Genomic DNA, 115,343 nt, shown 5'->3' with positions numbered 1-115,343 from the left:
TCACTTTGCTTCAAGAGTGCTGCATCCACGTGACTCATCAGGGGGATTTCTTTGGCATTCAATTTCTGCAGGAGGTTTGCTTGCGCCAAGTTCGTCACGAATCCAGCATCAATGATGTCAAAGCCGGAGTTTTTCTTGGCCTTCTCAGCCGCGGTAATTCTGTCCTGCGTCGCCGTGTCATTCACCCCGTCTGCGGAATAGACAACCCGAATGTGAACATTCGGGTGTGACTTTTGGTACATCGGAATCAAGTCATTCTGCCAGAGGGTCTGAACGTTGACGTCACCGCTCGTGTAAAGCGTCATGTTGACGGTCTTCGCACTTGTCGTTTTCGCCGCAGTGCCAGAGGCGGTGTTTGTCGTATTCGCTGAAGACGGATCTCCGCAACCTGCGACCACCATGCTCGATAAGGCTGCAATTGCCATTGTACTCATCGCAATTTTTGCTTTCACACTTGTTCCTCCTCGGATTTAAAGTTCTGCATGATAGAGGTTCCTCATACTTGCAACTTCTGACTCCCCGGTGATTTCCTTGGGTGCAAATCCTGTACCAATCGTCGCCATGAACTCCCCCTCTCACTGCCGGTTCAATCTCTACTTGCGCAAATTTAGCGATGACGTGTCACTTGGATAGAAAACACGTTCATATTCAAATAATCGAATGCCAGAAAGATGGGCTGGTGCTGCATGTTCATGTGCAGTTGGCGAAGCAGCAAAATGGGCGGCGCGTCGTCTTCTGTGAGATAACGGAGATAAGCGTCTTCCTTCGTTGGAATGAGCACCTCTGTTTCCGCATAGTCCACGTGATGGCCGTGATCGTCCAAGGTGTCGAGAATGGATCCCGCTACACTTTCAGGTGGCGCATATTGAAGCGGGAAGATATTGACGGAAACGGCAGCGGCCAGATTTCCTACGTAGCGAATTCGCACCATGCGCATCGCGTCTGCCGATGGCTGCGTATTGAGGTGTCGCGCCTCTTCTTCCGAAAGTTGAATGGGAACAAATTCGACGATTTGCTTTCTGGCTGTCGCTTCCGAAATCGCCATCATCTTATCCATGCTTTCGAGCTTCGTGAGCATGGAGACGACCTGATCCACACGCGGATTGACGTAACGGCCCACCCCTTGACGAGATGTGACAAAACGCTCTTGTTCTAATGTTTGAAGCGCCTGGCGAACCGTTACACGCGTGACGCCATAGTCTTTTGCAAGTGCGTTTTCACTTGGCAGCAACATTCCCTGCGGCCACTCGCCGAGTGTAATGCGCTGTAAAATGTCATTTCGTATCTCTAAGTAGCGACGAATGATTGGTCTCCCTCCAGCACAAAAAGTAATGCCCGGCATGCTCTGCTTGTATATACAAGTGCAGGATACCGGGCGAATGTGAATATTGGTCTAGTATTCTTGTGAAGGAAAAGTAAAATGATTGTTAATTGTTTGGGGAATCGGTTGTAGGAACTGGTGCATAGAGAAAGTGAGCCGGAATTCCCGGAGAACTGGGGGGATAAGTGATTGATAGAGCAGGATGCCCCATCATGGTTGTGGAAGAGATAGCGGGCTGCGACATGGAAGAGCGTGACGTGCATCTGACATGAGAGCCAAGACAGGTTTTGTTCGACGCAGGCAAACAAATCGCTTTAGTAAACCAAGTGGAAGTCGATGGGTGTCGAGCGCAAGTGAGATGTTGGTTTGAATGTAAGCGGGGAATTCAAAACGTTCCGAGCCGAGCGTATTACTATGAAAATTTTTGGAAAGACATCTCCATATTATCGGACTACAATTTTGACAACCAAGAGCGGAAAGCGGTCAAGTGCTAAAAAATCAATCTGTCTTCTATAGTATTTATATATTGTTGCTGCCCAGTTGTCCTCTCTGCGATTTTGATTTCTCCGTCTGCCGCTTCCAGATCAATTTCATAAAAGAAGTTTCCCAAATCGTCATACAAACCGTTTAACAGAAAATAGTTATGATAATCCTTGTCAAATTCCCAATACAGACCTGCATTTTTTGCTATAGCCTCCAACTGCCCTATATCTGTGCTTGAATCTATGTACTCTCTCAAATCACGTTCAATAGGCCCTAAATGGATGCTGTCCCAGTCCACAATAAATATTTTCCGGTTATTGTCAATCATTAAATTGACGCCAAGGTCGCCATGCGTCAAATAGAGCTTATTCTGTTTGTTCCGAACTTTATAGACCAGCTCTTCGTAAATACTCCAATATTTCATAAAAAAATCACGGTTGCGTTTCATATGTCCAATCAGAATCTCAGATTTCGTATGATATTTGTCTGTCAGCAAATCATTCATGATTTTTTTCCCATATAAGGGAAATTGACAGTGGTTTTTACATTTAATATCCAATTTATAGATATTCGCCATTAAACTCAATATTAACCGGGCATCATTGGTTTTAAAATTTGTGCCGTTAATATGTGTGTATAAAGCGACAACCCTATTATTGTCCAATGTGTGCAGCAAAATGCCGTCCACGGTTCTTATCGGTTTTGGTATGTATTCAATATGTTCTGCCATTTCAAAATGAATATCAAGCGATGCGCTTAACTCTGTTTCAAAACACATTTCGTCAACAAATATCTTAATAAAGTATTTACCTCTACTTGTATCTAAAACATATGTTTCCGCCCACCAACCGCGCGGAGCCGGGATGTATGAATTTATTGAGAACCCATATGCGCTTTCGATTTGCTTAATCATGCTATCCAGGCTAACCCCCATCTTTCATCATAAATTTATGAAAAGCCTTGCCTTAAAATCACTTGAAATCGTCACTCATACACGATGTACGCACCCAATTATATCATGTTTCCAAACTGAGGAATTTGAAGTCTCTAGTCAGCAGGGATGGTTACTGGGAAAGGGGCATTAGCAGACCAACCTCAACGGTTCTTATAAAATGATGATGGTCATACCGTGATGTAGATGCAACGCTCATAATGGTGTGTGTTTGGTTAAGTTGCGGTGAACCGAGCCGCTGCTAATTGGTTATTGTTGTGTATTGGATGCACTCTAAAGAAGAATAGGGGGGCGAAAGTTTGAGGTTTAAGCGATTAGGAAGTGTACGAAAACTTATACGTAAAATGTTGCCTACAATAGAGACGAACGTAGAGACATCAACTTGGCTTCATTTATCTGCGGTATCCACTTTTGCTTCGATGCTCGCTATGAGGAGAGGACAAGATTCGGAAATTGCTGCGATTGCGGGCTTGCTTCACGATTATTATTTCTATAAAACCGGAATCAAAGATTTTCCTGGTCCCAACAGCGCAGATGCCGTAAGACCGATCATACGTGGTATGCAAATCTTTACGGACGAAGAGCTTACTGTCATTCTTCGATCGATCTTTTATCAAGAAGATAGACACCAAATCCATGGCCCATACGAAGAAATCATTAAAGATGCTGTTTTATTGCAGGCGTACTTTCAGGATACTAGAAAAAAGCCATCAAAGACAGATATACATAGATTACGAAATGTGTTTGTTGAATTAGAGATTTCGGATGAGCGCATAGGAACAGAATCAAAGATCGACCAAAAAATGATGAACCTGAACTTTGAAGATAGACGTCTTATGCTGGCTGATTTTTCAGAAATGCTGGCCGGGCAAAACATCATTGGTATCCCAGAGGATGCACGTTATCGGGAAATTTGAAAATATTGGCCGGACTCGGATATCTACCAAGTACTCAAAGCGAATTGGTGTGCAGCATTCGTGTATTACTGCTGCATGCAAGTTGGAATTCGATTGCCAATTCGATATCCGAACAACAAGTATCGATTAGCTGGGGTTGGCGCGTGGTTGGACTGGGCCAAGCTGCCTGAAACCGGATTTTTCTATCATGATGAACAAAATGGCTTTACTCCGAAACGTGGTGATATTGTCATTTACGAGAAGCTTCTATCCGATAATTCACATGATCATATCGGGATTGTGCTTGCTTGTGATGACAGTGAAATTTTGGTTGCAGAAGGGAACAAGGACAATAAAAACTTCTCTAGCGTTTTTTACAGGGATAGGGGTCACTGTATTCTCGGGTATATCCGTATAGATAACGGCTATCATTTTCATTTCGATGGGGAATATAGACCGATATGATATATAGTGTATAATTCTGTTAATCAACTAAAGTCGCCACTTTTAGCGTGTAGTTTGCATAAATAGGAGGGGGTAAGATTCGTGCTTCTCTGGATGATAGAGATCGTTGTGGCTATCGGTGTTATTGTAGCCATCATTCAAATTCGCAATGCCACACAAAGAATGGCATCTAGATTGGATGATATTTACGCAATCTTAAAAGAACAAAATACGCCATCTAAACAGGACTAATATATCGTTCATATTCTGTAGTATTCATATCGAGCCGTATACAAGCTTCAGTGTTTACTATCATACAATCTCTTTAAACAAAACGGCTCGCTCCAACACAGGAACGAGCCGTTTTCCAAAATCACCTAAACCTCTGCATCACGTGCGCTTACGCGTGAACGGTCGTACGACTTAATGTAGGAGAGACAGCGGCAGCGATGCGATTCACATCGTCGACCATTTGGTTGAACTGATCGAAATCAATCGTCTGTGCTGCATCCGACCAAGCCTTCGCTGGGTCCGGGTGGATCTCGACGATGACGCCAGTAGCGCCAGCTGCGATACCTGCGCGGGCCATCGCATTGACGTACTGCGATTTCCCGACGCCGTGGCTGGGGTCCACAATCACAGGCAGATGGGACAGGTGTTGAACGACTGGGACAGCGTTCAAATCCAGCGTGTTCCGCGTGGCTGTTTCGTATGTGCGGATGCCGCGCTCACAGAGCATGACATTCGGATTGTCCTGTGCGAGGACATATTCTGCGGACATCAGCCATTCTTCGATGGTCGCAGACAGGCCGCGTTTCAACATGACAGGCTTGCCTGATTTGCCGACTTCGCGCAGTAGAGGGTAGTTCTGCATGTTGCGTGCGCCGATTTGGAGAATGTCGACGTACTCGGCGACCAATGCGACCTTTTCAGGTTCCATGACTTCCGAGATGATGGGTAAACCCGTTTTTTCCCGCGCCAACGCCATCATCTTCAAGCCTTCTTCGCCATGACCTTGGAAGCTGTACGGCGATGAACGAGGCTTGAACGCGCCGCCGCGCAGGACATGACCGCCGGCTTTTTTCACAGCTTCGGCAATTTCGATGATGTTTTCCAGCGATTCGATACTACAGGGGCCAGCCATGATGGTCGGTTCATCCCCGCCAATCACATGACCGCCGACTTCAATCAGCGTGTTCTCAGGGTGGAATTCACGGCTGGTCAGCGGGTAAGGGCTCTTGACCTGGACGACATTTTCCACGCCTTCCAATGTCTTGAGCTTTGCCTGCAAAGTTTCGTCGTTGTTGTGCACCACAATTGCCTTTTTCCCTGCCTGATAACCGGTGAAACCTGCTTCCTGAATCGTGGACAAGATGTTTTTCAAGATGGTGTAGTTCACTTGCGGACGTAAAATTATGACCATGATGATTCGCTCCTTTTGCGTTCTGCGCGTGTAATCACATCTCGTACAATGACCATCTTTTGAATTTCGCCAGTGCCTTCTTCAAACCGCTGCATGCGAGCGTCGCGGTATAGTCGTTCAATTTCGGAGGATTTGAAATAACCGGATCCTCCATGTATCTGAAGTGCCTTGTCGGTCACACGTTGTAGCATTTCGGTGCCAAACAACTTCGCCATCGCCGCCTGTGTGGAAATCGCCTCACCGGCGTCGAACAACGCGCCGGCGTACAGACACAGGCGCCGCGCCGCTTCAATGTCGGTCGCCATTTCCGCCAACCACATTTGAATCGTCTGGCGCTTGGCGAGCGGCTTGCCAAAGGTGACTCTGTCCAATGCGTGCTGTGCCGCCAATTCGAGCGATCTCGCCGCTGCGCCGACGCAGGTCATCCCAATTGCGGTGCGGCTCGGGTCCAAAAAGCCGCGAAAGGCGACATCCAGACCGTCCCCTTCTGCGCCGAGGCGATGGGATACCGGGACGCGACAGTCGGTGAGTGTCAGGTGCCCATGGTTGGTCCCTGTGATGCCCATGGCAGGGGGCATCAATTCGATGTCGAGACCAGGCGCATCGCGCGGCACCAGCAACGCCAGCGTGCCTTCGCCGCCGCTGGTTCCTTCCAGGCGGCAAAAGAGCAGAAAGAAATCAGCGACATCACTGAAAATAATCATCCACTTCTCGCCGTTGAGGATGTACTCATCTCCTTCGCGGCGGGCGGTGGTCTTGATGTCGGCGCCGGATCCCGAGTTCGGCTCCGTGAGCGTGAAGGTAATGCGTTGTTTGCCCTGAACCAGAGGCAAGACAAAACGTTCTCGCTGCTCAGGCGTCGCTTTGCTGTCAACGGATCGCCATAAGCTGTTCATGACATGGACGATGACCCGCATGGAGCCGTGCATGTGCGCAAACTGTTCCAGCAATTGCAAATACTCGACAAACGTCAGTCCGGCACCGCCATACGCTTCTGGCGCCGCCAGGCGGAGAAATCCGCGCTCATTCAAATCCTGCCAGACAGCGTCCGGGACTTGTCCCGTTTGTTCGATTGTCTCACCCAGCGGGCGGGCTGGGCCTTCGACATATGTTTTCACCGCATTCAGCCAATCGTCAAACTGCATTGCCGCCACGTTTTGGCCTCCTTCATGCGAGCGTGTTCCCCAAGCGGACTTGTGAAAATGTACTCGCATGGCATTCGAGCGCATATTGAGCTTCCATCATCAACTGGTGTGTTCGGCTTCCATGGCCAGCTTGGCGGTGATGTCGTTTCGCAACACGTACTTTTGTATTTTACCACTCGCTGTCCGCGGTAGCTCGTCAATGACTTCAATTCGTTCCGGCCAGTAGATTTTCGCCATGCCGTGTCTGCCCAGAAAGTCTGTCACCTGGGAGAGGTCTGGCGCTGTTTGGCCAGATTTTACCACAATATAAGCGCAAGCCCGCTCGCCAAGGCGTGGGTCTGGCATGGCCACGACGGTCGCATCGGCGATGGCCGGATGCTGATAAAGCAGTTCCTCAATTTCAACCACGGGGATTTTTTCGCCACCGCGATTGACGACATCTTTTTTTCGACCGGTAATTTTCATGTAGCCTTCAGCGTCGATGACGGCCAAATCTCCCGTATCAAAAAAACCGTCGGCTGTAAAACCAGCTTCAAACCACTCGTGATGGTGCAGGTAGGTGACGAACATCGCGGGCGTCTTGATTTGGTAGTTGCCCTCGCTGCCAGCGGGCAGCGTGTTGCCTTCGTCGTCGACGACGCGAATGGCCATTCCGTCGATGACTCGCCCATCGGTGCCCGCTTGTTTCTCGACGGGATCATTCGGCCGACCGACGGTCACCAGACAGCCTTCGGTGGAACCCCAGGCACCGACCACTGAGCATGCCAGCGCCTCCCGTGCTTGCTGGGCCAACTGCCGCGGAATGGCTGCGCCTGTGGCGATAAACAGGCGCAGGCCTTTCGGCGGTTGATCACAGTTGCTGATGTCCGCGAGAAAGGGCATGGCCGCTTGGACAAAGGTTGCCCCGTGCGTCTCGATGGCCGCACGCGCGGTATCGACGTTCCAGATGGCTTGGTAGACGCCGGCGGCGCCGATGTAAAACGACACGAGCATACCGTACAAAAAGCCAGTCTGGTGTGCCAAAGGCGAAGGAATCCATATCCGATCCGCCGCGCCCAATTCCAGCGTGGTCGTGTGCGCCAGCAATGCGCTCGACAGCGTCTGGTGCGTGTGCAGCACACCCTTGGGTTCACCGGTGGTGCCGGATGTGTACAACAACTGTGCGTGTGTCGCGCCTGTTGCGCGCCGCGCAGCAATCTCGTCGACGGCGATGTCTTCGCCGGAGAGGAGTCCACCCATGTCTGCGGATGCTGGGCGTCTGTTTGACTGCGGCAGTACAATGCTGTGCTTTAGCGCCGGCAAGTCGGCCCGTATGGCTTCAACCAGCGGTTTGTATCTAAAACGACGAAATTCATCAGGAATAATCAGCAACTTGCTGCCCGACGATTGCATGATGAATTTGACTTCGCGTTCACGCAAGGATGGCAACAGTGGACATGGTGTCGCGCTGATGCGCCACAGCGCCAGGGTCAACACGACAAATTCCCAACTGGTCGGCAGTTGGTATGCGACCGCTTCCCCTTGTTCGACACCCAGTTCCAGCAGACGGGTTGCGCATTTATCTGCCAGTTTGGAAAGTTCACCATAGGTCATGAGCACAGGTTCGTCGAGGCTCAAATCGACAATGGCCAATTGTTCTGGCCGCGTGCGTATGGTTTCGTCGATCCTGTCGAGAAACAGCGGCGCTTTGGTGAGATCCACTCGGCTTCAACTCCTTTTGTGTTTGTTTTTGCTACATAAAAGATGGATGTATTGAACATGCCGTGTGTCGTGTATGACGACAGATTGCAAACCATTTCAGATTTCAAACGACGTTCAAATGGATTGTATGTATCCTGATATATTACCGCAACTAAAGTCAACCATTGCACAATCGGTGGCATCGCAAACCGCGTTCCATGTGCCTGGATGACATTTTGCATAATTTTTATCACCAGGTATGACAAGCTTGAAAAGCGGTTGCGGAATTCCGCGAAAATCATCGAAATATGCCGTTTTATGCGGCTTTTTCAGGTTGCAATCCAGTTCTGTTGGGTTCATTTTAGCACTGCGGGATCGATTTTTTCAATACCAGGTGCTAATATCAGCTTATAAGTTTTCGTAAAAATTGATGCACTCGTTTGTGGTTGTGTTTAAAAGTGTTCATGCTCGGGCAGTAAACGCATGATGCGGTCAGTTTGTAATCAGGGTATCGCGGATGGCACAGATCCAAAGCATCGATTTAATTTCCTAAGGTAGATGGACATGCACTTGCTTTCTTGCTTACACTGAAGGCGACAATACATTCACGTACGTACAACCAAGGGTTCTACAGTTTTTGAAGGAGAGACACCTTTATGACGAAATATGAGGCGCGGGTCCAATATCGTGCCTTGAGCCAGCCAGGGCGTATCGGCACGCTTTTGCTGCCGCATCGGATGCTGATGGGCTCCATGCACATGGGGTTGGAAGGCGACGATACGCAATTGGACAGACTGTGTGAATTTTATCGGGAACGGGCGGCGGGACAGGCCGCGCTCATCATCACAGGCGGTGTCGCCGTCACGCAAGAGGGTGGCGGTGAGCACATGTACGTGCTGACACGCGAGGAAGATGTCCAAGCGCTGTCGCGCCTGCCGAAAGCCGTTCACGCTGCCGGAGGGAAAATCGCGTTACAATTGTTTCATGCAGGGCGCTACGCCTTTTCGGACGAAATTGGCGCACAGGCGGTTGCTCCGAGCGCAATCGCGTCGCGCTTGACGCGGGAGACGCCGCGCAGTATGACCCTCGAAGACATACAGGCAACCATCAAGGCGCATGCAGAGGGCGCGCAAATCGCCAAGCAAATCGGATTTGACGCTGTCGAGATCATGGGATCTGAAGGCTATTTGTTAAATCAGTTTTTGTCGCCTTTGACCAATCGGCGCGATGATGAATTCGGCGGCGATTTGGCCGGACGGATGCGGATGAGTTTGGAGATTGTGCGGGCGATTCGGACGAGCGTCGGGCAAGAATTCCCTATCATCTTTCGGATGTCTGGCATGGACTGCATGCCAGGCAGCACAACAGATGAAGAGACATTCGCATTTGCCAAGGCGCTGGAAGCATCTGGTGTGGATGCGTTGAATATCGGAATCGGTTGGCACGAAGCGCGTGTGCCGACGGTGCAGCAAGTCGTGCCGCGCGGCGGCTTTGCGCCAGTGGCAGCCGCCATTCGTCAGCATGTCGGGATTCCGGTCATCGGGGCCAATCGCCTCAACGTGCCAGAGGTTGCTGACGGGCTCATCGCGGATGGTTACTTGGATTTTGTCGCGCCTGCGCGTCCTTGGCTGGCTGACAGCCAGTTGGCGCAAAAAGTGCTTGCAGGTGACAGGGCAGGTTTAAACGTGTGCATCGCTTGTAATCAGGCGTGCCTGGACCACACGTTGGTTCGCCCGCAACAGGCGGTCAGTTGTCTAGTCAATCCACGGGCTGGACAGGAACAGCTCTGGCCAGTGGAGAAAGCGAAGGTGCGGCAGACGGTCGCTGTCGTCGGCGCAGGGCCTGCCGGCTTGCAGGCGGCCGTCACGGCGGCTGAGCGCGGACATTGTGTGACATTGTTTGAACGGGGCGTGGAACTGGGCGGCCAGTTTCGCATGGCGGCCCGGATTCCAGGCAAGGACGAATTTTACGAAACCATTCGCTATTATAGCGAAATGCTTGAACGATTTGCTGTGGTTGTTAAAATGCAAACAGAGCCGACTGTGGACGAACTGTCCGCGTTTGATCACGTCATCATCGCGCAGGGCGTGAAACCGCAGTTGCCAGACATCAAGGGCATCGATTTGCCGCATGTCGTCACGTACGCCCAAGTGCTGAATGGCGAGGTGCAAGTAGGGCGGAAAATCGCCATTATCGGGGCAGGCGGCATCGGTTGCGATGTCGCCACGTTCCTGGCGGAGGGACGGCATGCGCCAGCGCGCGTGCAATCGTTTTTTGCCGCTCAATCCCTGCCGGAATCCCCTTCCCTGCCGCGAGAAATCACGGTATTGGCCCGCAGTGGTCGCTACGGCGGCGGCATCGGCCGCAGTACGCGCTGGGTCGTCAAACAGGAGATGAGTCGCTTGGGTGTCAAGGTCATTACCGATTTCGCATTCCGCGAGGTGACAACGGAGGGCGTGATCGGAGAAGGACCTGAAGGGGAGCAACTGATTCAGGCGGATCAAGTCATTTTGTGTACGGGCCAGACTTCGGTCGAAACATTGGCGGCAGGCTTGACAGACAAAGTGCAGGTGCATATCGTCGGCGGCGCACGGGAGAGCAAGGGTATCAACGCGTCTCGGGCAATTCGCGAAGCGTTTGAAGCAGCATATCAACTTTCTTGAAACATGCATCGTGTGGAATGTGATTCCATGATGATAAAGTGTTCAGTGTAGACATGGACGGGGAGGTCTTTCGCGTGGCAGGATTGTTAGAAGGAAAAAAGGCGTTCATCACTGGGAGCGGGCGTGGCATTGGCCGTGCGACCGCACTGGCGATGGCGCGGCATGGCGCAGATGTGGTGATTCATTATCGCCGCGATGCGGATCAGGCGGAAAAAACGGCGACTGAAATTCGCGCACTCGGCCGCGAGGCGCTTGTGGTCAAAGCGGAACTGGAAAGCCAGGATGAGATCAATGCGGCATTCGATGTCATCGAACAAAATTGGGGCGCGCTGGACATTTTTGTCGCGAGCGCAGCCGCCAGCGCCTTCAAGCCAATTGAGCAATTGAAGGACTACAATCTGGACCGGACGTACCAAGTGGTGATTCACAGCACCGTATTTGCAGCACAGCGTTGCTTGCCCTTGATGGCTGGCCGCGGTGGGCGCATCATCACCATGTCCAGCATGGGCAGCACATACACGTTGCCTCGTTACTCAGTTTTAGGTAGCGCCAAAGCGGCGTTAGAGTCGATGACGCGCTATCTCGCGTCAGAGTTCGGGCCGCACGGCATCACCGTCAATGCCCTCAACCCAGGCGTGGTCGATACCGAATCCGCCAAGTTCTACGGGGGCGCCAACAATGACCAGTACCAGGCAGACGTCATTGCGCATACACCGCTGGCGAGATTGGGTACGCCAGAGGATGTGGCGGATGTCGCTGTGTTTCTGGCCAGCGATCTGTCGCGCTTCATCACAGGCGAAGTCATCAAAATCGACGGCGGTTTGACTTTGCTCACAGGTGGATTTGAAAGTTTCTAAAATCAGATCAGTTGTCCGTCCGTGGACAAGGCCTTTCGATATGAAAACAAAACATCACAGTGAATGGAGAAGATCAATCATGGCAGAAAAATTGACGAAAGCACAAATCGAAGAGAAAGTGAAAAAGGTGGTTTGTGACCAATTGCAGGTTGAGGCATCTGAAGTCAACGCGGACAGCCTGTTTGTGGACGATCTCGGCGCTGACTCGCTCGATCTCACCGAATTGGCGGTTGCTTTTGAAGATGAGTTTGAACTTGAAATTCCGGAAGCGGATTTTGGTCAACTGTCGACCGTCGCGGGTGTTGTCGACTACATCGACGGCCGTCTTGCCTAATATCACAGTTCAGTTGGGGCAAGCCAGTTGCCCCTTTTGACATATCCGTGGGTTCTTGACTCGCAGACAGATTCCAAAGTAAAGGGGGCTTTTTGCACATGTTTGATTTCGCGGGCAGGATGCTTTCCGAGGAACGCGCTCAGCATTATATCGACGAAGGCTATTGGACAAGTGATTCCTTCGTCGATGTGTTGGAAAAGGACGCGCAAGATTATCCCGATTTCGTCCACAAAGACGAAGAACGCAGTTTGACATACAAGGAAATGTGGCAAGAGGTGGAGGCGCTCGCTGCCGAACTGTACGCGCGCGGGATTCGCAAGGGAGATACGGTCGCCATGCAATTGCCGAATGCGCTCGATTATGTCGTCGCTGTATTTGGCATTGCGCGCATTGGCGCCATCGGGGTCTCTTTGCAGATCGATCTCGGCCGTCAGGCCATTTTGCAAAGTCTCCAAAAATCCAAGGCAAAAGCTTGGATCATTGCCGACAACTTCCGCGGTCAGCCGCTCTACGAGATGGCGCTCGACGTGCAGAAGGAATTGCCAAACTTGGACTATGTGATTCTCCAAGGGACCACTGCAGGCGCGCCGAGCGACATTTTGACGTTCACGCAAATGCGCAGCAGCGCAAAGCGGCTTGTTGCGGATGAGTTGGCGGCGAATCGGCCAGGGCCGCTCGACGCCTTTTTGATGGTCTTCACCTCTGGCACGACCGGATCGCCAAAAGGGGTCGTGCATCTGCATGCGAACTATCTTTGGGCCGCGCGCGCCTACGCGAAAAATTTTGGCTACGAAGCGGGCGACGGCGTGCTTGATTTGGCGCCCATCTGCCACCAGACTGGCATGCTCTCAGGTGTTATGCAGACCATTGCGAGCGGCGCTCGGATTCTGCTCTTGGAACGCTTCTCGGCCATTCGCGTGTTGAAGTGGATCGAAAAAGAAAAACCGGCATATTTGGTTGGTGCGCCACCACATGTGATTCACCTCGCCAATGCGTCGAAACTGAAGGACACGGATACATCGAGTGTCAAGTTCTTCATCTACGCTGGCGCCCCTGTTCCAAGTTCTGTGCTGGAGCGGATGCAGGAGGCCAGCGGCATCAAGGTCGGCGGCATGTTCGGCTGGACGGAAGGATTTCTTGCGACGGCGACCAATCCGAGTGACCCGATGGATGCCTTGGCCAATACGATTGGCTTCGTCATTCCGGGCACGGAGGTGCGCTTGGTAGACGAAGATGGTAACGATGTCGAACCGGGCACACCGGGCGAAATATGGTCCCGCGGTCCGAACTTTAGCGCCGGTTACTATGAAAATCCGGAAGCGGCGCAGCGGCAGTGGGACAAGGATGGTTGGTTCCACTCCGGTGACGTGTTGCGCCAAGATGAAACAGGGCGCTACCGCTTTATTGCCCGTGCTGACGACATCATCAACCGCGGCGGCACGAAGGTGGATCCGAAGGCGGTGGAAGACGTCATCTCGGCGCATGAGGCAGTCGAGAATGTCGTGGTTGTCGGCGCGCCTGACGAAACACTGGGCCAACGCACGGTTGCGTGTGTGATCCTGCACGAGGGCGCGGAGCCGTTCACCTTGGCCGCGCTGCGCGATTTTCTGGGCGAACGCGGCCTTGCCAAGTTTGAGTTTCCGGACAGGCTCGAATTCATGACGGAATTCCCGATGACGCACTCCGGAAAGATCAAGAAAAAAGATCTGCGCGAGCATTTCCGCCGCGAGGCAGAAGCGCAATCGTAAGCAGATTGGATAGATCGCCATGCGTGATGCTTCCCATACCAGCAGCATTGTGAAAATGCCTGCAATCGGGGCATCGCGGATGGCATACCAAGGCACCGACTTTATTCTCAGGATAGGGAGATCTGGAATGAGTATTTTGAACGCTTCTGAGTTGAATGGGATTCACTATCAACCGCTCGCCATCGATCCGGCGCTTGTCGATCGCGCCAATGAAATTCGCAATCGCGTGTTGCAGTTTCGGCGCGAAGAAGCGAAAGACTGGGCAGAGGAAATCGAGCGGACAGAGCAGATTCCACAGGCCTTGTGGAAACGGATGGTGGAGTTGGGTTTCCACAAGTTGACCCAACCGAAGCAATATGGCGGCGAAGGGCTGCCGCTGACATTGTACTTTCCAATTCTCGAAGAAATCGCGCATTGCCATGGTTCCATTCGCATGATTTTTCACGCGTATAACAGCATTTGGCGCACTGTGGGGCAAGGGACAGATGCGCAGCAGGCGCATTGGCTCGGCAAATTGGTGGAAGAAGGCGCATTGGTGGCGTTTGCGCTGACGGAGCCAGACAATGGCACAGGCATCGACTTGCGCACGACGGCAACATACGAAAATGGAAAGTACATTTTGAACGGGCGCAAGCATTTGATCACGTTTGCCGAAGAAGCAGCAGTCTTGGCGGTGATTGCCAAAATGGAAGGCGGCGCAGGTCGCGGCGGCTTGACCGCGTTTTTGGTTCCGCAAGGGCGCGCGGGCATGAAACTTGAGCCGATGGCGCACATGATGGGGGACAAAGGCTGCTCACACGCCGTCATCACGTTTGAGAACTGTGAAGTCGGCGAAGATGAAGTGCTCGGCGAGATCGGCGAAGGATATGGCGTTGCTGTTCGCGGCTTTTTGGATCAGAGCCGCGCTTGTATTGCGCAAAGTGCAGTCGGTTTGGCGCAAGAGGCGCTCGATGCGACACTGCAGTTCACGCGCAAGCGCGTGACGTTCGGCAAGGCGATTGCCAGTCGGCAAGCCGTGCAGATGCGTCTCGCTGAAATGCAGATTGCGGTGCAAGCCGCTCGTTTGCTGTGCTTGGACGCTGCGCGAAAGTACGATGCTGGCCAGGACATTTCACTCGAAGCGTCCATTGCCAAGGCGAACGCGATTCGGATGGTCGGCGAAGTGACAGACGGCGCTTTGGCGCTGTTCGGCGGCGTCGGCTACTGTGTCGGCAGCCCAGTGGAACGGCTGTATCGCGACGCGCGTTCGCTGTGGTTTGAAGAAGGAACTGCAGAAATGCAGAAGATGACCATTGCTGACGCGCTCGTCACCAATGCGCGTCGCCGTGAGCGCGAAGAAAAGAAGAACGGTTGACATGCGCGCTGTAGAATTTAGCCCAGACAAAGGGTTTCAGGTTGTCGATGTGGCCCTTGGGTCGCTGGCGGCAGATGAAGTGCGTCTCCAAGTGGAGGCGTGCGGCGTCTGCGGCAGTGATCGACAAGTGGTGCAAGGCGAGTCTGTGCCGCCGGGGACATCGTTTCCGTTGGTGATGGGCCATGAGATCGCTGGAACAGTCACTGAAGTGGGAGAACAGGTCAAGCAATGGCAAGTCGGCGATGAAGTCATCGTCCATCCGTTCATCTCCTGCGGCACCTGTGCGCCTTGTCAGCACAACCAACCGAATTTGTGTGTGCGGCAAACTTGCATTGGCTATCAACAGGCGGGTGGCTTTGCCGAAATGGTGACCGTCCCGGCAAGTCAACTGGTACGTCGGCCAAAGGGTTGTGACGCTGCTGCGGCCGCACTGTTGGTCGATGCGTTCGCCACACCGTATCACGCGATGCGCTTGGCCGACGTTGCGCCAGGGAGTACGGTGCTTGTCATCGGCACAGGCGGCCTGGGCTTGGCGGCATTGCGTTTGGCTGGGGCGTTCGCTGTCGGTCGGTTAGGCGCCGTGACGCGCCGTGACGCTGGCCTGGACAGTGTGGCTGCACATGGCGCTGAAATGGTTGTGTCGATGCAGGACGAACCGCGCAATGTGGCGCGGCAGATGCGGCGCTGGTCTGGTGCGGGCGGGATCGACGTCGTCATTGACACGGTGGCGAACAAGGAGACGGTGAAATTCGCGCTGGATGTGGTGCGTCCTGGTGGCGCGGTGACGCTGATTGGCATGTCGGAAGATGATGCGGTCTTGCCGATTGCCAAGAGTGTCCGTCGCGGAGTGCGCTTGTTGACGAGCTACGGCTCGGAGTTGGAAGATGTGCGCGCGCTGTCAGACTGGGTTGCTGCAGGTCGGTTAGATCCGTCCGTATTGCTCGCTGGCACGCTTGCGCTAGAAGAGGTAGAGCAGGCATTTTCGCCAGTTCGCGCTTCTGGGCGTTGGGTGATCACGCCGCGTACGCTATGATGTCATACTGAACGGCATCGGTCAGTTTGCGTTGATGTTTGGACATACACAGAAAGGCGGCGACCTCTGTGGCGCAGGAACAGGATGTACAGATGTTGTTCCAAGCCTGTGAAGCGTTTTGGCGCGATATCCAGTACCCAGTGATGGAACGTTCGCACAGTGCCGAACAAATGCTGGGTGAGCATTTGCAAGCGGCGCGTGGTGATGTGAAAGCGCTGCAAACCTGGTTGATGGATTGTCTCGAAGTCGAGAAGACGCCCGTGTCACTCGCGGGCATGCGCAACACGCTCTTTCATGTGTTTGGCGATTTCAAAGAACATCTGTCGGCAGAGGACCGACACACTTGGCATACTCAAATCCTTACACAGCCACAAAAGGCGCGCCAGCGTATGTATGAACTGTTGGCGGTTGAACCGAACGCGGATTTGTTGACCTCCTACTATTGGCGATCCGACGCTTGGCGTTTAGTCTGGTTTCGCTATGCCAACGTTTGGTGGCAGTTTCGCCTGTCGGAACGGGCAGACGGGCTTCTTTATACGTTTCTTCCGGCGAAAGATGTGCTGAAGGATGCGCCGTTGCCACTGCTGAGCGCTTCTTCCAGTCACGCATGGTTGCATCAGGCGCGATTGGGTGTACGCTTGCCAGATGGAGAACTGGTCGTGTATCCGGGCATGATGGAAACCATCGTCCATGTGCGCGAACAAACAACTTGTGGTGTTGATTAGACAGCTTGTCAGCTGTCTTTTTGTTTGTGTGTGGCGCTTCGTGTACACTGTCTTTGTGGAGGAGGGGCAATATTGGGCAAAGAGGACAAAGAACCTGGTCCGATTAGAGGACGTATGTGGTTAATTATACTTGGTATTCTTGGCGCGCTCATTTTGGTCATGTCCATTGCTGTCTATCATGAAAATTCAGCGATGTCTGTCGTCGGCTATTTCATTGGCTTTGTTTGCATTTTGTTGGGTGCCGTAGCGGTTTATGATGGACGACGAAAATAGATTGCCATGCGTGGTGTATCGCGCACCAGTAACATCATGAAAATACACGTCAATCAATGCGTCGCGGATAACGCGCGCAAAGGGATCGACTTTGCGTAAACGTTCAGCATGTCTTGGTAAATATTTTTTTGAGGATAAAGCAAAACAGTGTGATTGAATTTTATCTTTGTTGCACACGCTTTGAATGCGTTCAATTCAGAGTGGAGGTGCTGTGGAATGGCAAAACCTGATAATCGCAAAGACAATGCTGCACATTTGCAAAAGGCGATTGCAAATACAATGGAGAACGTGCATGAAGCTAACGATTTCTTAAAAGCGCATGCTGATGAAATGCGCCATGGTGATCAAGCGGATATTCGCGCCAAAAATGAGCGGCGGTTGCAGGCAATTGAGGGATTCCGCGATGAATTGAAAGATGAAACACATTAATGTGAGGCAGCGGCAAGCAAACATCCAAAGCACCATCAGAATTGAAGCAGTCGAGCGTTGAGATGGCGCTAAAGAGGATCACTTTGCCGTGATGTTTTGGTAGGAAAGCCTAGACGTTTGGGCATAACCTTACGTCTAGGCTTTATTTTGCCGCAAAATAAACACAAATTAGGACTACCATAAAAAAATTTATTGAGTAAAATATAATGGTATTAAAATGATGTGGAGGTATCCAAAGCGTGGCTGGATCTACAAAAGTTTCACAAGCGACAAACCAAATCACGGGAAACCGGAAATGGTGGGTACTCGCGACAGTTTTGTTGACGATGTTCTTTTCATCTATGGATCAAACGGTTGTATCTACGGCCATTCCGACAATCATCAATGATTTAAACGGGTTGAGCCTATACGCATGGTTGGCAAGTGCGTATATGATGGCGTCTGCCATCACTGTCCCAATATACGGAAAGCTGTCTGACGTATATGGACGAAAGCCATTTTACATTTTTGGATTGATCATGTTCGGTGTTGGTTCGGCAATTTGTGGTCAGGCGCATACCATGATGGAACTTGTCATTGCCCGCGGCGTTCAAGGGATTGGCGCAGGCGCGATGATGAGCATGCCGCGCGCGACCATTGGCGACATCTTCAGTCCAAAAGAGCGCGGTCGCTGGATGGGGATCATCGGTGCGGTTTTTGGACTGTCTAGCATCATCGGTCCGGCGTTGGGCGGATGGATTACTGATGACTTTTCCTGGCGCTGGGTGTTCTATATCAACTTGCCGTTTGCGCTGTTGGCCATCCTTGGCGTCATCTTCACATTGCCGCGTGTGCGCGCCGGTGCTGCTGTAAAACTGGATTGGTTTGGCTGTGTATTGCTCATCATTGGCCTGTTCCCCATTTTGCTCGGATTTACTTGGGCTGGCAGCAAGTATACTTGGGGATCATGGCAGATTATTTCGTTGTTTGCCTTTGGCATTATCATGTTGTTGGTGTTTTATTTTTGGGAACGTTTCGCGTCAGATCCAATCATCACCCCGTCGCTGTTTAAGAGTCGGCTCTTTACCACAAGCCTCATTTTGGGTGTATTTATTGGGATGACCATGTTTGGCAGTCTGATGTTCTTGCCGATTTTCATTCAAGGCGTCATTGGATTGAATGCGCAGAATAGCGGTTTTCTACTTTCACCAATGATGATTGCCTTTATCGTCGGTAGTGTGCTCTCGGGGCAAATTATGACGAGAACTGGGCGCTATCTGCGACTAGCCAACGTTTGTGGCATCATCATTGTCGTCGGTGTCATCCTGCTTTCGCTGATGACCATCAACACGCATTTCTGGAATGTCATCATCAACATGGTCGTGCTTGGGCTGGGGATTGGTTCACTCATGCCTTTGATGAACGTTGCGGTTTCAAACGCATTCCCGTATAAGATGATGGGCACGGTCAACTCTACACAGCAATTTGTGCAGTCCTTGGGTGGCGTTATTGCTTCACCGATCTTTGCCTCCCTGTTGACGAACGGTTTTCAGCACAAATTGACGAGTGTGATGCCCGCCGGTTTGAAGCAAATGGGTGCAAAACTGGCGAACATCAGTCCACAGGAACTGTTGACTGCACAGGCGCAGAACGCGATGAAAAAGCAGTTTTCAGGAATGGGCGCAAAAGGATTGACCTTGTACAACCAACTGATTCACGCGGTGAAGGTGTCCCTGACGGCAGGCGTACACCACTTGTTCATCGTGGCCTTGGTTTTTGCTTGTCTGACATTCATTGGCACGTTCTTTTTGCCAGAGGTCAACCTCAAGGGGAAGGAATACTATGAGGAGAAAAAAGACGGCGGAGATCAAGCGCGAGAACCAAGCATTTCGTAAATATGTATGAGCAAAAAAGTGGGACGCCAATCGCGAGGCGTCCCACTTTTTTGTTCCGTTAAAACTCCGGTTTAGTACGACTTGGCGTACCATACCGCATGTGCCGCCGATTTGCCGCAAGTGACACATTGTTCCGGTTTTGCGGGCGGATCGAACGGGATATTTCGGCTGGTCGCGCCGCATGCATCCTTGATGGCGCGTTCACACTGGTCGTCACCGCACCAGCCTGCCAAGACGAAACCGCGTTTCTCGTTGATGTAGGTGGTCAATTCTTCGAGCGACGTTGCGCTATATGAATGTTCCGCGCGGAACTGCTTCGCTGCTTCAAACATCGACTGTTGAATGTCATCGAGCAGTTTAGGCAGCGCTTCGGTCAACTCGTCCATCGGTACAAACAGTTTTTCCCCATTGTCGCGCCGTACCAACACCACTTGGCGATTTTCCAAATCACGCGGTCCAATTTCCAAGCGAACTGGAATGCCGCGCATTTCATATTCATTGAACTTCCAACCTGGGCTGACGTCATCACGGGCGTCCATACGCACGCGAATGCCCGCATTCTGCAGCGTTTGAAACAGGCCGTTTGCCGCTTCGACGACAGCTTCTCTTGCCTTTTGCGGGCCGATGGGAATGATCATCACTTGGGTCGGCGCCACTTTAGGCGGCAAAGACAATCCTCTGTCGTCGCCATGAACCATGATCAGCGCGCCGAGCAATCGCGTGGAAATGCCCCATGATGTCGTATAGACGTACTTCAACTGGTTGTCTTTATCGAGGTATTGAATTTCAAATCCCTTGGCAAAGTTTTGACCAAGGTAATGTGAAGTTCCGGCTTGCAATGCCTTGCCGTCTTTCATGATGGCCTCAATGGAGTATGTATCCACCGCTCCAGCAAATTTTTCACTGGGTGTCTTTTGGCCGCGAATGACTGGCACCGCGAGAAAATCTTCGACAAAGGAAGTGTAGATGTCCAACATCTGCAGTGTCTCTTGCCGCGCTTCTTCCTCTGTAGCGTGCGCTGTATGTCCTTCCTGCCACAAGAACTCGCTGGTGCGCAAAAAGGGAAGCGTGCGTTTTTCCCAGCGCACGACATTTGCCCATTGGTTGAGGAGCAGCGGCAAATCGCGGTACGACTGGATCCACTGCGCGTACATGTGGCCAATCATGGTTTCCGATGTCGGACGAACTGCAAGACGCTCTTCCAGCTTTTCGCCAGCAGCTTCCGTCACCCAAGGCAACTCAGGATTGAAGCCTTCAACATGCTCCTTTTCCTTTTGAAAAAAGCTTTCTGGGATGAATAGCGGGAAATATGCGTTTCGATGACCAGTGCGTTTAAATTCTTTGTCCAGTTCACGTTGACACGTTTCCCAGATCTCATAAGAATCAGGCTTGAACACAATACATCCGCGAACAGGAGAGTAATCCATCAGATCAGCTTTTTGGATTACATCTAAGTACCAACGAGAAAAATCTTCACTTTGTGGAGTGATCTCTTTTACAAATGCTTTCTTATCTTTCGCCATCATGTTCCTCCTACGGCAGGGTTGTCCTTCTTGCCATCTTACGGAATGCAACAATCCGCGTCAATTGCACCATACTACCTGTATGAGTGAACAGGAGGATGGGGGGATTCGCATTGGATAATGTAACACACGCAGCCATCGGTGTGGGTGTATTCGCAACGTACATGACCATGGGCGTGGAGCCAACCAGCACGCCTGTCGTCGCGGCTACGTGCATTGCGGCGGTACTCGGGGCCGAAGCGCCGGATGTGGACATCATCTTTCAATATATCGGAGGTCCTATCCCTTATCTATATCAGCATCGTCAAATATCGCACAGTTTTCCCCTGTGGTTTTTTTACGCGCTGGCTAGCGGCTTAATTGTCGATTTATTTGTCCCAGGCCATTTCTGGTTGTATACTGCGCTGGCATTTGTCGGCGTTTTGACCCACGTTGGCACAGATATGCTCACAAGCTATGGGACACAGGCGTTTTGGCCAATCAGTTCCACGCGTTGGCGAGGGGACGTTTTATTTGTCGTTGAACCGATCTACATCATTTTGTTCATCATTGGTTTTGCGCTCATCGAATATGGCAGCGCGTTCAACTGGACGGTGTGGGTGCTCGACCTGGTGGCCGTTGGCTATACACTGTGGCGCACGTTGATTCGCCTATGGTTAGGAAGTGATATGAGGCGCTACGTGCGACAATACGGTGATCCGCGCAGCGCCAAGTGGCGATTGACGCCAACTCTCTTTCCGGTGTTGCACGGTTACAAGTATGTCGTTCAAATTGGCGATCACTTTCATTTTGGGTCCTTTGATTGGAGAGGCCGTGCACATGAGGAGTCAAGACTGAAAAGTGAACACTCTCCTGCAGTCGAATTTGCCTTGCGTCACAGCAAAGTAGGGAAGGCGTTGGCGAGGTTTTCACCGATGCTGCTGGCACAGATGGAAAGTGACGGACAATGGGTTGTGGTACGCTTGGCCGATGCTACAGTTCGCTATTTTGACAGGCTACCGTTCAGCGGCGTGGTAGATCTGCTGCCAACGGTGCACGGGGATTATGCGCTTGTTCAAGAAGGGCTGCGCGCACAGCCTGTGGACATACAGAAACTATGGCATGATACGTTCTCGCCAGTGGGCGAGCGCGCCGTACCGCAGATTCCCAGCCCACGTGGATATCGTTCCAAATCGCGCGTGTAGAGCGCCACGCGTGATGTGCGTTTATTCGTGGTATTTTGTTTCGCGATCCCGCAGGTATTTTGCCACCCATTCGAGCAACTTCGATGGATCGTCAAGCGCGTGCGCTTCTGCGAGTCGTTTGGCGATTTCCATATATTCCGCTGGCGTCTCCGAAGCGATCATCGGGGTGTTTTGGTTGCTGTCGGTCATTGTATCGAAGTATGACAAAGGGACGCCATACGCTCTGGCCAGCTTCGCGACCAAAGAGAAAGAGGGATTGGGTCGATTGCCGTTTTCGATTGCACTCAGATGGCTGACAGAAATGCCCGTTGCAGCCGAGGCCTCCGCCAAGGTCCAATTCTTTTGTTCGCGTAGTTCCCGCAGTTTCTGCCCAAGATTCACAGCGCTTTTCCCCTCCTAACTTCATTGTAGAGGAAAGCAGATGTGTCTACAAATGTAGAATTTTAAAAGAAGTCATCGCCAAATTGGGCATGTAGTTCATCAATGGGCTGAACGTATAACAGCGCTGGTTTCCCCGTTTCCCATATGCGCCGCTTTAAAAAAGCGCGCCAGGGGTGGTGCAGCATGTCCACTGACACTTTTTCCGTCGGCCAAGGCAATTTTTCGAGCGCGCGCTGCGCTTGAAGGTTGTGGATGTCCACGATATACAACATGGCCGTGGAATGGAATTTTTCAGCAGCGATTGCGCGCAAATGTGACTTAATTTGCAAGTTGTATCCGACGCCGCGCATTTGCGGCGTCAGATATGTGCCTACTTCTGTACAGGCGCCTCCGCTGGGCGAGAACGGCGCCTCAACGCATACCAGTGTGCAGAAGCCGCAGATTTTTTTATGCTCATTTATGATCAGATAAACATAGCCTGTTTCCATCCATTCGATCATTTCCCATTGATTTATCCAGGCAGAGAACTGTTGGAATGCGCGCAAATTGTCAGGCCATGCTGAATCTAGATGTTCATTGCGAAATAAATGTTCCAATGCCGGTTTGTCTGCTGTTTCCAATTGAATCTCCATAGTAACCCCCACAAATTACTCAATTGCGAAATTTAGGATACCGATTTTTGCATCGTTCTGGTATTATTTATTCAATCGTAGAAAAAAGTTTTTGGAGTGGTACGATTGGGGGAACTTGCTCAACGGTTAAAATACTATCGCAAACTTCGAAAAATGTCAGTGCGTGCATTGGCTGATAAAGCGGATGTCAGTGTCAGTTATGTTTATGCCATTGAGGCTGGAGCGCGGGGCAGCAACATCACGAAATTAAATCAAATTTCCGATGCGCTTGATATCGCTTTGAGTGAATTGCTCGGACAGGATAAACGACGTGAATAACCCGTGGAGCGAATTGCACGCTGCTCGAAAAATGCATCGTTGGACGCAACAGGCCACGTCGAGGGGCATTGTCTCGCAGCCATTGTATTCACTGATAGAACAAGGGGTCGTCATGCCTACACCTGATGTCATCAATAAGTTGGCGGCCCGCCTGACAGCCGATGCCCACAAATGGCATCTTGCGTGGCGACCGCATCGCCAGAAAGTACAACAAAAAATTCTCTTTTGGCGGACCTTTGTCAACCGCAACGAAGTAGAACTGAACAATTTATTGTACACCAGCGCAGATGCGCTGGCATTGGACATCGAATGTTATCGCCATTGGTTGGCAGCGCAGAAAATGAGTGTGACCACCGCGCTGCAGTGTGAATTGGATAAGACACGGGCAAAGTTACATGCCGCCTCTTCCTTATATCTGCCAAAGAGCATGCGAGGTGTGGGGGATCTCCGGCTGCAGACGGTGCTCGCTGTCGTGGAAGCGATGGTAAACATGCGTATTGGCCGTTACCAAGCGTCTGCCATTTGGACACTCAGGGCTCACAAGATGTACAGCAAAATTCCACCCTATTTACAGTAAGTGAACCAATTGACAGATCCATCTGCACATCTTTTGAAAGCTCTTTCTGACTGTGCTTCATCGTGATCGGCATGTTTGGGCGCAAATGTGTACAATGTACGTTGGAGGCGATGTCTATGGAAACGGAAGAGCAGGTGGGCTACCGTGATGCCATGCGCCAGCTTCACAAAGCGATGGAGCGGCGTCTGCACCATTTACAAGAACAGATGAAATCTAGTTCTGAGACGAAGCAGTCTGAACTGCATGTAAGAATAGAGGAAGTTCAGCATGTGCTCGAAGTGATTCAATCGCTGCATCGCTAGCCACCTCACGCATCTTCGTGCTACAATGCTGTAGTACGTTCCTGTTGTAAAGGGTGACATTGATGCAACTTGACAAGCTGCGGAACAAAGACGTTGAGCAACTGTTTGAAGCGATTTTGTCCTTACAGTCCATTGATGAGTGTTATCACTTTTTTGATGACTTGTGTACAATTGGTGAAATTCAATCGTTAGCCCAACGTTTGGAAGTTGCGCATATGCTTCGTCAAGGTGCGACCTATCATCATATTGAATCACAAACCGGGGCGAGCACAGCCACCATCAGTCGCGTAAAGCGCTGTTTGCACTATGGCGCAGATGGTTACCGGCTGATACTTGACCGATTGGATACGAAGGGCAAGCATGCGGAAGATGTGTGACAACACGACCACCATCCAATTTTGATTGGACGAGACCCGCTTTCAAACGGGTCTTTTTTGTGTCGATTTCCCGGTAAATCATGCTAGCGGATCCGAGACGCGCGTCGAATCATCAGAAAAGCCGCATGTGATCACGCCGTGAACTCGAAAGATCAGGTATGATTTGCAAAATAATAAAAAATTTATTTTTGTGGTAGTTGACATTTTTCTCGCTTCTCTGTAGTCTGCTTTATGGCGTGTATGAATTGTGTTGCAGTGGCAAATAATTTACACAAGACACATAATTCTTTCATTTCATAATAGAGGCAAAGCGGAAGTGAACGACCCACGAATGGCGTGCACTCATTGTTGCGCGGAAAGTCATGTGCGATGCTTCCACGAACCAGTAGAACTGTAGATATGGGGCAGTTGGAGCATCATGGACAGCCAGTGTCAATCGCGCTCTTCGGGCGGATCATCAACCTGTTCGTATCCGTTGACGTCTAGTATAGGAGAAGATCAAAGATGAAGCTTTTTGATAAAGTACAAGAATTGGGGAAATTGCTTCACGGTTCAAACGAGCAAGTGGAGTTTCACGACATTGCTGAGTTTCTGAGCAAAGTGATGTCCAGCAATGTGTACATCGTTGGCCGCAAAGGTAAAATTTTCGGCTATGGCGTGGCAGAACACGCGCTCACGGAAGAGTGGCTGAACATTATGACCAAAGACCAACGTTTTCCGGGGGATTTTAATAAAAACTTGTTGCGCATTGAGCAAACGAGCGCCAATTTGAGCGATGTGGAAAAAGAACGGCTTTACGTTTTTTCTCCAGAAGAGAATGAATCGTTTAGAAGCAAGTACATCACCATCGCGCCGGTTGTCGGTGCGCGTGAACGCCAGGGAACGCTTGTGTTCGCTCGCTCGGAGCGACCGTTTGATGAAGACGATATGGTCTTGGCCGAATACAGCGCCACCATTGTTGCGCTTGAAGTCGTGCATGCGCGGCAACAACAGAAAGAAGAAGAGAGTCGCCAACGCGCGCTTGCACACTTGGCCGTTGAATCGCTGAGCTATTCAGAGCTGCAAGCGGCGAAATATCTGTTGGACGCCGTTCAAGAATCGTCTGACGGCATTGTGGTGAGCAGCCAAATCGCCGATGAACATGGCGTGACGCGGTCTGTGATTGTCAACAGCATTCGGAAATTAGAAAGTGCTGGCACCATTGAGAGTCGTTCGCTGGGCATGAAGGGAACGCACCTGCGCGTGCTCAACGCCTATGTAGAGGATGAAATTGCTCGTCAATTTGAGCGTTGATGTAAGTATCAGGCGTGATCGACAACGTTTTTGTACGCAGTGGCAAACTTTTGCCGCTGCGTTTTTTATGTGCGCCATGCTCAGCTGTTGTGTGATGCCAGGGAAGACGAATGGACCGGACCCGCGAAGGAGCCAGGGCAGCGGATTCGGTCCAATTGTTTGTCGTCAGTCATGGTTTACAGCGATTGGGGAGATAAGGCGTCGGGCAGGTGTTTGTAGTAGTAGCACAGCGTCCGCAAACCTTTGTCGAAGTTGACCAAAGAAAAATGTTCGTTTGGCGCGTGGAAATTTTCATCGTTCAAGCCAAAGCCCATCAGTACGACAGGGATGTGGAATAACTGTGAGAATGTCTCAACCACCGGAATGGATCCCCCCATGCGCGTGAAGGCTGCTTTTACACCATAGGCATGCGTATACGCATTGGCCGCCAGTTGAATCGCAGGGTGATCATAAGGCGCGAGATAAGGGTGACCGCTGTCCATCGGTGTGAACGTCACTTTTGCGCCAGTTGGCGTGTGCGCTTCCACGTGCGCTTTTATCTTGTTCAGAATATCCTCTGGATTTTGATTGGGCACCAGACGACAGGTGATTTTGGCATGCGCTTCATTGGGAATGACCGTTTTTGTCCCTTCCCCTTGAAAACCGCCGTAAATGCCGTTGATCTCTAATGTCGGCCGCGTCCACAAGCGTTCCAATGTGCTGTAGCCAGGCTCCCCATGAAGGGCGGTCAATGCTAAGGACGCCTGGTATGCTTTATCGTCGTGTTGCAGTTCGGCGTACGCTTTGCGCTCTTCTGCGCTCAACCCTTCAATGTTGTCGTAAAATCCGTCGACGGTGATGGTGCCGTCCTTGCTGTGGAGCGTATCGAGCAGTTCGACCAACGCATGTATGGCGTTCGGTACTGCACCGCCATACAGTCCTGAATGAAGGTCGCTGTTGGCTGTGCGCACGTCAATCTGGCAAGCCGCGAGACCGCGCAGTCCGTAACAGATGGAAGGTTGGTCTGGCCCCAGCATAGTGGTATCTGATATTAGAACCAAATCGGCGGCAAAGCGTGTTTTGTGTTGTTCCAGGAAGGCGGAGAGATGTGCTGATCCAACTTCTTCTTCACCTTCGATACAAAATTTGATATTCAAGGGCAGATGGCCATCGATGCGCAAAATGGCCTCCAGCGCCTTGATGTGCATGAAAGTCGGTCCCTTGTCGTCACTGGCTCCGCGCGCGTAAATTTGATTGTCGCGGATCTGCGGCTCAAAAGGAGGGGTCTCCCACAGATGAAGTGGATCAGCCGGCTGGACGTCGTAGTGGCCATAGACCAATACGGTCGGTTTGCCTGGCGCATGCAGCCAATCGGCATAGACCACTGGATGGCCGCCAGTCTCCATCACTTCAGCGTGCTCAAATCCAGCGGTCGTCAGTGCATTTTGCACGAACAAGGCTGCACGCCGCACATCCGATTTATGCTCAGACAAAGCGCTCACGCTCGGGATGGATAACCACTCAATCAACTGTTCTAGGTGTTGTGCCCGACGTTCTTCAAGATGGCGTTCAAGTGCTTTCATGCGTTGAGGATGCTCCCTTCCAAATCATAGCGTGGATGACTCATATTGAGCATACCCTAAAGTCCATTCAGACGAAACTGTGATTCAAAGTGATGGGCGCGTCAGGTTCTCCGACCGGCGAACATCGATTTGTTTTGGGAAAAACGTCGTAGTGGGGCGGTTAATTCCGATTTTTATTGTAGGTTTGCAGAGTTTTGTCCAGTGGCAATGCGATGTATACTGGTTTGAGATGTGAAAAGGGAGCGGGGGAAAAAAGCATGAACAGCCGTGAAATTGCAATGCATTTAGCGCAAAACAGCAGTCGAATGTTTAAAGGCCGCACTTGCCATCCCGAGTCAGAGGCAATTCGTGAAATTGTTCTTTTAGTCCGATCATCCCTGTTATCAAATTATTTCGAACCCAAGTCCGATATGACGATTGAAACAACGATAGAACGGCTGTACCAAATTCTATCGGAACAGATACATCGCGCAAATTATCAAGAGTGCATGAACAAGGGCGGCACCGCTGAAACACATCGCCTCGTTCGAGCAAAGGCGCAGGCGTTTGTTGAACAATTGCCCATTTTGCAGGATATGTTATATGAGGATATAGTCGAAACCTTTAATAGTGACCCAGCGGCGACTGGCTGTGATGAAATCATTTTGACTTATCCAGGTGTTTTAGCGCTAGGCATTTATCGGTCGGCCAATATGCTCTTAAAGTTAGAAGTTCCATTGCTGCCGAGGATGATGACTGAATATGCGCATCGTCTCACGGGGATTGATTTGCATCCTGGCGCCACCATTGGCCGCGGCGTGATGATAGATCACGGAACTGGCATTGTCGTAGGCGAAACGGCAGTCGTCGGCAATCACGTCAAAATATATCAAGGTGTGACCCTGGGCGCGCTGTACTTCCCGAAGGATGAACATGGCACAATGATACGCCAGGTGAAGCGCCATCCAACAGTGGAGGATTATGTTGTACTGTATGCCAACTCGACTGTGCTAGGTGGAGATACCGTCATTGGTCATCACAGCGTCATTGGCAGCAATGCCTGGGTGACAAGCTCAGTGCCGCCGTATTCAAAGGTCACATATGAGTCGGAGAGCATCATCCGCACACGTGACGCGCGCAGTTGACGCAATGTTTGAGATGGCGTTGACCTATCAATCCAGCAAACAGAGACGCGAAATTCTTTAAAAATATCGTATAAAGTCATGGCAAACTGCTCGGTTTTATGATATTCTATGACTAACCCTTTACCCCTGATATGGCCACCTTTACAGGTGTGCCTTTTTTTTGCCCATTTTTGATTGCGATCTCGCCCCTAAATGTGTCCCTGCTTCTTTTATCCTATGCTGGCGATGGCGAAGTGAATATACGAGCAACGCCAAGATGGCCATTTTATGCAGAACAGGCATAATGAACTGCAAACAGGGAATCATAACCATACATAATTCCAGACTTGGGTGGATGGCTATGAATATCCTCGGAAAGCTGAAGTATCGTAAAACACGTCGCTATGTGGATCGCTACGGAAAGCAAACTGCATCTCGTTCTTACATTCCATCAGAACGCTTAGATCAAAGTTCTTTCACGAAAGATTTGGTGCACAATCTCGGTATTTTTGAAAATATATTAGGCGGGAACACCGACTTTCTCATTCGCAGATTTCAAATCCATCTTGGCAAACAGAAGATCGAGTGTGGTCTCGTTTACATCGACGGAACAACTTCAAAGTCGGAATTGAACAATATTCTCCACGCTTTGATGTTGGATATGGACATGGTCACAGTCGGAAAAGGAGGGAAACCACATGATATCGTGATCTCCAAATGTCTGCCCTACGCCGATGTGGACATCAAAGACACCCCTTTGGAGGCGTCGAATTGGCTGTTGTCCGGGAACTCCCTGATATTTTTGCAGGGTTGGGATCAGGCAATTGCCTTGAGCACGCAGTCATTTAAGGAACGCGCTGTGGCGCAGCCGGAGACGGAGCAGGTGATCCAGGGGTCCCGCGAGGGATTTATCGAATCGATAGGAACCAATATATCGCTGTTGAGAAAACGGATGAGATCCAGCAACCTGCGTGTGGAATTGATGCAAAAAGGTCGGCAGACTGCGACGGATATTGTCTATTGCTACATTGAGGGGATTGCCAGTCAAAAAATCGTGGAAGAGGTCAAACGACGGTTGGATGGTGTGGATACTGATGCGATCTACGGTGCGGGTTATCTCGAACAGTTTATTGAGGATAGCCATTATTCGCCATTTCCCCAGATACAAAATACGGAGCGACCTGACAAAGCGGTCGCAGCTATGCTCGAAGGCCGTGTCGTGATTCTGGTGGATGGCACGCCATTTGCCTTGATTGTGCCTGCAGTGTTCACGCAGTTTTACCAGACGACAGAAGATTACGACATGCGCTTTTTGATGGCGAGCATGATTCGATTGATTCGCGTGGTTGCCTTGGTTTTTTCGTTGGTGTTTCCGTCCATCTACGTTTCCTTGATTTCATTTAACCCGGAAATGATTCCAACAAAATTTGCGGTTGCTGTGGCCGGTGGCCGAGCGGGTGTTCCGTTTCCGGCCATTGCGGAAATTTTTAGTCTGGAACTGATTATGGAGATTCTTCGTGAAGCCACCATCCGCCTGCCGCAACAAATTGGTGGGGCCTTGTCCATTGTCGGTGTGCTGGTCATCGGCCAAGCCGCTGTGCAGGCAGGGTTCGTCAGTCCCATCACCGTTGTCATCGTCGCTATGACAACCATAGGCTCGTTTGCGACGCCAGCCTATAACGCGGCTGTGGCGCTTCGCATGCTGCGCTTTCCGTTGATGATCTTTGCGGGGATGTTTGGGATGTACGGCGTCATGATTGGGCTGATTCTCATTGCAAATCACTTAAGTTCACTTGAATCTTTTGGTGTGCCGTATTTGAGCCCGGTTGTGCCCAGTGATGCTGGGGGAATGAAGGATTCCGTTGTGCGCATGCCGTCATGGACGATGAAGAAACGACCAAAGCAATTGCAGACAAACAACCCCACGCGAATTGAAGGGAACATGAATGCAAGTGAAGAAAAGGGCAGACCGTTGTCTTTTGCAAGCAATCAGAGTGGACGGAAAGTCGTGAGGAAACGGAGCAGGGTGAAACATTAGCCTAAAAAAATGAAATCGGTATTTTGGTACCGCGCTATCCGCGATGCCCTGGTTGGCGGGCATCTTCATGGTTCCGTTGGTGTGGGCGCATCGCGTATGGCAGTCTAAGGAGAATTTAATGGATAAGCCAAAGTCGGTCACATTCCTGCAGTTGACCTTTAGTATTGGAACGACCATTATTGGTGTGGGCATCCTGGCCTTTCCGCGGATTGCTGTGGATTACGTGAACACAGGCGCGCCTTTTTCCGCACTGTTTGCGGTATTGCTGATGATGTGCGGTGGTCTTGTATTGACATATCTGGGGAATCAGTACCCGGAATACACGCTGTTCGAGTATTCGGATAGACTGGTTGGCAAGTGGCTCACAAAGTTTTTCTTGGTTTTGATTGGTGTTTACTTTCTTGAACTTACCGCATTGACCGCGCGTGAGTTTGGTGAAGTTGTTGTGACATCTGTCTTGCAACGAACCCCCATTTCCGTCACCATATTTATGATGGTGATGATGGCCGCGATTGCTTGTCGCAATGACGTCGCGGTGTTTACGAGAATACAGACGTTGTACATGCCGCTTGTGTATTTCCCGGCTCTGGTCATCGTCATTTTGAGCCTCAAGAGCGGTCAGGTCGTTAATATTAAACCAGTGCTTGCGTTTTTCTACGGGCAGTCAGTTGATCATGTGTTCAAGTCGGTGCTCGTGGTCGCGGCGCTGTTTCAAAACTATTTGATTGTCGGTTTGCTTATCCCATTTATGTATCGACCAAACAGGGCATTCAAGGGGATTATGATAGGTATGTCAACTGCGGGTGCTCTGTATCTTATCCTCATCTATTCAACGATGTCTGTGTTCGGTATAGAAGAAATGAAGAATCTGTTGTGGCCAACACTGGAATTGGCAAAAACCGCAGCGTTGCCTTCCTTCTTTTTAGAGCGACTGGATCCTATTTTCCTGGCGGTTTGGGTGACTGCTGTATTTACCTCAATCTTTGCGGCTTATTACATCGCTGTCCAGGCATTCAGCCATCTGCTGATGCTGAACAACCATCGCCCACTAAGCATCATCGCTTTGCCGATTATTATGATCATGGCCAAGCAGCCATCTAATATTGTGGTTTTGTATCAAATTGTGGCGGAGGTCGGTATGTTTGGATTGCTGTTGACGCTGGGGTACCCAACGTTGTTGTTGGCCGTCCATTGGATTAAAAGTGGGTTCAGACCTAAAGATGCTAGCATACGTCGGAGGCATTCGTACAAACGCGTGTAAACATGCGTTTGTACGTCTTTTTCCGCAATGGGCGTTTTCTTTCTTTTTTAGAAGAATTTTAATAAATCCACATGAGAATTTGATAGAGGATGAGGACGATGGCCCCGCCAATGACAAATGTATAGGCCGTGGATTTCACCAATGTGGCTTCTCGCGCGCTGTCCGGTTTGTCCCTGAAAGCCTTGTAGTCGATAAAATAGGAAACCAGACCGGTCAACAGAAACATCAGCATGTTGATGCGAGTATGGCTGAAGACGAGTAGTTGGAACGCCATATCCATCCCGAAGTCCTCCTTATATTTTGAAACGAACACGAGGTTAATATCACCAATTCTGTGCGCGGATATGCTGTGGCAGTACAACTGCGCTGGCCGCTGGACAGATTTTTCAAAGGGGAATGGATTGTGCCATACGCGGATTCAAATCAGGCAGATATTTATTATGAGGTCATGGGGGAAGGCGAACCGCTCATTTTGATAATGGGCCTTGGCGGCAATCTGGATTGGTGGGGAAGCGGGTTTCGCAAGCGACTGGCCCAGCGCCGTCAGGTCATCGCCTGCGACAATCGGGCGGCGGGACGTACGAAATCAGAGAAGATGGACTTCAGTATGGAGGATATGGCCGAAGATGTCATCGCGCTGATGGATCATCTTCAATGTGCGGACGCAGATGTGTTCGGGATGTCCATGGGCGGGATGATAGCTCAGGAGATGGCGCTTCGCCATCCAGAACGTGTGCGCCGCTTGATACTCGGCTGTACGAGCTGCGGCGGAAAGGAACAAATACGGCCGACAGAAGCAGCAAGCCGCTTGCTGACGATGCGGCCAAGCAATTTGGAAGAGGCGATCATGCATCAATTGCAACTGCTTTTTCCGCCAGACTATATCGCAAAGAACCAGGTTTTGCTCAAAGCACTGTCCGCTGTGTTGGGGCGCCAACCCATGACACACAAAGATTTCATGCGTCAGTATCAAGCCATCGAACGCTGGCAAGGGACGTTTCAACGACTGCCTAGTTTGTCACAGCCCACACTGATCTTGCACGGTGAGGAGGATATTTTGTTGCCCGTGGGCAACAGCACGATTCTGGCGGATCGACTGCCAAATGCCAAGCGCATGATTTATCCCGGCTGCGGGCATGGCTTTGTCGTACAGATGACGGCACAAGTGTTTCAAGCGTTGGAGGATTTCCTCATCATTTGATAAGCATCGCTTAGGTTGCACATTAAGAAGGAGTTTCGCCCGTGTTCTATGTGTATGTCGTCCGTTGCTGCGATGGCACTTTTTATACCGGTTATACGAATGATGTAAACCACCGTCTCACGATGCACAATGCGGGGCGTGGTGCAAAATACACAAAGGGAAGGACGCCGGTAGAGCTTTGTCATGTCGAGGTATATGACACCAAAGGGGAGGCGCTGCGGCGTGAATACGAGATCAAACAGTATTCGCGCAAAAGGAAACTTCTATTGTTTCAAGAGAATGCATTAGATAGCAATAATGCGTGACAAGGCAATTATAAAAGCGCGGAGCGTGCAGACGGTTATTTTTGGGATAGACGCTAAGCATCCGTTGGAATATTCTTAAAGCACAGCGTAAGGCCATGTTGCTTGGAGGTGAGTACATGAGTTGGATGGCCTGGATGTGGCTTGGTGTGACGTTGGCTTGCATCGTCGTCGAAATGGTGACCAGCGGGATCTTTTTCATCTTATTCGCAGTCGGTGCGTTATTGGCCTTTTTGTATTCCCTCTTTGCCGGAATTCTGGTGGTTCAAGTCATCATTTTTGCCGTGGTTACCATGCTCTGTCTCCTTTTTTTGCGGCCGTTGGTCAGGCGATGGCTGAAATTAGGAAAGTATGGCACCGCTCAGGGTCGGCCTGATTACATTGATCAAAATATCGGTCGTGAGGGCATCGTCGTGCGGGAGATTACAAGTGCGGTCAAGGGGCAAGTCAAAATTGGCTCGGAAGTGTGGACAGCTTGCGGCGTCGATACGCAGTCCATTGCCAATGGCGAACGCGTTCGCGTCATTCGGATTGAGGGTGTGACTGCTGTGGTGGAACCGCTCTCTTCTTCTTGAGGCACAGCAAGGCGTCCGATTATTTTTCAGACAGGAGGCGCTATTTTGACCCCACTTTATGTCATTTTAGCCATCATCATTTTGTTGGTCATTATCTTAGTCGTGACAAGCATTAAAATTGTCAATCAGAACGAAGTTTTCATGATTGAACGCTTGGGGAAATTTCACAAGAAGGCACAGTCCGGGTTGAATGTCATCGTACCGTTCATGGATAGGGTGGTCAATCGCATCGATTTGCGCACACAGGTGGTTGATTCCCCGCCGCAATCGGTGATTACGAAGGACAACGTCAGCATCTCGATTGACGCCATCGTCTATTTTCGCGTGACGGATCCATACAACGCCACATATCAAATTGCGAACGTGTTTCAGGCATTGGAGTATCTGACCGCGACCAACTTGCGCGATGTCATTGGCAGCCTGGATTTGGATGAAACGCTGTCTTCGCGCGAACAAATCAACACGCGGTTGCGCATCTCGCTGGATGAAGCGACAGATCCTTGGGGCGTCAAAGTGGAACGTGTAGAAGTCAAGAACATTCATCCGCCTGAAGATATCCGCGAGGCGATGGAAAAACAAATGCGCGCCGAACGCGAAAAGCGGGCGGCCATATTGACCGCCGAGGGGGATAAACAGGCGGCCATCACGGAAGCGGAAGGGCGGAAACGAGCCGTTATCCTGGAAGCGGAAGCCGTGAAGGAGGCCAATATTCGCCGCGCAGAAGGTGAAGCAGAAGCGATTCGTCAGATTGCCCAGGCAGAAGCGAACAAGATTCAAATGGTGTTCGATGCAATACGCAATGTGAATCTGGATGAGCGGATGCTCGCGCTAAAGGGGATTGAGGCGTTTGAGCATTTGGCAGACAGCGACAACAAGGTGTTTGTGCCATACGAGGCCTCAGCGGTGATGGGGGCGCTCGGCAGTATACAGGCGCTGCTCGGCAACGACAAAAACACGGGCGCGAAAAAGTAAAAAAGTAAGCAAAAAAGCAGGGCGCCTAGGCCCTGCTTTTTGGCGTGATGCTGCGTTATCTGCCAACAGCCAACGTCAGTTTTTTGCCGTTGACGTCCCAATCCTTGGTCAAGTCCGCATCTGCCATCGGTTCGTCTGCCAATTCCCGGATCAGCACCGTTCCAGCAATTTGCGTCTCATGCCGCCGCAAGATGTCCAAGACCTCGGCGTCGCCTGCCGCGTAGAAGCGCACGCGGTGTGTCACCCCATAGTCGACCTCCTTGCGCATCATCTGCATCTTCGAGATCAACTCGCGCACAAATCCCTCTTCCACAAGCTCTGGAGTCAGCTCTGTGTTCAACCCGACAAAGCCCTGCCTATCCACGGAAATCATGCCTTCGAAGTTGGCGGCATAGCGCACTTCCGCGTGTTCTGTCGTCAGTGTCTCGCCTTCGATCACGACGCTGCCCTCAGCGCGAAACCGTTCGATGGTCGCAGTGTCGGCCGCCTTGGCCGCCTGGTTGAGCACAGGTGTCTTCTTGCCAAACGATTTACCGACGGTGGCCAGATTTAAGTACAGCTCCGGCTTGGCAACTTCATCAAGCGCCGCAAAGATCACCTGCTTGATGTTCAGTTCTTCTTTCAGGATGTCGGCGAACTTGCTCAATGTCGCTTCATCGTCTGCCGACACATATAGTTTCGAGAGCGGTTGCCGGGTCTTGATTTTGCTCTCATTGCGCAAATGGCGACCGCTTTCGACGACGCGCAAGACGACGGACATCTCCTGAATCAGCGTTTCGTCAATCAAACTCGTGTCCGCTTGCGGGAAGTCGCAGAGGTGGACGCTCAATGGCACATCCGTTTTGTCCCCGCCGCGCACGACGTTTTGGTACAGCTCTTCTGCGATAAACGGCGTGATGGGCGCAGCCAACAAAGCGACGGTCTTCAGCGCTTCGCACAAAGTAAGATAAGCTGCCCCCTTGTCGTCTTCCATCCCGGGCGCCCAGAATCTATCCCGATTGCGCCGCACATACCAGGTGGACAACTCATCGACGAACGATTGCAAGGCGCGGGACGCCGTCGTTGCGTCGTATTTGTCCAAATGCGTATCCACCGTCTGAATCGTCTGGTGCAGCCGAGCGACCAACCAGCGGTCCATCAACGGGCGTGCTTGGACGGGAATGAACTTGGCAGTCGGATCAAAGCCGTCCAGTTCCGCGTACAGCGCGTAAAAGGCGTGGATGTTCTGCAATAAATCGATAAACTTCCCTTTGCTCTCGGCCACGGCCTTGTGGTAGAACAGCTGCGAGTTCCAAGGCTGTGTGTTTGAAACAAAGTAGAAGCGCAGCGCGTCGGCGCCATGTTGATCGAATGCTTCAAGCGGATCGATGACATTGCCTTTCGACTTGGACATCTTTTTCCCTTTTTCGTCGAGCACGTGCCCCAGCACGAGCACGTTCTTGTACGGCGCTTGCCCGGTCACCAGCGTGGAAATCGCCAGCAGGCTGTAGAACCAGCCGCGCGTCTGATCAATGGCTTCGCAGATGAAATCCGCGGGGTACAGCCGCTTGAACGCCTCCTGGTTTTCAAACGGATAGTGCAATTGGGCAAACGGCATGCTGCCTGAGTCAAACCAGACGTCGATCACTTCTGGCACCCGTTCCATGCTGCCGCCGCAGGCGCAGGCATATGTGAGTTCGTCGATGTACGGTTTGTGCAACTCCTGCGGCAAACGCCCCGCTTTGGCTTGCAACTCCGCTTTGGAACCGATGCATTCGGTTTTTGCGCATGATGTACAGCGCCAAATCGGCAGCGGTGTGCCCCAATAGCGGCTGCGCGACAGGTTCCAGTCGATGAGGCCTTCCAAAAAGTTGCCCATGCGGCCATCGCGCACGTGTTCCGGCAGCCAATTGACGCCTTGGGAGTTGGCAATCAGTTGCGCTTGTTCAGCGGTTGTGCGAATGAACCAACTGTCGATGGCGTAGTAAATCAACGGTGTGTCACAGCGCCAGCAGTGCGGGTACGCGTGCTCGAGCTTGTATTTGTCGTAAAGCACTCCGCGGTGCGCGAGGTCTTTGACGATATCGACATTCAATGCTTCATCTTTCACGAAGCGACCGGCAAAATCGCGTACCTCTGCGGTGAAGCAGCCTGTGTAATCGACAAAATTGACGAAGACGATGTCGTTGTTGCGGCATGCCCGATAGTCGTCCTCACCGTGCGCTGGCGCCATGTGGACGATGCCTGTACCAGATGCGTCTGTGACGTGGCCTGACGCAATAACGACATGTTTCTTGCCCTCGACCGTGACATAGGGGAAGACCGGTGTATACGGGGTGCCGACCAATGCAGAGCCTTGTTCGGTTGCGACGATCTCGTCGCCTTCTTGCATGTACTTGTCTTTCAAGCCGTCGGCCACCCAGACGTTTTGTTGGTTTTCCTTCTGGTGAATCAGCACGTAGGTCAAATCCTCGTGCACCGCCAAGGCCAGGTTGCTTGGCAGCGTCCACGGCGTGGTCGTCCATGCCAAGAAATAGGTCGGCGTGTCGTTGACATCTTGAACGCGGAATTTCGCCGTCACGGAAAGGTCTTTGACGTCTGCGTAGCCCTGCGCCACCTCATGGCTGGACAGGGTGGTTTCACAGTGCGGGCAGTACGGGCTGACACGATGCCCCTGATAAAGCAGGTCTTTGTCAAAGATGGTTTTGAGCAGATGCCAGACCGATTCGATATAATCATCTGTCAACGTCATATACGGATGATCCAAATCCGTCCAATACCCCAACCGTTCTGTCAAATCGCGCCAAACCGCTTCATATTTGAAGACACTTTCTTTACATGCTTGCACGAATTTCTCGATGCCGAATTCCTGAATCTGTTTTTTGCCGCTGATGCCATATTTCTTTTCGATCTCGATTTCAACTGGCAAGCCATGCGTATCCCAGCCGGCTTTCCGCGCGACGTGATAGCCTTTCATGGTCTTGTAGCGGGGGTACAGGTCTTTGAACACCCGCGTCAAGACGTGTCCTGGGTGGGGGAGGCCATTGGCGGTCGGCGGTCCTTCGTAAAAGACGTAGTCCGGTTGTCCTTCCCTTATCTGTTCGCTTTTGTGGAAGACATCATGTTCCTGCCAGAAGGACAACACACGCTCTTCGCGCAGTTTTGCGGCTTCTTTTGCATCGACTTTGTGTAGTGCCAAAGCGGTTCACTCCTTCGTTTCAGTCTGTGGGTAGGGGCGTCTGATGGCAAAATAAAAACACCCGTCCACGAAGGGACGAGTGTTGAACTCGCTGTACCACCCAACTTGACGACATCAAGACACAGAAGGTCTGGGTCGTCGTCCTATCAGCCGAATGCGCATAACGTTTCACGCGTTGATGAACGTGACGCAACATTCGCTTCTCTATAACGGGAGAAACCCGATGCTGCTTACTCGGCCCACGGCTTTTCTGCAGATGCCTCAAAGGGGATATTCACCGTCAGTCGCATGCATGGGCTTCCACCAGTTCCCACTCGCTGTGCCAAGATCCTGCGGTTACTCGGCCTTATCACAGGCGATATCGTTGTAAAATGATGTTTATGATAGCACGTGCGCCTGTGTGTATGCAATGGGGGCGGATATCCACAGCTTACAGTTGGCTGACCATGCGGATATAATCGCTGGCAATTTTCAGATCTTCAACTGCCTCACGGGCGACACAAGGGGCGCTTTGTTCACCGCGCACCGCCGCCAAAAAATTCATGGCCTGTTGGCGCATCGCATGGCGATTGGGCATGGATGGCCGCGTGGTGATCGGCACACCTTTGCCATTGTCGCGGAAAATGGTCACTTGACCGGCTTGCTGATAGGCCAGCGGCGCAGGGAGATCCACTTTGATAAAGCCGCGCTCAAAACTCACCAATACCGATTCATGCCAGTCGATGCTGGATTGGTAAGGCGCCATCTCGAGAGTGACACAGACGCCGCTGTCACTTTCACCGACGAGAAGAACTTGCGACTTTTCGCCATAGGTCACGCGATAGGGCTCTTGCAGGAAAAACCGAATGAGATTGACTTGATGGATGTAGTAGTTGACGAATGCGTCGTACCGTTTGCCCCACACTTCGTCAAACATGGCGGGCAGGGCCTCCAACTCTTCGATTTCCGGGTAGGGTTCGCTCGAGAGAACTGGTGTGTCGGCGGCTTTGGTCCACTCGCCTGGCGGCGTGGTGATGCGAATATAGCGCAGCCGCCCACATTCGCCAGATGCTTTCCATTCGTCCACAACGGTTTTGGCGTATTCTGTCGCTGGGTCGGAGCGTTTGTGATAGCCGACCATGTGAAGGGTGTTCATTTCTTCGCCCAATGTTGCGAGGCGTTCTCCTTCGGCGACGGTGAGGCAAATCGGTTTTTCCGTCATCAAGGGAACTTTGGCGCGTAAAATGTCTGGCACGATGAACGGATAGCGCCGATATGGCTGTGCCGCTACAACGGCGTCAAGTTCTTGGGTGGCAAGCAGTTCAAGATGATCCTTGTAGACATTGGAGACACCGTAGCGCTCTGCGACCAATCGCGCCATTTCGGGGCGCGGTTCGGCCAATGCAACGAGTTCACACTGACCTTGTCGCGCCAATTCCGCGTAGTTGACGAGATGTGCTCGCTGGCCCATATATCCGACACCGATAAATCCTAGTTTTAATTTACGCATATCGTTTCACTCCTTGGCCAAACCGTGATTTTCAAATAGGTAGAGACCGTCTTTGCCTGGTGCGACAATGTCTGGGTAGCCGTTGCCAGTGATATCTTCGACCCAGAAGTAGATGCCTGCGCCAGACGCCTGATGCGCCGGTCCGTAATCAATGACGTGTTTTTCGAATTGGCCGCCGTTGATTTTGAAGTAATAGAGACCAATCGGGTCATCGGCGCCAGGGTCATTGCCGTTGTGCGCGCGCCAGCGCTTGCCGGTGATCAGTTCTGGTTGGCCGTCGAGATCGATATCCACCAGCCATAAATCGTGATATTGCGAGGCGGTCGCATCGATTTCGTGTTTGGTCCAGATTCGTTTTCCTTGCGCGTCTCGCCCTTGTTCCCACCAGTCGAGGCCGTAGTTGTGCGCTTGGCCGACAATGAGGTCGCAGAGGCCGTCGCCATTCACGTCATAACCGAGAATTGGGACACTGGCCAGCCCGAAGGAGAATTCTGGATGGAACGTCCACGCGTCGGTAAATGGGTTTTCAGGGTGCTCTAGCCACCCGTCGGCGAGCACGATGTCGATTCGGCCATTGCCGGTGATGTCCGCGAAGCCCAGACCGTGCCCACTCGGGCCTTTGGAAATTTCATATTTGGCAAAGCGACCTGTCCCGCGCCCCTGTTCGTCGCAGATCAGTTTGTAGATGCGCTGAGGGCCGCCCGGCGTGTTGGGAAAGATCTCTGGCACACCGCAACCGTCGATATCCAAGTAGCGAATGGTTTCAATGCTGCCGATGACATCAATGTCGAAAACGGCCCATTCGTCGCCTGAACGCCCAGGGTTCTTGCGCCAGCGGAGCGTTTCGCCCCACCAAGCGCCAGTGATGATGTCACTGTAGCCATCACCGTCCACGTCGAGTGGATAGTCGGAAAAGTCATCGTAGTATTCAGTGATAGCACGCACATCGCAGATCTTGTGCTTCACCCGAAAATCTGGTCCCTCGTACCAATATTCTCCGCTGATGATGTCTTTGTGGCCATCGTTGTTGACATCGAATACGGCGCAGGCTTCGTAGGGAACATCGTCGATTTTGCGTTTGTGAAAGCTGACGTTCATTTTGAATACCTCCTTTTCCGCCTGACCCCTTGTTTGGGGGAAGGGGATTGCATATAATTGCAGGCAAATTGGACTTGGCAGTTCGAAGTGGACGGATTTCGCAAAAAGCGATTAAAGCAGGTGAAACCCATGCGCGTAACCTTCGAAGACATTCAGATTGAAGTGGATAATTCGTTCGGGTACATCGACCCGAATCCACGTTGGTCCATTGCGCCGCATAGCCACGATTATTTCGAGATACACGTCTGTACGCGGGGACGTGGCATCAACCAACTGGCGAACGGGAAAACGCTCGCATTTCAACCCGATGTCGTCTACCTCGCTCCACCTGGCGAAGTGCATGCTCAGTGGGTGGATGAACAGGCGCCAATGGAACTGTACTTCATGTCATTCCAGCTGAGTGGCATCAATCTGTCGACCATGCGGCACGTGTACTGCAAGATCCCTGCGCTCGGCAGACAGACGGCGAGTATTTACCAAATGGAGAGATCACCATCCGCCAATGAGCGGTTTTTGGCCAGCCTGAAAGCGGTTGAGCTGATTTGGCATGTCATTTCTACGGTTCGCGATCAACGTAATGCGCAATATGACGGCACGGATAACACCAAGTCAGACATTGTCGATGAGGCGCTGGCGTATATTCGCAATCGCTTTTTGGAAAATCCATCTGTGGCGCAGATTGCTGCAGCCTGTCATGTCAGTCCGCGCCATTTGGCCCGTGTGTTCCAGATGACACTCGGCGTGTCCGTGCATCAAGTGCTTGAACAGGAGCGCTTTAATTGGGCGACGGCGCAGTTGCAGCATGCGTCCGTCACTGTCCAAGCGTTGAGTGAGCGGATGAACTTCTCTTCGCCGGCGTATTTTGGACAATGGTTTAAACGTCATGCTCAGCAAAGCCCGACGACATTTCGGCACACACTTTCGACGCTGTAGCCAGTGTACGCCCTGTTCACTTCTGTGAATAAGTCAAAATTGGGTCATGAACTCGTGTTTTTGCGACATGTTTCGCCAAAGTGCTTTTTGGACTGAATCGTGTACAATAGCTGACGTGGATGTTGAAAAATGGAGTGGAGATAAGAGATGGAAAAGGCAGTTGTCATTTTAAGCGGCGGGCTGGACAGCACAACATGTATGGGATTGGCGCAGGCTGCCGGATACGAGGTATACCCCCTGACGTTTGATTACGGGCAACGGCATGATATCGAATTGGCATGCGCACGCAAAGTTGCAGCACATTACAAGGTGAAAAGCCATCCAGTCGTGAAACTGGATTTTCTGCGTCAAATCGGCGGCAGCGCGTTGACTGACGAGAACATCGACGTTCCTCATTCGGGTGTAGCCACAGATGAAATTCCCATCACGTATGTACCTGGGCGCAACCTGTTGTTCTTGTCCATGGCTGCGTCGTATGCGGAAGTGATTGGCGCAACGGCCATCTACATCGGCGTAAATGCCCTGGATTACAGTGGTTATCCCGATTGTCGGCCGGAATTTATCGAGCAGGTGCAAAAGACGCTGGCAGTCGGGACGAAGGCAGGCGTTGAAGGCGAGCCCATTCGCATTGAGACACCGCTGTTGCACTGGACCAAGGCAGAAATCATCCAACAGGGGATGGCCATTGATGTGCCGTACGAATTGACTACCAGTTGCTATGAGGGCAAAGCGGAAGCTTGTGGCGAATGCGACAGCTGTCGGCTTCGTTTGAAAGGTTTTGCCGAGGCGGGTTACCAGGATCCAATTCCGTATCGCAATTTATCCTCATCGTGATAGCCGGATTGCCCCACGCATCGCGTTTCGCGGATGGCGACCACACAACGCGTCGTGCAGGTACGTCACCAAATGGCCTGTCGTCGGTGATTTCGCCGCTTAGGCTTGGAAGACCTTGATGAGGCGCCAAGCCTTTTCGATTTGTTTACGTTGTTGTTCATCTGCACTCATGTAGTCCTGCAAAAATGTTTGGCAGTCCGTGTGCATGCGCATGAACAGAATAAAACGGGCTTCTTCGCGCGACAGGGTCAAAGTCGTCCAACCGTTGTCCGCTTTTTTCGTATTTTGTTCGGCTGAATGATTGGGCTCTTCATCATTGAGCATGAGCGACGTTGGCGTGACATCCAGCGCTGTAGCAAGTTGTTTCAGAACCGCTTCGTCGGGTTGGCGCCGATTTGTTTCGTACATGGCGATGGTGCTGGTGGATACACCAACATGTCCCGCCAGTTTGGCTTGGGTCAACCCGCGTTCTTTGCGCAGTTGGGCAATGCGTTCACCGGTTGTCAGCATCGTTGCTCACCTCGATTGATTCATCATCTGTATTGACCATGTGGAACGCCGTCATCGTCAGACGTTGTAACATGGCTTCCCGGGCGGGAACTGGCAATTGCACTTCTTCCATCGCCTCTCGCATGCAAGCGAGCCACGCCCGCGCGTGCGCGGGTGTGATGGGAAAGTGAAGATGGCGCATGCGCAACATCGGTTGCCCTCGGTGTTCTGTATATAAGCGTGGTCCGCCAAACAGCTGTGACAAAAACCAGAATTGGCGTAAGCGCACTTCGTCGAATGACGGTGGAAAGAGCGGACGCAGCAGTGTATCGCGCGCTACGCGCGCATAAAAAGCATCCACGAGTCGCGCGATGGTGGTTTCACCGCCGATGGCTTCGTAAACAGTCTGTGGTTTGTCCGGCATGAAAATCCCTCCTCATCTTGAAACACAAAGAGAACGACCCGTTTACAGCATAGCTGATTTTCAGAGTGGATGTCAGCTGTTGAAGAAAAACGTCGTGATCGACAGAATGATGCCGAATTTGGACGGGAAAATGGTCAAGCGTTATACTGGGTGTGTATATCCGGAGGAGCAAGATGCGGCTTTTGCCGCTTTTCGGACATGGGGAAGCAGTACATGTATCCATTTGTTTTTAAGGAGGGGCATGGATTGAATCTACATGATAAAGCACACGAACTGGTGCGAAACATCCGCGAATCGGACGCCTACATGCGGGCAAAGAACGCCAAGCAGGCGATTGAACAAACGCCGTCCACGCTTGAGATGGTACAGGATTTTAAGCGCCGTCAATTGCAACTGCAGGCGAAACAGATGATGGGGCAGACCGTCACCGAAACGGATTTGAGCCAGCTCCAGCAACAGAGTGAAGTGATTTCACTCAATCAGGATGCCCGAACATTTTTACAGGCAGACAGGGAGTTACAGGTATTGATGATGGACATTCAGAAAATATTGACTGATGTCATGGATGAGGTCAGTTTGTTTTCATTGGAACAAATGTATGAGGAAATGGGGCGTTCCCAATGAAGGTTACATACCATGGACAATCCTGCTTTATCATCGAAAATGAAGCGCATCGCATCATTGTCGATCCGTTCCTGAGCGGCAACCCTAATGCATGTATCACACCGGATGACGTCGATGTTTCTCATGTGCTTTTGACACATGGGCATGCGGATCACGTGCTCGACGCCGAGGCCATCGCTCGCCGATGTGACGCGGTCATCATCGCGCCGAATGAGCTTGCGAACTACTACGGGGACAAGGGATTGAATATACATCCGATGCACCTTGGCGGCAAGCACGATTTTCCGTTTGGTCGCGTCAAATTGACTTTGGCGTTTCACGGTTCCGGCATCGAGACGGAAAATGGGTTCATTTATGTAGGGCCGCCTTGCGGATTTCTCATCACAATGGGCGGCAAGACGCTTTATCACGCCGGAGACACTGGTCTGTTTGGCGATATGAAAATCATTGGACAGTTGAATGACATTGATGTGGCGCTGCTGCCCATCGGCGACAATTTCACGATGGGTCCTGAAGACGCCTTGTTGGCGGCGGAATGGGTGCGGGCGAAGCATGCCATTCCCATGCATTACAACACGTTCCCCTTGATTGCCCAAGACGGGGTTCAGTTCGCGAGCGATTTGAAGGCGAAGGGCATTGACGGCATCGCGCTCAAAGTGGGCGAAAGCGCCGAGTTCTAAGACGTATGCGGCAATGTCATCAGGAAAATAAAGGATCAAACTGCAAAAACAGTCCCGTTCACCTGCGTGGCGAACGGGACTGTTTTTGCAGTATCCAGACTGATTAGTGCGCTTTATCGGACATTTTGACCATGACGCTGGCAATCGCCCGACGTTCTTCTTCGCTGCCACAGTCCCACATCTCTTTCAGCAGGCGCTGCTCGTCGTTCTTTGGATCCACTTTATCCGCCAAAAACTCGCCCATTTTCGAGGCCACATTCGTGATTTGGTCCTCGCTGAAGCCCATCGACTCAGCCCGGTCGATATGCTCGCCCAAAAATTCGCGCCACTTATCAAAATTGTTCAACACACCCATTTGCTAAACCCCTCCTTGACGAATGCTGTGTACCCCTACAATGTGCCGCATCATGGGCGGCGGTATGCGTGGGCAATTGCGGAAGTCTGTGATGAAAAGAATGCACAAAGCGCGGTTGTTTTGCATATTCCCGCAAAGACAAGCATACAAGTGGACAAGAAAAGAAACAGGAAGGGGCATGCGCATGCGTCGCAAAATCAGCAATGTGGCCAATGGCCGTGAAAAAGCATTTGTTTATACCTGCGCACTCGTGGCATTATCTGTTTACGCGGTTCCGCGCCTACCGCAAATGACGCATGGGTTGGCAGGGACATTCACTGTGCTATGGTTATTGTTTGTCGCGCTGTGTGTGGGGGCAAACCTCTACTTTTTAATCGGTGCAGACAAGGAGCGCAAGCGATTGCTCGATGCGCGAACAACTGGCGCGCGCGCTTCTGTGCCAGAGGAAGCGCAGATGCGCCAAGTTCGCGGTTGATGCCTGTCAAACTCACTTGGCGCTGCGCGTCAACCAGACGACAAGGCCGATGGCGCAAACGAGACAAAGTAGAATGGATCCAATCGGATCCAACGTGCCATTCAAAAACTCGCCATGCATGAACATTACTCCTCTTTTTCAAATAACTGGTCGGTTTGCAGCGATGTGCCGCGTGTGCGATGATTGCGCAGCGCATTGCTGACGTCCGGTTCTAACATCCTGCCTCGAATGATGATATCCTCGCCAAAGCGATTGCGCAATGTGTCCGTCACTTTGGTCAATTTTTTCAATTTCTGCATGTGTGTAAATTCCGCCTTAAGGTCATCTGCGCCAAATAACTCCGTCTGTATGCTTGTTTTTGCAGTATCCTTGGCCGCCAAATCACAAAGCGCCACACCAAGTAGGCGAACAGGCCGATTCATCTGCCAGTTTGATTGTAACAGCATCTTCGCGTATTGATAAATATGTTCTGTCAAATCGGTCGCATAGGGCATGGTTGTGCGTCGCGTGATGGTGTTTCGATTCGCATAGCGAATGGTGATGGCGACGCTTCGGCCGACGGCTTGATGCTTGCGCGCGCGTCGCCCGACTTGGTCCGCCAAATTGAGCAGGATGCGCTGAAGCGCCTCTAGTGTGGCGACATCTTCGGGGAGTGTGACAGAATGTCCGACACTTTTTGCCGGTTTCCGCTCGTTTGAGACCGCTCTTTCATCCTGCCCGCATGCCATCGCTTTGAGGAAAACGCCGCGAACGCCAAACGCCGTGCGCAATCGATTTGCGTCGCAGGCAGCCAATTGGCCAATCGTGCGAATGTTCATAGACCAGAGTTTTTTGGCCGTTTGCTCGCCGACACCATGCATTTCTCCGACGGGCAAGGGCCAAAGCACGCGGCGGAAGTTGTCTTGTCCAATATAGATGATGCCCAGTGGTTTTTTTAGATTGCTGCCCATCTTCGCAAAAAATTTGCAGTCTGCGACGCCAATGGAGCAGGGGAGTTTGAGTTCTTCTAGAATCGTATCTTGAATAGTGTTTGCAATCTGTACACTGTCGCCAAATTGCCGACTGCCTGTGACATCGGCATAGCATTCATCAATGCTGACGATTTCGACTAAAGGCGTAAATCTTCGCACAATGTCAAATACTTTTCTTGAATACGAACGATACAGCGAAAAATCGGGCCGAATCAAGATGAGTTCCGGGCAGATTCGCAACGCTTGCGGGACTGTCATCGTTGTGCGCACGCCGCGTGCGCGCGCTTCATAGCTAGCGGTCACAATCACACCGTGTCGCGTCTCGGGGTTACCTGCTACGGCAATTGGCCGATGTGCGTATTGTCTCGGGTCGTTCGCGCTGTGACAGGCTGCATAAAACGCGTTCATGTCAATGTGGAGAATCTGCCGCACCGATGCCATGAGAAAGTCTCCCTTCTTCAATCAGTTTAATAGAGCGATGCGCGTGATACTACCCCGCGCCGAAAAGTGGCATGAACACATTGGCAATTTGGATGTGGAATGTAGGAGGATTTTACCATTGAAAGAACAGCGCCTGATGCGCATTCGTGAACTGGTCAGCCAATTTGAAATCGAAACACAAGAGGAACTTGTCCATGCGTTGGAGCAGTCTGGCCTCAATGTCACGCAGGCAACCATCTCCCGTGACATCAAGGAACTGCAGTTGATTAAAGTCGTCGGATCGAACGGCAGGTATAAATACGCGATTCCATATGTGGCATCGGCCATCACACTTGACGGATTGCGCCGCAAGCTTGCAGATGTCTTTGTGTCGCAGGCGCGCGCGAAAAACTTGGTCGTCATCAAAGTGTTGCCCGGAAATGCCCAGGCCATCGGCGCGATGATTGACAGTATGAATTATCAGGGGCTGCTTGGCACCATTGCCGGAGATGACACCATCTTGCTCGTTTGCGCGGACGATCCCGATGCAGTGCGACTGCTGGACGCTTTGCTCGGAGAACACTGATGCGGCAAAAGATGCCGACTTCATAGGGTGGGATAGACGTATGCCGCTTTACCAATCCATTTTAGACCTTGTTGGCAACACGCCAATTGTTCGTCTCAATCGCGTTGTAGATGACAATGGAGCGAGTGTGTACATCAAGTTGGAAGGCAAAAACCCGGCGGGCAGTGTAAAGGACAGGGCGGCTTTAAACATGATTGCGCGTGCAGAGGCCGAACAGCGGCTGTTTCCGGGCAAAAGCACAGTCATTGAACCGACTTCCGGCAACACGGGCATTGGACTTGCAATGGTCTGCGCCGCGCGCAATTATCGCTGTGTCATCACGATGCCAGAGAGCGCGACCGAGGAACGTGTCAAACTGCTACGCGCCTATGGGGCGCAAGTCTATTTGACGCCTGCAAAACTGGGGATGAGCGGCGCAATTGAGGAAGCCAAGCGAATAGCGGCGCAAACGCCTGACAGTTTTGTGCCGATGCAGTTTGACAATCCAGCCAATGCTGATGCGCATCGCCAGACCACTGCTGTGGAAATCTATGAGGATTTTTCAGGCCGCTTGGACGCGTTTGTGTTGACCGCTGGCACAGGCGGAACCGTGACCGGGACAGGGGAAGAATTGAAAAAGAAAATCCCGAACCTGAAAATTTACGTGGTCGAACCGAAGGGATCACCAGTGCTGTCCGGGGGCGCGCCGGGACCGCACAAAATCCCAGGTACAGGTCCGGGATTCGTTCCCAGCATTCTCAATCGGGAAATTTACGATGAGATTTTGTTGATTGCGGATGCGGATGCGCAAAATATGGCGCGGCGTCTCGCCAAGGAAGAAGGCATTCTGTTAGGTGCTTCCGGGGCAGCGTCTGCGTTCTTTGCCGTGCAATTGGCGCAATCGATGCCGAAAGAGGCGCGTGTGCTCTGTATGGCGCCGGATACGGGTGAACGCTATTTGTCATCTGACCTGTATTGATGCTTCGACACATCGCAAAGATGGGTCTTGAGACCCATGTTGGCAACTTGCATACTTTGTATACTATAAATGTGGTGTAGATAGCGTAGTCTACACTGTACCTACAAAACCCCGATACTTTGCGTCATGCGCAAAACCTGCCGGATAGGCAGGTTTTTTTTTTCGCCGCGAGCCATTGCGGTATTTTATGTCCGGGATTTGCCTGTGGTCAAACTCGATGTTGTTTGCGATAGGCAGATGGGGGGACTTGGGATAAGTTCGTGAAGACGCGTGTGAAGTAATGAATGGAGGAAAAACCGGTCATCAGCGCGATGTCCTTGATGGAGTGATCCGTCTCAGACAGCAGTTGTCGAGCATAGGAAATCCGTTCGTTTTGCACAAACGAATTGAAGCCGATGCCTGTGGTCTGTTTGAACAGCCGCGATAGATGGCGGCTCGATACATGCAAATAATCAGCCACATCGTTCAGCGGCAGTTGGTGGGCAAGATTATCTTGGATAAATTGAATGGCGCGTTCTAAAAGCGGGTTCCCTTTCCTCGTGGGATGGATTTTCCCGCGGGTTTGGAATACCTCAAAGGCACTTGGAAATGAAGTGAGCAAACTCATGCCCAGTGCTGCCAAAGTATCGGATTGGGCAGGTCTCGCCTGGCCAGCAGCTTTGACCAGTGCCTGCCAAATCAACTGTGTAACGGTATTCTGCGCTTGCGAAACCACCACTTCATTGACAGATTTGATCCGCTCAAACTGTTCTACCCAGTTGCGCGAACTGTCTGCTTTGGCGATGTCAAACGCGACAAACAACAATTCCATCCCCGTTGCGCTTTTGATTTGATGGACGACACCGGGACGTGACAGAAACAAGGTGTCGTCTGTGAGCGCAAATTGCACTCCATCGTCGATATACAATCCTGTGCCGCTTACCACGTAACAAATCTCAAAAAACGAATGCTTGTGCAGCAAATTGTCAAGGTGCCTGTTGTCCATGCCCCAATAGTGCACGTGGAATGCAACTTGCGCGTTGTGGATATCGCGCACTTCCGTATTCAAAATATGTGATGTCTGTTCCGTTGGGAACCCCCACATCGTCATCCATCCTTGCCTGGCGGGATTGATTTGGTCTGTTTTCTACAAAAACTTGACTGTATCCTGCAAAGACGGCGGGATAGATGTATTTTACAATGAAAACGTTCACATGAATCAGGACTTGCTGGTTCACTCCACATTTGAAGGGAGATCTGGAACGGATGATCACACAAGAAGACATCGAATTTTACAAAGAGAATGGATACCTGTTGGTTCGCGGTGTATTTAACTCGTCAGAAGTCGAGGAAATGCGGACGGCGATTGACGGCATTTTGGATAGGGCGGCCAAATCCAAGTTTGACAGGTCCGCGACGTGGCAGGGAGATTATCTGCCGCCAGAGGAATTGAAAAAACTGGTACTTAAAGGATTTCACGACGTCCATTATCACGACGCCGCATTTTTGCAAGCGCTGGCGCATCCGAATATGCGCGCCGTTTTATCTGGTTTGATTGGGCCGAACGTACAGTTGCACCATTCCAAGATGCTTGTCAAGCCACCTGAAAAAGGGGCAGCATTCCCACTCCATCAGGATCATCCGTATTTTCCGCACGATAACCACTCCATGCTCGCCGCAAGTGTGCACCTTGACGACTCCGATACGGAAAATGGCTGTTTGTGCGTGATTCCGGGCTCACACAAAGAAGGGCCAATCCAACATGTAGGCAGCTATTATTTGGACCACAGGGAATACCCTTTGTCGAAAGCCACACCGTGTCCAGCAAAGGCTGGGGATGTACTGTTCTTCAGCTACTTGACGATTCACGGTTCCGACATCAACCGCAGCGACCGCGTGCGGCGGAACGTATTGTTCCAATATCGGGATCCGGCCGATCCGCCCACAAAGAAGGTGCATGTCAACTGGGGACAGGGATTGATGGTCTGTGGCAAGAACCCTGTGTTCCGGGAGTATAAACCGGATGGTCCGTCCGATATTGAATGAATCGCGGCAAGCCGCCGTGCGCTTGGTGGGACAGTGCAAATAAAGCGTGCAAATAGAGCAAGCAGATGTTCTTTGCTAAGCTTGTGTTGCGCTTTGGTCCCCCTATTGCGCACTGGCCTGATTTTGCATTGCTTGAATCACGGATTGTATCGTTGCAGCCGCCTGGGCGATATCAGAAGCTTTCTGCTGTTCGTTTTTCGCCATCTGCACGAGCGTTGTCTTCATTGTGCTGGTTTGTCGCTGTTTTGCTGCTTGTTGCAAGTGAGCAATTTGTTCTTCGACCTGATTTTGCAACCCCAGCGCGTTCTTGAGCTGTGTCAGCGCTTGTGCGACGTCAGCTTCAGGCGCACTCAGCGTTGTATCGTCGGTGGTGGCTGTCAAATCGGAAAAGTTTGTGATGTAGGTCTGTACCACCGAACTCAGTTGATTCTGAGCCGCTTTATCCCTGTTGGTGGCCGTATGATAAGCCGTCAACGCGTTTTGCAACTGTGTCTGCCAACGTGGTGTTGTCGATTTGGCAGGTGCAGTGACCCCTGTCGATTTGGGTGCTGTCGCAACCTTTTTGGCAGGGGCTTTTTTAGGTGTGCCACTCACGGCAGGCGTGGTGTTCTTCTCCTTATGTATCGGTGCAACCCCAGTCGGTATATGGATTGTGTCGTTTGTGTTGTTCGTGCGTGCAAATCCACTTGTATTGTTTGCTTTAGGTGCGATTTTGTCTGTTGACCTTCTTGCTTTCGGTGAGGTGTTTGGCAAATTCTCCGTCGATTTTTCCCCTGTTGTCTCGCGCGATTGAACGGATGAAGGTGGCGCCTTCTGTTGGTATTTGTCAATCGCCTGTTCGAACTGCGTCACAATTTGATTCAGGTTTGTCATTGCCTGTTTGGCATCGATATTCGCTGGTTTTTTTGTATTCGCCTTGATAGGTGGCATATATTCGTTCTTGTCATGTGGATGGTATTGTTTTTGTTGTTTATTAAAAAATTGTGAAATGTGTCCTGTGCCTGTGTGTATCACACAATCTGCATACGCCACATGTGCACTTGTGCCCAAAATACCAGCTGTGAACAAGGACAGCATAGATAATAGGACAGGCTTTTGCATGGATACACCTACTCTCCTACAAAATCATGGAAGCACTCCACAAAGGACATGCACTATAAGAATGCACGATTTTTGGCCGACGCTCAAACTTATATTTCTGCATCGCCGTTAAAATTCCTGTGGAAAGTCGTAGGGATCGGCTTTTTCATCAAAGTACATAGACCACCGTGCGTGATGCATCCTGCACCAGCAGAACCCTGAAAGTGCCAGTCAATCGGGCATTGCGGATGGCGCAGCACCAAGGCGCAGTATGATTTTCAGGGTCGGCGCGAATAGATTTTCAACAGCCATGCCGGGCGATTACCCAATCAAGCAACACATTCCATGAGTACACTACAGCATCTCGTGAAGGGGGTGCTTCCATGTACGGAGCATTCGGTGGTTACACGCGCTGGGCTGTTGTGTTTTTGATTATCTTTGTACTTTTCTTCCTCTTAGTTCCAGCTTACGGTGCAGTAGCTCCATCTTGTGGTTGTGGCGGCGGTGCAGGCATCGGCGCTTATTAATTTTTGAAGGGGTGCCGAGTGTTATCGCATCTGCATGCGGCTACGGTACAACTAAACAGGAAATGGAAGAGCCGAATCGGAATGATTCGGCTCTGTGATTGACCATCTGTGGGCATTTGTATTTTCGTTCTGACACCGCGTGGTTATTTCTGATTTGTCAGTTCTTCTTGAGGCTGTCGCCTAATCGCCGCTTGACGCAGCTTTTCCACAGCATAGGCAAACACAGCCGCTGCTGCGAACAAGAGGAAATGTTCCAACTGGTGTCCGAATCCTGCTTTGAAATCAATCAAATTGGGCAGAAACACCAGCAGTATCACCACTGCGCAAATGTAAATCAACATCACATTGCGACCGACGGTGGACTTCATGAAATCACCTCGTGATCTTTCGTCGACGAGAAATTGTCCCTCGCTGTGACGCGGGTCCACCAAGCGATTTGAAGTCCGACAAGCGCGCCAGCCAACAAGTAAAGCCCATGTGTCAGCGCGTGGTGCAGCGAGCTGGTTTCCGACCAACTGGCGACACCCGGCCACAACGCTGTGACAATGGCCATCAGCGCAATGACGAGTGTGATTGGAATTTGCACCATGGTTGCATCCGTCCTCCCTGAGATATGACCCTCGACAATGATTTTTACAAGTTTGGGCGGTTTTGCGAGAGGTTAAACATATCCCAGCAAACACAGGTAAACGGTTTGTTCACAGGTTGAGTTGACGGAACTGGCCGACGACCTCCGTCGTGTCCAGAATGGTCATAAACGCGTGTGGGTCTACAGCGCGGACAATCTCCTTCAAGTCGCTCATCTCCAAGTGTGTCATCGCACACAAAAGCACGCCACGCTCCGTATGGGTGTATGCGCCAGAAGCCGGGATGATGGTGCTGCCACGGACCAGGCGTTCGCCTATCGCCTTGGCGAGAATTTCTGGTTGAGCTGTGACAATCAGCGCAGTCTTGCGATGCTGAAAATGCATCAATGCGCTGATGACGCGGGAACTCGCGAACATGGAAACGAGCGTGTACATCCCAGCAGGCACGCCAAACACGAAGACAGACAGGAGGACGATGACGACATTGATGATGAATCCGGTGGAACCTACACTTTTTCCCGTCAAGCGGTGGATGACGAGACTCAGGATGTCTGTGCCGCCCATGGAGCCGCCGACGCGTATCACCATCCCAGAGGACAAACCAGCAAGCACGCCGCCGTACAAGCCCATGAGGAGCGGATCGTTGACGGTTGTAAAATGGAGATGCACCGCATCTGTAAACACGGAAAAACCGATGATGGCAATGCCGGTGAGCAAGATAAACTTCTTCCCTAGATATCGATAGCCCAGCAGGAACAAAGGGATGTTGAAAATAAAAAAGAGCGTGCCCAGTCCTATAAAATGCAGATAGTGGTGAATGATCTGTGCGACGCCGGTGATGCCTCCCGCTAAGATGTGAGCTGGGCTTAGGAAGTTATTTACGGAAATCGCGCCGATAAAATCAGCGACAATGACGACCGCGATGCGCCAAGTCCAGTCGAGTATAGGATGGTTTGGTGAATTCATGCGCATCAATTGTCGTGTCGCAGAATTGACCTTCGCGGGATTGACTTTCATAAAAACTGAACGCTCCTTCATTTTCATATGTCTCCTAGGCATCAGTGTACACTTGTTTTGCGTGATCGAATCAAGCGAAGTTCGGTTAAAATGAAAATAGACCGCCATGCGTGATGCATCCCGCATCAGCAGAACCATGAAAATACAAGTCAATCAAGGCATCGCGGATGGCGCGGCACCAGGGTATCGACTTTGTTCCCAAGGTAGTAAGAACAAATGCCGCCATCCTGAAAACAAAGTCGTCACCGGGCATTTTCGCCGACGCAAGGCGCAGCACATTTGGCGGTGATATGGCTGTTCGACTTGACGGAGGAACAAATTTGGCAACCAAGCATCAACAAATTCTCGATTATATCGATTCACTGCCGCCAGGGGCGCAGATTTCCGTGCGCAAAATTGCGCGTGTGCTCGATGTTTCGGAAGGGACTGCCTATCGCGCCATCAAAGAGGCTGAAGCCGAGGGCTTGGTGAGCACGATGGATCGGATTGGCACCGTCCGCATTGAGCGCAAACAAAAGCAACAGATTGAACGTCTGACGTTTGCGGAAGTGGTCCGCATTGTCGAAGGCACTGTGCTTGGCGGGCGAAATGGCCTGCACAAATCGCTGGGGCGCTTCGTGATTGGCGCAATGCAGACGGACGTCATTGTCCGCTATTTGAATCCTGGCAGTCTGATGATTGTCGGCAATCGAGAGCAGGTCCAACATCTGTCGTTAAAGCATGGCATGGCTGTGTTGATCACCGGTGGATTTACGGCCTCCTCGACGGTCGAACGACTGGCAAACGAGTATGATCTGCCGCTTATCTCCTGTACATATGACACATTTACGACCGCGATGCTGATCAATCGCGCGTTGTACGATCGGCTGATCAAAAAAGATATTTTGTATGTGGATGATGTGGTGCGAAGTCAGCAATTGAGCACTTTGCGCGTGAATCAAACGGCGCGCGACTATTATCGCTTGGTGGCTGAAACAGGCCATTCACGCGTCCCTGTGTTGGATGACGCGGGGAAATTAGTGGGCATCGTCACGGCGCGGGACATGACGGAGTCGGTGGACGATGCGCCGATTGCCTCGTATATGACACGCAACCCCGTCACTGTGACGCCGAAGACGACGATTGCCTCTGCTTCCCACAGGATGGTTTGGGAGGGTGTCGAGTTGATGCCGGTTTTGCGCAATCGGCAATTGGTTGGCGTCCTGACGCGGCAGGATGTCATTCGCGCCTTGCAGATGATGAATCGCCAGCCGCAAGTGGGCGAGACGGTCGAAGATGTCATTGTCCGTGAGTTTGCCGAGGTGGTCACACCCGATACGACGCTGATTCGCGGCGAAGTGACCCCACAGATGACGACGAGCGGGGGAACCTTGGCCAGCGGCGCGCTGACGACACTGATTCACGAGGCTGCGCGCGTGTGCCTGCGCCGCGTGCGCAAAGTGGAAATAGTCGTGGAGAATCTGACGATGTACCTGCTCAAACCTGCGGCGGTGGACACCCGCATCGAAGCGGTCGCACAGGTGCTTGATTTTGGTCGACGCTACGCGAAAGTCGAGGTCGTGGTGCGGGAACGGGCGGATGAGGTCATCGCCAAAGCGCTCTTGACGGCCCAATGGATTGAGAGGTGAGATGATGTGCATGATTTTGTTCATTTGCACGTGCACAGCGCGTATTCGCTGCGGGAAAGCACATTGCGTTTGGAAGAGATGATTGCGGATGTGGCAACCTATGAGATGTCAGCGGTGGCTTTGACCGATACAAACGCGATGTATGGCGTTGTTCCGTTTTACCAAGCGGCCAAGCGTGCGGGCGTGCAGCCGCTGATTGGCGTTCAGTTCGACGTTCAACTGGAGGCGGTCGATCCGTCGGCCATGCGAATGCGCGGGAAATTGGCCGAGGGGATGGACAGGGCGGTCGTGATCGCCCGCAATCTCGATGGATACCGAACGTTGACGAAGCTTGTGACACAGGCGCGGCAGCGCCATGTGCAGCCGTTTATCACCTTGGATGAGTTGGCGGTAGGGGCAAGCGATGTGATTTGCCTGGTCGGCGGCGGCGAGTCGTTGCTCTTGCGCCAGTTTGCTGCGGCGGAAATGGAACAGGCGGCGCTGCACTTGACCCGTTGGGCCAACGCCTGCGCACAGGGTCAACTGTATGTCGATGTGCAACAACATCAACTGCCGTTGGAACAAAGCGGGTTGCCGCGGCTCTTGGAGACGGCAAAACAGCTGGACATTCCCTTGGTCGCCACAAACGATGTGCACTATCGGCGCAACGAGGATGCTGCTTTACAGCGGGCGTACGCCAAGCTGGAGTTCACCGATGCAGATGCGCGCTGGCCGAACGATCAGTTTGCGTTCGTCAGCGGCGAGGAAATGGCTGCCCGTTTTGCCCAATTGCCTGCCGCCATAGAGAATACAGCGGCGATTGCCGATATGTGCAATTTTGAATTCCCGCCATTTCAGGTGCGGATGCCCATTTACCCGACCAAGGATGGCCGTGCGCCGGATGTCGTGCTGCGCGAAGCGGCGACGGCGGGGGCCAAGCAGCGGTTTGGCGAGCAGTTGCCAGAGCATGTCGCGGCGCGATTGCAAACTGAGTTGGATATCATCTGTGAAATGGGATACGCCGATTATTTTCTTGTGGTGGCGGATTTTATCCGTTTTGCCCATCAAGCGGGCATCTCCACCGGACCAGGGCGCGGTTCCGCGGCAGGGAGCGTCGTAGCTTATGCCCTGCGAATCACCGATGTCGATCCCGTCGCAAACCAGCTTTTGTTTGAGCGTTTTCTCAATCCGGCGCGCGTGTCTTTACCTGATATTGACACCGATTTTGAGTATGAACGCCGGGGCGAGGTCATCGCTTACGTCGTTCAGAAATACGGTGTGGCGCATGTTGCGCAGATTGGCACGTTTGGCACATTGGCGGCTCGGGCAGCGGTGCGGGACGCAGGGCGGATGTTGCAGGCTGACGGGGCGCTCATCGACAAGTTGGCGAAAATGATTCCTGGTGTGCCGGGCATGACGCTCGCCAAGGCGCGTGAGGAAGTGCGGGGGATGAACAGCTGGCTTGGAACAGACGCAGCGGCCAAACAGCTATTTGACACCGCGTCCGCATTGGAAGGGCTGCCACATCACACGTCGACGCATGCGGCTGGCGTGGTCATCTCTCCGGACAAATTGACTGATTGGTTGCCGCTTGAGCAGGGGGCCGACAACATTCCAGTGACCCAGTACCCAATGGCCGACGTGGAAGCTCTGGGGCTGGTGAAGATGGATTTTCTTGGGCTGCGCAAGCTCACGTTGATGGATAACTGCATGCAGAGCGTAAAGGCGCGCCAGGGGCAGCAGATAGATTGGCGCGCAGTTCCGGAAAACGACGCCAAAACACTTCAAATGCTGACGCGCGGGGAGACCAACGGCGTGTTTCAGTTGGAATCGCCGGGGATGCGGCGGGTGTTGCGGCAAGTGCAGCCGACCACGTTGGATGATATTGTTGCGGTCATCTCACTCAACCGTCCGGGGCCGATGGAGAACATCCCGTTGTTTGCAGACACGAAGCATGGCAAGACGCCGCTGCGTTTTCCGCATCCTGATTTGGCGCCGATTCTCCGCGACACGTACGGCGTCATTGTCTATCAGGAGCAAATTATGCAAATTGCTTCGCGCATGGCTGGCTTTACGTTGGGCGAGGCCGATTTGCTGCGGCGGGCGGTCAGCAAGAAGAAACGGGAGATACTTGCGCAAGAGCGGGAGCGGTTTGTGCGCGGTTGCGTGACACGCGGCTATGAAGAGCAGGTGGCCAACGATGTCTATGATTTGATTGTGCGGTTTGCAGATTACGGTTTTCCGCGTTCCCATGCGGTAGCATATGCGGTATTGGCCTACCGGACGGCGTACCTGCGCGCGCATTATTTGGCTGATTTTTTGGCCGCGCTGATGACAATGGCGATGGCGTCCACCGACAAAATCCGCACTTACACGGAGGACGCTAAGCGGCATCAGATAGTGGTTCGTCCGGCTTGCGTACAACAGAGCCAGCGCGGTTATTCGGTGGATGCCGACGGACAGATCCGCACAGGGTTGTTGGCCATCCGCAATGTCGGCGAAGGCGCGGTCGAAAGCATCATCGAAGCCCGTGAGGCGCAAGCGTTCACTTCCCTGCGGGATTTTCTTGAGCGCGTCAACACGCGTGTCGTCAATCGCAAGGCCGTCGACAGCTTGCTTGCGGCAGGCGCGCTCGACAGCTTTTTCCCAGAGCGGGTGAGCGCGCACGCGAAAGCGCAGATGCTTGAAGAGGCGCAGCGGTTGGCTGATGAAAATCGCCAGTTTGCCGGGCTCGGTCTCCTGTTGGATACGAGCGGAAAAACAGCCGTCCAGGCAGCGCGGCAGGAAGTGTTGTACATTCGTTACCACCAAGCGGGCGCGGGTGATAAACAGACGTTAAAGCGCATTGAACAGGTACTGTCGTCTAGTCCTGGTCGCGTGTCGGTCGCATTATATGATGGTGCGACTCGCCGCATTCGCCTGCTTGGGGACAAGTGGAACGTCACGCTGTCGCCAGAGGTGATGACATTGCTGGAGGACATCGTCGGCATTGGCAATGTCAAAGTTGGCGTGAAGCAGCCTGTCTAAGCAGCCCTGACCTGCAAACTTTCGCGTGATTGTGGGGACTGTTAAGAAAAGGGAGTCATAGATTGGCCAGGCAACTCGTAGGGTGGAAGACAGGGGGAAATCACATGGCCCACAGCGTGATCGAACAATTGCAAAAAAGAGGCGTGGAACTGGCGGACATCGCCAGCATCGTGTATGAGCTGCAGGCGCCTTACCATCCGGATTTGACGGTTGGTGACTGCCTGAAAAGCGTGCAGCAGGTCCTGTCGAAGCGCGAGGTGCAGCACGCGATTTACACGGGGCTTGCCCTGGATTTGCTGGCGGAACAAAAGGCGTTGCCTGAACCGCTGCAGAGCATCATGGAAAAGGATGAGCCGCTGTATGGCGTCGATGAAATCGTCGCTTTGTCGGTGACGAATGTTTACGGTTCCATCGGGCTGACGAATTTCGGGTATTTGGACAAAACCAAGCTGGGCGTCATCGGGAAGCTGAATGCGCACGATACGCAAATTCACGTGTTTTTGGATGATCTCGTCGCTTCCGTAGCAGCGGCTGCCGCAGCGCGAATTGCCCATCAACATCACGCTTCGTCCTACAATGACGTGGCTGACGATGCGCTGGATCAGGGTGTGTGAGTGTATCTGCACTTTTGAAACAGCGCCTTCATTCTGGCGAGTGGACATGGAGGATAATGGAACCTGGTTACTCACTGCCGCAAGATTGTGTTATGGTATTGAGCGAACGCATTTCAGACGACGTGTGTTTCGCTTGTCTGTGACATGCTATAATGCGGGAAAGACCGCCATGCGTGATGCGTCCGCACCAACAGACCGTGAAAATACCAGTCAATCAGGGTATCGCGGATGGCGCGGCACTAGGTAGCGCATTATTTTAGGGTAGAATTTCAGTGATTGCTAGGAGCGGATGACCATGTGGACTGTCATCTATATCGCGCCTTCCGCCCGCCAGGCGGACCATATTAAGGACAAGCTGACAGAAGAAGGGTTCCTAGTGAAAGTAAAGGAAGCGCGCGGAGCGAAGCAACAGTTCGAGATACTCATTCCAGAGACCGAACTGGACGAGGGACAAGAGGTACTGAAAGACGTCTTGCATTCCTCTTTCTGACAATGAGGTGGAACAGTGTTAAAGGACTTGTTTTACAAGCGTCGACACTATGCCACATTGGGAAAAACCACGGAAAAGGAACCAACGCCGTCTACAAGCGTTGAAAAGGATATTCCCAAAGGGTTGGTGCGCAAGTGCGATGCGTGTGGCAATCTCTTGATGGCCAAGGAACTGCATAAACACGCTCATACGTGTCCGGAATGCGACTACCACTTTCGGGTGGATGCGCACACCCGCGTCGCGTTGACGTTGGACGAGGGCTCATTTCAAGAGCTGGATAGCACCATCAGCTCCGTCAATCCGCTCGGGTTTCCAGACTACGAGGAAAAACTGGCCAAAGCGCAGAAATTGACCGGTTTGACGGAGGGCGTTGTGACGGGCGAGGGCACCATCGACGGCTTGCCTGTGACCATCGGCGTGATGGATCCCAGTTTTATCATGGGCAGCATGGGCTCTGCCGTCGGCGAGAAATTGGCGCGCGTCATGGAACATGCGGCTAATACGCGAAAGCCGCTTGTGTTGTTTACAGCTTCTGGCGGCGCGAGGATGCAAGAGGGCATCCTGTCGTTGATGCAAATGGCCAAGACGAGCATGGCGTTGCGCCGCATGGATGATGAACAGGTCTTATTTATATCAATTATCACTCATCCGACGACAGGCGGCGTCAGCGCCAGTTTTGCAAGTTTAGGCGATATCATCATCGCTGAGCCCGGCGCGATGTTCGGGTTTGCAGGCCGCCGCGTGATCGAACAGACCATTCGTCAAAAGTTGCCGGATGATTTTCAGACGGCGGAGTTCAATTTGAAGCATGGTCTGGTGGATAAAGTCGTTCATCGCAAACAGTTGCGGGCGACGCTCGCGACCCTTGCCCGGATTCACGCTGCAAGGGGGTGGGCGGATGGCGAATGATCTCGACTTCGAAAAGCCCGTCGCGGAGTTGAAAAACAAGATTGAAGAACTGCGCGTCTTCATGGAGAAAAACGGGCTTGATTTGTCTGGGGAACTGCACAAGTTGGAAGCCCAACTGGCCGTGTTGACGGAGTCCACGTATAGTCAATTGTCGGCGTGGCAGCGCGTTCAGATTGCGCGCCAGCAAGGGCGGCCAACAACCCTCGACTACATCAAGGGCATTTGCACAGAGTTTGTCGAATTGCACGGGGATAGAAACTTCGGTGACGACAAGTCGATTGTCGGCGGGATAGGTTTGATTGGCAATCGTCCGGTGACCATCATTGGCCATCAAATTGGACGTGATACGAAGGAAAATATCCAGCGCAATTTCGGCATGGCGCACCCCGAGGGGTATCGCAAGGCTTTGCGCCTGATGCGGCAAGCCGAAAAATTCGGCAGACCGGTCGTGTTCTTCATCGACACCAAGGGTGCGTATCCCGGCATGTCGGCAGAGGAACGCGGGCAAAGCGAGGCCATTGCGCGCAATTTGATAGAAATGGCGGGTTTGAGGACGCCGACCATTTGTTTTGTCACCGGCGAGGGCGGTAGCGGCGGCGCACTCGGTCTGGGGATCACAGATAGGGTGTACGTCCTTGAGTATGCTTGGTATTCTGTCATTTCCCCAGAGTCTGCAGCGGCCATCCTGTGGAAGGACAGCGCGCTTGGGCCGAAAGCGGCCGAGGCGATGCGCATCACTGCGTACGATTTGCTCGAATTGGGCATTGCGGATGAAGTGATTCCCGAACCGAAGGGTGGCGTGCAAAAGCAGCCGGAAGTCGCCATTCAGGCGGTGCGTGCAAAAGTCATCGAGAGTTTGCAGGAACTCACGAAAAAGCCTATTGATGAACTGCTGGCTGAGCGCTACGATAAATATCGGGATATGGGAGAATACGCCCAACTGTAGCGAAGCGGTGTCCACCCAGGTGGTGGACATTCCGCTTTTTGCTTTGTTTAACGTGTCGCGCAAGGTTCTTCAAAGAATCAACAACAGCAAGAGCAACAACAAGAGAAAAGTATCTGAAAAAAGAGAGGTCTTAGCATGAGGAAAACAAAGATTGTTGCAACGATTGGTCCTGCCAGCGAGTCTGTGGAAATGTTGACGCGCTTGATAGAGGCTGGTCTTGACGTTGCTCGTCTTAATTTTTCACACGGTACATATGATGAGCACGCTGAACGCATTCGCCGCATCCGCGAGGCTTCGGCAAAAGTCGGCAAGCATGTGGGCATCATGCTTGACATTAAAGGTCCAAAAATTCGCACAGGGAAAATTCAGAACGGTCAAGTGGAATTAGAGGACGGCGCGGAAATCACGCTGACGATAGATCCGGTTGAAGTGGGCACGGCAGAACGCGTTTGGATTTCTTATGAAGGTTTGGTGGAAGACGTCTATCCAGGCGCGCCGATTCGCATTGACGATGGCTTGATTGGCCTCGAAGTCATCGATGTCAAAGGTCACGACATCCGTTGTAAAGTCACCAATGGCGGCACGTTGAAGGACAATAAAGGCATCAATGTGCCAGGCGTGACGCTGCGTATTCCCGGCGTGACGGAAAAGGATAAGAATGACATCATCTTCGGTGTCGAGCAAGGTGTCGACATGATCGCCGCATCCTTTGTGCGCAAAGCGGGCGATGTGCTCGAAGTGCGTCGCATTCTCGAAGCGCACAATTATTATGCGGACATCATTTCCAAGATTGAAACCCAAGAGGGCATGGAGCGCCTGGAGGAGATCTTGGAAGTTTCCAACGGCATGATGGTTGCCCGCGGCGATTTAGGGGTGGAGATTCCGACCGAGGAAGTGCCGCTCGCGCAAAAGCGTATCATTGCGCTGTGCAACAAATACGGCAAGCCGGTTATCACCGCAACGCAGATGCTCGACTCGATGCAGCGCAACCCACGGCCGACGCGCGCTGAAGCGAGCGACGTCGCCAATGCCATTTTCGATGGAACGGATGCCATCATGTTGAGTGGCGAAAGTGCCGCTGGCCGCTATCCCTATGAATCTGTGGCGATGATGGCGCAGATTGCCAAGCGCGCCGAGGCTGCGCTTCACTCGCACGAGGTGGATTACCGCCACCGCACAGCGCGCACGAAGACGGTCAGCGACGCGCTCGGACATGCTGTACAGACGATGGCTGCAGATTTGGACGCAGCTGCGGTCATTACAGTGACGACATCTGGTCACACAGCGAGAGCGATTGTCAAACACCGACCGATGACAAATGTCATTGCCGCTACGCCGAGCGCTGATGTCGCGCGCCGTTTGACTGTTTCCTGGGGAATTCATCCAGTTGTCGTTGAAGTGGATACCACGACGACGGATGCGGCTTTGGAAGGCGCTGTGCAAGGCGCGTTGCAGACAGGTCATGTACAAAATGGGGATTTGGTCATCATCATTGGCGGTGTGCCTGCTGGGCAGCCTGGAACCACCAACTTCCTGAAAGTGCACACCATCGCTGAAGTGGTCGCTCGCGGCACCGGCGTCGGACAAGCCGCTATCACAGGCCGCGCTGTGGTTTCGCAGAATCCGGATGAGTTGCTCAAAAACGCGCAAGTTGGTGACATCATTGTCACCAACTCGACAGATAAGGATGTCATTGCCGCGATTGAGAAATCCGCTGGCATCATTACCACGGAAGGCGGTTTGACCTCGCATGCCGCTGTCGTCGGCGTGTCAATGGGGAAACCAGTCATTGTCGGCGCCAGTGAAGCCATCGCCAGCATTCAAAACGGCGACATCATCACGGTAGATCCGCAACGTGGGCTGGTCTACCGCGGACGCGCGCAAGTGCTTTAATCGCCATCGAGATCGAGCCGTTCAGTGAACCTGTGGGGATTTGTAAAAAAGTCCCTGGGTCATTCAAACTGATAGATTTTCACATGTTTTCTAGCCAGTGTGAAGGTTGGTATATCGCCGACTTTTACACTGGCTTCTTTGCGTGCTTGCTCTCTTCTCTCTTTTGATGGGCTTTTGAACAATCCAGCATACAGTGGATTCGATTTGAGCCGAGCAGCACAGGGGGAGATAGAGATGAGGAATAGGAGCGGGATTTATGCTTCAGTCATTACGCTCGGAGTACTGGCCGTTGGGGTCAAATTCGGAATGCATGTCTATCATCAAACGCACCAACATCACCATACGGTGATTCGAGTTGTCAAGCGCAGTTTGGTGACGCATCAAATCACGGACGATACACCAGTGCGCGTGCTGGGATTGCGGCGCTTCCCTTACCCGTATGATGCGATGTTGGCCATTTCTTCCGATGCGGACGACGAGACGCTTCGTAAATTCAACCTCATTCATGAGTTCATCAACACAAGGGAAAAAACGCCGTTTGGCTATTACGGTCTGGGGCTTCCTTTTGCCGATTCGGTGTTTATGTTCAACGGATCGAACCTTCCAAAGCCCGTAGATGTGGGCAATGCGCCCAGGTCAGAGGAGATGAGCTGGTTTCGCGGTGTATCCAATCAATCGCTCGACGCGGCGGAAATCAATCATTATATCCATGCTGGTTGGATTGACACGCTTCACTCCTATGGTGATTTTTCGCGTGTCAATCCACATCAGACGCTGTTCACGCGCCAATTGGCAAAACAGGCTGTCGATGCGCTGCAAAGTCACGGCGATACGTTGACAGTTTGGACAGATCACGGGAATCAATCGAATGTCGACGATTTTGGTTCGTTCGGGAAAGCCAAATTCTATAACTATCAGCAGGGAGCGGACCCCAAATCGCCCTACTATCACGCCAATATCACCATTCCTTACGGTGTCCGTTTCGTTTGGCCAGACGTCGCCAGCGATGTATATGGACGGACCTCAATGATATATCCGTTGACATTGCCGGACAAACAAAAGGTCTGGGGATTTTGGCGATATACATCCAGTGGGATGACGCAAGACGGTTCGCCGATTTGGGATTGGACTGTCGGTGATCTGTCACAGCAGATTACACTGCAAAAGTTAGAAGCGCTAGAAAAGAATCATGACTACTGTATCATCGCACAACATCTGGAGGCGCTCAACGCGAGACTTCCTTTGCCGCAAAATGCAATTGATGCTTTGTGGACGCTCGATCACCAATATACTGAGAAAAAGCTGCTGGTTGCCACAACGAGCCAATTGCTAAACTACAATGTCGTACAGCAATATCTGCATTACCATGTCACATATGATCACGGTAACACTGATATCCACATCGATGATATCCGTGATCCGGTGGATGGCACATTCCGCCCGACGTTGACCGATTTGCGGGGCATTACTTTCTATACATCATCGCCAGCGCGCACGGTCATTGAGATAGGGGATACACCTGTGCCTGCGTCTGACATTATGGACAATCCATCGGATAGCGTGGGTAAAAGCATCGGTATCAAATGGTTTACTTGGAGCACCAAGAATTACGTAGAGACATGAAGGCCTGCATCGCGCCAAGGCAGGATATTGAATCAGGCGCGCTGAATAACATTTGGCAGAAGACGAAGCAGCCAAAACATCAATTTGGCTCCGTTTCATCCCAAATCCTAATCTGTTTGCCGGGGAGGCGCATATCGTGGAGTTTGAGCGCGTCAATATCGAACAGTTCTTCCGGACATACTCCATCACATCATTTGCAGTCAGCAAGGATGAATCACAAATCGCATTGAGCACCAATTTGTCCGGCACCTATGACGTCTGGTCCATCTCCCCGCAACACCCATATCCCGTGCCACTGACCACAAAAGGCCAGGTGCCGCATGAGATATGCTTTAGTCCAGCGCATGATTATCTGCTCGTCTCGTTCGATCACGACGGAGACGAAAACGCCCAACTCTACGCGCTTTCACCGCAAGGTGGCGCTTTGAAACCGCTGCGTCAGGCAGAAGGGCGACGCCATATGGGCGTGATTTTGTCAGAGGATGGCAAGCGGATCTACTATACATCCGATAAAGAGAACCACTCGTTCTTGAACACGTATTTATACGACATTGAACAGGATGAGGAAAAAATCGTCTTTGCGGCAACAGGCGCGCCGACATATCTGGCGGCATTGGCGAAAGACGAATCTAGCTTCGTGACATTATCGGCGCATGCCAACACGTTTGTCACGGCTCACTTGCATCAAGGGGATGAAGTCACATCCCTTACGCCGGATGACACGGTCAGCCATGTGGTGGGATATGTGGAATACGCAGAGGATACGCTGTATCTGGCGACCAACTATGATGCGCCTTTTTCCTATTTTGCCTCGTATGATCTCGCGACTGGCGCCTTTACCAAACTGTTTGAAGCCGCTGGCATGGATGTCACGGCCTTTGGCATTGACACTTCCCGACAGGTGGCTACACTGCTGACGAGCGGTGGTGTGGAGGATAAACTGGTCGAGTTCAATTTATCGACAGGACAGGCGACTGTGTTGACGACGCCGTTTCAAACGGTGGGACAATTGCACGTGGCCGAAAGCGGCACCGTCTATGTACTCGGGCAAAGTGACATTCAACCGCGCAACATTTACGCCAGGAAGCCTGGCGGCGATTGGGATCAAATCACGCGCAACCGCATTTTAGGCGTCGAGGACGCGGAATTGTCCTCTGCAGAGACCATCAAGTATCCATCTTTTGACGGCCTTGAGGTTGAAGCGCTCATCTTCCCCGCGAATCCAGCGACAGAGAATGGCTACACTGTGATTTGGCCGCACGGTGGGCCGCAAGCTGCGGAACGCCGCGCATATCGGGCTTTCTTTCAATTTTTGACCTATTGCGGCTATCAAGTGTTTGCGCCCAACTTCCGGGGATCCACTGGGTATGGCGCCGAATTTGTCAAAATGGTCGAAGGGGACTGGGGACACGGGCCGCGTTTGGACATGGTTGAAGGCGTCGAGTGGCTGTTGCAAAGCGGCCGGGCGACGCGTGACAAGCTGTTCTTGGTCGGGGGAAGTTATGGTGGCTATATGACGCTTCTGCTGCATGGCCGTCACGCGGATTATTTTCAGGCGTGTGTCGATATTTTCGGCCCTTGCAATTTGTTCACGTTCCTCGAGAGTGTACCGGATCACTGGAAGCCTTCCATGAAGCAGTGGCTTGGGGATCCGATTGAGGACAAAGAACGTCTGACGCAAGACTCACCCATCACCTATTTGTCTGGTATGACCAAGCCAATGCTCGTCATTCAGGGCGCCAATGATCCTCGTGTGGTCAAAGCGGAGTCGGATCAGATTGTGGAAGCGCTGCGGGCGCAGGGGACCGATGTCGAATACATCGTCTTTGACGATGAGGGGCATGGTTTTTCCAAGAAAGAGAACGAGATTGAGGCTTACGGCAAAATTGTCGCTTTCTTGGACCAACATCGACAAGCTGCCGCGGATTCGGCGTTGAGTGAAGCGGCGACACAGGGTTGACTTGTAAGAAACGTAGTCCCGGCATATAATCGGGGAAAGTCGTCACGCAAAAATTGAAACATACGAAGCGTAGATGAGGAAGAGTACACACAGTCTGAACCTGTTCGGAAGATGACATCGCAATCGAAGTTGCGTGATCCTCTTCCCGCCTGAAGCGAGCTAGGGTTGGTGAAAGCCTAGTCAGGCCACTGTGTGGAATGGGCCTTTGAGCTGGATGTTTGAACGCGACGCACATGTGTGCCTGCCGTAGAGCATCTCGACTGACCTACGATATCAGGTCGACCAAGATGAACTTGGCAGAGTGCAGTGATCACATCACTGAAAATGGGTGGTACCGCGGAATCTTCCGTCCCAGCGCGTTTCGTGCAGGGCGAGGGATTCCGCGTTTGTTTTTATGGGTGTTCCATCAGTGATGTCGATGTTTGCTACGGCGCAAGGTGAGATTTGGTTACCGGGACGTAGTTGGTGAAATGCTAGATTTTAGCACGATGAAAAGAGGAGCATGATTGATGAAACGGGTGTTTTCGGGGATTCAACCTTCGGGGAATCTCACCATTGGCAATTATTTAGGCGCTATGAAGAATTTTGTTCACTTACAACATGAGGCAGATTGTCTGTTCTGCGTGGTAGATCTCCATGCCATCACGGTGCCGCAATCCCCAGAGGCACTGCGGCAAAATTCACGGAATCTCGCAGCTTTGTACATCGCGGCGGGGATTGATCCGGAAAAGGCGACCGTGTTTATTCAATCACACGTCACAGCGCACGCCGAGCTGGGTTGGTTGCTGCAGTGCATCGCCTATTACGGCGAACTTGGCCGGATGACGCAATTTAAAGACAAATCCGCCCAAAAGGATGTCGTGACCGCTGGCTTGTTCACCTATCCTGCTTTGATGGCAGCTGACATTCTTTTGTATCAGACAAACTTGGTTCCGGTTGGCGAAGATCAGAAACAGCATTTAGAATTGACGCGAGACATCGCGGAACGGTTTAATCATCGCTTCGGCGACACGTTTGCCATTCCCGATCCGTATATTCCACAGGTTGGCGGACGAATCATGAGCCTGGAGAATCCGGCGAAAAAAATGAGCAAGAGCGATGAGAGCGCAGGCGCTTATATTTCCATGCTGGACGAGCCAGATGTCATTCGCAAGAAAATCAGCCGGGCGGTCACCGATTCGGATCGCGAAGTCCGCTATGACTTAGAAAATAAACCTGCCATCAGCAATTTGATGACCATCTTTGGCTTGTTCACAGAGATGAGCATGGATGAAGTGACACAGCATTTTGCTGGCAAGGGATACGGTCCGTTCAAAAAAGAGCTGGCCGAAGCTGTTGTAGAAGGGCTTGCGCCGGTGCAAAAAAGATACCATGAGCTGGTCGCTTCAGATGAGGTGGATCAAGTTCTGCGTCTTGGCGCGCAAAAAGCAGCTTCCATGTGTGAATCCACGCTCGTTGCGGTCAAGGACAAACTTGGGTTCTTGCCACAGTAAATCTCGGCTGGTCCAGAAAGAGGGAAACATGGCGTGCGGCTATTAATTGTCGAAGACGAACCTCAATTACAGCGCGAACTGGTCACGTTGTTCAGGCAGCAACACTACGAGACAACCGCTGTGGACAACGTATTTGACGCGGTAGATCAAGGTCTGACAATGGCGTACGACTGCATCATTTTGGATTATATGTTGCCCGATGGCACGGGTATCGACGTGGTGTCGGAATTGCGTCAGACGGACTGCCATACCCCTGTCCTGATGCTGACTGTCAAAGACGAGATCCAGGACAAGGTGCTCGGCTTGAACGCCGGCGCGGATGACTACTTGAGCAAACCGTTTGCGCCAGAGGAACTGGTTGCGCGTGTCAGCGCCCTTGTCCGCAGGGTGCCGACCATTTCGAATAGTGAACATTTGGCGTGCGGCAAGGCCACATTGGATGTGCGCACGCGCACGCTTCACTTTCAAGGTGGGGTATTGGAACTGACCAGCAAGGAATATTTGCTGATGGAGTGCTTTTTTCGCCATCCAGGGCAAGTGCTCACGAGGGATCAACTGATTGCGCGCGTATGGGGGCCAGACGCCGAGGTGGCAGACAGTGCGCTGGACACCTATATTTATTTTTTGCGCAAGAAATGCAGTCACATCGGTTGGAAGCGTGGCATTCAAACCATCCGCGGCGAAGGCTATCTGCTTCGCCCAGAAGGGGCGTAAAGCATGTTCCGGCGGATGTATTTGACCATCGTCGGCCTCTTGATTGCAAGTACAGGCATCCTGTTGTCTTTTCTCGGCGTCGCTGTTTATCGGGAATTGCAGCACGAACTGGAACAGGAGGGCAGGCTGGAACTGCTCGCCAAGCGACAGGAGGTGCACAGCGTGGTTGCCGCCGCGCTGCAAGAAGGGGTGAAGAGCAAGCGCGTTTTTCACGACGAGCGTGGCCAGACGGTCTATTTTTATGCGCAATTGCCTGATATGAAGCTGGCCTCGTGGCATTTTCCCATTGCCGCCTCGACGTTGACGCACGTGCCTCAAGACCAGTTCGCGGAAATCGAAAGCGCTGGCCACCCGTTTCGCGTGTATCACTTTGTGACCACCGTCCGAACCGTTCAGGTACAGGCCTATGTCTGCACGCTCATCACACAGGAAAAATCGATGCTGTACCACGCTTCAAGGTTGATGTGGACGGTTGGCAGCATCGGTTTTGTCATCGCCCTGATTGGCAACCTGTTTTTGGCGCAACGCCTCATGCGCCCCACGTATCGCACTTGGCGCGCGTATCAGGACACTGTATTCGAATTGTCGCACGAGTTGCAGACGCCGCTTGCCACGGTTAATGCGATGATGAGCAGCCGCAAGGTGGATGCCCAGACGCAAGCGGATGTTCGCTATGAGATTGAACGGGCCTCGCGGATGGTTTCTGACATGTTGTTTTTGTCCAAATTGAGGTCCGGTTTTTCGGAACGTCCTAGCGAACCCGTGGCGGTATCGGATATCACAGAAGAGGTTGCAGAGCGCTATACGGATCTGGGGAGCACTCGCAATATCTATTTTGTGGGCCATGCGTTGCCAGGATTGTTTGTCACCACGGTCAGCGGCGAATGGGAACGGCTGATCAGCACTCTGTTTAAGAACGTGATCGATCACGCTGCATCAAATTCGACTGCACAGTGGCAACTGGCGAGCGATGGCAGGCGGGTGCGCTTCACGATTGAAAACGAGGTTGCTTTCTCCAATGTCGAAGCGGTTAAGCATCATTCGCCAGAACGCGGCGTCGGGTTGCAAATCGTGCGGCGTTTAACAGCGCGGATGCGCGGGAAATTCGAGACTGTCACAGAAGGTTCAAAGTTTAAAGTGGTTGTCACGATTCCGTTTAGAAGACCTCGTTGGTAACATTGGCTGACTATTACCATTGTGCTATGATTAGATAGTAATCAAATAGAGCTTGTCCGACGAAGAGCATTTTTCAAGGGACGTCCGAATGTGCGTACTCGCGATGCTGATGGACTGAATTCTCGGACATCGACTTTATACATACGGGAGGGGCTGTCATGCCTGATTTCAAGCATTATGCGAATCCGACCAGCGGCGAAGCAATTCGCTTCGAAGGTGGGAGTTTAAAAGTCCCGGATCATCCGATTGTTCCATTTATTGAAGGTGACGGTACGGGTCCGGACATTTGGCGCGCTGCACAACGGGTTTTTGATGCGGCTGTCGAAAAGGCTTACGGCGGCAAACGGAAAATTGCCTGGTACGAAGTGTACGCTGGCGAAAAGGCATTCAACAAATTTCAAGAGTGGCTGCCCGAGGATACATTGAAGGCGCTGACGGAGTACATCGTCAGCATTAAAGGTCCTCTGACCACACCGGTTGGCGGCGGCATTCGCTCTTTGAACGTGGCGCTTCGCCAGGAGCTTGATTTGTTCGTCTGTCAGCGCCCGGTGCGCTATTTTAACGGCGTACCTTCACCTGTCAAGCGTCCGGAACAGGTAGATATGGTCATCTTCCGTGAAAATTCGGAGGACATCTACGCGGGTGTCGAATGGCAGGAAGGCACACCAGAAGTGAAAAAAATCATTGACTTTTTGCGCAATGAAATGGCTGTCAAGAAAATTCGCTTTCCCGAAACCTCTGGCATCGGCGTCAAGCCGGTTTCCAAGGAAGGCACAGAGCGTCTCGTGCGCGCAGCCATCAATTACGCTTTGGAAAATGGCCGCAAGAGCGTAACCCTGGTGCATAAAGGCAACATCATGAAATTTACAGAGGGTGCGTTCAAGAGTTGGGGCTATGAGCTTGCAGAGCGGGAATTTAGCGACAAGACATTTACTTGGAGCGAATATGACCGCATCAAGGAAGCGCAGGGGACAGATGCTGCGAACAAAGCGCAACAGGAAGCGGAAGCAGCAGGCAAGTTGATTGTCAAAGATGTGATTGCAGACGCATTCCTGCAACAGATTTTGACACGTCCGGCTGAATACGACGTCATTGCCACGCTCAACTTGAACGGCGACTACGTATCAGACGCCTTGGCAGCGCAAGTCGGCGGCATTGGCATTGCACCTGGCGCAAACATCAACTATGAGAGCGGCCACGCGGTCTTTGAGGCCACGCACGGCACTGCGCCGAAATATGCCGGGCTGGATAAAGTCAACCCTGGTTCCGTCATTTTGTCTGGTGTGATGATGTTTGAATACATGGGCTGGCAAGAAGTAGCCGACCTGATTACGAGCGCCCTGGAAAAGGCCATTGACCAGAAAGTGGTCACTTATGACTTTGCCCGTTTGATGGACGGCGCAACAGAAGTGAAAACTTCGGAGTTCGGTAATCAAATCATCAAAAATATGTAATAATATGTAACAGCATGAAAGCAACTGAGACTTGTATATATTTGTCTCGGTTGCTTTCATCATGTCTGAAAGGAGGCGTGATCGTTGTTGCAGCGCAAGAAGATTTCTGTCATTGGCGCCGGTTTCACCGGGGCGACGACAGCTTTGATCATTGCCATGAAAGAGTTGGGGGATGTCGTACTGTTAGACATTCCGCAGTTGGAAAACCCGACCAAGGGAAAGGCGCTTGATATGGCTGAGGCGATGCCGGTGATTGGTTCGGATGTTCGGGTGACTGGGACTGCGAATTACGAGGACACGGCCAATTCTGATCTGGTGATTGTCACTGCAGGCATCGCCCGCAAACCTGGCATGAGCCGCGATGATTTGGTCAACACAAATGCGGGTATTGTCAAAACGGTGACAGAGCAGATCGTCAAGTATTCACCGAACACCGTGATTGTGGTCTTGAGTAACCCGGTCGACGCAATGACGTACGTCGCGTACAAAGCCAGTGGTTTCCCGAAGAATCGTATCATTGGGCAAGCTGGTGTGCTTGATACCGCTCGTTTTAACACGTTTGTCGCCGAAGAACTGGGCATCAGCGTTGAAGATGTGCACGGATTTGTGCTTGGTGTTCATGGGGATGACATGGTGCCGCTCGTTCGCTATGCAAATGTCGGCGGCGTACCCTTGGAAAAACTCATTTCAAAAGAACGCATTGAAGAGATCGTCCAACGCACCCGTACAGGCGGGGGCGAGATTGTCGGGCTGCTGGGCAATGGCAGCGCCTATTACGCGCCGGGCGCTTCCTTGGCGCAGATGGCAGAATCGATTTTGAAAGACAAGCGTCGTTTGCTGCCAGCCATCGCCTATCTCGAAGGCGAATATGGGTATGACAAGCTGTTCCTCGGCGTGCCAACTGTCCTAGGGGCAAATGGCATCGAGAAGATCGTCGAACTTGAATTGTTGCCAGAAGAAAAGGCAGCACTCGATAAATCAGCAGCGTCGGTTCGCAACGTCATTGAAGTCGTCAAGTGACGGCCAATTGATTCTGCCGACGTGAAAATCATGTTGCCGTGGTATCGCAGGGGCCATCTTTGTGTGGCTCCTTCTTCGTGTTTTAGGGGAACCTCGCCGTTCATATGTTAAAATGAATTGGAGTGCACAATCGCTTTTAATCCCCGAATGAGGTGGCCTATGTCTACGCAACCAGCCAAGCTGTTATTGATTGATGGAAACAGCATTTTGTACCGGGCATTTTTTGCCCTTCCGCCTTTATCGAACAAACAAGGTCAGCAGACGAACGCCGTTTACGGGTTTACACTCATGCTGTTGAAACTGTTGCAGGAAGAAAAACCGACGCATTTAGCTGTGGCTTTTGATAAAACGAAAAAGAACTTTCGCCATGAAATGTATGAAAACTATAAAGGAACCCGTCAGAAAACACCTGACGAACTGGCAGAACAATTTCCCATGATTCGCACACTGCTTCAGGCGTTTTCCATTCCCGTGATTGAAGTGGATGGCTATGAAGCAGATGATATCATCGGTACGCTTGCCAAGCAGGCTGAAGCGGCCGAACTTGACACAAGGATTGTGTCGGGTGACAAAGATTTACTTCAATTGGTCTCCGATAAGGTTCATGCACTGGTGACACGTCGTGGGATAACGGATGTCGATTTTTATGATGCAGCGGCCATCAAGGAGCGATATGGCGGCCTTGAGCCCAACCAAATTATCGATTTAAAGGGACTGATGGGTGACAATTCAGATAACATTCCTGGCGTGCCAGGCGTGGGCGAAAAGACAGCCATCAAGTTATTGAATACAAGGGCATCAGTAGAAGAAGTGTTGGCACACTTGGATGAAGTCAGTGGCAAAAAATTACGTGAAAACCTTGCTGAGCATCATGCAGATGCCATTCTGTCAAAACAATTGGCGACCATTGTCACAGATGTTCCGCTAGATATCGACATCTCTCGCCTGGTGTATGGCGGGTATGGCGTCGATACAGTCGTCGAGGTGTTTCGAACACTTGATTTTCATTCGCTGATCGACAAAATTTCCGAGGAAATAAGCGATTCGACAGCGGCAGACAACGCCGATGTCGACGAAGATGGTTGGACGAATATAGAATATACGCGCGTTACAAGTCCGGAGCAGATGGACAAGGTCTGGCGAGATTTGGGCGGCGTAACTGGTTGCGTGTTCGATTTTAGCGATGAGGACTATCACGCGGCAAATGTTTGTGGGGTCGCGTTGGCGACGCGCGACGCCAGCTTCTATATCTCGTTTGAGGACGAATTACAATTGACGCATTTGCAACAATGGTTGAAATCCGCGCATGATAAAGTGGTTTTTGATATTAAGTCGCTTGCCTTTGCATTGGATGCCCACGGTATCACCATTCATTCGAGCGGTCGTTGGAATGACGTCAAACTGGCCGCCTATCTGTTGAATCCGACGGATGGCGAAGTCGAATTGGAAGAGATCTTGGCGCGCGAATTGAATATTCAAGTGCCTTCCATCAAAAAAATGGCTGAGCATCGAGAGGCCATTCTGTGTCGAATTGCGCAAAAACTGCCAGATCTTTATCAGCATCTTGGCAGTGCGTTGGATGCGCAGACGCTGGATGACTTGTATCGCAATATTGAAATGCCGCTTTCGTTTGTTTTGGCGAAAATGGAGATCACAGGATTTCATGTGAATGCGGACCGTCTGCGTGCGTTTGGCGATGATCTGCTTGGACGAATCCATCAATTGACAGCCGACATTTATGCGGATGCTGGTGTAGAATTCAATTTGAACTCTCCGAAACAACTGGGAGAGATTTTGTTTGAAAAATTGCAGCTGCCAGCCATGAAAAAGACGAAGACGGGTTATTCGACGAGCGCCGACGTTTTGGAGAAGCTGGCCCCTTACCATGAAATTGTGCAGAAAATCCTGGATTATCGTCAATTGGCAAAGCTCCAATCGACTTATGTAGAAGGCCTTTTGAAAGTGATTCGCAAAGAGACGGATCGAATTCATACGCGGTTTCACCAGGCGCTGACTGCAACCGGCCGACTTTCGAGCAGTGAACCGAATTTGCAGAACATCCCCATTCGCTTAGAAGAGGGACGTAGATTGCGCCAAGTGTTTGAACCGACGTATGATGACTGGTATATTCTCTCTGCAGATTACTCACAAGTAGAATTGCGGATATTGGCGCATCTGTCGGGGGATGAGGCGTTGATTGACGCGTTTCGCAGCGGGATGGACATTCACACGCGGACTGCGAGCGATGTGTTTGAGGTCGCTGTTGAGGATGTCACAGCGCTGATGCGTCGGCAAGCCAAAGCGGTGAATTTTGGAATTGTTTACGGAATAAGCGATTTTGGCCTGGCGCAGAATTTGAACATTCCGCAACAGGAAGCGAAACGCTTTATTGAAGAGTATTTTCGCAAGTTCCCGGGCGTGAAAGGATATATGGATGATATTGTCCAGCAGGCGAAACAGCAGGGCTATGTGGCGACACTGATGAACCGCCGCCGCTATCTGCCGGACATTCGGAGTCGGAATTTCCATTTGCGCAGCTTTGCGGAACGCACCGCAATGAACACGCCCATCCAGGGAACGGCAGCAGATATTATCAAGCTGGCGATGGTGCAAATAGATGCTGCGCTTACGAAAGCGCAGATGGACGCGAGAATGCTTTTGCAGGTTCACGATGAATTGATTTTTGAGTGTCCAGCAGACGAAATGGAAGATTTGACACAGTTGGTCCGTGAAAAAATGGAGAATGCAATCACGCTGAATGTACCGCTGGTGGTGGACATTTCCCACGGAAAGACATGGTATGAGGCGAAATGATGAAAGGGGTGGCGACGTGCCGGAGTTGCCAGAGGTTGAAACCATTCGTCGAGGGCTCTCACAGTTGATTGTGGGCAAGACGATTGAACGGGTACTAGTGAATCTGCCGCGCATTATTCGCTACCCATCGGTTGGAAGTTTTGAAGAACGGTTGGTCGGGCGGCGGATCGAATCGATAGACAGGCGAGGTAAGTACCTGTTGTTTAACGTTGCACCATATACATGGATAAGTCATTTGCGCATGGAGGGTCAATATCGGGTTGCACCGGCATCAGAGCCGATGGCGCCGCATACGCATGTGGTGTTTGGCTTATCTGATGGCGCCGAGCTTCGCTATCGTGATGTGCGCCAATTTGGCACGATGGACGTTCTGACAAAAGATGAGCCATTGCCCACTGGATTGGTGAACATTGGGCCAGAGCCGTTCGATCCGCTGCTCACCGCGCAATCGCTCTATTTGCGTCTGCACAAAAGATCGAGCGCCATTAAAACTGTCTTGTTAGATCAAACGTGCATCGCTGGTCTGGGGAACATTTACGTGGATGAAGCTTTGTTCTCATCTGGCATTCATCCGCTTGTTTCGGCGAATCAAGTCAGCGAAGCCCAGTGCGCAAGTTTGCTGGTCGCCATTCGCGATGTGCTCACACGGGCCATTGAGGCTGGCGGCTCCTCCATTCGGACGTATGTGAATGGGTATGGGCGCCACGGCGGTTTTCAGATGCAGTTGAGTGTGTACGGCAGAGCAGGTGAGCCGTGTTTTGTCTGTGGACAGCCTATCGAAAAAATTCGCCTTGGTGGGCGGGGAACACATTTATGCTCGGCTTGTCAGCCAAGGACAGCGGTCGTCACGGCAGGCGCGTAGATGAAACCAGAGCACATAGGGTTTGTATCGCAGTGTTCTGCCAGATATGACATGGCCCAATGAAAAGCGCGCACAAGGTGGGAATAGGCGAGATGATTGTAGGCTTGACAGGTGGAATTGGGACGGGGAAAAGCACCGTTTCCAGCATGTTTCGCGAACTTGGCGCATATGTGGTGGATGCGGATATTTGGGCTCGCCGCGTTGTGGAGCCAGGTTCTGATGGATTGAAGGAGATTGTTGAAACGTTTGGCGCACGTGTACTCGCTGGGGATGGAACGCTGAATCGCAAGATGTTAGGCCAAGTGGTGTTTGCGAATGACACTTTGCGCCAACGCTTGAATGAGATTACACATCCGCGCATTCGAGCAGGCATGCGCGTCGAGACCGATGCGTATTGGCAAACACATCCGGACGCACCGGTGATTTGGGATGTCCCGTTGCTTTTCGAAGGGGAAACACAGAAATTGGTCGATTGCACGATATTGGTCTATGCCACACCTGCCACACAGTTGGCGCGTTTGATGGCGAGGGATCAGTTTAGCCAGTCAGATGCTTTGGCGCGAATTGCAGCGCAGATGCCGATAGATGACAAACGAGACATGGCAACCTACGTCATCGACAACAGTGGAACGATTGAGAATACGCGAGAGCAGGTGCGGGACGTATGGACAACTATTCGCAACCGAACAATAGGAGACCGAGATTTATCGTTTTAAACCGCCGTGCTGTGCTCGCCGCCGTTCTGTTGATCATTGTGCTCATCCTAATTTCCACGAACGGATTTTGGCGGATGATGTACCCGATTCACTATCAGAAAAACATTCAGACGGCTGCTGCATTTGCCCGTGTCGATCCGCTCTTGGTCGCGAGTGTCATCCGCGTGGAAAGTAAATTTGAAACCCACGACATCTCACATGCGGGCGCAGTGGGGTTGATGCAACTGATGCCTGATACCGCGGAGTGGTTGGCTGGCCAAATTCGCAAGCAGAACAGCCAGTCGAACGAAGCGATTGAACAAATGCCGCAGGATGCGAAGAAATTGGCCAGTCCGCAATATAACATCGTGTTGGGGAGCTGGTACATCCAAAGTCTCATCAAACAGTTTGACGGCAATCAAACGGCGGCCATTGCCGCTTATAACGCTGGGCCGAAGCGCGTCCAAGACTGGTTGCAATCTGGCGCATGGAATGGGCAATTGAATGACATCAGTGAGATTCCCGTGGGGGAAACACGCCACTTTGTCGATAGAGTATTCTACAATTACAATCTGTACCAGAAGATCTATGGCCGCGATGTCAAATGGAAAATGAAGAACGCGTAACTCATCCAACTGCGTCCTGCATTTGTCTTGCAGTTATGGATGCGTAGAAGCGGACTTTTACAGATTCTGCACAAAGACTTGCAATTTGTGGTAGATGAGGGTAATCTCTCTGATAAGAAAGTGAGACCGCTCCCGCGAATGAAGGAGGGAGGCAGTGAATGACGCCTACCATTAAAGATGTGGCAAAACTCGCCAATACTTCAAAGAGCACCGTTTCCCGGTATTTGAATGGGAAGCCTGTGAAAAAGCAAACGGAAGAGGCTGTGCGCAGGGCGATTGCGGAGCTCAATTATCATCCGAACATGAATGCGCGCAGGCTGGTTTTGGATAAGACGCAAGAGATCGGCATCGTGGTTGACGATATCACCAACCGCTTTTATTCGGCCATTTTAAAAGGTGTTCGGCGCATTCTCGATGCCAATGGCTACGATTGTGTGTTTTACACCCTGGGTCTACACCATCGCAAAGAGACCGACTTTCTAGATCTCCTGTATGAGGGACAAGTGGACGGGCTGATTTTTGTCAGTTTTATGCGCCGTAGTGAGGATGATGTTGAGGAGATGAAAGCATCGTCATTTCCGGTGGTCTTAATTGGAGACGATGCGGGCGTCAACGAAATTCCCTCTATAGACGTGGACAATTCAAGCGGCGTGATCGACGTGGTCAACTACTTGTATCGCATTGGCCATAGAGACATTGCGTATATTTCTGGTCCAGACGGAGCTGCGGCGACCAAAGCCCGTATGGAGGGATACCAAGCATCTATTGCGCGGCTGGGTTTGAAATTAAATCCGGATTTGATTGTTGTTTCCGACTGGTCTAATAAAGGCGGCTATACAGCGATGCAACAATTATTGGAGGTTGGCGGTTTTACGGCAGTTGTCGCATCGAACGACGAATCTGCTTTTGGCGCAATGAGCGCGATGCAAGAGCAGGGGTACAACATTCCGAAGGATTTTTCCATCGTGGGATTTGACGATATCGACATCTCATCGTGGAGTTATCCTTCTTTGACAACAGTGAGGCAGCCTTTTGAGCAGATGGGGTCCAATGCAGCTCAAATGCTCTTAGAAATGATCGATTCCGATGGGGAACGCTCCTATTCTCGCGATTTGTTGAAGCCGCAATTGATTGTCCGCAGTTCCTGTTTGACCTTATGATTTCATTTTTGCGATAAAATAGCTGATTCGCGCCAAGAACGTCATAAATCGCATTGACACTTTAAAAAACGCACAGTATGATATTCATAGTTTTTCATGTATTTTGTACTCGTTTTTGGGAACGTTCCTAAAAATGAGTCAGAGCTACGTGGATTTGATGTCGAATTTTGATGTTGAATGACGATTTGTACGACGTTGCCTGGCGTGATAATTGCTTACTGTTACTGCATTTTGGAGGGTTGCAAATTATTTATAAATGATTGGAGACCGTTTGCAGATTTTAGTTTTGATATTGAAAGCGTTTGATGGACATGCTAACACGCGTGGGGGGAGATTTAGTGGCTAGAGCAAAGTTTGACAAGTCCCGTTATGGGTATTTGTTTATCGCGCCGTTTTTCATTGTCTTTATCATCTTCGGACTGTATCCGATTCTTGACTCGCTGTATTTGAGTTTTACGAATTGGGATGGATTTACGAAGCCAGTCGCGGCGGGTGTGGCGAACTATAAAAGATTGATTCACGATTCTATATTTCTGCATTCCATATTAAACACGTTCATCATGTGGATCATCTCCATCGTTCCACAGTTGATTCTCGCATTGGTGCTCGCGCTGGTGCTTAACGAAAAATTTGTCAAAGGAAAGCATCTGTTCCGTGCGATTTTCTATTTTCCAAATATCGTCACGCCGGTTACCATCGGTGTTCTGGTCAGCCTGATGTTTGATTGGAAGACCGGGAGCATCAACAAAATGTTGGTGGCCATGCATCTTGTCTCACAGCCGGTCAATTGGTTCGGTCACCCTCTTTTGGCCCAAATCATTGTGGCGGGCATCTTGTGTTGGCAAAACTTCGGTTATAACATGTTGATTTTCACTGCTGGTTTGCAATCGATTTCCACAAGTGTATACGAAGCCGCCGAAATGGACGGCGCGACGAAATTTCAAACCGCATTGCATATCACCATTCCAATGTTGAAGCCAGTGCTGATATTCACAGGTATCACTTCCATCATTGGCGGTATGCAGAATTTCGCTGTTCCGCTCATGATTGGCAATGTCCCTGGCAATGCTACGCAGACAATGGTGTCCTATTTGTACACGACGGCGTTCCAGCATTTCCAATACGGCTATGGCTCTGCGGTTGCGTACGGCGTGTTTATCCTGATTATGGTGCTTTCGCTGATTTCGCTCCGGATGACGACTCGCAAACAAAAAACGTCGCAAGCGTAAGGGGGAAAATGAGAGATGTCTATACCACAGACTGCCCGCTATAAAGATTTGAACAAAAGATACAAATTGCGCAGAAGTTTAGGTCGAACCATCATTTATGTACTTCTGATTATACTTGCAGCCATCTGCATACTTCCCTTTTATAGTATGCTGATCTCTTCTACCCATACGAATCAGGATATCTCGACCAAGTTGTTGTTGTGGCCAGGGAATCAGTTCGTGAACAACTACGAGCGCCTGATGGGCACCATCAATGTTTGGCGCGGGTTCTTGAACAGTTTGATCATCACGGTGTCTTCGACCGTTTTGACGTTGTACTTCTCGGCGCTGACTGCCTACGGTTTTTCGAAATATGACTTCAAATACAAAAACCTGTTTTTCGCCTTGATTCTTGGCACGATGATGATTCCGGGCGAGCTCGGGATTATCGGCTTCTTCCAACAAATGAACAGCTTCCACATGTTGAACACCTACTGGCCCTTGATTTTGCCGGGCATCGCAAATGCCTTCGGGACATTTTTCCTGAAGCAGATTTGTGACACGGCGGTCTCCCATGAAATCTTGGAATCAGCCAGGATGGATGGCTGTGGTGAGTTGAAGGCGTTCCATCGCCTTGTCCTGCCGATGATGCTTCCGTCCATTGCGACATTCGGGATCTTCGCGTTTATCGGGACGTGGAACAGCTTCCTGACGCCGATGATCATCCTGTTCAATAACAACATGCAGCCGTTGCCGGTCATGGTCGCCATGACGCGCGGTCAGTTCAGTACCGATTACGGCGCGCAATATGTTGGGATTTTGATTTCTGTCATTCCGATTATGGTGCTCTTTGCGGCACTGTCCAAAAAAATCATGAACAACATCTCGGCAGGGGCTTTGAAGGAATAAGAGCATCGCTGCGCGAGGCGATTGAAGGAGGTGGTTCTTCGCCAAATCACACGTTGGGCAGTTTGCGGTGTGAGGAAGGGCGAGAAACATGACAGTTATAAAGAAACGCACCCAGAGAGGCGCGAAGACAATAACACCTGGGCTGATTGCAAACAGGAGTGGGAACGTTCTTACAATGCATACTTAGGGGGCAAATTGAATGAAGCGCAAAGGTAAAGTCCTTTCATTGATGGTGATTCCGTTCGTAGCAGCAAGTCTCGTAGGTTGCGGCAATTCAACGAGTGGCAACGGGAATGGGACGTCGGGCAAAGCGACAAAACAGACCCTGGTTGTCTGGACATTTTTCTCGCAAGTGAAGCTGTTGGCGCAACAGTTTGAAAAATCGCATCCGAACGTGGATGTCGAAGTGAAAGTGTTCCCTGGTGACCAGTACGAAACCAAATTGCAGACAGCATTGCAAACCGGATCGAACGTACCTGACGTGTTTGACTTGGAACGCAGCTACATTGGGCAATTTATCAACACGCCATACGTCGCCAACATGTCATCCATGGGTGCGAATTCTCTTGTAAAAGGGATGGTGCCATACGTCGCGGCGCTGGGTGAAGACAAAGATGGCAATGTGCGCGCCATCGCGGACTCCTCTTCGCCAGGCGGCTTGATGTATCGCCGCGCGGCAGCGAAAAAATGGTTAGGCACAGATGATCCCGACAAGATTTCAAAGATGGTCAACACCTGGCCGAAAATGATTGCGCTTGGCGAAAAGGTCTACAAAGAGAGCGACGGCAAAGTGCATTTGCTGGACAACACCGGTTCCGTCTCGGCGATTATGGAATACAACATGGAACCTTGGGTCAGTGGAACGAAACTCCAGATTGATCCGAAATGGAACAATGTCCTGAATACCGAGCGGGAAATGAAGGCAGACAATGTGGAAGCAGAACTGCCAGGTTTCTCGGCTGGTTGGGGCGCGGCGCTCAATGATCACAGTGCGAACGGCAGTGCCATCATGTTTGGTATCCCGTCGTGGTCGACCGATTCCATTGACAACACCAACAACAAGGCGAAAGGTCAATACGGTGTAGCTTCAGCGCCGGTCGGTTACTACGAGGGCGGCACATACAGGGCGATTTACTCCAAGTCACCGAATCAGAAGTTGGCGTATGAGTTCGTTAAATTTGACGCGAGCCAACAATGGCAAACCTGGAACTTGAAAAACACTGGCAACATGCCTTCGGACATCTCGGTTTACAAAAAAGAGATGAACACCTACAAGTTGCCTGAATTTGGGAACCAAGACTTGTTGAAGATGTACTACAACATTTCGATGGCCATCCCAGCGCGCAAACCCGATGAGTACAGCGAAGAAATCAACTCGTTGTTTGGCAACATTGTGACGCAAATGTTAGATCAGCATAAGACCAACCAATGGGCATTTGCTCAATTGAAATCGCAAGTGAAAGACGAATTCCCACAACTGCAAGTAGACTGATTTCTACAATGGGGGCGAAGCGCAGAAATGGGCTGTCGCCCCCTCAAGATAAATGTGGTTTGCAAATGCGGCGAACGAATGTGATTTAGATTGAAGCTGTGAGGTGGACACCATGAACAACTTAGCATGTAGACCGCTTCAATCCACAAAGAATGCGTACGAAATTCAAATTTTTGCGCCGGAAAATGAGCGCAAAGATGTTTTTTTGCGATTGTCCTCTTTGTTGGAGTTATTTATTTTAACAAATCATACAACGGTACATATCCCGGTTTCCGAGGTAAATTTCCAAAATGACGACCTTCTTTTGCACGGCGCAGCGGATGGGTTTGCGGCATCAGCTGTTTGGACCCAAAAACGCGGCCATTGCGATTATTTCGATGTAGATGTGAACCTCACTTACACAGGCGAAGTCCCACTGGAATTTGGTGTGCGTGTCAATTTTGATCTCATTGGCCCTGGACGCCCGCGCTGGATGATTCCCGGCGCTTTTTATAAAGAAAATCGGTTTGCGCACAACGCGCGCCAATATCCTCGTTACGACTTTGACGGGGGCGACCCAGCGCAGATGGTTTCTGACCATTGGGCATTCCGGGCAGACCGCGCCGCGTTGCCGGCCGTTTTTGCTTGGAATGAGGAGATGTGCGCAGCATTATGCGTGGATGAAACGTCCGCTTTGGGACTGAACGGCGTCGGTTTTAAAGGCAATCAGGCAGGGACATCGCTTTGCGTCAACTTTCCCTATCGCGAGGAACCGATTGTGTTTGACGGCGAACCGATACCGCAACCGGCGGAGATTCAGACAGCATTGATTCGCCCAGGCGAACAAGTTCAGTTGCAGTTCCGGGTATATGTGGGATCCGCCGATGTTCACGCATATGATCCGTTTGTGCGCACGATGTACGAGTTGCATCAACAAGTGCATCCATTGAATCCATGGATGGACATCAAAGAAGCGGCAGAGCTTACGGCGCATGGTTTATATCGCTGGCATTATCATCCTGAACACGACATTCTCTACGAGACAGCGGCGTTTGACCGGGAACTGAACAATAATGTCAATGGGCTCGGTGACCGCGCGCACATGCACGTCGCTTGGGTGAGCGGCGCGCCATACGCTTATGCGCTGCTCACATATGGGCGCGATCACGACAGGCCAGAATATATCGAGGCGGCGATTCGCGTCCTCAATAAGGTTGCTTCGGGCATTGCGCCAAATGGCACGTTCTGGGCGCAATGGACGGTCAAGGACGGTTGGAATTGCGGCTGGAATCCACATCGCGATTGGCTGCAAGCGCGGACCATCGCGGAGGCTACATTATTTATGGCGCGCGCTGTTCTATTCGAGCGCGAAAGAGGACATGCCCATCCCGAATGGGACACGGCCGTCCTTTCCAATTTGCGGTTTGCACGGGACGTGCAACGGGCGGACGGCAATTTTGGCTCCTATTATCAATGCGAAACAGGCGACGTGGTGGAGTGGGATGGCGCGGGCGGCGTGCTTTGGATTGCGGCTTTGGTCGAAGGGGCAAAAGTGTACCCGGAAGAGGCGTTCGACAGGGCAGCCACACGCGGCGGCGCGTACTACGAGAAATTCGTGCAGGATGCCTTCATCTATGGCGCGCCTGAAGATGTGCATCTGACACCGACATCTGAGGATGCCTACAACGCAGTCGTCGCTTATGTCCTGCTTTATGAACAGGAAAATCAGCTCGAACGGTGGCTGACACTGGCCAAGCACAGCGCGAACTGGATGATGACATTTCGATGGACGTACAACCTGGCGTTTCCCAAGCACTCCTTGCTGGCGCAGTATGATTTTCGATCCCGAGGCGCGGACCAGGCTTCACCGTCGAATCAGCATCTGCACAATTACGGTTTGTTTTGCCTGCCGGAGATGATGCGCCTGTGGCATTACACGAAGGATACGTACTACTTGGAAAGAACGCGGGATCTGCTGTTTTGCTTCTTGCAGTTCATCGCGCGCGAGGATGGCGACTTCAACGCCTATAAAGGCATGGTCACAGAGCGGTATTACAACACAAACTGCTTTCAGCCAAAGGGGATGCTTGTCACGTTGTCGCACGCTTGGTGCATTGGCGTGACCTTGTACGCATGCCAAGCCGCGGAGAGCTATCGAGTGGATTTGCTTCTGGAAGATGAAGCGCACAGGGGGAATCGGACATGGTGAAATTGATCGACCAGTTCTACATGATTGCAGGTGACAAGCTCACCCATCCTTGGGATGCCAACGCCTACTTGATTGCAGGCGACGAACCGACACTGATTGACTGCGGGTCTTATCTCGGCTTTGACAATTTAAAAAAGAACTTGGCGCAGCTCGGCTACAAGCCGCAGGATATCAAACGGGTGATTGGCACACATGGCCATTGGGATCATCTCGCAGGGATGGCGCGCTTGCGCGAGGAAAGCGATGCGGAGTTGTGGCTGCACCCCGAAGACAAGGAGCAGGTGGAGACCGGGGATTTCGATTTGACGTCAGCTTTTTTGTACAACGAACAGTTTCCCAAAACCAAGGTCGATCACGATCTCGTTGACAACCAGGAACTCCAAATTGGCCCTTATCGTTTTACGGTATATCACACCCCAGGTCATTCACTGGGCTCTGTCTGCTTGCTGACAGAAATCCAAGGGTTGAAAATTCTCGTATCTGGGGACACCGTCGGCGGGCATGGCCACCCACGGGTCAAGTCTGACTTCGTCAAATGGGAACAGTCGCTCGATAAACTGCTGACGTTGGATTTTGATGTTTACACAATGGGACACAGCCATCCTGGGCTGATTTACGACGGCAAAGTGAAAGTGGAAGAGGCTAGAAAACAGTTTGGCCATTATTTCAGCCCTTGGTTTAAACCATTTTATATGAATTTCCGCTATTAAACCGGATTGAGGAGGACTGGCTTGTGGTTTCTGTAAAAAAAGACGCGACGTTAGAAGTGCACGCAGAGGCGTATCGATTGGTTTTCCCAGATGATGAACGCGCGTTTGTCTATTTGGAAGATGCGAAAGGCGCACGTTTGGCAGATCTGTTCGTGTTCTCCAGTGTGCACACATTGTCGGGACAGGACGATACCACCGAAATTGGGCAGTGGGACGTAACAGAGGACAATGATGAAGTCATCCTCACCTTGACGGTGAAAAGTTCGGTCTGGACTGAGAAGACGTTCCGTTTTCGCTGTGCGCCGACGCGTTTTTCTTATGATATGAGAGTTGAAGGACAAGGTAAACTGACAGATGTCAATTATTTTGGCGGTTACGCATCAGAAAGTTTGCGTTGGGGCTCCGGCTTTTTCTGGTCAGGCACCAAAGCAAAGCGCGGGTTTAATCCAGAGCCCAATGTGGACGAAGTGCTTTACTTCCAACCGGAAGCGACATCGGTCATCGATTTGACGGGCGTTCCACTGCCTGGGCGCGGCGACTGGTTTTTCACCCCACCTCCGTTTTGTTTCGCCTTTGAGGCGCACAACGGCTGGTTTGGCATGGGCGTGGAGGCAAAACCCGGCGCAAACCACTATACGGAATATCGCTACCAGGGGCAGCAGTTTGGCTTTTATCTTAATTTGTCTTACGAAGGGTACACAGCGGTCGATGGCGTGTACGAACTGCCAGCCATCGGCTTTGAATTTGCGCCTGACGAGTATCAAGCGATTGATGCGCACGTCAAAACGCTGGGCGAGAAACAGCTTGCGCCAATCGCGATGCCAGAAACCGTCCCAGCTTGGTGGAAGCAACCGATATTCTGCGGTTGGGGTGCGCAATGTTACGAAGCTGCTCGTGTGAATGGACATGCCCCGGATTTTGCCTTGCAGAAGCTTTATGATTCGTTTATGGAAGCGTTGGATAAAGAAAACATTCGACCGGGCATCGTCGTGCTCGATGACAAGTGGCAAGCGGAATATGGCACGAATGCTGTGGATGAGAAAAAATGGCCCAACGTGCGCGGCTTCGCTGATTTTCTTCACGATCGCGGCCAGAAGATGTTGCTTTGGTTGAAGGCGTGGGACCCGGAAGGTGTACCTGCGGACGAGTGTATCATCAACCATGCTGGGCGCAAGATTGCAGTGGATCCAACCAATCCAAAGTATGAGGCGCGTTTCCGTGCGGCCATCCGTCAGATGTTGTCGAGCGACGGCTACGACGCGGACGGCTTCAAAATCGATTTTACAGCGCGGATTCCAAGCGGCCCTGGTTTTTCCCACTACGGGGATGTATGGGGACTTGAACTGATGAAAGCCTATTTGCACATCATTTACGATGAGGCCAAAAAGGTCAAACCAGACGCGCTGGTCATGGCGCATACACCGCATCCGTACTTAGCGACGGAAATTGACATGATCCGCTTGAATGACGTGAACACCGGTTCGGATATCAATCCGGCCATGATTCACCGCGCGCGGATCGCACGGATTGCCTGCCCGAACGCGGTCATTGACACAGACAATTGGCCGATGCCGAACAAAGAAGCATGGCGTGCTTATGTGGAGATACAGGCCGATTTAGGTGTACCATCGCTCTACCTTGCGACACATGTCGACGCGACACAGGAACCGCTCGAAGCTGCAGATTATCAGTTGATTCGCGACGTCTGGCAGCGTTATGAACGAAAGCAAGCCCACAAGGAATGAGACAAGAGGTCATCATGGCAATGGGCCAGGAGGCGTTTGGCAGATGAGTGAAACATTTGGCATCCGTGGCGTCATTGAAGGATTTTACGGCACCTACTACACGTTTTCGGAGCGCAATGATCTGATTTCGTATGCGGCGAAAGCCGGTTTCAATAGCTATTTCTACGGACCCAAGCAAGATAGGTACCATCGCGACAGATGGAATGAGCCTTACCCAGCGTCCGTGATGGACGAGTTTGCCAAGACCGTGCAACTGGCCGAGCAAGCAGGTGTGACGTTTTGGTATGTCATCAGTCCCGTGTCAGTGACATACAGCGCTGACGCGGATTTTGTAAAAATCACCAACAAGCTGAAATTGTTTTACGATCTCGGTGTTCGCGCCTTCGGCGTCTTTCTCGATGATATCCGCCACGAGTTGTCACACGCGGCGGATGCGGGGCATTTTTCCAGCTATGCCGCCGCACACGTGCACCTGTGCAATCGCCTGTTTGTCTGGCTGAAGGAACTGGATGAACGCTGTCAGTTGGTCATGTGCCCAACTGACTATCACGGCGTCGCGCCGTTCAGTGACTATGTGCGGGAATTGGGCGACGGATTGGACGCGGGTATTCAGTTGCTTTACACAGGACCAGAGATTTGTGCAAAGGAAATCTCTTTCTCAGATGCAAAAGGTTTTACCGATGCTGCCAAGCGCAAGCCCATCATCTGGGACAACTATCCCGTGAATGATTTGGCGATGAGATCACAAATGCACATCGGGCCATTGTTGGGCAGAGATGCGCGCCTGCACAAAGCCGCTGCTGGCTATGCCTGCAACTTGATGAACGAAGCGGAGGCATCAAAGGTCGTCATGCTGACGGTCGCAGAGTATTTGCAAGATCCAGCAGCATACGCGCCGTGGGAAGCCTGGTCGCGCGCATTGGCCAGCGTGGGTGGCAGCAACGTGCTGGATTTCCTTCGCCTGTTTGGCGAGAACGCGCTGGTTTCTTGCCTGATGGAGACAGAAGCGGTGGACTTGGCGGATCGGACGCAGCAGGTGATGGAGGCGCTCGGCACTGGGTCGCCGGATGAAGTCGAAGCGGCGTTTGCGCATCTGGAAAGTTACCTCAGTCAGATGGATGAGGCATGCTATCAATTGAAGAATCACATGAAAAATGAAGTGTTGCGCAAGGAGCTTGTGCCGTGGATCGAGCTGATGGAGTTTTGGCAGATTGCCGGTCAGCGGGCGATAGATGTGTTGCGTTTGGCGAAATCTGGGGCGAGCTATCGGCGGCCGCTGTTTCGGTTGCGCGAAGCCACGGCGGAGATTCGCAAGCACGCAAAGCAAATTTGCACAAATGCGCTGCAACCGCTGATCGATCACACGGAAGCCGTGGTCGCTGAACAAGAGGCGGTTGTTGAGGCGTAAAGTCGACGGACACATGGCAGCAGAAAGGCGAGGGGGATAATTGTGGGACAAGATACATTGCATATGATTGGCAACGCGCATATTGATCCGGTTTGGTTGTGGCAGTGGCAAGAGGGATTCCAAGAAGTGAAGGCGACATTTCGTTCCGCGCTGGATCGGATGAAGGAAACGGATGAGTTCGTCTTTTCATCCAGTTCAGCCGCGTTTTACGCATGGGTCGAAGAAAATGATCCCGCGATGTTTCAAGAAATTGCTGACCGAATTGCCGAAGGGCGCTGGGAAGTGGTTGGCGGTTGGTGGATTCAGCCGGACTGTAACATTCCCGCTGGCGAGTCATTTGTGCGCCAGGGGCTCTATGGCCAACGCTACTTCAAGGAGAAGTTCGGCGTCACGGCCAAGGTTGGCTACAATGTCGACAGCTTTGGACACAATGGCATGCTGCCGCAAATCTTAAAGAAGAGCGGCATGAACAACTATATCTTCATGCGTCCTGGCACACACGAAAAAGGATTGCCAGGCCACGTGTTTTGGTGGGAATCAGATGACGGCTCCCGTGTCTTGACGGCGCGGATTCTGTTCGAATACTGCACTTGGGGCAAAGAACTAGATCAACATGTGCGCCGCTGCGCCGAGCAACTGCGCGGCCCTGTCAACCAACTGATGTGCTTCTATGGAGTGGGCAATCACGGCGGTGGGCCGACGAAGGAGAATCTTGCGAGCATTGCGCGGATGCAGGCGGAGAATCCGGATTTACAACTGCCATTGAGCACGCCGAATCGTTACTTTGCGGCACTGCGCGAGGTGGAAGACGCGCTGCCTGTTGTGCACGATGATCTACAACACCATGCAAGCGGCTGTTATGCGGCGCATTCGGGTGTGAAGCGCTGGAATCGCAAGGCTGAAAATCTGCTGTTGGCGGCAGAAAAATGGTCGCTGCTCGCGGATTGGACAACGGGGCAGCCGTATCCGAAGGACTATCAGCACGCTTGGAAAGGCGTCTTGTTCAACCAGTTCCACGACATCATGGCTGGCACCAGTCTGGAAGCTGCTTATGATGATGCGCGTGACTTGTATGGTGAAGCGATGTCCATCGCCAGCCGTGGGTTGAATCTGGCTGTGCAGTCCTTTTCCTGGCGCATCAACATCCCAGAGGAGCAAGGAATGAAGCCCATCGTGGTCTTCAACCCCCACGCCTTTACCAGCTACATCAATGTCGAACTGGAATGCGGCGGGATTCCGGAAAATGCGGTATTGGTTGATGATAACGACCGTGTCGTCCCGCATCAACTCGTGCAGTCGCTCGCGACTTCGAATGGCCGCCATCGCCTGAGCTTCATGGCGGAATTGCCGTCTTTGGGGTACCGCGTCTATCGCTTGCGCGCTGGGGAAGAACGCGCAACGAAAGCAAAAACGACGGAAGCAACTTGGCGGGCGACCGATACGCTGTTGGAGAACGAGCTCTTGTTGGTGGAATTTGATGCAGAGACCGGCTTTATCAAGCGGTTGTTCGACAAGGAAGCGGGCGTCGAAGTATTCCATCAAGCGGGCGCGCGTCCCGTCGTGATCGAAGACAAAAGCGATACCTGGAGTCATGGCGTGCTGGACTATCAAAATGAAATTGGCCGCTTTGTCGCCAAGCGCGTGCGCTTGCTCGAACACGGCGATGTCAAATCGGTTGTGCGCGTGACGAGCAGTTATGGGACGTCCACTTTGGTGCAGGATTTCATCATGTATCGCGACGCCAAGCAAGTTGACGTGCGCGTGACGGTGGATTGGCACGAGCGCTTTAAAGTGCTCAAACTGCGCTTCCCTATCAATGTCAGTCACAGCAATGCGACATATGAAATTCCGTATGGGCACATCGAACGTCCTGTCAATGGCGAGGAAGAGCCAGGTCAAAACTGGATTGATGTCACCGGACTTTCGCGCGATACGGGCGAGTCATACGGGTTGAGCGTGCTCAACGACGGAAAATACAGCTTCGATATCTTGGACAAAGAGATGAGCTTGACTGTGTTGCGCAGCCCCATCTACGCGCATCACGATCCGCTCGTGCCGGATGAAGACGGCGAGTATTCGTTCATCGATCAAGGAATCCAGCGGTTTTCCTATGCGCTATTGCCGCATAAGGGGAGTTGGGTCGATGCACAGACAGTGCGTCGGGCGGCTGAATTGAACCAACCGCCGATTGTTGTGGTGGAAACCTACCATCAGGGCGACTTGCCGCAAGCTGATTCGTTTTTGACGGTGGATTCGGATCATGTGGACGTCAGCGTCGTGAAGCAGGCGGAAGACGACAATGAAATGGTGATTCGCTGCTACGAGACCAGCGGTCAACCAGGGACAGCCCACATTTCTCTGCCGAAATGGGCGCGGACATTTACAGTCCAGTTTGGACCGTGCGAAATCAAGACGTTTTGTATTCCGAAAGATGTTGAACAACCCATACGGGAGACGAATCTACTGGAGTGGAGCTAAGCTCGTCACAGGAGGCGGATAAGGTGTCGCGCGTCATTGATCAGTTGGTAGAAAAGTATCCGGATTTATCCGGTTGTCAGCAGGATGTAAAGCGGGCGTTTCTCGCCATGAAAGAGAGCTACACCGCTGGTGGCAAACTGTTGGTTTGCGGCAATGGGGGAAGCGCCTCGGATAGTGAACATATCGTCGGGGAATTGATGAAGGGTTTCATGTCCAAGCGGACGTTGCCCGCTGCAGAACGTCAACGCTTTGTCGACGAGTTGGGCGAGGAAGGCGGTGCGTTGGCAGACCTCCTGCAAGGTGGCCTGCCGGCCATTTCGCTGACCAGTCACGCGGCTTTAATCAGCGCGGTTGCAAATGATACGGATGCAGCGATGGTCTACGCGCAGCAGGTGTACGGCTATGGCAAACAAGGCGACGTGCTGCTTGGCCTGAGCACTTCGGGCAATTCCAAAAATGTGTTGCAGGCGCTGCGGGTCGCTCGCGTGCAAGGCTTGACGACCATCGGATTGACCGGACAATCGGGCGGCGAGATGAAATCGTTGTGCGACATCTGCATCTGTGTGCCCTACGTGCAGACGCCAGACGTCCAAGAACGGCACCTGCCGATATACCATGCGCTCTGTCTGGCGCTGGAGGAGGCGCTGTTTCAGCCATGACGATTCTCGGGGGAATTGATATTGGCGGGACAAAGTGCGCAGTCGTGCTTGGCAAAGTGACAGGAGACGGGGTAGAGTTACTTGATAAGGTGAAGTTTCCTACCCCCTCCACACCAGAAGCCGCTTTGGCGGCGTTGACCGAGGCGCTTGCATCTCTTGCACAGCGCGCTCAAATCAAGGTGGATGCCATTGGCATCAGCTGTGGCGGACCGCTCAACAGTGAAACGGGACGAGTGCTCTCGCCGCCGAATTTGCCGGGATGGGACGACATCGACGTCCTGTCCCCGTTTCAAGCGCAGTTTCATGTTCCTGTCGGCCTGCAGAACGATGCGAATGCGTGTGCGCTGGCCGAGTGGAAGTGGGGCGCCGGGGCGGGCACGCGCAACATGGTGTTCTTGACTTTTGGCACTGGAATGGGCGCAGGTCTGATTTTAGGCGGTCGGCTTTACACGGGGGCCAACGACATGGCCGGTGAAGTCGGGCATATCCGACTGGAACCGGACGGGCCGGTCGGCTACGGCAAGGCCGGGTCCTTTGAAGGATTTTGCAGTGGCGGCGGGATCGAAAAACTGGCCAGATCTTGCGCAAAGATTTGGTTGGATGAAGGTCGCGCGCCATCGTTTTGCAAAACGTATGACGATTTGCCTGCCATCACCACGGAAAAAGTCGGCATTGCCGCAGGTGAAGGGGATGCGCTCGCCCTGGAAATTTGGCAGACGGTGGGCTATCAACTTGGGCGTGGACTGGCCGTCTTAGTCGATGTTCTGAATCCTGAAAAGATTGTCATCGGCAGCATTTATGCTCGTCAGCAAGCATTGCTGGAACCTGTGGTCCTTCGTCAGTTAGAGGAGGAATCCTTGGCGATGTCATCATCTGTTTGTCAGGTCGTTCCCGCTGGGTTGGGGGAAAACGTAGGAGATTTCGCCAGCTTGTCCGTAGCCCTATATACCTTGGAAGCGGACGGTAGTCAATAAGAAGGGTGATGACGAAATGAGTCGAGCGAAAGTTGGCATCATTGGTTGCGGCAACATCAGTGAGATTTACTTTAAGAATTGTCAGGCATTTGGGCTCGAAGTGGTTGCTTGCGCGGATATAGACGTCGACCGGGCAAAAAGTCGGGCAGCACAGTTCAATGTGCCAAAAGGCTGTTCCGTGGAAGAACTGCTGGCGGATCCAGAGATTCAATTTGTCATCAACTTGACCATCCCCAGCGCGCATGCGACGGTGTCGCGCCAAGCGCTGGCTGCGGGCAAACATGTCCATTCGGAAAAACCGTTGGCGCTGAACCTCGAAGAGGGCCGGGAACTGCTGGCATTCGCAAAAGAGAAGAACTTACGTGTCGGCTCGGCACCTGACACATTTTTGGGTTCTGCGTTGCAGACTTGCCGCAAGCTCATCGATGATGGCTGGATTGGCAAGCCTATCGGCGCAACCGCCTTCATGACCGGGCATGGGGTCGAGAGTTGGCACCCAAATCCGGACTTCTTCTACCAACCAGGCGGCGGCCCGATGTTTGATATGGGACCTTACTACCTGACCGCATTGGTGAACTTGCTGGGGCCTGTTCGCCGTTTGACGGGCTTGACGCAAGTGACCCAAGAAACGCGTACGATCACGACAGAACATCGCTTTGGCGAAAAAATCCCTGTGAACGTGCCGACACACGTAACCGGATTGCTTGAATTCGAAGCTGGCGCCATCGGCAACATCATCACGAGCTTCGACGTCTGGCATGCGGACTTGCCACGCATTGAGATCTATGGGTCAGAAGGCACATTGTCTGTGCCGGATCCGAACAATTTCTCTGGTTCTGTGCGCGTGCGCCGCAAAGATGCAAAAGAGTGGGAAGAGATTCCGTTGTTGTTTGGCTTCAAGGAAAACAGCCGCGGCTTGGCAGTGGCTGACATGGTCGATGCGGTCGCATCGGGGCGCCAACATCGCGCCAACGGCGACTTGATGCTCCATATCGTCGAGTTGATGCAAGGGATTCATGTTTCATCTGAAGAAGGGCGTCATTATGAGATGCAAACCCGCTGTGAGCGGCCGCAACCTTGGTCGACTGGGTTTGATGTCACGGCGCTGCTGACATCCTCAAACTTCTAAGGCTACTTTAAAACAGCATTGTCGCGCGCTTCTCCAGGGGGGCTTTTAAAAGAGGTCCCCCCTAGAGCGCGCGACAAGGTATCAGATTACTTTCCGCGCTAGAGGAGGATTCTTTTTTGCAAAAGCCATCGAACGTCGCGCAGCACTTGTTGACCACAGAAGTTTTGGTCGTTGGTGGCGGTTTTGCGGGTGTGGCAGCTGCAATCGCCGCCGCCAAGGCTGGCAGACAGGTCTGCCTCGTCGAATCGCGCGCGTATTTGGGCTGGGAGTTGTTTGCGACCTTGCGGCCCTGGTTGACCGCGGCGGAGCACGAAAAATTGAACGAGTTGTTCAATTGGACCGACAAAACCTATACAAGCGACTCGACGTCTGGGGAACAGGCCGTCATTCCAGATGCATGTAAGCTGTTGTTAGAAGATGTTTTGCTTGCCCACGGGGTCAAGCTGCTTTACTATGCGCACGTCATCGGCTGGGAACAGGAAGAAGCAGGCTGTCGTGTGGAGATTGCCGGGAAATTCGGTCGCAGATACATCTGTGCAAAGGCGCTGATTGACGCCACACAGGATGGTCGCTTGGTTCGCTGTTTGCCAACCAGCGCGCGGCGCAGTCTAGCCGAAGCAACGCCTTATCGAACGATTGAATTCACACGAGTTGACGCACAACGTCTACAAGAGTTGCCAATGCGCATCCCAGAGGATATCACCAGCGATTTTATCGTTCACCAGGGCCACGAAGGCAGCGGCCATTTATTGATTGAACACGCACTGCCTGCGGTGGCGGATCTGCTCTCGGAACGCGTAGGGGATTTGGATGTGCGCGCGCCGTTTTTCAGCATGACGTTGGCCAGATGGCTGTTCGAGCATCATCCTGCCTTTGCCAAGGCAACGTTGGCGACTTCATCGTATGAGCTGACGCTCCCGCCGTTGTGGCGTTTAACGGGATCGAACAATGCGAACTTGGCGGAAAAGTGCTTGACACCTGTTGGCGAAGTGCCCTTGGCAGCTTTTTACGCGCAGGAAGGTTTGTGGGTGGCGAGTGGCTGTGCAGATCTGGCCGACGACACGGCGCAAGCGATTGCAACGGATTTGATCACGCTGCTGCAGTTGGGCACCGCCATCGGACAGCGGTGCGCGCAAAGCTGCGGCGAGCTTCAGATCACGCGCCCAGTCGCCACTTACGAACCACCGATATTTCATCGGGCGGTAGAGACCCTGGTCATCGGCGGCGGCACGAGTGGCGCGTCTGCCGCCATCACTGCTGCGGAGACCAGCGACACGTTGCTTGTGGAGATGAATTCGGGGCTGGGGGGCACGGGCACCATTGGTGGTGTCAACAGTTACTGGTATGGCCAGCGGGATAAGTTCAGCGGCGAAGTGAGCCGTTTGGTTGCAGATGAGCATGCTTGGATGGGCATTCGCGATTCGGCTGGCCGCTGGAATGTCGAAGCAAAGATGTTTGCCTTGCTCAAGGCGGCTTGCCGGGCCAATGTCGATATCATCTTTCGCTCGATGCTGGTCAATGTCTGCGTGAATGAAGCTGGCGCGGTCACGGGGGTTGTCGTGCTGACGCCGGATGGGCTCTTGCACATTGACACGAAAGTGACCATTGACGCCACGGGAGACGGCGATGTGGCGGTGCTTGCGGGCGCCGATTACGTGTACGGGGCCAAGCGCGATGCGGCGACGATGTGGTATTCGATGGCGCCAGTGACCAGACCAGGTCTCCCTCGGAACAACTGGACCAGCAGCATCGATATGGACGATGTCGAGGATATCACACGCGCCGTTTTATCAGCGCGCCGCCGCTGGGTCGGGCATGATCACAGCCCATACATCGCCCCGCGCGAAACGCGGCATATCCAGGGCGAGGTTTGTTTGACGCTGACGGATCAACTGCGGATGCGCCAGTGGTCTGATGTCGTCTATGTGGCGTTCAGCAACCACGACATCAAGGGACAGAGCGGTTCCGACTGGATTCGGCTCGGTCTGATTCCGCCGAACCTGGAAATTGAGATTCCTTATCGGGCCATCGTCCCTGCCGGTATCGACGGCGTGTATGTCGTTGGTAAGGCGTTTTCGGCAACGCACGACGGTTTGCCTGCCATTCGCATGCAGGCAGATCTCGAAAATCTGGGTTGCGTGGCGGGCATCGCCGCAAGACTGTGTGTTGCGGAAGGTGTCACACCGCAGACGCTCCCAGTCGACACTTTGCAGCAGCGTCTCACTCAGTCCGGCATGCTGGCGGAAAGTGTGTGCGGGCGATCCGTCCCTGATTCTGCACCCGAACTGACCGAGGCGGACATGCGCCATTGGGTCAGCCAGTTGAATGATGCCGTCCATCTCTATGCATACTCCGATATGGAGTTTGACGAGGTGCGGCGCGATCCGATTCCATTGGTGGAAGTTTGTACAGCAGGGCCTGCCATCGTGCCGATTTTGGAGGAGGAACTGCGGCAGTCACATTCACCAAGGCGGATCACCGTTGCCAAAGCGCTCGCTTGGTATGGATCAAAGGCGGCGACGCCCGTCTTGTTGGCGGAGATCGCGCGGCATCTGCAAGGTGACGAACTGCCGATGCGCGACGCCAATATTCGCCATACGCAGGCCTCGCCGGATCAAGGCGCAATGCCAGAGCTTGCTTACCTCTTGCATGCGCTGGCGATGACGCGCGATGAACGGGCGCTTGACATTTTGCTGCCGGTGGTGGAATGTCTGCATCCGACAGCGGAGCGGTTTCGCGACAACAAGAGCGGCGTGTTTCACTATGTGGACGCGGTCTGCGAAATTGCCGAAGCCATTGCCTCGCCGCAATGTGTGCCAGCCTTGGAACAGCTGCATGATGAGGCGCTCTTCCATGACAAGATGCTGTATGGCCCTTTGCAGGCCGATTACTTTGAAGAGCGCATCGCCTATGTCGAAGTGACCATTGGGCGGGCTTTGGCGCGCTGTGGCGCAAAGCGCGGGTTGCAAATCCTCGTCAACTATTTGCGGGATACACGCCGCAGCTTGGTGCGCTACGCTTATCATGAACTGAAGGACATCACGGGCAAATCTTACCCACCAGATGCCGCGCGTTGGCAGGCATGGTTGACAGAGGTCGATGAAATTGCGCCGAAGCCGTGGTATCAGGAAAAAGGGCAAACCTGATATCCGGTTGACGTATGCGTTCCTCGTACTTGCGCGTGAATGTGGATACAGGCACTTGGCCACACGCGAATGTAGGCGTGTGGCCTGAATTTGAGTTGGAGTTGAATGTCGGTGAAACTGATTGGCCTGGATATTGGGACCACCTCCATTTGTGGTGTGATGCTGGATGCAGAAACTGGACACGTGCTGGATAAAATGACAAAGCCAAATGATTCAACCATCTTCACGGAAGAACACTTTGCTAGATGTCAGGATGCGACCGCAATCCTCGACGTGGTAGAGGAGATCCTGCACGATTTGGTCAAGCGTGATACGGACATCGCTGCCATCGGCATCTCCACACAGATGCACGGCATTTTGTATGTGAACGCATTGGGGGCGCCAGTCAGCCCGTTATACACCTGGCAAGACGGCCGTGGAGATCTGCCGTATGGCGACGGACGCACTTATTGCGATGTGTTCACCGAATTGACTGGGTATCCCATCGCGACAGGCTACGGTCTGGTCACGCACTTTTACAATGTCGTCAATCACATGGCGCCATCCAACGCGGCGTCTTTGTGCACGATTGGCGACTACGTCGCGATGAAGCTGGCGCAGCAAACACGGCCAGTCACCGATGTGACCAATGCGGCCAGTCTCGGCGCGTTTGAGCTGCAAAAGGGACGCTTCGACGTTTTGCGCTTGGCGGCAGTGGGCATTCAGGCGGACATTCTGCCGGAAGTGGTCCCATGCGGACACCGTGTTGGCGAAACGGTGCAACACATTCCCGTTTTCAGCGCACTTGGCGACAATCAGGCCAGTTTTCTTGGCGCTGTCCCGTCTGCAGATGACACGCTGCTCATCAACGTTGGCACAGGCGCGCAAGTGTCGCTTTTGTCTGACGATTTCATCCAGGCTCCCCATTTTGAAACTCGCCCGTTTCCCGGCAATCAGTTTTTGTTGGTCGGCGCGACGCTGAGCGGCGGCAAGGCATATGCGCGCTTGGAGCAGTTTTTCCGCGAGGTCGTCACTTTGTTTGGCGATGACGCCCCAGCATCGCTCTATAGCAAAATGAGCGATGTTCTTGATAGGACGCCCACTGCGGTGGAATCGTTGGAAGTCACGCCTTGGTTTTATGGGACTCGTGAAAATCCCCAGGCGCGTGGCAGTATCCAGAACATCTCGACGGACAACTTCACGCCGGCGCATCTGATGGTTGGTGTTCTTGAAGGCATTGTGCATGATTTAGCCGCCTATCACCAACACCTGCCCCAGGCGTTGCGACAGCGGATAAGGCAATTGGTGGGTTCCGGGAATGGGATTCGCAAGAATGCGCATTTGGCGGCGATGATCGAACGGCAGTTTGGCAAAGGGATGCGGTTGTCCGCCAACGAGGAAGAGGCGTCTGTCGGCGCTGCGCTTTGCGCAGGAGTGGGCAGCGGCGTATTTTCATCGTTTGCAGCGGCGTCCGCCATGCTGTCTTTCCAATCTTGACCGCGGTGGAGAACCGTGGTATGTTGACAGTATTAAGATTTCAGTTGATTTTGTCAAAACGCTTTGATCGGGAGTATCAGGGAAAGATGCTTTTCAGAGAACTGCGGGAAGGTGCGACGCAGTAAGTGAATTCCTGAATCTCGCCCGGGAGCGGCTAGGCGGAACGTGAGTACACCTAGACGATTGACCCTCGTTATGCGGTTTCGCAGATTTCGTTCTGCGGCAGAGGTGGGCTCGAACGTCGGGTCAACGAGAGTGGTAACGCGGTTGGTACATGGCCAGTCGTCTCTTTATGAGGCGGTGGTCTGTTTTTATTTATATCCAGTTTTTGCAGCGAAACGCGAAGATGGGGACGCACGAAAACAAGGCTTGCCCAGAGAACTGCGGGAAGGTGCGACGCAGTGAAGTTTTTTTTCGCAACTCACCCCAGAGTGGTTGGACAGAACCGTCTGCAAGACGTACTAAGTCCGGACGCCTGACCAGCGTTATCGGGTCGCAACATGTATATGTTGCACTGAGTTGGATTTGGCAAGCCAAATCAACGAGGGTGGTACCGCGTTCGACAACAGGTCGATCGTCCCTTGCGGATGATTGGCCTGTTTTTTTATTGATAGACCGCCACGCGTGATGGTTCGCGCATGGCGCAGCACTAAGGTGCCGTATGATTTTCAAGATAGACATATCATTGTGGAGGGAAGAACAGATGACCTTGATGAATGAAGGAATGGGAGCCAGCATGAAAAATTACCAAAAGTATTCAAGAGGCTATTTTATGCCACCGGAGACGAGCTTGAAGTGGACACAGAAGGAGTACATCACCGAAGCGCCCACATGGTGCAGTGTAGATCTGCGCGATGGAAATCAGGCGCTGGTCGTTCCGATGAATTTGGAAGAGAAGCTGGAATACTTTCAGTTGCTTGTGGACGTTGGCTTTAAAGAGATAGAAGTCGGTTTCCCGGCTGCGTCGGAGACAGAATTTACTTTTCTGCGCACATTGATTGAAGAGCATCTGATTCCCGACGATGTGACGATTCAAGTGTTGACCCAGTCGCGAGAACACATTATCCGCAAGACGTTTGAATCGTTGCGCGGTGCGAAGAAAGCGGTCGTGCATCTGTACAATTCAACCTCTGTCGCGCAGCGGGAACAGGTGTTCAAAAAATCAAAAGCGGAAATCATCGATATCGCCGTCAGTGGCGCAAAACTCTTGCAGGAATGCACGGCGCAAACCGAGGGGAACTTCCTGTTTCAGTATTCGCCAGAGAGTTTTACGGGGACAGAAGTGGAGTTTTCGCTCGAAATCTGCAATCGAGTGCTGGATGTGTGGCAGCCTACGGCAGATAACAAGGTGATCATCAATCTGCCGGCCACCGTGTCGCTCTCGATGCCGCACATCTACGCAAGCCAAATCGAATACATGAGTGAACATTTGAATCATCGAGCGCATGTTGTGTTGTCCATACACCCGCACAATGACCGAGGAACCGGTGTGGCAGATGCAGAGTTGGCGATGCTGGCTGGCGGGCAGCGGATCGAGGGAACCTTGTTCGGCAACGGGGAAAGAACCGGCAATGTGGACATTGTCACGCTTGCTTTGAACCTGTTCTCACACGGTGTAGATCCGCAGCTCAATTTTGAAAATATCCCGGAGATCATTTCGGTGTATGAGCGGCTGACCAAAATGCCGGTGACGCAGCGGCATCCATATGGCGGTGAGCTGGTGTTTACCGCATTTTCTGGATCACACCAGGATGCCATTGCCAAAGGCATGAAATGGCGCGAGGATGAAAACCCGCAGTACTGGACGGTGCCGTATCTTTTGATTGACCCCAAGGACATCGGCAGAGAGTATGAGGGGGATATCATCCGCATCAACAGCCAGTCCGGGAAAGGTGGAATCGGTTATGTGCTCGAACAAAATTACGGGTTGGATCTTCCACCTAAAATGCGAGAATGCTTGGGTTATAGTGTAAAACATGTTTCAGACAGAACGCACAGAGAAATCATGCCGAATGAAATATACGATATTTTCATGACAGAGTATGTAAATGTGAAAACACCGATTGAGTTTATCAAGTACCGTTTTACTGAGCACGATGATTTTCAGACCGTCGTCACTGTGCGCATTGACGGTGAGGTGAAAGAATTTACGGGCATCGGTCAAGGTAGATTGGACGCCATCAGCAACGCGCTGCAGACGAATCTCGGTTTGGATTACACCGATTTGGTCTATAAGGAGCACGCCCTGGAAAGAGGTTCTGCGTCACAGGCGGTATCCTATATCGGCATTGTCGCTTCCGATGGCACAGGGTACTGGGGATGTGGGATTGACGTCGATATTATGACGTCTTCTGTCAAAGCGCTGTTTAGTGTGGTGAATCAATTGTGTAAATCGATGTCACTGTCTCGTTCATAAGAGACGAGTCAGACGCTGATTGGTAAACCGGAACATGGTTGCACAAGGCGCAACTTTTACTGCGCGCCTTTGCGGCGTTGAACGAGGGCATACATCCTGTATGTCCTCGTTGCGGTGTGGGGGTCAAAGGTCGGCAATCGGCGTGAGCGGGATCGACTGGTTCATCTTTTGCAGCTAACCGGTGATGAACTTGCGCTCGACGTTGGCTGTGGCAGAGGACTCATCCTGCATGGGATGGCCAAACGACTGCGAACGGGCAAGGCGGTCGGTGTAGATATATGGAATGCGCGGGATGTGTCCGGCAATGATCCAACTGTGACGAAGCGAAACGCAGCGGCGGAAGGTGTGGCGGATCGCATCGGCTGGTTTGCGCGAGTAGTAGGCCTGCGAACTGTGACCGGTCCGGCCGTGAATCATCCGCAACACGTGAAAATGCCAGGGGGTGTGCAAATGCACGATGTCGTCCAATATTACACCGGCTTTGGGACGCGTGAATGGAGCCGATTAGATAGGGATCCATGGGGACGATTGGAGTTTGTCGTGAATTGGCACTATATCAATCACTATCTGCCGACCACAGGCCACATCTTGGACAACGGGGCTGGGCCGGGAAAATACGCGATGAAGTTGGCGGAAAAAGGATTGCGCGTGACGCTGGCGGATTTGACGCCGAAATTGGTCGAGATCGCCAGGCAAAAAGCGGACGAATTTGGCTTGAGCCATCAATTTGTCGGTTTTCATGTGGCGAATGCTTGCGATTTATCGCTGTTCGATGACGAGGCATTTGACGCAGCGCTCATGCTCGGTCCGCTTTATCACCTACAGCAAGCGGACGAACGCGAACGGGCGGTGCAGGAACTATATCGTGTCACCAAACCAGGCGGACACGTTTTCGTCGCGTTTCGATCACGGTTGAACCACACGCTCACGTCCCTATTACATCCCGAACATTGGCAGCCGAACAACACGCTGGATGAGATCAATCGGTTTTTGGAGACCGGGGTTTTTAACCATCGTGATTCAGGGCGATTCACGGGCGCTTATTTTTTTGAGATTGAAGCTATCAAGCCATTTATGGAGGCAAACGGATTTGCATCCATCGATTTAATTGGGTCGACAAACATCGGTGTGGCCTTGAACGAAGCGCATTGGCAGTACTGGTGGGAGAAGGGAGAAGCGGATAAATTGGAACAGCTGTTGATTCAGACGGCCAGAGATCCTTATGTTTTGGGGATGTCATCCCATCTCCTTTACATCGGCAGCAAGAGAACTTCCCTGTAAAAATGGCTCAAAGCGCAATCTGATACGATCAGCCGTCCCTTGGTGTGTGAAGAATTTTTGGGATGGAACAGGACTTCCGTTCCACTTGCAGAAATCTTCAAGTAGGCAGAATAGATCATCCGTAGACGAGCCTGGGAGGTTTTTTCATGCGTAAAATGGGGATTGGCTTGCAAATGTACACATTGCGCGACGAGACAGCGAAAGATTTCGTCGGCACGCTGCGCAAAGTCGCTGCAATTGGTTATGAAGGCGTGGAATTTGCGGGCTATGGTGGGTTGTCAGCTGACGAGCTGCGCGCTTTGCTCGACGAGTTGGGCATCAAAGCGGTCGGAAGCCATGTAGATATCAATCGCGTCAAAAACAACATTGACGAGGTCATCGCATTTGAGAAGACGATAGGCAGCAGCTATGTCGTTGTGCCGTATATGCCCGAGGAATTCCGCAATACGCCGGAGGCATGGCAGGAGACCTTGGCGCTGTTTGACGAAGCTGGCAAACGTTTTGCCGAACAAGGTCTGGTATTTGGCTATCACAACCATTCCTTTGAATTTGAACAAAGCATGGGTGACCAATTGTTGTTCGATGCTCTGTTTAGCGGCACGGACAGCGCTGCAGTCAAAGTTGAATTGGACGTTTGTTGGGCGCAACACGGCGGACAAGATCCACTAGCATATCTCAACAAGTACAAAGGGCGCGTACCGCTCGTTCACTTCAAGGATCTACGTGTCGATGCGGATGGCAAGGCGCTGACCATGCCACTGGGCGAAGGCGACATCGACCTGGAGAGTGTGTTGGCGGTCAGCAGCGAGTCCGGAACAGAATGGCTGATTGTCGAACAGGATCAATGCCAATATGATCCGATTGAGAGCATCACAAACAGCTGTAAGTGGCTACAATCGCACTTGCAATAACGCGTGATTGGCAATCAGCAGCGAAGGCGATATTGCGCAGCGCTGATGTGGACCGAAACACAGAACCCACGCCGAGCGTCCCACTTTTGGCGAATGTGGTATATAGCGGCATTAAACCCACTGTGGAAATCACAGTGGGTTTAATTGTCTGTGTTTTGACTGGAATAAGCCTATTTCATGTGGAATGATGGGAAGGTGAATGTGTTATAATCATCAACAAACAACACAATACCTCGATATACGTCAAAAAGCGAAACTAGGGAGGCATTTAAACATATGATGCAACGACCAGATAACCTGTATACCCTGAAGGAGGCGCTCTCTGTCGCTGAACGGGGCAAGTATGCCATTGGCTCTTTCTCTCCTCGCTATACACCGATGATCCGCCCTGTATTGGCGGCGAGCCAGCAAAACAATTCCCCAGCCATCGTGCAAATCTCGCAAAAGGAATTGGAACGTTATCACATTGAGCCAGCTGAGTTTGGCGAAGTGTTTTTCCGCGAACTGCGCGATCTTCAGATCACGGTGCCCATCACGCTTCACTTGGATCACACCAAGGATATTCGCGTCATTGAGGCGGCGATTGCCGCTGGATTTACATCTGTGATGATTGACGCTTCGGAACACGATTTGGCGGAAAACATTCGCATTACGCGTGAAGTTGCCAGATTTGCGCACGAACAAGGCGTTTCGGTGGAAGCGGAACTTGGCAAGATTGGCACCACGGACTTTGTGGAAACAGATACGGATGAAGAAATGTACACGGATCCGAATGAGGCAGAACAGTTTGTGCGTGAAACCAAGGTGGATGCACTGGCGGTTTCAGTCGGAACTGCGCACGGTGTTTACCAAGTCCGCCAACCGAAAGTAGATTATGAGCGTCTGCAGGCGATTCGCGCCAGAACCGATGTCCACCTCGTTTTGCATGGCGGCTCTGGGGTGCCTGCGGAAATGGTCAAAGCGGCCATCCAATTGCCTGGCGGCGGCGTCAGCAAGGTGAACATCGCGACGGATCTCGAAGTTGCACTGTTGGCGGCGTTGGGTCGGGCGGATCGAATGACAAATGCTGAGTGCAAAAACCTGGCGGAAGACCAGTTGGTGGCTGGGCGCAATGCGGTGGCCGAAGTGGTTGCGGAAAAAATGAACGTGTTCCTCGGCAGTGCCGGGAAGGCAGGGACTTTTGGCGCAGCGAAGTAAATGGTAAGAAATACATTTGGGAGAAAGGAAGCGAGACATGTATGAGCGACACGCTCTTCATCATTCACACTACCCCCGTCACGGTAGCGTCATTGAACGAACTTGCCAAGGAGATGATGCCAACCACGCGCGTGTTCAATATCGTGGACGACTCTATTCTGCCGCAACTGCAGCAAAATGGCGCAGATTTGACGGAGATTGAAGAGCGCTGGTTTTTCTACGCCCAGACGGCTGCAAAGCAAGGGGCGGATTGCGTTCTGTCGGCTTGTTCATCTGTTGGCGAACTGGCGGATCGCGCACAGGCGCAGTTGCCGATACCGGTGTTGCGCATCGACAGCGCAATGGCGGAGAAAGCACTGACGTTTGGGCCGCGTATCGGCGTCGCGGCTACACTCGCAACGACCTTGGGACCGACGACGCGCCTGCTGGAGCAGAGCGCAGCCCGCAGCGGCCGTGAGGTGACCATCCATCCGGTATTGGTGGACGAGGCATATCGTCAACTGCAAAAGGGCGATGTAGACGCACATGATCGGGTTTTGCTCGATGCGCTGTTTGCCCTGCGAGCGCAGGTGGATGTCGTGGTTTTGGCGCAGGCGTCGATGGCGCGAGCCGTGGCCAACCTGCCAGCGCATGAGCAGGCATACTACTTGACCAGCCCGCGGCTTGGCATGGCGCGTGTGCAACAAATCATGGCACAGCAGGCGGCAGAGGCCAATCCATGACAGCCATCATCGGTGTGGATGTCGGCACGACCCACGTCAAAGCAGGCGTCTTCGATGCCGCAGGGCGCACGCTGCATATTGCGCGCCGCTCGACCGTGACGCATCAGGATGAACAAGGGCTTTTTTATTACGATCCCGATGAGATTTTCGCCACGATTCTCGCTTTGCTGGACGAGTTGTTTGCCCACGCGCCTGGCGTAGCACCGGCCACCATTGGCATTGCGAGTATGGCTGAAACCGGCTTGCTTTTTGATGTCAAAACGGACAAAGCGTGCAGTCCATTTGTGCCGTGGTTTGACAGTCGTTCCAGTAGCCAGGCGGCCTTTGTCGAAGCGGAGGCCGACGTTTTTGAACTGTTTGCCCGCACAGGATTGCGGCCCAACGCCAAGTATGGACTGTGCAAAATTCTCTGGCTGCAGGCGCACATGGGCAGCATACCCGAAGGGGCGGTCTGGCTGTCCATGGCCGACTATGTCATGTATCGGCTGACAGGTGTTTTGGCCACCGACTACACGTTGGCGGCGCGAACGCACGCGTTTCGCATTGATGATCTATCCTGGGACGCGGAATGGCTCCGCCATTTTGGCCTGCGGCAAAGTCTGTTTCCAGACGTCCTGCCGAGTGGACGGCCAGTCGGTCAGCTGCAGTCCGCGTTTGTCCAGCGCTTTGGATGCAAAAGTCAACCAAGCGTCTGTGTGTCAGGTCATGACCATCTCTGTGGCACACTCGGCGCAGGACTGTTTGCGCCAGGCGATGTGCTGGATTCCATGGGAACCGCTGAGACATTGCTCGGCACGTTTGCGGCACGTCGGCTGACGCGCAAAGATTATGAATCGGGGCTGGTCTTCGGGCTGCATGTCATTCCCAAGCAGATGTTTTGGCTGGGGTCTGTACCTGCGTCGGGTGGATCTGTCGAATGGTTTCGCCAGCAGTTTGCCGAACCGGCGCTCTCCTACGAGGCGCTGTTGCAGTATGTGCAGGAGGCGGGGGATGAACCGACAGGCATGCTCTACTTCCCCTATTTGGCTGGGGCTGGAGCGCCAAAGCTGGATGACCGTGTAACAGGGGCGTTGTTGGGTCTGACGCAGGCGCACAAGCGCGGGCATGTGTTGAAAGCAGTGCTAGAGGGTGCGGCGTATGAGGTGGAGTCGATCCGCCGATGCGCCATGTCTGTACTGGAGGACACCATCCGTGAAATCACCATCAGCGGCGGGGGAAGTCAAAATCGTCATTGGCTGCAGATCAAAGCGGACGTGATGGGTTGTACACTTCGTGTGTCCGACACTGTCGAAGCCACGTTGCTTGGCGCGGCACTGTTGGCGGGCGTCGGATGTGGCTTGTACAGCAGTTTGGCTGAAGTGGCGGCTGGTTTTTCTGGACAAGCGCAGACACATGTTTCGTTTCACCCGTTACGTCACACTGCTTATCAGCAGATTTTCACAGAGCGGTATCTTCCGCTGCAAAAGGTACTGCACAGCTATGCGTGACAGCAGCGTTGCAAAAGTACAGGCAGAAGCCGTGATCGACAGTGGAATTTTGCAATGAGAGGAGTCGTTGTATATGGAAGCTTCACATCATCGGGAAGTTGTCCAATCGCTGATTTCTGTTGGTCGTTACATGATGGAAAATCAACTTGCCTGGGGGAACTCTGGTAACATCAGCGCCCGCACAGGCGAGACGAAGTTTTGCATCACGGCGAGCGGCACATACCTCGGTGAACTGGAGGCAACGGATTTTATCGAGGTGGATGTTCAGACCGACGCGCTCTACGGTGTGGGCAAGCCGTCGAAGGAAGTGCCGATGCACACGGCGATTTATGAAAGTCGGCCGGATGTAGGCGCGATTTTGCATGCGTCTCCTTTTTACAGCACCATGTTCGCTTGCACAAAAGAACCGTTGCCGAACGACTGGTTTGTTGAGGATTTTTACTACCTGGAACGGATTGCCCGCGTGCCTTATTTTCATCCAGGTTCCGTGGCCCTCGGTGAAGCCGTGCGTGAACAGGCGCGCGTTGCGAATATCTTGCTGCTGGAGAATCACGGTGTCCTCGTATATGACACGACCATTCGTGAAGCGCGGATGGCCTTGCAAACGCTGGAGATGGTGGCGAAGATGGCCGTCTATGCACGGATGAGTCAGTTGCCCATGGAACCTGTCGGTACACAGGTTGTCGCTGATTTTCTGGACAACGCTGGCTATAAACCGCGCAGGAGGTGGCCGACGTGAACATCGGGGTGGTTGCCGATGACATCACGGGCGCAAACGACATTGGCATCATGTTTGCCAAACACAACTTGACCGCCAACGTGTATTCACTCGGCGCAGGGGATCAATTGCTGTCGCAGGGTATGAGGTTGCCTGCGATGGCCGTGATCGACACCAATTCCCGTTTGGACAGTCCGGCAGACGCGTACGCGAAGGTGCGGCAGGCGACGGCAAAACTGCGCTCAGTCGGGTATCAGCAGTTTTTTAACAAGACGTGCTCCGTCTTTCGTGGCAACATCGGCGCTGAATTTGACGCCATGCTGGATGAATTGGATGCTGAATTTGCCGTCGTCGTCCTCGGGTTTCCCAAAAATGGCCGCACGACCGTCGATGGCATCCACTATGTCGCAGGCCAAAAGCTGGAGGATTCGGCGTTTCGTCACGATCCGATTCATCCGATGCGCAGGTCGGATTTGGTGGGGATTCTCCAGAGCCAGACCAAGCGGAAAGTCGCGCTGATTACCCATCAGGTGATCGACCAAGGTGAAGTGGCGTTGCGGGGACAGATTGAACAGATGCGAGCGAAGTGCAACTATCTGATTTTGGACGTGGTGGATCAGGCGAGTTTAGGCGTGATTGCCAAAGCAGTGGCCAAGGAGCGCATCATTTGTGGCAGTTCGGCGATTGCGGAGGAATTGGCCGCGTTGGCGACGACTGAGTCCCCGCTGGATGTTCACATGACGCTGCCAGTGCAAAACGGATATGGCATCTGTTGTGTCGCCGGGAGTTTGACGCCGCAGACAAAGGCACAGGTGGCCTATATGAAAGCGCAGGGAACGCCGACCATTGAACTGGAGACGACCATCTTATTTGATGAGACAGCGCGACACAGCGAGATCGACCGTCTTACAGGGGATTTTGTGCAACATCTAAAGGCGCGGCGCAACCCGATTTTGCACGCCAGTCACAGCATACAGGCGTTTGAAGCGACGATGGAAGCCGGGGCGCGGCGCGGGATGACGTCAGAGGCGGTTGGCCGATTGGTGGCAGACACACTGTCGCAAATTGTGCAGGAGACGCGCGCGCAGTTGCCGGGTTTGAACCGCTTTGTGATTTTAGGCGGAGAGACTTCTGCAGCCATTTGCAAGCAATTGGATGTGCATGCGATGGCGGTATGGCGCGAGATTGAGCCGGGTTTGCCGTCTTGTATTTCCTTGACGGAACCGCCATTCTTCCTGATACTAAAATCAGGCAGCTTCGGTCAGGCAGACTTTATCAAGAAAGCGATTGACCACCTAAGCGAAAGTGCATAAAAGCTTAGCGGTCAGGTAAAGGGGACATAGAGAATATGCTGGTCGCAGAGCGCCGCAAGCGGATCAAAGCGTTGCTTATGCAGGATGGAAGTGTCAAGGTGGCTGATTTGGTCACCATGTTTGAGGTGTCCGAAGAGACCGTGCGCCGGGATTTGCACGAGTTGGAACGCGCGGGCATTGCGTTAAAAAACTACGGTGGGGCGATTTTGGCCGATGAAGTGGATGTGGCGCCAACGCCTGCGCCTTCTGTGCAGCAGCGCAAAGTGCATCTGGCCGTGGAAAAAGACGCAATTGGTCGATGTGCGGCTGCCATGGTAGGGACTGAACAAGTGGTGATGCTCGACGCCGGTTCCACCACGTCCTGCGTGGCCAGGTATCTGGCGGATAGTGAGCAAGTGACGGTTGTGACGAATAGCATCACAGTGGCAGATTCGTTGAGCCAGAACCAACATGCTTCGGTATTTGTCCTCGGGGGAAAGCTGCATCCAAACTTTATGAGTTTGATTGCACCCTATCCGGAAGAGGAAATTCGGAAGTTCAGCGCTGACATTGTGTTCTTGGGCGCTTCGGGGATCACGTTGGACAAGGGATTCACGAGTGTCGATGTCTACGAAGCGCAGGTCAAACGCGCGATGATAGAGGTGGCGCGCAAGGTCGTCGTCGTGGCGGATCACAGCAAATTTGAAAAACGCGGATTGGTTTCCTTCAGCGATTTTGCCAATGTGGACGTTCTGATTACCAGTAAGATGGCAGATTCCGAGATTGTCAAACAGATTGAAGCGATGGGTGTCGAAGTGTTGTTATGCGAGCTTTCGTGAGTCATTTCGGCAATGATTTGTCCGACGAATGACTTGGTAAATTCGTGTTGACAGCTTGTACGCTGACAGTATATAATCAGTTGCGTTGACACGTTTTCCGGGTCAAACGAATATGTCGGGGTGGCGGAATCGGCAGACGCGCACGTTTGAGGGGCGTGTGGGGAGACCCGTGCGGGTTCAAGTCCCGCCCTCGACACCACATCAACTAGGAATACCTAGTGCCACAAGGACTTTTGGGTTTTTCGCCCGAAAGTCCTTTTTGTTGTTTACATTACGATACGTACGGCTTCGTAGTTCCATGACATGTGTGCGGTGATTTGAACAGACCACACACGTATAGGAGGAACGATGACGATGGCACGTAGAAAGAATGTTGTAAAAACCCATGAGGACAGTGTAGGAGCCACAACAGCGGTCAGTATCCAAACCAATCAGGTATTGGATTTTGACACGGCAATGGAATTGTTTATTAACGAACAAAAGATACTTCACAGAGCGCCACGTACCATAGAATGGCATCGGGAAAATCTCCACACCTTGAGGGCATTTCTTGAACGCCAAGGGTTAAGTACGACTCCAAACCAGATCACAACAAAGATGCTTAAGGAAAACTACATTCTTCACATGCTTGAAACACTACAGTTATCGCCAGTCACCGTAAACGGACGCATTCGTTCTTGCAAAGCATTCTTTGATTTTTTGTTGAATGAAGCGTATTCGTCATTAAATCCAGCTAAGCAATTGTCGCTATTGAAGACGAAAAAAACCGTTATCGAGACATTCTCGCGTGACCAGTTGAACTTGTTGCTGTCGGCTCCAGACAAGAATACATTCACAGGCTTTCGTGATCATGTCATTATGTTGCTCTTACTGGAAACTGGAATGAGAGTTTCAGAAATAGTGGGGTTGAAACTGCAAGATATACGTTGGGCGGATAGTAGCATTCTTGTATTGGGCAAAGGCAATAAGGAACGGCTCGTTCCATTTCAAAGAAAGATGAAGGCAACGCTAAGAAAGTATATTTCTATTCGGGGAGATGTTGAAGGGGAAGACAAGGTGTTTCTGACCATTGATAATATACCTATGTCAACCAGAAATGTGCAAGAGCGTATTCAAGACCATGGGAAGCTTGCAAATATTCAAGGGGTGCGCGTGTCTCCGCATACGTTCAGACATACCTTTGCAATGGTGTTAGGCTGAAATGGTGGACACAACGAATCAAGAATGTAAGAATAAGGAGATTCGAGGTGAGCCACAGATAATTTTAGCTGGATCAAAAAATATGACAGTCATAAACAATTTGTCCAAATGCAGGATTAGTAGCGTCGGAGGGGAACAGCATGGAGAGAAAGGTCATTAAAGTTAAACGAACAGTAGAGAGAAATATACTTGAGAAAGGGGAAGGGGCTTCGTCAAATGGTGATGGGTGGTTGCACCAAGAAGTCTTTGTAGAAGAAATCTTTGATCAGAAGGTATGGGGAATTATAGGAGAGATGAGTGAGAAAGTGTTCCCTTCGGTGAATAATTTCTATAAGGACTCTTCCCTACGGCAATCCAACCTTGAAAAGTATTTCAATGCTTTATTTTGGAAACGCCCTAGCTATATGTTTATAGGAGAAGCACCTGGTGTTCACGGATGTGCTTTGACAGGGATACCATTTACCTCTGAACGTGTAATTAGAGATGGAATTACAAACCATCACTTTAATGGAACTCGGTTCATGGCTGAAGGACACTCTTATGAAGGGTCGGCCAGTTACTTCTGGCAAATGATAAATCGGATGCCCAAACCACCAGTATTGTGGAATGTATTCCCCCTTCACCCCTATAAAATGGTAAATGGAGAAATGAAGAATCGCGCCCCGAAGGAAGCTGAAAAAGCGTGGGGACAGGAAATCTTGTTAAAGGTTCTTGGTTTATTTCCTAGTATTCACATCATAACGGTTGGAAATCATGCAAGAACTACATGCGAAAAACTCAAAATTAAGACATCGGGGCACATCATCCATCCCGCACACCATGTCAATGAGTTCCGTGAACAATTTAGAATTTTTTTGTAACATAAGTGTGTAATACGGATATTCACCCAGCTACCTATAAAGATAGATCCAGTTGGGTGAATATTTGTGTTGAAAAAAATTACTGACGCCCAATAGGTTGCTCTTTTGACCAATGGTATCCGCCATCATTGGTGGCGTAATTTGTAACTGCATTTGTCATCGCATCTCGCACAATCGCAGTTCCATGCTTGTTGTCGGCAAACACCAACTTTTGAACTTGATTTTCTCCTGTGAATGGCAAAGCAATTTTTGTCCATGTCCGCCCCGCGTCATGTGTGATTTCTAGCGTGTTTGTACCAGTCATGTTTGTTGTGTCTGGAATGCCACATTGAGGACAAAAACTGACGAAGTAAGCTGTTTGTCTATCTGGTGCGTAAAAGTTGGACAGATAGCCTTCTGCTGCAATGGACGAATTATTGTTGGAGTATCCCCATGTAATTCCATTGTTGTCGCTATGGTAAAGTGCATGTCTTGGGAACTGGTTATCGTTCCATGTTGCCATTAACCAAGTCAGCTTGTGATCCAGCGTTACGAATGAAATCTGTGGAGCGCCATATGTAGATGCACCTCGTGTTATACGAGATGGATATGACTCCTCTATCCAATGCGTACCACCATCGTTGGTGCGATACATTATGAGTTCACTGTTCTGTATCGCTCCGCAGATAATGCCAGTGGTAGGAGTCTGGAAATGGACTTGAAAAATGTTATCTCCAAGCGGCGTTGATACTTTTGTCCATGAATGCCCTGCATTGTGCGACACGAACAGAGCGTGTTTAGGATTGGTTTTCTTATCCCATCCAATGACGTAGACCAATTTGCTTGTTACCCATTCTGGCGATGCAGTGTATTTGTCTGGCTTGGCGGGCAGGGCGTGGCTGTGAGGGCTTGTTGGACTGATTTGCTTGACCAACGCAGTGTTAGTCATATTTGCTTTGATCGTTTGTGATTGTCCTGATGTCGTCTTGGCCGCGATGTTATTTGATGTGGAGTTATTGTTTGCTGTTCCACAGCCTGTCAGCAATGTAATGCCAATCAATGCTGTTGCAATGGCTCTAATATGACTGTTCATGATGGTTTCTCCCTTCGCTTTCACCAAATATGACGGAGTAGCGAAGGTCATTGTGTCAAGAGATGATATGGAAAATGGTTACATGTGGTCAGGTGGGTTGTCTTCGGAAATGGCGATTCGATCTTCTACATGACAACTTGTTTGTCCGTTACTGTAAGAAAAGTAAGCGTTCATATGATTGAGAAAGGATGTGAGCAATTATTGGTGAGAGGATCGGCTAAAGGAGTGGTAAAATCAGGTGTAAAGGCAAGTTGCTGCAACTGCGATTGGTGTGTTCTGCCTGTTGACTAACGATCAGAAGTGTGCGGTTAGGGAATGTAAAAATTATCAAGGGGGGAAGAGAAATGTCAGAGTGGCCCAAACACTCGGTTTCCGCAGCTGCAGTGGTAGTGAACGAGCATGGAGAAATTCTACTCATAAAAGGACCTCGGAGAGGATGGGAACCGCCTGGGGGTGTGGTGGAGCTTGGTGAATCAATTGAGTCGGCAGCCGTTCGTGAAGTTAAGGAGGAATCTGGAGTCGAGATTGAGATCGTTAAGTTCTGCGGTATATTTCAAAATCTTGAGAAAGGTGTAGTAGCAACAATGTGGCTAGCTAGAGCAATCGGAGGGGAGCTGACAACGTCCGAAGAGAGTTTGGAGGTTGGGTATTTCACGATTGAACAAGCTATGGAGATGATCACTTGGCACACATTTCGAGAGCGGATTCAGTTAACTTTGGATGAAAGTCAGCACCCGTTTTTTGTTGCTTGGTAACATAAATTTTGTAGCTCAAAGCTCCGTCGCCAAAGGGGCGAGTTGATAAATGGTTGCATGAAAATACAAATTGTTCGATGTCCTGCTAACGGGACTCTCGGGCAGGATAGCGACACAAGTAAGCGAATCAATTTCCTAGATGAAAGGCGAGTGAACATGAGCAGAGTTGAACGTCGAATTGAATCGGTTAATAGGCCCTCGGCAGATCGGAGTGGGGCGATGTTAGACAATTGTTTCCCAAGCGAGATGTCCTTGTTATCTGCAAATGCACTTTGTAATTACATAGCGAAAGAGTATTTCAATAGTTCTTCACTACAGTGCCGATTGTATTACAGAGGTCTCCATGACATATATAAGGTTGTTGCATACAATAATGAGTATTTCTTCAAGGTATACCGCCAAGGTATAAGAAGAATAGAAGAAATCCAAGATGAAATTGATTTGCTCAATCATCTTAAAGCGTCCGATATAGAAACCACCCTACCCGTAGTCAGATGCGATGGAAAGTTCATTTCGGAATTCAATACCGCCAATGGAAATCGATTTGGTGTCCTGTTTACGTCAGTTGGAAATCATGGCCTTAGCGAAGTAGAGGAGACTGCGGAACTAAACGAGCAATTAGGAGGATATGTTGCCTCTATCCACAGGGCTTGGGATTCAGTCAATCTGGGAGGAAACCGCTGGAATTTAGACGCGGGCTTATTCATAGACCGTGCAATGCACGCTATTAGAGAGTTCTCAGACATTCATGTGTTTGACATAGGTTTTTTGGAATCCATCGCTAAAGATCTCAAAAGCAAACTAGCCATTTTGCCTGTAAGGAAATCGCAATATGGTATGTGCCACGGCGATATTTACAGCGGAAATATCCGGGTTGGTAATGACAACAGCCCCATCCTATTTGATTTTGATTTCTGCGGAACAGGGTGGAGGGCATACGATATTTCGATGTATGCGTTTCCGTTCGGAATGGGGTGCGATGTCACCAAGCTGAAAAAGAGAGAAGAACGAAAGCATCAATTTCTAAATGGATACAACAAGGTCAGAGCAATGAGTGACGAAGAGATCGAGTCCATTGCCCTCTTCGTACCATTCAGAAGGATTTTCAATCTTGGTATGCTTTATATTACCTTCCTTCCAAATACTTGGGGAGACATTGCAGTGATTAGAAACGTTGATGAAGACGTAGCACTGCTTAAAAAATGGTTTGAACTTAACCCTATTTTATGAGCGACAGTAATCTTGAACTATTGGGTTAATTCAAGAAGGCGACGAAAAATCCCTTAGCGGACGTTCCGTTACTGAACAAACGGAGCGGAATAGTTGAACAAGATTTGGTTGTGGAGGATTGGTATTCGGCGTGGAAAGAACAGAGGTTATGGTGTACTTCACAATATTTGGTGATGAGTTTCCGTTGGAAGTTGTAACACAAAAACTAGGGGTTCCACCTATACTGACCTACACAAAGGGAGATTTAATCCCTAATCGTCGTTCAAAGATGCATTATAAGGAATCCGCGTGGGAATTAAGTACAGGTTATCAAGACTCTTTAGATGTAAACGAACAGCTTCAACAAGTAATAGGTCAACTGGTGGGCAAAGAAACGGTGATTACTGGGATATTGAAAACGTACTCACTGTTATGCAAGTTCTTTATTGTCATTGTAATCAACAACGGGGAAACACCTTCGTTATACTTGGACAAAAGCGTAATTCACTTTGCGGCAAATATCGGAGCCGAGTTTGACTTTGATTTGTATGCGAACCCTTACGAAGGCGAAATGGATTGAATCTGTTTTTGTCGCTAAACGGGGGCGAAAATCCCCTAATTGTGCGATATGATTAATGAATAATCATACAGTTTTTAGATTTGCAATGCTATTGCGCACAAGGAGCAGGCTAGTCATAATGAACGAGGCCGGCCCCATTTCGTAAGCACGTGGGTTACACTGAATTTGGGATAACCAGTGCAGAGCCACAATACGAAAAGGAGCCGGTTATAGT

At 51.7% G+C, this 115,343-nt stretch carries 106 protein-coding genes, 1 tRNA gene and 1 other annotated feature (1 of these 108 running past the window's edge); of the genes, 83 read left to right on the top strand and 24 right to left on the bottom strand.

Annotated features, from left to right (window positions below):
* The 3 genes from ACFSB2_RS18790 to ACFSB2_RS18780 all read right to left on the bottom strand — a co-directional run.
* On the bottom strand, positions 1-452 hold the start of the coding sequence (locus ACFSB2_RS18790; RefSeq protein ID WP_377944627.1) for an extracellular solute-binding protein. 733 nt of this gene lie to the left of the window's left edge; the window shows 452 of its 1,185 coding nt (coding positions 1-452); its start codon is at positions 450-452; its stop codon lies beyond the left edge, outside the window.
* Positions 453-607: 155 nt separating this feature from the next.
* Positions 608-1,342: a GntR family transcriptional regulator gene (locus tag ACFSB2_RS18785; protein ID WP_377944626.1), complete on the bottom strand. Its 735-nt coding sequence runs from the start codon at positions 1,340-1,342 to the stop codon at positions 608-610.
* A gap of 469 nt (positions 1,343-1,811) precedes the next feature.
* Positions 1,812-2,717 carry a protein kinase family protein gene (locus ACFSB2_RS18780; RefSeq protein WP_377944625.1) on the bottom strand — a complete coding sequence of 302 codons (906 nt, stop codon included), beginning with the start codon at positions 2,715-2,717 and terminating at the stop codon, positions 1,812-1,814.
* A gap of 338 nt (positions 2,718-3,055) precedes the next feature.
* Between ACFSB2_RS18780 and ACFSB2_RS18775 the strand changes: the two genes are divergently transcribed.
* The 3 genes from ACFSB2_RS18775 (at position 3,056) to ACFSB2_RS18765 (ending at position 4,348) form a co-directional block, all read left to right on the top strand.
* The gene (locus ACFSB2_RS18775; protein ID WP_377944624.1) at positions 3,056-3,673 is read left to right on the top strand and encodes an HD domain-containing protein; all 618 of its coding nucleotides are present in this window, start codon (positions 3,056-3,058) and stop codon (positions 3,671-3,673) included.
* Between the two features lie 21 nt (positions 3,674-3,694).
* Positions 3,695-4,117 carry a CHAP domain-containing protein gene (locus ACFSB2_RS18770; protein ID WP_377944638.1) on the top strand — a complete coding sequence of 141 codons (423 nt, stop codon included), beginning with the start codon at positions 3,695-3,697 and terminating at the stop codon, positions 4,115-4,117.
* Between the two features lie 81 nt (positions 4,118-4,198).
* Positions 4,199-4,348, top strand: a complete 150-nt coding sequence (locus ACFSB2_RS18765; protein ID WP_377944623.1) for a hypothetical protein — start codon at positions 4,199-4,201, stop codon at positions 4,346-4,348.
* Between the two features lie 148 nt (positions 4,349-4,496).
* Here ACFSB2_RS18765 and aroF read toward each other — a convergent pair whose 3' ends face one another.
* The 3 genes from aroF to ACFSB2_RS18750 all read right to left on the bottom strand — a co-directional run bounded on the left by aroF (position 4,497) and on the right by ACFSB2_RS18750 (position 8,365).
* Positions 4,497-5,519 (bottom strand): 3-deoxy-7-phosphoheptulonate synthase, encoded by a 1,023-nt coding sequence (aroF, locus tag ACFSB2_RS18760; protein ID WP_377944622.1) that lies wholly within the window; start codon positions 5,517-5,519, stop codon positions 4,497-4,499.
* Entirely contained in the window at positions 5,510-6,664 is a 1,155-nt protein-coding gene (locus ACFSB2_RS18755) for an acyl-CoA dehydrogenase family protein (RefSeq protein ID WP_377944637.1), read from the bottom strand. The genes aroF and ACFSB2_RS18755 overlap by 10 nt, the downstream gene beginning before the upstream one ends.
* Before the next feature lie 99 nt (positions 6,665-6,763).
* Positions 6,764-8,365, bottom strand: a complete 1,602-nt coding sequence (locus ACFSB2_RS18750) for an AMP-binding protein (RefSeq protein WP_377944621.1) — start codon at positions 8,363-8,365, stop codon at positions 6,764-6,766.
* A gap of 635 nt (positions 8,366-9,000) precedes the next feature.
* Here ACFSB2_RS18750 and ACFSB2_RS18745 point away from each other — a divergent pair.
* The 10 genes from ACFSB2_RS18745 to ACFSB2_RS18700 all read left to right on the top strand — a co-directional run bounded on the left by ACFSB2_RS18745 (position 9,001) and on the right by ACFSB2_RS18700 (position 19,634).
* Entirely contained in the window at positions 9,001-11,007 is a 2,007-nt protein-coding gene (locus ACFSB2_RS18745) for an oxidoreductase (protein WP_377944620.1), read from the top strand.
* 74 nt (positions 11,008-11,081) lie between these two features.
* On the top strand, positions 11,082-11,864 hold the full coding sequence (locus ACFSB2_RS18740; RefSeq protein ID WP_377944619.1) for an SDR family oxidoreductase: 783 nt from the start codon (positions 11,082-11,084) through the stop codon (positions 11,862-11,864).
* A 79-nt stretch (positions 11,865-11,943) separates the two neighbouring features.
* Positions 11,944-12,198, top strand: coding sequence for an acyl carrier protein (acpP, locus tag ACFSB2_RS18735; RefSeq protein ID WP_377944618.1), 255 nt, complete (start codon positions 11,944-11,946; stop codon positions 12,196-12,198).
* A 98-nt stretch (positions 12,199-12,296) separates the two neighbouring features.
* Positions 12,297-13,946, top strand: coding sequence for a class I adenylate-forming enzyme family protein (locus ACFSB2_RS18730; protein WP_377944617.1), 1,650 nt, complete (start codon positions 12,297-12,299; stop codon positions 13,944-13,946).
* 127 nt (positions 13,947-14,073) lie between these two features.
* Positions 14,074-15,300 (top strand): acyl-CoA dehydrogenase family protein, encoded by a 1,227-nt coding sequence (locus ACFSB2_RS18725; protein WP_377944616.1) that lies wholly within the window; start codon positions 14,074-14,076, stop codon positions 15,298-15,300.
* Between the two features lies 1 nt (position 15,301).
* The gene (locus ACFSB2_RS18720) at positions 15,302-16,333 is read left to right on the top strand and encodes an alcohol dehydrogenase catalytic domain-containing protein (RefSeq protein WP_377944615.1); all 1,032 of its coding nucleotides are present in this window, start codon (positions 15,302-15,304) and stop codon (positions 16,331-16,333) included.
* 68 nt (positions 16,334-16,401) lie between these two features.
* Positions 16,402-17,058 carry a YbgA family protein gene (locus tag ACFSB2_RS18715; RefSeq protein WP_377944614.1) on the top strand — a complete coding sequence of 219 codons (657 nt, stop codon included), beginning with the start codon at positions 16,402-16,404 and terminating at the stop codon, positions 17,056-17,058.
* A 72-nt stretch (positions 17,059-17,130) separates the two neighbouring features.
* On the top strand, positions 17,131-17,331 hold the full coding sequence (locus tag ACFSB2_RS18710) for a hypothetical protein (RefSeq protein WP_377944613.1): 201 nt from the start codon (positions 17,131-17,133) through the stop codon (positions 17,329-17,331).
* 216 nt (positions 17,332-17,547) lie between these two features.
* Complete coding sequence (gene tlp, locus ACFSB2_RS18705; RefSeq protein WP_377944612.1) at positions 17,548-17,760, top strand: small acid-soluble spore protein Tlp; 213 nt, start codon at positions 17,548-17,550, stop codon at positions 17,758-17,760.
* Between the two features lie 239 nt (positions 17,761-17,999).
* On the top strand, positions 18,000-19,634 hold the full coding sequence (locus tag ACFSB2_RS18700; protein WP_377944611.1) for an MDR family MFS transporter: 1,635 nt from the start codon (positions 18,000-18,002) through the stop codon (positions 19,632-19,634).
* A gap of 71 nt (positions 19,635-19,705) precedes the next feature.
* Here the strand turns inward: ACFSB2_RS18700 and proS are convergent, their stop codons facing one another.
* Positions 19,706-21,157, bottom strand: a complete 1,452-nt coding sequence (gene proS / locus ACFSB2_RS18695) for a proline--tRNA ligase (RefSeq protein WP_377944610.1) — start codon at positions 21,155-21,157, stop codon at positions 19,706-19,708.
* 113 nt (positions 21,158-21,270) lie between these two features.
* Here proS and ACFSB2_RS18690 point away from each other — a divergent pair, with 113 nt between their 5' ends.
* A complete protein-coding gene (locus tag ACFSB2_RS18690) occupies positions 21,271-22,341 on the top strand; it encodes a metal-dependent hydrolase (protein ID WP_377944609.1) in 1,071 nt (356 codons plus the stop codon).
* 21 nt (positions 22,342-22,362) lie between these two features.
* Here the strand turns inward: ACFSB2_RS18690 and ACFSB2_RS18685 are convergent, their stop codons facing one another.
* Entirely contained in the window at positions 22,363-22,722 is a 360-nt protein-coding gene (locus ACFSB2_RS18685) for a helix-turn-helix domain-containing protein (protein WP_377944608.1), read from the bottom strand.
* Positions 22,723-22,784: 62 nt separating this feature from the next.
* Positions 22,785-23,354 (bottom strand): GNAT family N-acetyltransferase, encoded by a 570-nt coding sequence (locus ACFSB2_RS18680; protein ID WP_377944607.1) that lies wholly within the window; start codon positions 23,352-23,354, stop codon positions 22,785-22,787.
* Positions 23,355-23,450: 96 nt separating this feature from the next.
* On the opposite strand from ACFSB2_RS18680, the gene ACFSB2_RS18675 reads away from it, so the two are divergent.
* The 5 genes from ACFSB2_RS18675 to codY all read left to right on the top strand — a co-directional run bounded on the left by ACFSB2_RS18675 (position 23,451) and on the right by codY (position 26,221).
* Complete coding sequence (locus ACFSB2_RS18675; protein WP_377944606.1) at positions 23,451-23,672, top strand: helix-turn-helix domain-containing protein; 222 nt, start codon at positions 23,451-23,453, stop codon at positions 23,670-23,672.
* A complete protein-coding gene (locus ACFSB2_RS18670) occupies positions 23,665-24,249 on the top strand; it encodes a helix-turn-helix domain-containing protein (protein WP_377944605.1) in 585 nt (194 codons plus the stop codon). Before ACFSB2_RS18675 ends, ACFSB2_RS18670 begins: the two co-directional genes overlap by 8 nt.
* Before the next feature lie 116 nt (positions 24,250-24,365).
* A complete protein-coding gene (locus ACFSB2_RS18665) occupies positions 24,366-24,551 on the top strand; it encodes a hypothetical protein (protein ID WP_377944604.1) in 186 nt (61 codons plus the stop codon).
* A gap of 62 nt (positions 24,552-24,613) precedes the next feature.
* Positions 24,614-24,928: a YerC/YecD family TrpR-related protein gene (locus tag ACFSB2_RS18660; RefSeq protein WP_377944603.1), complete on the top strand. Its 315-nt coding sequence runs from the start codon at positions 24,614-24,616 to the stop codon at positions 24,926-24,928.
* Positions 24,929-25,432: 504 nt separating this feature from the next.
* The gene (gene codY, locus ACFSB2_RS18655) at positions 25,433-26,221 is read left to right on the top strand and encodes a GTP-sensing pleiotropic transcriptional regulator CodY (protein ID WP_377944602.1); all 789 of its coding nucleotides are present in this window, start codon (positions 25,433-25,435) and stop codon (positions 26,219-26,221) included.
* A gap of 176 nt (positions 26,222-26,397) precedes the next feature.
* Here the strand turns inward: codY and ACFSB2_RS18650 are convergent, their stop codons facing one another.
* Positions 26,398-27,783, bottom strand: a complete 1,386-nt coding sequence (locus ACFSB2_RS18650; protein WP_377944601.1) for a dipeptidase — start codon at positions 27,781-27,783, stop codon at positions 26,398-26,400.
* A 257-nt stretch (positions 27,784-28,040) separates the two neighbouring features.
* On the opposite strand from ACFSB2_RS18650, the gene ACFSB2_RS18645 reads away from it, so the two are divergent.
* The 3 genes from ACFSB2_RS18645 to ACFSB2_RS18635 all read left to right on the top strand — a co-directional run bounded on the left by ACFSB2_RS18645 (position 28,041) and on the right by ACFSB2_RS18635 (position 32,185).
* Positions 28,041-28,907: a serine O-acetyltransferase gene (locus tag ACFSB2_RS18645; RefSeq protein WP_377944600.1), complete on the top strand. Its 867-nt coding sequence runs from the start codon at positions 28,041-28,043 to the stop codon at positions 28,905-28,907.
* A gap of 340 nt (positions 28,908-29,247) precedes the next feature.
* Complete coding sequence (locus ACFSB2_RS18640; RefSeq protein ID WP_377944599.1) at positions 29,248-30,924, top strand: spore germination protein; 1,677 nt, start codon at positions 29,248-29,250, stop codon at positions 30,922-30,924.
* A gap of 67 nt (positions 30,925-30,991) precedes the next feature.
* Complete coding sequence (locus ACFSB2_RS18635; protein ID WP_377944598.1) at positions 30,992-32,185, top strand: GerAB/ArcD/ProY family transporter; 1,194 nt, start codon at positions 30,992-30,994, stop codon at positions 32,183-32,185.
* Between the two features lie 58 nt (positions 32,186-32,243).
* On the opposite strand, the gene ACFSB2_RS18630 is transcribed toward ACFSB2_RS18635, so the two are convergent.
* A complete protein-coding gene (locus ACFSB2_RS18630; protein WP_377944597.1) occupies positions 32,244-32,465 on the bottom strand; it encodes a CLC_0170 family protein in 222 nt (73 codons plus the stop codon).
* Between the two features lie 69 nt (positions 32,466-32,534).
* Here ACFSB2_RS18630 and ACFSB2_RS18625 point away from each other — a divergent pair, with 69 nt between their 5' ends.
* The 4 genes from ACFSB2_RS18625 (at position 32,535) to ACFSB2_RS18610 (ending at position 35,235) form a co-directional block, all read left to right on the top strand.
* Positions 32,535-33,386: an alpha/beta fold hydrolase gene (locus ACFSB2_RS18625; RefSeq protein WP_377944596.1), complete on the top strand. Its 852-nt coding sequence runs from the start codon at positions 32,535-32,537 to the stop codon at positions 33,384-33,386.
* A gap of 41 nt (positions 33,387-33,427) precedes the next feature.
* The gene (locus ACFSB2_RS18620) at positions 33,428-33,691 is read left to right on the top strand and encodes a GIY-YIG nuclease family protein (protein WP_377944595.1); all 264 of its coding nucleotides are present in this window, start codon (positions 33,428-33,430) and stop codon (positions 33,689-33,691) included.
* Between the two features lie 116 nt (positions 33,692-33,807).
* A complete protein-coding gene (locus tag ACFSB2_RS18615; RefSeq protein WP_377944594.1) occupies positions 33,808-34,263 on the top strand; it encodes an NfeD family protein in 456 nt (151 codons plus the stop codon).
* Between the two features lie 45 nt (positions 34,264-34,308).
* On the top strand, positions 34,309-35,235 hold the full coding sequence (locus ACFSB2_RS18610) for an SPFH domain-containing protein (RefSeq protein WP_377944593.1): 927 nt from the start codon (positions 34,309-34,311) through the stop codon (positions 35,233-35,235).
* A gap of 55 nt (positions 35,236-35,290) precedes the next feature.
* Here ACFSB2_RS18610 and ileS read toward each other — a convergent pair whose 3' ends face one another.
* The 3 genes from ileS to ACFSB2_RS18595 all read right to left on the bottom strand — a co-directional run bounded on the left by ileS (position 35,291) and on the right by ACFSB2_RS18595 (position 41,000).
* Positions 35,291-38,413, bottom strand: a complete 3,123-nt coding sequence (ileS, locus tag ACFSB2_RS18605; RefSeq protein ID WP_377944592.1) for an isoleucine--tRNA ligase — start codon at positions 38,411-38,413, stop codon at positions 35,291-35,293.
* A gap of 430 nt (positions 38,414-38,843) precedes the next feature.
* Positions 38,844-39,902, bottom strand: a complete 1,059-nt coding sequence (locus tag ACFSB2_RS18600) for a Gfo/Idh/MocA family protein (protein ID WP_377944591.1) — start codon at positions 39,900-39,902, stop codon at positions 38,844-38,846.
* Between the two features lie 6 nt (positions 39,903-39,908).
* Entirely contained in the window at positions 39,909-41,000 is a 1,092-nt protein-coding gene (locus tag ACFSB2_RS18595) for an FG-GAP repeat domain-containing protein (RefSeq protein WP_377944590.1), read from the bottom strand.
* Positions 41,001-41,057: 57 nt separating this feature from the next.
* On the opposite strand from ACFSB2_RS18595, the gene ACFSB2_RS18590 reads away from it, so the two are divergent.
* Positions 41,058-41,933 (top strand): helix-turn-helix domain-containing protein, encoded by an 876-nt coding sequence (locus ACFSB2_RS18590; RefSeq protein WP_377944589.1) that lies wholly within the window; start codon positions 41,058-41,060, stop codon positions 41,931-41,933.
* 147 nt (positions 41,934-42,080) lie between these two features.
* The gene (gene queC / locus ACFSB2_RS18585) at positions 42,081-42,767 is read left to right on the top strand and encodes a 7-cyano-7-deazaguanine synthase QueC (RefSeq protein ID WP_377944588.1); all 687 of its coding nucleotides are present in this window, start codon (positions 42,081-42,083) and stop codon (positions 42,765-42,767) included.
* A gap of 99 nt (positions 42,768-42,866) precedes the next feature.
* Here queC and ACFSB2_RS18580 read toward each other — a convergent pair whose 3' ends face one another.
* Together ACFSB2_RS18580 and ACFSB2_RS18575 are read right to left on the bottom strand one after the other, a co-directional pair.
* Entirely contained in the window at positions 42,867-43,277 is a 411-nt protein-coding gene (locus ACFSB2_RS18580; RefSeq protein WP_377944587.1) for a helix-turn-helix domain-containing protein, read from the bottom strand.
* On the bottom strand, positions 43,261-43,680 hold the full coding sequence (locus tag ACFSB2_RS18575; RefSeq protein WP_377944586.1) for a globin domain-containing protein: 420 nt from the start codon (positions 43,678-43,680) through the stop codon (positions 43,261-43,263). The genes ACFSB2_RS18580 and ACFSB2_RS18575 overlap by 17 nt, the downstream gene beginning before the upstream one ends.
* A gap of 79 nt (positions 43,681-43,759) precedes the next feature.
* Here ACFSB2_RS18575 and ACFSB2_RS18570 point away from each other — a divergent pair, with 79 nt between their 5' ends.
* Genes ACFSB2_RS18570 through ACFSB2_RS18560 form a run of 3 tightly spaced genes read left to right on the top strand, consistent with a single transcriptional unit; the run spans position 43,760 to position 44,984 of the window.
* Positions 43,760-43,930, top strand: a complete 171-nt coding sequence (locus ACFSB2_RS18570) for a hypothetical protein (protein WP_377944585.1) — start codon at positions 43,760-43,762, stop codon at positions 43,928-43,930.
* A complete protein-coding gene (locus ACFSB2_RS18565; RefSeq protein WP_377944584.1) occupies positions 43,927-44,304 on the top strand; it encodes a YlbF/YmcA family competence regulator in 378 nt (125 codons plus the stop codon). Before ACFSB2_RS18570 ends, ACFSB2_RS18565 begins: the two co-directional genes overlap by 4 nt.
* Entirely contained in the window at positions 44,301-44,984 is a 684-nt protein-coding gene (locus ACFSB2_RS18560; RefSeq protein ID WP_377944583.1) for a metal-dependent hydrolase, read from the top strand. The genes ACFSB2_RS18565 and ACFSB2_RS18560 overlap by 4 nt, the downstream gene beginning before the upstream one ends.
* A gap of 103 nt (positions 44,985-45,087) precedes the next feature.
* Here ACFSB2_RS18560 and ACFSB2_RS18555 read toward each other — a convergent pair whose 3' ends face one another.
* The gene (locus tag ACFSB2_RS18555; protein WP_377944582.1) at positions 45,088-45,339 is read right to left on the bottom strand and encodes a DUF3243 domain-containing protein; all 252 of its coding nucleotides are present in this window, start codon (positions 45,337-45,339) and stop codon (positions 45,088-45,090) included.
* A gap of 184 nt (positions 45,340-45,523) precedes the next feature.
* Here ACFSB2_RS18555 and ACFSB2_RS18550 point away from each other — a divergent pair, with 184 nt between their 5' ends.
* Positions 45,524-45,814 (top strand): hypothetical protein, encoded by a 291-nt coding sequence (locus ACFSB2_RS18550; protein WP_377944581.1) that lies wholly within the window; start codon positions 45,524-45,526, stop codon positions 45,812-45,814.
* A 125-nt stretch (positions 45,815-45,939) separates the two neighbouring features.
* Here ACFSB2_RS18550 and ACFSB2_RS18545 read toward each other — a convergent pair whose 3' ends face one another.
* Positions 45,940-47,226 (bottom strand): DNA polymerase IV, encoded by a 1,287-nt coding sequence (locus ACFSB2_RS18545; protein WP_377944580.1) that lies wholly within the window; start codon positions 47,224-47,226, stop codon positions 45,940-45,942.
* A 118-nt stretch (positions 47,227-47,344) separates the two neighbouring features.
* On the opposite strand from ACFSB2_RS18545, the gene argR reads away from it, so the two are divergent.
* The gene (argR, locus tag ACFSB2_RS18540) at positions 47,345-47,791 is read left to right on the top strand and encodes an arginine repressor (protein ID WP_377944579.1); all 447 of its coding nucleotides are present in this window, start codon (positions 47,345-47,347) and stop codon (positions 47,789-47,791) included.
* A 40-nt stretch (positions 47,792-47,831) separates the two neighbouring features.
* Positions 47,832-48,749 (top strand): cysteine synthase A, encoded by a 918-nt coding sequence (gene cysK, locus ACFSB2_RS18535; protein WP_377944578.1) that lies wholly within the window; start codon positions 47,832-47,834, stop codon positions 48,747-48,749.
* 208 nt (positions 48,750-48,957) lie between these two features.
* On the opposite strand, the gene ACFSB2_RS18530 is transcribed toward cysK, so the two are convergent.
* On the bottom strand, positions 48,958-49,833 hold the full coding sequence (locus ACFSB2_RS18530; protein WP_377944577.1) for a helix-turn-helix domain-containing protein: 876 nt from the start codon (positions 49,831-49,833) through the stop codon (positions 48,958-48,960).
* A gap of 161 nt (positions 49,834-49,994) precedes the next feature.
* Here ACFSB2_RS18530 and ACFSB2_RS18525 point away from each other — a divergent pair, with 161 nt between their 5' ends.
* The gene (locus ACFSB2_RS18525; protein WP_377944576.1) at positions 49,995-50,774 is read left to right on the top strand and encodes a phytanoyl-CoA dioxygenase family protein; all 780 of its coding nucleotides are present in this window, start codon (positions 49,995-49,997) and stop codon (positions 50,772-50,774) included.
* Between the two features lie 102 nt (positions 50,775-50,876).
* Here the strand turns inward: ACFSB2_RS18525 and ACFSB2_RS18520 are convergent, their stop codons facing one another.
* Positions 50,877-51,875, bottom strand: a complete 999-nt coding sequence (locus tag ACFSB2_RS18520; RefSeq protein ID WP_377944575.1) for a hypothetical protein — start codon at positions 51,873-51,875, stop codon at positions 50,877-50,879.
* 362 nt (positions 51,876-52,237) lie between these two features.
* On the opposite strand from ACFSB2_RS18520, the gene ACFSB2_RS18515 reads away from it, so the two are divergent.
* Positions 52,238-52,381 (top strand): hypothetical protein, encoded by a 144-nt coding sequence (locus ACFSB2_RS18515; protein ID WP_377944574.1) that lies wholly within the window; start codon positions 52,238-52,240, stop codon positions 52,379-52,381.
* A 143-nt stretch (positions 52,382-52,524) separates the two neighbouring features.
* Here the strand turns inward: ACFSB2_RS18515 and ACFSB2_RS18510 are convergent, their stop codons facing one another.
* From ACFSB2_RS18510 to ACFSB2_RS18500, 3 genes are all read right to left on the bottom strand, one after another.
* Entirely contained in the window at positions 52,525-52,749 is a 225-nt protein-coding gene (locus tag ACFSB2_RS18510) for a hypothetical protein (protein ID WP_377944573.1), read from the bottom strand.
* Positions 52,746-52,970, bottom strand: coding sequence for a hypothetical protein (locus tag ACFSB2_RS18505; protein WP_377944572.1), 225 nt, complete (start codon positions 52,968-52,970; stop codon positions 52,746-52,748). Before ACFSB2_RS18505 ends, ACFSB2_RS18510 begins: the two co-directional genes overlap by 4 nt.
* Before the next feature lie 109 nt (positions 52,971-53,079).
* Positions 53,080-54,006 carry a YitT family protein gene (locus tag ACFSB2_RS18500; protein WP_377944571.1) on the bottom strand — a complete coding sequence of 309 codons (927 nt, stop codon included), beginning with the start codon at positions 54,004-54,006 and terminating at the stop codon, positions 53,080-53,082.
* A gap of 299 nt (positions 54,007-54,305) precedes the next feature.
* Here ACFSB2_RS18500 and ACFSB2_RS18495 point away from each other — a divergent pair, with 299 nt between their 5' ends.
* From ACFSB2_RS18495 to ACFSB2_RS18280, 44 genes are all read left to right on the top strand, one after another.
* Positions 54,306-55,613, top strand: coding sequence for a DRTGG domain-containing protein (locus ACFSB2_RS18495; RefSeq protein WP_377944636.1), 1,308 nt, complete (start codon positions 54,306-54,308; stop codon positions 55,611-55,613).
* Between the two features lie 6 nt (positions 55,614-55,619).
* Positions 55,620-58,619: a DNA polymerase III subunit alpha gene (gene dnaE / locus ACFSB2_RS18490; RefSeq protein WP_377944570.1), complete on the top strand. Its 3,000-nt coding sequence runs from the start codon at positions 55,620-55,622 to the stop codon at positions 58,617-58,619.
* 104 nt (positions 58,620-58,723) lie between these two features.
* Positions 58,724-59,233, top strand: coding sequence for a phosphatidylglycerophosphatase A family protein (locus ACFSB2_RS18485; RefSeq protein ID WP_377944569.1), 510 nt, complete (start codon positions 58,724-58,726; stop codon positions 59,231-59,233).
* 295 nt (positions 59,234-59,528) lie between these two features.
* Positions 59,529-59,723, top strand: a complete 195-nt coding sequence (locus tag ACFSB2_RS18480) for a glutamate decarboxylase (RefSeq protein WP_377944568.1) — start codon at positions 59,529-59,531, stop codon at positions 59,721-59,723.
* 15 nt (positions 59,724-59,738) lie between these two features.
* Positions 59,739-60,632, top strand: coding sequence for an acetyl-CoA carboxylase, carboxyltransferase subunit beta (accD, locus tag ACFSB2_RS18475; RefSeq protein ID WP_377944567.1), 894 nt, complete (start codon positions 59,739-59,741; stop codon positions 60,630-60,632).
* Positions 60,622-61,578, top strand: a complete 957-nt coding sequence (locus ACFSB2_RS18470) for an acetyl-CoA carboxylase carboxyltransferase subunit alpha (RefSeq protein ID WP_377944566.1) — start codon at positions 60,622-60,624, stop codon at positions 61,576-61,578. Before accD ends, ACFSB2_RS18470 begins: the two co-directional genes overlap by 11 nt.
* Before the next feature lie 135 nt (positions 61,579-61,713).
* On the top strand, positions 61,714-63,471 hold the full coding sequence (gene pyk / locus ACFSB2_RS18465; protein WP_377944565.1) for a pyruvate kinase: 1,758 nt from the start codon (positions 61,714-61,716) through the stop codon (positions 63,469-63,471).
* A gap of 234 nt (positions 63,472-63,705) precedes the next feature.
* Entirely contained in the window at positions 63,706-65,094 is a 1,389-nt protein-coding gene (locus ACFSB2_RS18460; protein WP_377944564.1) for a hypothetical protein, read from the top strand.
* Between the two features lie 136 nt (positions 65,095-65,230).
* Complete coding sequence (locus ACFSB2_RS18455; protein WP_377944563.1) at positions 65,231-67,054, top strand: S9 family peptidase; 1,824 nt, start codon at positions 65,231-65,233, stop codon at positions 67,052-67,054.
* A 509-nt stretch (positions 67,055-67,563) separates the two neighbouring features.
* Complete coding sequence (gene trpS / locus ACFSB2_RS18450; protein WP_377944562.1) at positions 67,564-68,547, top strand: tryptophan--tRNA ligase; 984 nt, start codon at positions 67,564-67,566, stop codon at positions 68,545-68,547.
* A gap of 33 nt (positions 68,548-68,580) precedes the next feature.
* Positions 68,581-69,261: a response regulator transcription factor gene (locus tag ACFSB2_RS18445; protein WP_377944561.1), complete on the top strand. Its 681-nt coding sequence runs from the start codon at positions 68,581-68,583 to the stop codon at positions 69,259-69,261.
* A 3-nt stretch (positions 69,262-69,264) separates the two neighbouring features.
* Positions 69,265-70,437: a sensor histidine kinase gene (locus ACFSB2_RS18440; protein WP_377944560.1), complete on the top strand. Its 1,173-nt coding sequence runs from the start codon at positions 69,265-69,267 to the stop codon at positions 70,435-70,437.
* Between the two features lie 158 nt (positions 70,438-70,595).
* Positions 70,596-71,891 carry an NADP-dependent isocitrate dehydrogenase gene (gene icd, locus ACFSB2_RS18435; protein WP_377944559.1) on the top strand — a complete coding sequence of 432 codons (1,296 nt, stop codon included), beginning with the start codon at positions 70,596-70,598 and terminating at the stop codon, positions 71,889-71,891.
* A gap of 84 nt (positions 71,892-71,975) precedes the next feature.
* A complete protein-coding gene (gene mdh, locus ACFSB2_RS18430; RefSeq protein WP_377944558.1) occupies positions 71,976-72,911 on the top strand; it encodes a malate dehydrogenase in 936 nt (311 codons plus the stop codon).
* A 159-nt stretch (positions 72,912-73,070) separates the two neighbouring features.
* Positions 73,071-75,725: a DNA polymerase I gene (polA, locus tag ACFSB2_RS18425; protein WP_377944557.1), complete on the top strand. Its 2,655-nt coding sequence runs from the start codon at positions 73,071-73,073 to the stop codon at positions 75,723-75,725.
* A gap of 16 nt (positions 75,726-75,741) precedes the next feature.
* Positions 75,742-76,587: a DNA-formamidopyrimidine glycosylase gene (gene mutM / locus ACFSB2_RS18420; RefSeq protein WP_377944556.1), complete on the top strand. Its 846-nt coding sequence runs from the start codon at positions 75,742-75,744 to the stop codon at positions 76,585-76,587.
* Positions 76,588-76,679: 92 nt separating this feature from the next.
* Positions 76,680-77,303: a dephospho-CoA kinase gene (gene coaE, locus ACFSB2_RS18415; RefSeq protein WP_377944555.1), complete on the top strand. Its 624-nt coding sequence runs from the start codon at positions 76,680-76,682 to the stop codon at positions 77,301-77,303.
* On the top strand, positions 77,252-77,908 hold the full coding sequence (locus ACFSB2_RS18410) for a lytic transglycosylase domain-containing protein (RefSeq protein WP_377944554.1): 657 nt from the start codon (positions 77,252-77,254) through the stop codon (positions 77,906-77,908). Before coaE ends, ACFSB2_RS18410 begins: the two co-directional genes overlap by 52 nt.
* 158 nt (positions 77,909-78,066) lie before the next feature.
* A complete protein-coding gene (locus ACFSB2_RS18405; RefSeq protein ID WP_377944553.1) occupies positions 78,067-79,068 on the top strand; it encodes a LacI family DNA-binding transcriptional regulator in 1,002 nt (333 codons plus the stop codon).
* A gap of 338 nt (positions 79,069-79,406) precedes the next feature.
* Complete coding sequence (locus tag ACFSB2_RS18400) at positions 79,407-80,297, top strand: carbohydrate ABC transporter permease (protein ID WP_377944552.1); 891 nt, start codon at positions 79,407-79,409, stop codon at positions 80,295-80,297.
* Positions 80,298-80,312: 15 nt separating this feature from the next.
* On the top strand, positions 80,313-81,185 hold the full coding sequence (locus ACFSB2_RS18395; protein ID WP_377944551.1) for a carbohydrate ABC transporter permease: 873 nt from the start codon (positions 80,313-80,315) through the stop codon (positions 81,183-81,185).
* A 199-nt stretch (positions 81,186-81,384) separates the two neighbouring features.
* Positions 81,385-82,677, top strand: coding sequence for an ABC transporter substrate-binding protein (locus ACFSB2_RS18390; RefSeq protein WP_377944550.1), 1,293 nt, complete (start codon positions 81,385-81,387; stop codon positions 82,675-82,677).
* A 112-nt stretch (positions 82,678-82,789) separates the two neighbouring features.
* Complete coding sequence (locus ACFSB2_RS18385) at positions 82,790-84,865, top strand: hypothetical protein (protein ID WP_377944548.1); 2,076 nt, start codon at positions 82,790-82,792, stop codon at positions 84,863-84,865.
* A complete protein-coding gene (locus ACFSB2_RS18380; RefSeq protein ID WP_377944547.1) occupies positions 84,859-85,575 on the top strand; it encodes an MBL fold metallo-hydrolase in 717 nt (238 codons plus the stop codon). Before ACFSB2_RS18385 ends, ACFSB2_RS18380 begins: the two co-directional genes overlap by 7 nt.
* A 23-nt stretch (positions 85,576-85,598) precedes the next feature.
* The gene (locus tag ACFSB2_RS18375) at positions 85,599-87,320 is read left to right on the top strand and encodes a TIM-barrel domain-containing protein (protein WP_377944546.1); all 1,722 of its coding nucleotides are present in this window, start codon (positions 85,599-85,601) and stop codon (positions 87,318-87,320) included.
* Between the two features lie 43 nt (positions 87,321-87,363).
* Positions 87,364-88,728, top strand: a complete 1,365-nt coding sequence (locus ACFSB2_RS18370) for a protein O-GlcNAcase (RefSeq protein WP_377944545.1) — start codon at positions 87,364-87,366, stop codon at positions 88,726-88,728.
* Between the two features lie 42 nt (positions 88,729-88,770).
* Positions 88,771-91,206, top strand: a complete 2,436-nt coding sequence (locus ACFSB2_RS18365) for an alpha-mannosidase (protein ID WP_377944544.1) — start codon at positions 88,771-88,773, stop codon at positions 91,204-91,206.
* A 23-nt stretch (positions 91,207-91,229) separates the two neighbouring features.
* Positions 91,230-91,865, top strand: coding sequence for a D-sedoheptulose-7-phosphate isomerase (locus ACFSB2_RS18360; RefSeq protein ID WP_377944543.1), 636 nt, complete (start codon positions 91,230-91,232; stop codon positions 91,863-91,865).
* Positions 91,862-92,839, top strand: a complete 978-nt coding sequence (locus tag ACFSB2_RS18355) for an ROK family protein (protein WP_377944542.1) — start codon at positions 91,862-91,864, stop codon at positions 92,837-92,839. Before ACFSB2_RS18360 ends, ACFSB2_RS18355 begins: the two co-directional genes overlap by 4 nt.
* Before the next feature lie 16 nt (positions 92,840-92,855).
* Positions 92,856-93,968 (top strand): Gfo/Idh/MocA family protein, encoded by a 1,113-nt coding sequence (locus ACFSB2_RS18350; RefSeq protein ID WP_377944541.1) that lies wholly within the window; start codon positions 92,856-92,858, stop codon positions 93,966-93,968.
* 116 nt (positions 93,969-94,084) lie between these two features.
* The gene (locus ACFSB2_RS18345) at positions 94,085-97,114 is read left to right on the top strand and encodes an FAD-dependent oxidoreductase (protein ID WP_377944540.1); all 3,030 of its coding nucleotides are present in this window, start codon (positions 94,085-94,087) and stop codon (positions 97,112-97,114) included.
* Positions 97,115-97,225: 111 nt separating this feature from the next.
* Positions 97,226-98,590, top strand: coding sequence for a sedoheptulokinase (locus ACFSB2_RS18340; protein WP_377944539.1), 1,365 nt, complete (start codon positions 97,226-97,228; stop codon positions 98,588-98,590).
* 54 nt (positions 98,591-98,644) lie between these two features.
* Positions 98,645-98,883, top strand: a binding site (T-box leader).
* A 443-nt stretch (positions 98,884-99,326) separates the two neighbouring features.
* Positions 99,327-101,006 (top strand): 2-isopropylmalate synthase, encoded by a 1,680-nt coding sequence (locus ACFSB2_RS18335; protein ID WP_377944635.1) that lies wholly within the window; start codon positions 99,327-99,329, stop codon positions 101,004-101,006.
* Positions 101,007-101,120: 114 nt separating this feature from the next.
* The gene (locus ACFSB2_RS18330) at positions 101,121-102,287 is read left to right on the top strand and encodes a methyltransferase domain-containing protein (RefSeq protein ID WP_377944538.1); all 1,167 of its coding nucleotides are present in this window, start codon (positions 101,121-101,123) and stop codon (positions 102,285-102,287) included.
* Positions 102,288-102,433: 146 nt separating this feature from the next.
* On the top strand, positions 102,434-103,198 hold the full coding sequence (locus ACFSB2_RS18325) for a sugar phosphate isomerase/epimerase family protein (protein WP_377944537.1): 765 nt from the start codon (positions 102,434-102,436) through the stop codon (positions 103,196-103,198).
* A gap of 276 nt (positions 103,199-103,474) precedes the next feature.
* Positions 103,475-104,395 (top strand): class II fructose-bisphosphate aldolase, encoded by a 921-nt coding sequence (locus ACFSB2_RS18320; protein ID WP_377944536.1) that lies wholly within the window; start codon positions 103,475-103,477, stop codon positions 104,393-104,395.
* A gap of 41 nt (positions 104,396-104,436) precedes the next feature.
* Positions 104,437-105,117, top strand: coding sequence for an aspartate/glutamate racemase family protein (locus tag ACFSB2_RS18315; RefSeq protein WP_377944535.1), 681 nt, complete (start codon positions 104,437-104,439; stop codon positions 105,115-105,117).
* Positions 105,114-106,604, top strand: coding sequence for an FGGY-family carbohydrate kinase (locus ACFSB2_RS18310; RefSeq protein WP_377944534.1), 1,491 nt, complete (start codon positions 105,114-105,116; stop codon positions 106,602-106,604). The genes ACFSB2_RS18315 and ACFSB2_RS18310 overlap by 4 nt, the downstream gene beginning before the upstream one ends.
* A 73-nt stretch (positions 106,605-106,677) precedes the next feature.
* The gene (locus ACFSB2_RS18305; RefSeq protein ID WP_377944533.1) at positions 106,678-107,343 is read left to right on the top strand and encodes a class II aldolase/adducin family protein; all 666 of its coding nucleotides are present in this window, start codon (positions 106,678-106,680) and stop codon (positions 107,341-107,343) included.
* Positions 107,340-108,635 (top strand): four-carbon acid sugar kinase family protein, encoded by a 1,296-nt coding sequence (locus ACFSB2_RS18300; protein WP_377944532.1) that lies wholly within the window; start codon positions 107,340-107,342, stop codon positions 108,633-108,635. The genes ACFSB2_RS18305 and ACFSB2_RS18300 overlap by 4 nt, the downstream gene beginning before the upstream one ends.
* A gap of 35 nt (positions 108,636-108,670) precedes the next feature.
* Positions 108,671-109,453 (top strand): DeoR/GlpR family DNA-binding transcription regulator, encoded by a 783-nt coding sequence (locus ACFSB2_RS18295; protein WP_377944531.1) that lies wholly within the window; start codon positions 108,671-108,673, stop codon positions 109,451-109,453.
* Positions 109,454-109,567: 114 nt separating this feature from the next.
* Positions 109,568-109,652 (top strand) — tRNA-Leu (locus tag ACFSB2_RS18290).
* Between the two features lie 155 nt (positions 109,653-109,807).
* Positions 109,808-110,653 (top strand): tyrosine-type recombinase/integrase, encoded by an 846-nt coding sequence (locus tag ACFSB2_RS18285; RefSeq protein WP_377944530.1) that lies wholly within the window; start codon positions 109,808-109,810, stop codon positions 110,651-110,653.
* Between the two features lie 140 nt (positions 110,654-110,793).
* Positions 110,794-111,513 carry a uracil-DNA glycosylase gene (locus ACFSB2_RS18280; RefSeq protein WP_377944529.1) on the top strand — a complete coding sequence of 240 codons (720 nt, stop codon included), beginning with the start codon at positions 110,794-110,796 and terminating at the stop codon, positions 111,511-111,513.
* Positions 111,514-111,592: 79 nt separating this feature from the next.
* On the opposite strand, the gene ACFSB2_RS18275 is transcribed toward ACFSB2_RS18280, so the two are convergent.
* Positions 111,593-112,585 (bottom strand): beta propeller repeat protein, encoded by a 993-nt coding sequence (locus ACFSB2_RS18275; protein ID WP_377944528.1) that lies wholly within the window; start codon positions 112,583-112,585, stop codon positions 111,593-111,595.
* A 344-nt stretch (positions 112,586-112,929) separates the two neighbouring features.
* Between ACFSB2_RS18275 and ACFSB2_RS18270 the strand changes: the two genes are divergently transcribed.
* The 3 genes from ACFSB2_RS18270 (at position 112,930) to ACFSB2_RS18260 (ending at position 115,129) form a co-directional block, all read left to right on the top strand.
* Positions 112,930-113,340: an NUDIX hydrolase gene (locus ACFSB2_RS18270; RefSeq protein ID WP_377944527.1), complete on the top strand. Its 411-nt coding sequence runs from the start codon at positions 112,930-112,932 to the stop codon at positions 113,338-113,340.
* 156 nt (positions 113,341-113,496) lie between these two features.
* Positions 113,497-114,570 (top strand): phosphotransferase enzyme family protein, encoded by a 1,074-nt coding sequence (locus ACFSB2_RS18265; RefSeq protein WP_377944526.1) that lies wholly within the window; start codon positions 113,497-113,499, stop codon positions 114,568-114,570.
* A gap of 130 nt (positions 114,571-114,700) precedes the next feature.
* On the top strand, positions 114,701-115,129 hold the full coding sequence (locus ACFSB2_RS18260) for a DUF4279 domain-containing protein (protein WP_377944525.1): 429 nt from the start codon (positions 114,701-114,703) through the stop codon (positions 115,127-115,129).
* Positions 115,130-115,343 lie beyond the last annotated feature (214 nt).

Source organism: Alicyclobacillus fodiniaquatilis, from assembly GCF_042678105.1.
GTDB lineage: Bacteria > Bacillota > Bacilli > Alicyclobacillales > Alicyclobacillaceae > Alicyclobacillus > Alicyclobacillus fodiniaquatilis.
Note: the sequence above shows the minus strand (reverse complement) of the source record. Positions and strands in the feature narration are given on the sequence as shown.

Bases quoted from the DNA above. Each gene is read 5' to 3' on its own strand.
- ACFSB2_RS18785 (WP_377944626.1), bottom strand. From the start codon at position 1,342: ATGCCGGGCATTACTTTTTGTGCTGGAGGGAGACCAATCATTCGTCGC.
- ACFSB2_RS18780 (WP_377944625.1), bottom strand. From the start codon at position 2,717: ATGATTAAGCAAATCGAAAGCGCATATGGGTTCTCAATAAATTCATAC.
- aroF (WP_377944622.1), bottom strand. From the start codon at position 5,519: ATGGTCATAATTTTACGTCCGCAAGTGAACTACACCATCTTGAAAAAC.
- ACFSB2_RS18755 (WP_377944637.1), bottom strand. From the start codon at position 6,664: ATGCAGTTTGACGATTGGCTGAATGCGGTGAAAACATATGTCGAAGGC.
- ACFSB2_RS18745 (WP_377944620.1), top strand. From the start codon at position 9,001: ATGACGAAATATGAGGCGCGGGTCCAATATCGTGCCTTGAGCCAGCCA.
- acpP (WP_377944618.1), top strand. From the start codon at position 11,944: ATGGCAGAAAAATTGACGAAAGCACAAATCGAAGAGAAAGTGAAAAAG.
- ACFSB2_RS18730 (WP_377944617.1), top strand. From the start codon at position 12,297: ATGTTTGATTTCGCGGGCAGGATGCTTTCCGAGGAACGCGCTCAGCAT.
- ACFSB2_RS18725 (WP_377944616.1), top strand. From the start codon at position 14,074: ATGAGTATTTTGAACGCTTCTGAGTTGAATGGGATTCACTATCAACCG.
- ACFSB2_RS18720 (WP_377944615.1), top strand. From the start codon at position 15,302: ATGCGCGCTGTAGAATTTAGCCCAGACAAAGGGTTTCAGGTTGTCGAT.
- tlp (WP_377944612.1), top strand. From the start codon at position 17,548: ATGGCAAAACCTGATAATCGCAAAGACAATGCTGCACATTTGCAAAAG.
- proS (WP_377944610.1), bottom strand. From the start codon at position 21,157: ATGGCGAAAGATAAGAAAGCATTTGTAAAAGAGATCACTCCACAAAGT.
- ACFSB2_RS18680 (WP_377944607.1), bottom strand. From the start codon at position 23,354: ATGGAGATTCAATTGGAAACAGCAGACAAACCGGCATTGGAACATTTA.
- ACFSB2_RS18665 (WP_377944604.1), top strand. From the start codon at position 24,366: ATGGAAACGGAAGAGCAGGTGGGCTACCGTGATGCCATGCGCCAGCTT.
- ACFSB2_RS18660 (WP_377944603.1), top strand. From the start codon at position 24,614: ATGCAACTTGACAAGCTGCGGAACAAAGACGTTGAGCAACTGTTTGAA.
- codY (WP_377944602.1), top strand. From the start codon at position 25,433: ATGAAGCTTTTTGATAAAGTACAAGAATTGGGGAAATTGCTTCACGGT.
- ACFSB2_RS18650 (WP_377944601.1), bottom strand. From the start codon at position 27,783: ATGAAAGCACTTGAACGCCATCTTGAAGAACGTCGGGCACAACACCTA.
- ACFSB2_RS18645 (WP_377944600.1), top strand. From the start codon at position 28,041: ATGAACAGCCGTGAAATTGCAATGCATTTAGCGCAAAACAGCAGTCGA.
- ACFSB2_RS18640 (WP_377944599.1), top strand. From the start codon at position 29,248: ATGAATATCCTCGGAAAGCTGAAGTATCGTAAAACACGTCGCTATGTG.
- ACFSB2_RS18635 (WP_377944598.1), top strand. From the start codon at position 30,992: ATGGTTCCGTTGGTGTGGGCGCATCGCGTATGGCAGTCTAAGGAGAAT.
- ACFSB2_RS18630 (WP_377944597.1), bottom strand. From the start codon at position 32,465: ATGGATATGGCGTTCCAACTACTCGTCTTCAGCCATACTCGCATCAAC.
- ACFSB2_RS18615 (WP_377944594.1), top strand. From the start codon at position 33,808: ATGAGTTGGATGGCCTGGATGTGGCTTGGTGTGACGTTGGCTTGCATC.
- ACFSB2_RS18600 (WP_377944591.1), bottom strand. From the start codon at position 39,902: ATGCGTAAATTAAAACTAGGATTTATCGGTGTCGGATATATGGGCCAG.
- ACFSB2_RS18595 (WP_377944590.1), bottom strand. From the start codon at position 41,000: ATGAACGTCAGCTTTCACAAACGCAAAATCGACGATGTTCCCTACGAA.
- queC (WP_377944588.1), top strand. From the start codon at position 42,081: ATGGAAAAGGCAGTTGTCATTTTAAGCGGCGGGCTGGACAGCACAACA.
- ACFSB2_RS18580 (WP_377944587.1), bottom strand. From the start codon at position 43,277: ATGCTGACAACCGGTGAACGCATTGCCCAACTGCGCAAAGAACGCGGG.
- ACFSB2_RS18575 (WP_377944586.1), bottom strand. From the start codon at position 43,680: ATGCCGGACAAACCACAGACTGTTTACGAAGCCATCGGCGGTGAAACC.
- ACFSB2_RS18560 (WP_377944583.1), top strand. From the start codon at position 44,301: ATGAAGGTTACATACCATGGACAATCCTGCTTTATCATCGAAAATGAA.
- ACFSB2_RS18555 (WP_377944582.1), bottom strand. From the start codon at position 45,339: ATGGGTGTGTTGAACAATTTTGATAAGTGGCGCGAATTTTTGGGCGAG.
- ACFSB2_RS18550 (WP_377944581.1), top strand. From the start codon at position 45,524: ATGCGTCGCAAAATCAGCAATGTGGCCAATGGCCGTGAAAAAGCATTT.
- ACFSB2_RS18545 (WP_377944580.1), bottom strand. From the start codon at position 47,226: ATGGCATCGGTGCGGCAGATTCTCCACATTGACATGAACGCGTTTTAT.
- cysK (WP_377944578.1), top strand. From the start codon at position 47,832: ATGCCGCTTTACCAATCCATTTTAGACCTTGTTGGCAACACGCCAATT.
- ACFSB2_RS18530 (WP_377944577.1), bottom strand. From the start codon at position 49,833: ATGTGGGGGTTCCCAACGGAACAGACATCACATATTTTGAATACGGAA.
- ACFSB2_RS18525 (WP_377944576.1), top strand. From the start codon at position 49,995: ATGATCACACAAGAAGACATCGAATTTTACAAAGAGAATGGATACCTG.
- ACFSB2_RS18520 (WP_377944575.1), bottom strand. From the start codon at position 51,875: ATGCAAAAGCCTGTCCTATTATCTATGCTGTCCTTGTTCACAGCTGGT.
- ACFSB2_RS18515 (WP_377944574.1), top strand. From the start codon at position 52,238: ATGTACGGAGCATTCGGTGGTTACACGCGCTGGGCTGTTGTGTTTTTG.
- ACFSB2_RS18510 (WP_377944573.1), bottom strand. From the start codon at position 52,749: ATGAAGTCCACCGTCGGTCGCAATGTGATGTTGATTTACATTTGCGCA.
- ACFSB2_RS18505 (WP_377944572.1), bottom strand. From the start codon at position 52,970: ATGGTGCAAATTCCAATCACACTCGTCATTGCGCTGATGGCCATTGTC.
- ACFSB2_RS18500 (WP_377944571.1), bottom strand. From the start codon at position 54,006: ATGAAGGAGCGTTCAGTTTTTATGAAAGTCAATCCCGCGAAGGTCAAT.
- ACFSB2_RS18485 (WP_377944569.1), top strand. From the start codon at position 58,724: ATGGCCCACAGCGTGATCGAACAATTGCAAAAAAGAGGCGTGGAACTG.
- ACFSB2_RS18480 (WP_377944568.1), top strand. From the start codon at position 59,529: ATGTGGACTGTCATCTATATCGCGCCTTCCGCCCGCCAGGCGGACCAT.
- ACFSB2_RS18470 (WP_377944566.1), top strand. From the start codon at position 60,622: ATGGCGAATGATCTCGACTTCGAAAAGCCCGTCGCGGAGTTGAAAAAC.
- pyk (WP_377944565.1), top strand. From the start codon at position 61,714: ATGAGGAAAACAAAGATTGTTGCAACGATTGGTCCTGCCAGCGAGTCT.
- ACFSB2_RS18460 (WP_377944564.1), top strand. From the start codon at position 63,706: ATGAGGAATAGGAGCGGGATTTATGCTTCAGTCATTACGCTCGGAGTA.
- trpS (WP_377944562.1), top strand. From the start codon at position 67,564: ATGAAACGGGTGTTTTCGGGGATTCAACCTTCGGGGAATCTCACCATT.
- ACFSB2_RS18440 (WP_377944560.1), top strand. From the start codon at position 69,265: ATGTTCCGGCGGATGTATTTGACCATCGTCGGCCTCTTGATTGCAAGT.
- icd (WP_377944559.1), top strand. From the start codon at position 70,596: ATGCCTGATTTCAAGCATTATGCGAATCCGACCAGCGGCGAAGCAATT.
- polA (WP_377944557.1), top strand. From the start codon at position 73,071: ATGTCTACGCAACCAGCCAAGCTGTTATTGATTGATGGAAACAGCATT.
- coaE (WP_377944555.1), top strand. From the start codon at position 76,680: ATGATTGTAGGCTTGACAGGTGGAATTGGGACGGGGAAAAGCACCGTT.
- ACFSB2_RS18410 (WP_377944554.1), top strand. From the start codon at position 77,252: ATGGACAACTATTCGCAACCGAACAATAGGAGACCGAGATTTATCGTT.
- ACFSB2_RS18405 (WP_377944553.1), top strand. From the start codon at position 78,067: ATGACGCCTACCATTAAAGATGTGGCAAAACTCGCCAATACTTCAAAG.
- ACFSB2_RS18395 (WP_377944551.1), top strand. From the start codon at position 80,313: ATGTCTATACCACAGACTGCCCGCTATAAAGATTTGAACAAAAGATAC.
- ACFSB2_RS18390 (WP_377944550.1), top strand. From the start codon at position 81,385: ATGAAGCGCAAAGGTAAAGTCCTTTCATTGATGGTGATTCCGTTCGTA.
- ACFSB2_RS18385 (WP_377944548.1), top strand. From the start codon at position 82,790: ATGAACAACTTAGCATGTAGACCGCTTCAATCCACAAAGAATGCGTAC.
- ACFSB2_RS18380 (WP_377944547.1), top strand. From the start codon at position 84,859: ATGGTGAAATTGATCGACCAGTTCTACATGATTGCAGGTGACAAGCTC.
- ACFSB2_RS18370 (WP_377944545.1), top strand. From the start codon at position 87,364: ATGAGTGAAACATTTGGCATCCGTGGCGTCATTGAAGGATTTTACGGC.
- ACFSB2_RS18355 (WP_377944542.1), top strand. From the start codon at position 91,862: ATGACGATTCTCGGGGGAATTGATATTGGCGGGACAAAGTGCGCAGTC.
- ACFSB2_RS18350 (WP_377944541.1), top strand. From the start codon at position 92,856: ATGAGTCGAGCGAAAGTTGGCATCATTGGTTGCGGCAACATCAGTGAG.
- ACFSB2_RS18335 (WP_377944635.1), top strand. From the start codon at position 99,327: ATGAAAAATTACCAAAAGTATTCAAGAGGCTATTTTATGCCACCGGAG.
- ACFSB2_RS18325 (WP_377944537.1), top strand. From the start codon at position 102,434: ATGCGTAAAATGGGGATTGGCTTGCAAATGTACACATTGCGCGACGAG.
- ACFSB2_RS18320 (WP_377944536.1), top strand. From the start codon at position 103,475: ATGATGCAACGACCAGATAACCTGTATACCCTGAAGGAGGCGCTCTCT.
- ACFSB2_RS18315 (WP_377944535.1), top strand. From the start codon at position 104,437: ATGAGCGACACGCTCTTCATCATTCACACTACCCCCGTCACGGTAGCG.
- ACFSB2_RS18310 (WP_377944534.1), top strand. From the start codon at position 105,114: ATGACAGCCATCATCGGTGTGGATGTCGGCACGACCCACGTCAAAGCA.
- ACFSB2_RS18305 (WP_377944533.1), top strand. From the start codon at position 106,678: ATGGAAGCTTCACATCATCGGGAAGTTGTCCAATCGCTGATTTCTGTT.
- ACFSB2_RS18295 (WP_377944531.1), top strand. From the start codon at position 108,671: ATGCTGGTCGCAGAGCGCCGCAAGCGGATCAAAGCGTTGCTTATGCAG.
- ACFSB2_RS18285 (WP_377944530.1), top strand. From the start codon at position 109,808: ATGGCACGTAGAAAGAATGTTGTAAAAACCCATGAGGACAGTGTAGGA.
- ACFSB2_RS18280 (WP_377944529.1), top strand. From the start codon at position 110,794: ATGGAGAGAAAGGTCATTAAAGTTAAACGAACAGTAGAGAGAAATATA.
- ACFSB2_RS18275 (WP_377944528.1), bottom strand. From the start codon at position 112,585: ATGAACAGTCATATTAGAGCCATTGCAACAGCATTGATTGGCATTACA.
- ACFSB2_RS18270 (WP_377944527.1), top strand. From the start codon at position 112,930: ATGTCAGAGTGGCCCAAACACTCGGTTTCCGCAGCTGCAGTGGTAGTG.
- ACFSB2_RS18265 (WP_377944526.1), top strand. From the start codon at position 113,497: ATGAGCAGAGTTGAACGTCGAATTGAATCGGTTAATAGGCCCTCGGCA.